Source organism: Henriciella mobilis, assembly GCF_003576315.1.
Classification (GTDB): domain Bacteria; phylum Pseudomonadota; class Alphaproteobacteria; order Caulobacterales; family Hyphomonadaceae; genus Henriciella; species Henriciella mobilis.
Window position 1 is genome coordinate 1 of the sequence record NZ_QWFZ01000020.1, and the last position, 112,873, is coordinate 112,873.

A 112,873-nucleotide genomic window follows, 5' to 3' on the forward strand; every position below is an offset into this window, starting at 1 on the left:
CAGTAATAGAGCGGCAGCAGGGCCAGCGTTTCAAGAATCCAGGCGCGGGTCAGCATGCCTCGGATTGGAGCATGGGTTTTGTGGGAGTGGGAAACTTTTATGAGCTTCCCGGGAAATCCGCCGCCCTCTCATCGCAGCCCAGCAGATGTTTCCGCTTGCGTTGCGTCGCAAAATAGACGATGGAAGGGGCCTCGACCCTTTCGCCGGACTATCAGGCCTTGTTTGCGGTTGCCCCTGAGGTGGCTGCGCTCTCGACTTAGACGACTCCCAAGAAGTTTCGAACCCCCGACGCGCAATGTCGCGCGTTGTAACGCTTTGCAGGAGTTATTCTATGACCCAAGGCACCGTTAAATTCTTCAACGACCAAAAAGGTTTTGGTTTCATTGCACCCGACAATGGCGGCGACGACGTGTTCGTTCACGCCAGCGCGCTTGAGCGCTGCGGCATGCGTTCGCTCTCAGACGGCCAGAAGGTGCAGTTCACGACCGCCATTGACCCGCGCAAGGGCAAATCGGCTGTCGACCAGATCGAACTGGTCTAGTCTGATACCAGGCCGGGTCCGCCCGGCCCCAGACAAAACGAAAAGCGCCAGTGGGTCCGCCCGCTGGCGTTTTTTTGTGGGGATTTGGCGGCAATCTCCGTCTTCTCCCTTCTCCCTGGGGAGAAGGGTCAGGGATGAGGGGGGAACCACATTTCGGCAGGGTATAGCGTTTCAGCGATACCTGCTCGGCGCATCACGGCAGGCGGCGCATGTGATATCAGGCGCCGCGCCCCCTCACCCCTGCCCCTCTCCCGAGGGAGAGGGGAAAGCGCGCTTAAAGTCCAAGCAGTTCCGTCATCCGACCCCACAAAGTATCCGCACTCATCGCCTCTTCCGCGCTGAACCGGACCACACGCCACCCCATCGCCTCGATCTCACGCTGACGCATGGCATCATGCTGCGCGACCGCTTCACGGTCATGAATCCCCCCATCAACTTCGATGACCAGCTTCGCGGAAGATCGCAAAGTCCACGATGTAGGGACCGATGGCGTACTGCCGCTTCACGGGAAAGCCATACGCCCGCAATGCTCGCAAGGTCTGCCACGCCACCTGTTCGGGCGCATTGGCCTGCTGGCGGAGCTTGCGCGCACGATAGGTCTTCGGTTGCCTCGGCATGCAAAACATCATTGGCAGAAGCGCAAGGAATGCAACTCATTCTTCTCCCTTCTCCCTGGGGAGAAGGGCCGGGGATGAGGGGTAACCATGCTCGTTGTTCGCGGGAAGTTCGCGATAGCACGATGGTCTCGCACACCGGAAACGGCAGACGCTTCCAGCGCCCTGTCGGCAAAGCGCCCGCCCTACCCCAACCATAACCCCACTCCGCCGAGAACCGCAATCAGGGTCCAGGGATAAGGCGCGGGGGTGTGCCAGAGCGCCTTGTTTCCAAAGCTGGCGAGCGTGATGCCCAGCACGGCAAAGCCTGCGCTCGTCAGGGTCGCGATGATGGCGAAGATGTCGCCCGCAGGATGCCAGATGGCGAGCAGGAATTGCGCGGCCATGGCCAGCACCGCCACGGTGCCGACATGCCAGGAGAAATGATGAAGCCAGATCACGTCCTTCGGGAGCCCCGAGCCTTCGAGCGGCTTCAGGACTTTCGGCGCGCCCGCCACTTCATGCGCCAGCGCGCCCAGGACAGAGAGTCCCGCAGCGATCAGGAAGAGGATGTCTGAAAGGCTCATCTGGTGCCCCCTCGCCTTCTTGGTTCGACTTCGCTCACCATGAAGGCGTGAAAGGCTGCGAAGCTAGAGCGGAATATTATCGTGCTTCTTCCAGGGATTTTCGAGCTTCTTGGTTTTCAGCGTGCGGAGCGCCTTGCAGATGCGCCGGCGGGTTGAGTGGGGCATGATGATGTCGTCGATATAGCCCTTTTTCGCCGCCACATAGGGGTTGGCGAAATTGTCCTCATACATCTTGGTGTGCGCGGCGATCTTGTCCGGGTCGCCGATATCCTTGCGGAAGATGATTTCCACCGCGCCCTTCGCGCCCATCACGGCGATCTCAGCGGTCGGCCAGGCATAGTTCATGTCGCCGCGCAGGTGCTTGGAGCTCATCACGTCATACGCCCCGCCATAGGCCTTGCGGGTGATCACGGTGACCTTCGGCACGGTCGCCTCGGCATAGGCGAAGAGCAGCTTGGCGCCATGCTTGATGAGGCCGCCATATTCCTGCTTGGTGCCCGGCATGAAGCCCGGCACGTCGACAAAGGTGACGATCGGGATGTTGAAGCAGTCGCAGAAGCGCACGAAGCGCGCCGCCTTGCGCGAGCTGTCAATGTCGAGCACGCCCGCCAGCGTCATCGGCTGGTTGGCGACGAAGCCGACCGTGGTGCCTTCCATGCGCCCGAAGCCGCACAGGATGTTGGCGCCGAAATCCGGGCTGATCTCGAAGAAGTCGCCCTCGTCGGCGGTCTTCTCGATCAGCTCCTTCATGTCATAGGGCGTGTTCGGATTGGACGGGATGAGCGTGTCGAGGCTTGGCTCGACGCGATCGGGATCATCGAAGCTCGGCCGCGCGGGCGGCTGCTCGCGGTTCGACAGGGGCAGGAAGTCGACCAGGCGGCGGATCTGGATCAGCGCCTCGATATCGTTCTCGAAGGCGCCGTCGACGACGCCCGACTTCTTGGCGTGCACGGAGGCGCCGCCGAGGGTCTCGTGGGTGACTTCCTCATTGGTGACCGTCTTCACCACGTCCGGGCCGGTCACGTACATGTAGGAGGTGTCCTTCACCATGAAGATGAAGTCGGTCATGGCCGGGGAGTAGACGTCGCCGCCCGCGCACGGCCCCATGATGACGGAAATCTGCGGGATGACGCCGGAGGAGAGGACGTTCTCCATGAAGATGTCGGCATAGCCCGCAAGGCTGTCGACGCCTTCCTGGATGCGCGCGCCGCCGGCGTCGAAGATGCCGACCACCGGCGCGCCATTCTTCGCCGCGGCCTTCTGCACCTTCACGATCTTTTCCGACTGCGCCATGGAGAGCGAACCGCCGAAGACGGTGAAGTCCTTGGAGAAGACGTAGACCAGGCGCCCATTAACCGTGCCGTAGCCCGTCACCACACCGTCGCCGGGGATGCGCTGCTCTTCCATGCCGAAATCGTGCGAGCGGTGCTCGACGAACATGTCGGTTTCCTCGAAGCTGCCCTCGTCGAGCAGCATGGTGATGCGTTCGCGCGCGGTCAGCTTGCCCTTGGCATGCTGCTTCTCGATCCGGTCCTTGCCGCCGCCGAGGCGCGCTTCCTCGCGCTTGGCCTCAAGCGCTTCGATGACTTCCTTCATGGCATGGCTCCCATCAGACACGTCTGTACTGGCGAACTTGAAGCGCAGCGGGGCTTCAGACGCAAGAAAAAGGACGGGTTGCCGTTAAGACAACCCGCCCTTCCCTTTCCGTTTTTCCAAAGGCTGTGAAGGCCTAGCTTCCGGCGCGGCGCCCGCCCCTCAGCTCGCCGTCATAGTCGCGGACACCGCCGGGGCCGGTGCGCCGGCCGCGATCATCATCGCGGTCGTGGCGGTTCCACCGGTCATGACCACCGCGGTCCCAGTCGCGGCCACGGTTCCAGTCATGATCGTAGCGCCCGCCATGGCGGTAGCCGCCATGGCCGGGCTGCGGCAGGCCGCTGATGTCCACGACATTACCGCGGCGGACCGTGCAGCTCACATCGCGCTCGAACTCGCGCCGGCGGCCTTCGAACTCGACATCGTCGAAGCGGATGCGGAAGCCGCGCGGGCCGAGCTGACGGATGCGGAAGTCATCGTCGATGTCGACGTCGCGAAACCCGGCCCGGTAGCCCTGGCGCTGGATGGCGCCAGCGCAACGCTGCAAGGCATCCCGTTTCAGCTGGCGCACTTCCCAGGGCCGCTGGCCCCACTGGTTGGAGCGGTAATAGCGTCCGTTCCGGCCACGCCAGTTGTCATGGCCGACCGATACATAGAAGGACGCGTCACCAACGCTGAGCGACAGGTCGCTCACCGCAGGCCTGTGTCCACGATCCGGGCCATCTGCGAAGGCCGGAGCAGCAAGGAGTGGAGTTGCCGCCAAAGCCAGCGCCGCCACTCGGGGGGTCATGATGCGTTTCATCATGGCTGCAGGAAAACACGGGGCGACGGAACCCGGCATGACCGGCACGTTCGGCTGGCGTTCACCAAATTTTTCTTTTTTATTCAACGCAGAATGACAAGGATGCCGTTCGAGCACGGATCAATCCGGTGTATGGGACAGCGCCGTCAGCCGATCGAATCATCAAGCCGCGCATAGAACGTCCGCCACGTATAACCGGTCGCGACATGCCGATCGATGCACATCACTTCCCAGGTCTTGTGGGCGACAAAGGAGCAATTGAAGCGAAAGGCGCCGATCGAGACCTCGCGGTACTCGTCTTCCGACAGACAGCAAGCCCCGTCCGTCTGCTCATAGGCCTCATCGAAATAGGCTTCCCACGAGCCGTATTCGACATCGTTCGGCGAGATTGCCAGATCGTCATTCAGGGACAGCCAGACGCGTGACAGGTCTGGCTCATCGTCGAATTCGTCGGCGGATATCTCGAAGCCAAAACTCCGGCTCGAAGGCTGCCAGACCATGGTCATCTCCGATGGCAAACCTTTTGTCTTGGCAAATGGCGCGTCGCCGTCGCGCAGCAGGTTCTCGGCGACCCCCAGAACTGACCAGGTCGAGGAAAAATGGGTCCCGCCTTCCTCTTCATACCAGTCAACGCTGATCAAGGTATCGCGGCGCGTAATCTGAAGCTCATCCATGAAAGCGAGATAGTTGCCGGGCCGGAAATAGGCCTGGAAATCTTCCAGAGACATCACCCCGTATTTGGGCCATTCGCGTTCAGCAGAGACAGTCAGCGGTGTCAGCAGGGCCATCAATACCACAAGGGACAGTCCACGCCCGATCATTTCCTGCCGCCTCCGCCAGCCAGTTCATCCTTTTCGCAGAGCGTCGAACCAGGCCCCCAGCGCCAGCGCATCGCGCCTGCGCGCGAGCGTAACAGCGGCGGCCTCTTCGTCTTCGCCCCACTGTTCAATCTGCCAGTCTTCATCAATACGCGAAAGGTCAAAAGCAGAGGTTGCATCAATCTCGCCCTGCTCGACCGCCAGCGCGAGGATGGCCGAACCGTAAAGCGCGGTCGACCAGACGAATGCCGTCAGCCTGAAATCGTCGAGCGACAGCGCATGGTCGCGGGCCGCCTGCATGGACGCGTCGGGCTGCGGCATCGCGATGACGCCTTCGACAGGCAGCAGCATCACCCCAAGCGCCCGGCCCGCCCAGTCGCGCAGCGGGCGCCAGTGCTGTTCCTGGCGTTCGCGCAGCTCGCTCGGCCCATCGGCAAGGTGGCAGACAAGGTCGGTGCCGGTGTATTTCGCGACTTCATCGGCGAGTTCGGCCCGCGTGTCCGGCGTGCGGTCGATGGCGACATTGGCAAGCCGGGTCAGCGGCATGGCTGCCGGGTTGATGACCTCGTCCTGCGCGTCCCACTCACTGGCGACGAGCGCTGCAAGCGCTTCGCTCGGCAGGACAAGCGCGGCCTTGGCCGGCGTCTTGACCGGCCGGCCATCAAGCTCAATCCGCCAGCCGCCATCCTGCGCAGACGTGGAGACGGCCTTGTAGAAGCGTTTCGGGAGATCGGGTCTGTTGGGCGGTGTGGCTGGCATGGCCGCTAGTTGCCACGTCATCCGCCCCAAGGAAACGGAAAAGCTGCGTCAGCCTCCGAGGCTGTTCTGCTCGCTGACCGCCTGCACGGTTTCGCCCAGACGGATCATGTCGGTCACCACGCCAGTCTCGCGGTCGACCAGGGCGACCGTCTGGCCAATGCGGATGGTCTTCAGGTGATCGGCCTTCTGGGGCATGGCGAGGGCGGCACGCCATTCCAGGGCCAGGGGATACATGTCATTCGGAAAGGGCTCACCCTTTACGATCCGGCTTTCCAGGGGCGAGGATTCAAAACACAGATCCCTTTGGGAATAACCGACCTCGCACAGCCCGTCTGCGGTGTGGAACCCATGGGTAAAGACGGCCCGGTCCTGCGCGGTGAACTGCTTGGCGAGGGTGGCGCCCGGTGTCGGATTGGAGTGCGCAGCCAGCGCCATCGCGCCCGCGCCAAGGGTTGCCGCGGTCAGCCCCGCGAAGACGTGGTGTATACTCGGTTTCATACATTGCCCCGTTGAGAAAATAGACTGCCGGAACAACGCAGGCGAGTATCTTTCGATCCCTGGAAACTGAAATTTATTTCATAAAAACAACGCAAAAGGCCAGCCCGGTCGGGCTGGCCCATCACACTGCCAGCTGGCAGTGAATCGTGTGTCGCCGTGCTTAGTCGACTTCGTCTTCAACTTCATCAACGGCTTCATCGACTTCTTCGCCGGCCTCTTCGACCGGACCGTCATTGGCGTCACCGCAGGCCGCCAGCGTACCGGTGCCGGCAGCGCCGATGGCGAAAAGAAGGGCGAGCATGGATTTCTTCATGAGGTTTCCCCTTGTTTGAACAAGACTCGCCGAACAAACGTCACGCCGCCGGTTCGGTTCCATGACGGCCGAGGATTTCCTCCGCGAAACGATCCAGGCCCGTATTCAGGCTCTCATAGTCGTGGTGGACTTCATGCGCGCCGGCCGCTTCCAGTTCGTGGGTTTCGCCGAAGCCCCAGCTGACGCCCATGGTGTGAATGCCGGCATTGCGGCCCATGGTGATGTCGTGGATCGCATCGCCGATGATCAGCGACTGGTGCGGCTCGCAGCCGAGCACGCCCATACACTGTTCGACCATGAAGGGATGCGGCTTGCCGGGGCCGTCATCGGCGCACCAGATGGTATCGAAATACTGTTCCAGCGGATGCATCTCGAAGATGGCGCGGATGCCGCGATGCGACTTGCCGGTCGCCATGGCGATGAGCCAGTTGTCATTGGCAAGGCGTTCGAGCGTCTCCATGGCGCCGTCATAGAGCGGCTCGCGGAAGGTCTCTTCCGCGCGGCGCGCGACAAAGGCCTGCCTGTAGGCTTCGGTGAGCCCCGGCACATCATGATAGTCCGGCGCGAGCGTTCGGACGGCCTCCTCAAGGCCAAGCCCGACAACCTTGCGCGTCGCCTCATAATCCGGCTCGGGCAGGTCACACATGCCGAAGGCCCGGCACATGGCGGTCTGGATCACCTCGCGGCTATCGACGATCGTGCCGTCCATGTCCCAGATGGCGAGTTTGAGAGTCATACCGGTCCCATCCGTCGATTCCCGGCCTAGAGGAACAGCTCCAGCGGGTCCTTGCCTGCCTCTTCCTCGAGGAAGCCGAGCACCTTGAACGTCTCTTTCATGTGGCCCGACAGCGGCGCCTGCAGCAGTAGCGGCTTCTTGTTCGGGCGCGGGACGAGCAGGGCGCGGGCATGCAGGTGCAGGCCAGACGCGACGCCCTGGGGCACTTCGCGGCGGGTGACATACTTGTCGTCGCCGAGGATGGAAGTGCCGAGCTCATGCATGTGGAAGCGCAGCTGGTGCATCCGGCCGGTCTGCGGGCGCAGCGCCACCCAGGCGGCCTTCTGGCCGGCCTGCGAGACGGTGACATAGTCGGTGATGGCGTGGCGGGCGCCCTCGTCATTCTGGGCGGCGTGGACCATGCGTTCGCGCCCTTCCGGCCCCTCGCCCTTGGCCATCCAGCAGCGCACCTGTCCGGCAGGCGGCTTCGGCGCGCCGACCGTGACGGCCCAGTAGACCTTCTCCATGTCGCGGGAGCGGAACAGCTCGCCAAGGCGCGCGGCAGCGGCCGGATGGCGGGCGATGAGCAAGAGGCCCGAGGTCTCCTTGTCCAGCCGGTGGACGAGTTTCGGGCGGTATTCACCGTCCGAGAGGATGTCGAGCATGCCATCGATGTGGCGCCCGCCCTGCTTGGTGCCGCCCTGAACGGCGATACCGGCCGGCTTGTTCAGGGCGAACATGTCGTCATCCTGGTAGATGACCATCTCGCGCATGAACTGCTCGTCCCGGGAGGAGGCCTTTCCGGGCTTGTAGGCTTTCTTCTCTTCGGCGGTCTGCTGATGGATCGGCGGCAGGCGCACCACCATGCCGGCCTCAAGCCGCGTATTCGCCTTGGCGCGCGAGCCGTCGACGCGGATCTGGCCGGAGCGCAGCAGCTTTTCGAGCTGGCCCTGCGTCACCGGCAGGCGGCGTTTCACCCAGCGGTCGAGGCGCACGCCCTCTTCCTTGGGGCTGACGGTTTCGTTGATGACTTGCTGGTTCATGCGAGCACCTTGCGCATGATGATCATGCCTGCAAGGACCAGCGCGAGGCCTAGCAGGACCGACAGACCCGCATAGGCGATGGCGCGTGTCCACTCATCCTTCTGGACGAATTGCGCGATCTCCAGCGAGAAGGCCGAAAAGGTGGTGAAGCCGCCGAGCAGGCCGGTCGCCAGGAAGAGGCGCGTACCCTGCCCGCCGCCAAGCGCCTCACCGCGAAAGGCCAGGAAGCCGATCAGCAGGCCCATCAGCAGGCTGCCGAGGAGGTTGACGAAGAAGGTCGCCCATGGCCAGCCCGACAGGCCAAGGCGCACAGCCGCGAGCCCCGCGCCATGCCGCAGGCTCGCGCCGATCGCACCGCCAAGGGCCACATAGAGAAAACCGTTCATGGCCCTGCCTTTACTGCGATTGGCAGGGAAATGACAGACCGCGCTTCAGGCTGGCTGCCGCGGCGTCGCGTCTTGCCAGATCGGGCGGCGCGGGTAGGCTTTGCGGGTCAGTGCCCATGAAGAGGCATGGCGGGAGGAAAGCATGGCCTATGACCTGATCATTGTGGGTGGCGGCATTGGCGGCTCAGCGCTGGCAGCCACTATGGCGAAGGCGGGACAATCGGTCCTGCTGCTTGAGAAATCCACCGCATATGAAGACCGCGTGCGCGGGGAATGGATTGCGCCCTGGGGCGTGGCGGAGACGAAACGGCTCGGCCTTTATGACCTGCTGAAAGGCGCCGGCGGCCATCACATCACCAGCCATGTCACCTATGATGAGAGCTATGATCCGCAAACGGCCGAACAGACCGCCCTGCCGCTCGGCATCTTTGCCGAGGGCGTGCCGGGGCCGCTGACCATCGGCCATCCGCATCACTGCCAGACCCTGTTCGACGAGGCTGTTCGTGCCGGCGCTAAGGCGCTGCGCGGCGTGACCGTCACCGATGTGAAACTCGGCGCGTCGCCGTCAGTGACCTATGAGGCGGATGGCGAGACACAGACGACCACAGCGCCGCTGGTCGTCGGCGCCGAGGGCCGCCAGTCTCTCATTCGCAAGGAGGCCGGCATCGCGCTGCACCAGGACAAGCCGCATCACTGGTTTGCCGGGCTGCTGGTCGAAGGCGTCGATGGCTGGGAAGTTACCCGCCAGGCCATCGGGACCGAGGGCAATTTCGGCTTCCTCGCCTTCCCGCAGGGCGGCGACAGGGTGCGCGTCTATGGCGGCTATGCCCTCGACGAGAAAGGCCGGTTCGCGGGCGAGGACGGCGCGCGCAAATTCCTCGACGCCTTCCGCATGCGCTCGGCCCCCGCCAATGAGGCGCTGGCCGCCGGCAAACCGGCAGGCCCCCTCTTTTCCTATTTCAACAATGACAGCTGGACCGATGAGCCCTTCGCCGAAGGCTGCGTGCTGATCGGCGATGCGGCAGGCTGGAACGATCCGATCAACGGGCTTGGCCTGTCCATCACCTATCGCGATGTGCGCATCGTCTCCGACATCCTGAAGGCGACAGCTGGGGGCGCCGCGCCGGACTTTTCTTCCTATGCCGAGGAACGCACTGAGCGAATGCGCCGGCTTCGCTTTGCCGGCCAGCTTCAGGCCGCGCTCGACATGGAATTCAGCGAGGACGCCCGGGCGCGCCGGCGCTCCTATCATGAACGCCGGGCCGCCGACCCGGCGCTTGGCCTGCACGGCTTTGCCATCATGGGCGGACCGGAAAGCGTGCCCGCCGAAATCTTCACAGAAGCCCACAGGGAAAAGGTGCTGAACGGATGAGCCCGATGGATATCGAACGCTTCAATGCGGACTGGCTGCAGGCCTGGACGGACAAGGATGTCGACCGCCTCGTCGCCTTCTACAGCCCGAACACGGTCTACAAGGACCCGCAGACCGCGCATGGCCTGACAGGCCGCGAGGCGCTGCGCGGCTATCTGGAGACGCTGTTCGGATCGACACCGCCCATGGTCTATAAGCCGGATACGACCTGGCACATCGATGGCGGCTTCTGCGGGCGCTGGACCTGCGATATCGGCGAGGGCGGCAAGGAGGGCCGGATCCGCGGCTTCGACCTTGTCCTGCTGGAGCACGGCCTCATCGCCCACAATGAAGTCTACGTCCACTCGCTGACGGACGCTTCATGATGCCCGACATACGTGACTGGAAGGCGATCGACGCAGACTGGCTGACCGGGGCGCTGGCCGCTGGCGGCATCGATGCGAAAGTGCGCGCTTTCGAGGCCGGCAAGGTCGGCACAGGACAGATTGGCGACTGCGTGCGCTTCAAGCTCGACTATGAGCACGCTGCCCCCGGCGCGCCGAGGACCCTTGTCGGCAAGTTTCCCGCCGAAGGACAGGAGAGCCGCGCGGCCGGTATCCAGCTCGGCAACTACCACCGCGAGGTGAAATTCTACCAGCTGCTCGAGCCGGATGCCCGCATCACCACACCGCCCTGCTACTTCACCGATGTGAATGAGGAGACCCACGACTTCGTGCTGCTGATGGGGGACCTCGCCCCAGCCGAACAGGGCGACCAGCTGGCTGGTGTCACGCTGGACCAGGCAAGGCTGGTCGTGAAGGAAGCGGCAAAGCTCCACTCGGCCTTCTGGAATGATGACAGGCTGGACGACTATGCCTGGGTGATGAACACGAAGAACGCGCCCAATCCGCTCGATCCCGACATGATCGCCGCGCTCTGGCAGGGCTTCAAGGCGCGCTATGGCGACCGTGTCAGCCCGGAAGCGGCAAGGATCGGCGATGCGATGAGCCGCAACCTCGATGCGCAGACCACCTTCCGCGATGGCTCACGCAGCCTGATCCATTCCGATTTCCGACCGGACAACATGCTGTTCAACCCGGCAAGCGAAGACCGGCCCGTGACGGTGGTGGACTGGCAGAGCTTCGGCTACGGGCCGGCGGGTGCCGATGTCGGCTACTTCATTTCCGGCGCAATCGACCCCGAAACGCGGCGAAGGAATGAGGCCGCCCTGATCGACCTCTACCTGGCGGAAATGGACCGGCTCGGCGCATCGGATTATGCCCGCGAAGAATTCACCCGCCACTATATTGCCGGGGCCTTCCAGCACTTCTTCACCGCCTTCTTCGCGGCCATGCTGGTCACCCAGACAGCGCGCGGCGACGACATGTTCTTCCGCATGCTCAACGGGGCGGTCGATCTGATCTCCGATCACAACGCGCTCGACTGGTACGATTAGGTTTTCGGGAAACCAGGCTTTCCATCTGGCGTTGGTGACATAGCTGCAAGGCTAGCCCCAACCCATGCCAGAAAGGTAAAGCCCATGACGGACCACCTCTTCCGCTCCGCCCTCCTCTCAACCTCCATTGTCGCCATGACGGCCTGCGCCACTGCGCAGCAACAGGACCCGGCCAATGAGACCATGCCGGTCACCGGAACCGAAGGCACGGCGCTGACGGCCGAGGCGCTTGAAACCTTCGACGGCGCCTGGGCCATGGCCTTCCTGCCGGATGGGCGCGCGCTGGTGACGGAGCAGGATGGCGATCTCTGGCTGCTCGGCACCGACGGCGCGAAACTTGGCGAGATTTCCAATGTCCCCGCGGTCGAGATGCGCGGACAGGGCGGCCTTGGCGACATTATCGTCCACCCGGACTTTGCCACCAACAGCACCGTCTTCATTTCCTATGTCGAGCGCGACGCGCAGGACGACACGCTGAGCGGCGCCGTCGTCGACAAGGCCACCCTCTCGCTCACAGCCGATGGCGGAAGCCTGTCGGACATCACCCGTATCTGGGAACAGTCCAACAAGGTGACCGGCAATGGCCATTACAGCCACCGCCTCGCCATCGCGCCGGATGGCAATCTCATCATCACCTCGGGCGAGCGCCAGCACTTCAGCCCGGCGCAGAACATGGACATGAACCTCGGCAAGATCATCCGCGTCACAACCGATGGCGCACCGCTGGAGGACAACCCGTTCTATGGCAATGGCGGCGTCGCCGACACGATCTGGTCGCTTGGCCACCGCAACATGCTGGGCGTCGCCTTCGATGCCGATGGCCAGCTCTGGGCGCATGAGATGGGCCCGAAGAATGGCGATGAACTCAATCGCATCGTCCGGGGCGAGAATTACGGCTACCCCATCGTCTCGGAAGGCGAGCACTATAATGGCAAGCAGTTCTTCGGCAGCCATGAAGACTATCCGATCTATGAGAACCCGGCCCTGTCCTGGACGCCGGTGATCAGCCCGGCGGGCCTGATCATCTATGATGGCGAGATGTTTGCCGACTGGCAGGGCGACGCCTTCATCGGCGGGCTGTCCTCAAGGGCGCTGGTGCGTGTCGAGTTCCAGCAGACCCCGCTCGACAATATGGGCTCCGGCGGTACCTCTTCCACCATGGAGACCACCGCGACCGAGGCCGAACGCTATGAATGGGGCAAGCGGATCCGTGAGGTCGAGCAGGGCCCGGACGGCGCGATCTATGTACTTGAGGATGATCCGGGCGGCCGGCTCATCAAGCTGACGCCCGCTGCGGCAAGCGACAGCTAGGAAGCGAGCCCGAATGCTGCCGCCTGCTGGAGAAAATCCTCAGGCGGCGGCGCTTCCAGAACCATCGGCTCGCCATCCGGATGGGTGATTTCCAGCCGGTTGGCGTGCAGCATCAGGCGCGGGGCGGAGAGCTTGCCGCTGCCGTAGATGCGATCGCCGAGGATCGGGCAGCCAAGCGCTGCAAGATGCGCGCGGATCTGGTGCATGCGGCCCGTGACGGGACTTGCCTCGATGAGCGCATGCACGCCCGCCCGCGCGCGAATGCGCCAGCCGGTCTCAGCCTCGAGCGCGCCTTTCTGGCCAGCCTCAGCCGGGACCATCTTCTCGCGCCCGCCCCGGTCGGACGGGACCTTGCGCAGCGGGGTATCGATGGTTCCCTCATCAGCGTCCGGCAGCTGGCCGGAGACCAGCGCCAGATAGGTCTTCTTCGCGCGGCGTTTCGCAAACTGCTCCGACAGGTGTGCGGCGGCCGGCTGGGTCCGCGCGACGACCAGCACGCCCGAGGTGCCGCTATCGATGCGGTGAACCAGGCGCGGGCGCTTGCCATTGGACTTGGCGAACGCCCAGAGCAGGAAGTCGACCGACTGGCCGCGCCCGCCCGCCGTCTGCACCGCAAGGCCCGGCGGCTTGTTGAAGACAAGCACCTTGTCATCCTCGTGCATCAGCAGCGAGCGGATGAAGGCAGCGTCTTCGGGCTTGATGTTGGGGACAGGCCGGTTGCGGGTCATCGCCCGCGCTCTTAGCGGCTCGGCCAGCGCTCGGCAATGCGCCCGTCGCGGCATAGAAAAAGGGCGGCCCGAAAGCCGCCCTTCCCCGATTTGCTTTTCAAGGCGGGTAGCGGACTAGAAGTCCACCGTCGCGCCGAGGAAGATGTAACGGCCCATCGCATCATAGACTTGCGGATAGGTGTTGCCGTTGCCCGGCGCCGTACCGACGACGGAGGACAGCGGCGGATCTTCGTCGGTGACGTTGTTCACACCAGCGCGCAGCGAGACGTTTTCAAGCGCCTGATAACGACCTGCGAGATCGAAATAGTTCTGCGCATCCAGCGTGCCGTTGATGCCGCCACCATTGGTGCCGTCCAGCGTCACCTCGTCATAGTAGCGCCACGTGCCGGTCAGCGACCAGACTTGCTGACCCCAGGTCACGCTCGCCTTGTGACGCCATTCCGGGTTGGCACCCGAACCGAAGTTGGACTGGCAGCGGCCGCCATAGAAGCCGGCACAGTCGAACACACCGCCGACGCTCGCATCCGGAAGCGGCTGCACTTCCAGGCTTTCGAGCCATGTCCCGACAAAGTCGAAGTCGAAGACGCCGATACCGCCGGCATCGTAGACATAGTTGGCGAGGACATCGACACCGCTGGTCGAGATCTGACCGGTGTTGATGTTCGTGGCCGTGATGAAGCCGGTGGGGTTCGCCCAGAGCGTGCCGCCATTGCCGCGATTGACCAGCGAGCAGAAGAAGGCATCACCCGACAGGGCACACGTATCGAGCGCGAGCTCCTGCGGCACCGTGTTGATGTAGTCCTCGACCGTGATGTCGAAATAGTCGACCGAAACGGTCAGCCCGTCGATCATCGTCGGCGTGGCGACGAAGCCGAACGTGTAGGTGTCCGAGGATTCCGGCTCGAGATCCGGATTACCGCCCGTCAGCGTGTTGAACTGGCCAGCCGGGTTGTCGGCAATGCTGCCATACTGGTCAGCCGTCACACCCGTATTGGCACATTGCGCCTGGGTGTATTCCGGGCTGGTGCCAGCACAGGGATCGTAGATGCCGGCATCATTGGCCGTCAGGTCGAACAGGCCGATGCCCTGCGGGTCGAACAGCTCGAAGACGTTCGCGGCGCGAACGGCCCGCTGATAGGAGGCGCGGAACCGGATGTCCGAAGTCGGCGCATAGTCGAGGCCAACCTTGTAGGAATCGCTGTCCACCTCGTCATAGAACGACTTGCGGTAGGCCAGGTCGAAACCGAGCGTCTCGATGCCCGGACGGTCCTGGATGAGCGGCACGTTGAGCTCGCCGAACACGTCGACGACGTTCTGGGCGCCGCTGATCGGATTGGTCGGGCCGCCCTGGCCGGCACCGTCGCCGGACTGGAAGGCCACGTCCGGATTGGAGTCCAGCGTATCGCGGCGATACTCGGCACCAAGCGCGAAGCCAGGCGCGTCCATGGCCATCGGGCTCTGGATACCCCAGTCACCCATGGAGCCGAACAGACGGGCATTGATGATCGTCTGCGTCGTCTCGCCATCGCGGTTCAGCGGGCTGACGATGTAGTTCACAGCCGCCGGATCCGGAGCGTTGCCGGAGAAGATGTCGTACGGCACGCATGCAGCGTCATCGTTCGTCGGATCGTCGTCGGCATTGACCGAGCAGACGATGTCGCCGGCATCATTCTCGACCGCGAACAGGGCCTTCTGGATGCGCGAGATGGAGAGGTCGTTATTGTAGACCTCGGACCGGTGGACGTTGGCGAAGCTCGCGGAGACGTCGTAGCCGATGCTCGTGCCTTCCAGGTCACCCCGGATGCCCATGACGCCGCGCCACGTGGTGTGACGGATGTCATTGTTACGCGGACCGCCTTCGACATTGCGGCGCAGGTTGAGGATCGGCGCGATGCCGTCCGGCCCGAGCGCCATCTGGTCCGGCAGGTTGTCCTGGTCCGGATAGAAGGTGTCGTCATCCTCGGCGAGGACATTGCCGCTCATGTCGATCAGCTCGCCATCGGCATTGCGGCGGCGATTGATGGTGTCATCCGCGATCTCGCCGCACAGATACTGGACCTGCTGGGCCGACAGAAACGGATTGTTGCAGTTCACACCGCCGCTGGAGCCGTTCACACCAAGGCCGAACACACCGGACGGGGCGATCTGCGAATTGGTGCGGTTATCCATGAACATCAGCTCGGTATAGGCCTCGATGTTCTCGGTGATGTCATACCGGCCGAACGCGCCGAAATTGTAACGCTCGTTCGGACGCTGATAGTGGTTGAACGGGTTGAAGTTGAACGTGTCGCTCGTGAAGTTCCGCGGGATGAACTGGCCCGAACCGTCCGGATCGACACGGCCCCAGATCGCCGGGGCGGTATATTCCTCGCCCAGCGTGTTGGCCGCCACCGCGCCCGGAATGGCGTAGGAGCCATCGGTGTCCAGCAGGTTCGTGAACTGGTTGGTCGACGAACCGGAACAGGTGAACTCGGAGCCTTCATTGCGGGTGCCGAGCGCGCATTGTGCGTAGTCGCGGTCACCCTGCAGGACTTCATTGGTGTTCTGATAGCCCGCAAAGGCCATGAGGTGGCCACGGCCATTGTCGAACTCGCCGCCCATCATGGCGGTGATGTCAACGGCTTCACCGTCAATCGTGCTGCCCGACGGAACCCGGTATTGCGACGGGTTGATGGCCGCGAATTCCTTCAGCAGGCCCTGCAGCTCGCCATCATTATTGTGCTGGTAGAACGAGTAATTGGAATCAATCCGCACGCCCTCGAATTCGTCGTTGAGGACGAAGTTCACAACGCCCGATACGGCGTCAGACCCGTATGTGGCCGACGCGCCGCCGGTGAGAATGTCGACGCGCTTGACCAGCTGCGAGGGAATGAAATTGATATCGGCGGCCGGCGTGTTCAGCGAGCCATATGGCAGGCGGCGGCCATTCATCAGGACCAGCGTCCGCTCAGAGCCAAGCCCGCGCAGGTTCACCGATGCGGTGCCGGTCGCGCCATTGGCCAGGTTCGACCCCTGAGCGCCAAATGCCTGCGGCAACGTGTTGATGATGTCCTCGGCGCGAAGGGCGCCGCGAATGTCGAAATCCTCGGCGCCGATTTCCGTCACCGGGCTGGTTTCAACGAGGTTCCCCGTCTGGGGAATGAGCGAGCCGGTAACGACAATCGTTTCCTGGCGGGAGACGGCTTCTTCGGCTTGGCCCGCACCGTCATCAACCCGCTCGACATCGTCCTGCGCCACGGCCGTGGCGGGAAGAAGAAAGCCTGCTGCGCCGGCAATAATTGCCGTCGAAAGCAGTCTATTTCTGAATTTTCCTGTCTGCAATTTTTTGCTCCAAATGTAAGATTGTCCGATCCCCCCTTTCGGCGCCCGCAATCTTAGCGAGTGTTCACGAAGCTATGGAAAGGGCCATCTGGCGGTCAATGAAGATTGTTGCCAGGCGAACAATCGGAATAGTGGTGTTGCACGATAGTCGCACAATTGGACGTGACTTCCGTAATATCTATTGGAGATTTGGGGGCTTTAGCATCCTCATTGAGGGCCAGTTGGAGCAGAATTTCTGGAGGGATTCCATCACTCTATGCGGCAGCACCGCTTTTGCGCCACAAATGTAGAATTCGCAAAAACTCTACCTTAACGTGGGTTAATCTTTACGAAGAGGGCGCAGGAGAAAGTATCCCCGATTTCCAGGAAATCGGGGAATTATCTTCCTCATGCTTTTTTGAATTAAACAGACAGCGCGCTCGCGATGACCACGCCGACGCTGAGAATGGACACGGCAAACAGCCAGAAGATGCTGAGGACAAGCATCCGCAGGAAACTCGTGATGAATCCTGTCTGATAGGCCCCACGCAGGCTGAGCGTCACATAGACCGGCACGGCGATCGTGAACAGGATACCGGCCAGCCCGGGATTGGCGAGCCAGCCGATCAGGATGGCGAAGGTCGCGGCAAGATACATCCAGGAGTGCAGGTTCAGGGCGTGAATGGCGTGGTCGTAGACGAACACCTTCCGCCGCCAGAAATACATCAGGGACATGGCCAGCATGGTGAACGGGACCAGCAGCAGGCTGAGCCGCGGCAGCCAGGTCTCGATCGCCGAGACGAACAGGCGCGGATTGTCGATGATCCGCTGGACGCGTTCCTCGATTTCGGGATTTTCACCGACCGTGTCAGGCATTTCGGGCGGCGTTGCCGCCTCATCCGGCGACGGGGTATCGGGGCCGGGCGCGGTATCCTCAACGGCGGGGTCAGCATCAACGATCTCGTCTTCCGCGCCGACCCTCTCAAGGAATTCGCGCATGCGCGCTTCGTCGAATTCCCCATCGGGCCCGACGAAGGCTTCCCGCAACTCCTGCATCTCTTCGGCGCTGAGCTGCTGGCCGTCGACATTCACATCGGAGAAGTTCAGCCAGTTGGCACTTCCGACAAAGGCAAAGACAACGAAGTAGAAGATCAGGCTGGACAGGAGGAACAGCCTGAAGGGCGGCATGTACCGGGCGCGCTTGCCCTCGGTGTAGCGGCGCGTCAGCACGCCGGGCCGGAAGAGCAGCAAGGGCAAGGTCCGCGCGATCCGCCCGTCGAGGGCGAAACTGTCGGAAATGCTCTCGGTCACGAGCGAGAAGAAGGGGCGGTGATAACTGGCCGCGAGCTGGCCGCAGCGCGAGCAATACCGCTCCTCGACCATCTCGCCGCAATTGCGACAGGGCTGACCGGACAGGTCTGCCTTGCCACCCGTCCTGACCGCCCCCAGCGATGCGGCGCCTGCCGCCTCCAGTTCTGTACTCATCGCCCTCTCCCCTCGATGAGCCAGCGAGCGCCTTAGCCGGCGTCGCTGTCTTCTGCTGTCGTGCTCACTTCCTCGTTCGCGCCGCGGCAAAGATATTGCGACAGGTGGTCATCCTGCGCATTCTCCGCCCAGCCCGTCAGGCTCGGGTCGACCAGGTTCTTGGTAACCTGCACCCACATCGGCGTGATCGGATAGTCTTCGAGCATCAGCTTTTCGGCTTCCGCGAAGATTTCCGCGCGTTCCTTGAGGTCGCGGGTCCGGCTGGCTTCCTCGAGCAGCGCGTCGTATTCCGGATTGTCGTAGCGGCCGTAGTTCTGCTGGCCGGTCGTGGAATCGAGCAGGTATAGGAAGTTGATCGGATCGTCGAAATCGGCGACCCAGGCGCCGTCCGCCACTTCGAAGTCGCTCTGGCGCAGGCGGGCATAGAGCACCTTGGTATCCTGGCGCAGGATCTGGGCGTTCACCCACGGAGCAATCTCGTTCCAGTTCGCCTGCGCGACCGGTGCCACTTTCGGATTGTCGTCCGTCGAGCGGTGGATGAATTCGAAGGTGAGCGGATTGTCAGGCCCGTAGCCAGCATCCTCGAGCAGGCTGCGCGCTTCGGCGAGACGGTCCTCGCGGCTCATATCCTTGAAGCTCACTTCCGGGCGCTCGACGTCATAATTGCTCATCTTCGGCGGCACGAAGCTGTAGGCCGGCACATAGCCGGGCGTGAGCACCTTGTTGACGATGAACTCGCGGTCGAGCGCCAGGGCCAGCGCCTTGCGCACGCGCACATCGTCGAAGGGCGGCTGGCTGGAGTTGAACGACCAGTAGGTCGTGATCAGGCCCGGCGTCGTGCGCACCCAGCCGGGGAATTTCTTTTCCAGCTCTTCGGTCCGCCCGCCATCGAAGGCGTTGTTGATATCGAGGTCGCCAGCTTCGATCTTGCGCTCGACAGCAGCGGCGTCTTCAAGCTCGAAATAGGCCACACGGTCAAAGCAGAGATCCTCAGCGCCTTCCCAGAGCGGGTTCTTCTCGGAGACGAGTTGGTCGCCCGTACGCCAGTAAGCGAGCTTGTAGGGCCCGTTGACGACGATGTTTTCCGGCTGGATCCAGGCTTCGCCATACTGCTCCACCGCGTGCTTGGGCACCGGATAGGTCGTGTAGTGCGTCAGCAGGCCCAGCAGGTAAGGCGCCGGCTCTTCCAGCGTGATCTCGAAGGTGTAGTCGTCGATGGCGCGCACGCCGAGCTCTTCAGGCGGCAATTCGCCGGCATTCACCTCGGCGGCGTTCTTCACGATGTAGAGCAGCGAGGAGTATTGCGACGCGATCACAGGGTCCTGGATGCGGCGGAAGGCGTAGACGAAGTCCTCGGCGGTGAGCGGTTCGCCATCCGACCAGACCGTCTCCTTCAGCTTGAACGTCCAGGTAAGGCCGTCCTCGCTGGTCTCCCAGCTTTCAGCGACGCCGGGGATAACGGTGCGGTCCGGCGTGATGGTCATAAGGCCGGTGATCATGTCGGAGATGACGATATTCTCCCACTTCGCCGAAGAGCGGTGCGGGTCGAGCGTGTCGACCTTGGCCGAGATGCCGCGGCGCAGGACCGTAGCTTCATCCTCGCCGCCACCGCCGCCGCCACAGGCTGCGAGCGACACCACCATGGCCGCAGCAGCAGCCCCCATAAACGCCATCTTCCTGAATTTCATCATGTGTTCCCGTGATTTCCTGACCGTCATAGTGTTTCATGCAAGTGCGCGCTTGGGAAGATAGCGCGGCACACTTGAGCAGTAGATGAATGCGAATGCGACATAAAATACCCCTCACCCTCCTTCTGGCGAGCACGGTCTTGCCCGCCGCCGCGCAGGATCGCCCCGCCTCGACAGACAGCGTCTATGCCTGCGCCGCCGTCGAGGCCGATGATGCGCGCCTTGACTGCTATGACGAGGCCGTTGGTGCGCTGAAGCAGGCAGAGGATGCCGGCGAGGTGGTCGCCGTCACGCGTGAGGATGTGGAGAAGGTGAGGAAGGAATCCTTCGGCTTCTCCATCCCCAGCCTGCCGGGACTGGCGGCCTCTGCCTTTGGCGATGCAGGCGAGACTGAAAGCCTCACCGTGCCTGTGGCCAAGGTCGACCAGGTGCGCGGCCAGTTCGTCGTGACGCTGGAGAACGGCCAGGTCTGGCGCCAGACCGACAGCAAGGACGTGTTCTATTCCGCCAAGCGCGGCGTCAATGAAGCCACCATCAAGTCCGCCGCCCTTGGCAGCTATATGATGAAGTTCGACCGCGGCGTGCTGTTCCGCGTCGAACGGGTAAAGTAGCAACAAAAAAGCCGCCGGCGGGCGCCAGCGGCTTTAATGGTTCCAGGCGGGAAAACCTAGTATTTCACAGAGCAGCCATAGGGCGTCGAGGTGGCCACTTCGACTGGCTCGCCGGCTGCAACGGAATCGAGCGCCGCGCGGACATAATTGTCTGCCGTTGCGATGTCTTCCACGCGGGCCGAGCGGATCGAGTCGATCGCGCCGGCATACGCGACCTGCTGGTCGGCCTTGATGACGAACATGTGCGGCGTGGTCTTGGCGTCATAGAGCCGGCCGATATCGCCCGACGGGTCCAGGATGACGTGATCGGGCGCGGCCCCGCGGCCCTCATTTATGGCATCGGCCTCAGCGCCCGACACATGGCCCTGCTTGCCAGGGGCAGACGAGATGATCTGCAGCCAGACAATGTCGTCCGGCGCGGCATCCTCGGTCTGCAGGGTCTGCATGTTCTCCGGCGGTTCGGCATAGTGCTTCTTCACGAAGGGGCAGCCATCATTGGTCCATTCCAGGATGACGGTCTTGCCCTCGAAATCCGACAGGGACACCGTCTCGCCCTTGCTGGTCGTGCCGGTAAAGCCCGGCGCCGTCGTGCCCGGCTCGATGGCCGGTGAGGCGTCAGCGGAAAAGGCGATCAGCGCCGCAGCGCTCAGCGCGACCGCAGCGGCCATTCCGGAAGCCAGGCCAAGATTTCTACGCGTGAAGGTTGGCATGGTCATAAGCTCCTGAAAGGTTGGCTCTATGGCGTTTCGTTGACATCCGCGGATGCGGTTTCAAAGGCACCGAGCTTCCGCTTCATCATGGCAGGGCTGAGCAGGGTCGGCAGAACTTCCGGCTCGCGCTCGCCCGGCGCGTAGAGAAGATACATCGGAACGCCCGGACTTCCATGTTTTTTCAGTTCTGCCGAAATCGCCTCGTCCGGGCGAGTGAAATCGGCGACAAGGAAGCTCACATTTGCTTGAGCCATCGCGTCCAGCACATCCGGCTTGGTCAGCGTGGTGCGCTTGTTGACCTGACAGGTCGCACACCAGCTTGCCGTGAAATCGACGAAGACGCCCTTGCCCTCGGCCAGCAGCTCATCGACCCGCTCGGGCGACCATGGCTCGGTCGTCACGCTGGCATAGGTTGTCACACTGCCCTCTTTCGGCCCTTCCTGCAGCCCGGTCACCACCGGCCAGCCAATGGCGAAAACGGTGAGCGCCGCACCCGCGGCCAGCACCGGCACGCGCAGCTTCCCGCCCGAGACACTCATCAGCCACACACCGAAGGCGAGGATGACCGCGCCGAAGGCCGTTGCGCCTGCTGCGGGATGGTTGCCGAGCACAGTGATCAGCCAGGCCGCCGTCAGGAACATCGGGAAGGCAAAAGCCTGCTTGAGCCGCTCCATCCACGCGCCGGGCTTCGGCAGCGAGCGGTGGAGGCCCGGCACGAAGCTCAGCACCAGGAATGGCAGGGCAAGACCGAAGCCAAGCGTCAGGAAGACGGCCATCACCGTGACCGCGGACTTGTCCAGGACAGCACCGAGCGCGCCGACAACGAATGGGCCGACACAGGGCGCACCGACAACAGCGGCGAGCACGCCCGTGAAGAACGCCCCCGCATTCCCCTGCTTCGCCGCCAGGCCAGAGCCGACATTCTGCATCGAGGTTCCCAGGTTGAACACACCGAGCAGCCACAGGCCGATCAGCACCATGATCAGCGCCAGCGCGGCGACAACGGCAGGATATTGCAGCTGGAAACCGAGGCTGACGAACTGTCCGGCGGCGCGCAGGGACAGGAAGACAATGCCCGTTGCTGCAAAGGACAGGACCACACCGATCGTGTACCAGATGCCGTGCTCGCGCAGGTGCGCCTTCTCACCCTTCGAGGCAGCCTGCACCATGCCGATCGCCTTGATCGACAGGACCGGCAGCACGCAGGGCATGAGGTTGAGGATCAGCCCGCCAAGGAGCGCGGCCGAGAGCAGCAGGAAAAGGCCCGCGCCACCGCCAGCGCCTTCGCCTGATCGTGAGGCCGGTCCGGCAATGCCGGTCGTGCCTTCCAGCGCCTCGCCCGGTTCGGCCGAAACCCGCGCGGCGACGCGTTCGCCGTCGCCGACAGAGATCGCGACCACGCCCGTCAGCGCGTCTGGCATCTCTTCGGCCAGCGGCGTCAGCGTCAGGCGCAGGCCCTCTTCGCCGAACTCGGATGGCTGGGGCGAGGCATGGCGGATATCATGGGTGTCGGGAAAGAACCGTGTTTCCCCGACCTGGCCGGCCAGCTGTCCACCGCTGAGCGACAGGATCCACTTGTCGCCATCGGGCGTCAGCCGTGCTGTGCCCTCGAATTGCGGGGGGACCTTGGCGAGGCCGGATGCGACCAGCTCGGCGCCGCGCATGTCCGGCACCTGTCGATCACCGACGTCCATGAACAGCTCAAGCTCGACCGATTCCGGGATGCAGATATCCTCGCAGATCAGGTAGTCGAGCGTGCCACCGAAGCGGATCGCATCGTCCTGGTCCTCAGGGATGGTCACGGGAAAGGCGAGGACGATGCGGTCGTCATAGCCATAGTCCATGATCTCGTCTACGACGACTTCTATCTCGTGCGGGACGGGCCACTCGATCTCACCGATCCGGTCGGTGGCGATGGTGGTCTCGTCGTCCCAGTACATCTGCGGCGGGATGCCGGCGTCCCCGGCATTCTTCCAGTAGATGTGCCAGTTCTCGTCCATCTCGAAGCTGAAGCCCAGCCAGACGGTTTCGCCGGGCGTTGCGACCTCGCGCTCGCTGACCAGTTCGACCCGCGCATGCCCGCCATCAACCGGCTGGGCCTGGCCCGCAAGGCCCCCGGCCAGTGCGGCAAGCGCGAGCACAAAAGTTCTCAGAAGTGCTGTCATCAATGTGTTCTTCGATTTCGCCCGGAAACAATGTCCTAGCCATATGGCGGTTTTCGTAGCGTTGTGAACCACCTCGCCAAAACGTGAGCGCCAGATATGGCAGCCCCCCCTTGCCGGCAAAGAAAAACGGCCAGGCTTGGAGCCCGGCCGTCTGTGATTTTCCGAATGGGCCGTATGCCTAGATCTGCAGGTTCGGGCCTTCCGAGCCACCCTGCGGCTGCGGCGGGGTCTGCGGCGACTGCTGGCGCATGGCGCGGTTGACGACGCGCGACCAGTTGAGAAGCGAGATGACGTGGGCATAGCAGGCGCCGAGAATGCCTTCGCGGTGCAGCTGTCCGAGCTGGTCGTCCGGCAGGGCGTTCAGCTTTTCCTCGTCGATGGCCCAGTACTCGGCTACGCGCTGCTGTTCGCCGGACGGATTGCCCTGCGCATCGCGCGGCTGGAAGTTCGCCGACTTCTGCGTGAACAGGCCGAGCTGGTCGAGGCGCTTTACGAATTCCGTCGTGGCGCGGCGCTGGCGCTCGAATTCCTGGCAGAACTGCATGGCGTTGTTGGTGTACTCGGTCGGCTGGCCGTTCTCGAAGAAGGGCACGTCCGGTTGGTTGGACACCATCGGCGCGTCACGGTCGACGCAGAGCAGCAGGCGCTCCTGCGACTGGTCGTTCGCGAAAACGAACGGATAGCGGCGCGCGAATGCCGGGATGTAGAAGTCGCTGTCGACATTGCCGTCGGCGGTGACGAAAAGGTTTTCGTCCTGGCGGATACCCATGGCGCCGATCGGCGTCTTTTCGTTGCCGACAAAGATGATCGGGTAAGAGGTCGAGGCGAGACCGAACTCGTTGACCGTCAGAGGCACCGCATGTGCCTTGCCAAGAAATGCGAATGGCTTTTCGATCTGCTTCAGGCCGAGTCCACCGTGCTGTTCGGAGGAAAGCGGCTGAGGATTGGAATAGAAAAGAACTTGTCCGGTGAGCGCCGACCCTTGCGCAGGCTGCGTATTTTCCACGGGGAACTCCTGTAGTTGACCGGCGGGGTTTACCGGATAAGCCATGGAGCGACAACCGGCCAACAGCCCATAAACTGCGACTGTGAAGAAGGTGTCATGAAAGAAGACACGCCCGCATGAGAGAATTCATGAAGTCGATCGCGCAATCACTTGTAACAACTGGTCTTTTTTCGGTCGCCCTCCTGACGGCGTGCGCACCGGCCGTAAACGAGGATGGCATCGCCCGCCGCACGGTCCAGGAGATCAACCGCGCCTTCCGCGACACGGCCAATACCGAATTCGCCCTCTCGCCGGAAACCGCGACCCGCCTCGGCATGGAAGAGGCGCGGCTGGGGTTCAGTTTCCAGGACCGGCTCGACGACCGCTCGCAGGCGCGCTTCGAGCGCACACGGCTTTTGCGGCTCGAACTCCTCTCGCGGCTCGGCGCCCTGCCCGCCATTCCCGGCGACAGCACGCTTGCCCGCCACCTGGAAATCGTCAGGGACGAATATGAGGAACTCACCGCGCTCGAATCCTATGGCTATGGGCGCTACGAGCCGGGTATGGCGCGCCCCTATGCTGTCGATCAGCTGACGGGCGCCTGGGTGGATGTGCCCGACCTGCTTTTGTCCAGTCAGCCGCTCGCCACGCATGCCGACGCCGAAGCCTATCTCGACCGGCTGGCTGCCCTGCCCGGCGCGCTGGATGATGAGCGCCGGCGGCTGCTGTCGGACGCGGCCAATGGCGTCGTCCCGCCCGGCTTCGTGCTCGACCTGCTGGAATCGCGCCTGCGCCAGTTTGCCTCCCAGCCCGTGGACGCCCACCCGCTGCTGCAGACCTTCGGCAATGTCGTGGCCACCCTGCCCCAGCGTGACGAGCGGTCCGCCAATGACTACCGGGCCGCAGCGGCCCGAATCCTGATCCAGGACGTGATCCCGGCCTATGAGGCGTTCGCTGGCGATGTCGCCGCCCTCAAGGCCGAAGCGTCCCAGTCGCCGGGTGTCTGGCGGCTGCCGGGCGGTGAAGCCTATTACCGCGACGTCCTCGCCTATTATACCGAACCGGATCCGGATCCCGACTTCCTGTACCGGGAGGGGCTGTCGGCCGTCGAGGCGGTCACCGCTGAACTGGATATCGCCCTCGCCGCCATCGGCCTCGAAGACGGAAGCGTAGCCGAGCGGCTGCAGCTGCTGGCCGCGTCGCCGGGCCAGGTCCACCCCGCCACACCGGAAGGCCGCGCCGCCGTGCTCGCAAGGCTCGAGGCCAGCCTTTCCGATGCCCGGGTCCTGCTGCCAGACATGGTGAAACTTCCGCCGGATGCGCCATTGGTCATCACGCGCATGCCCGCCTTCCGCGAGGCGGCCTTCTCCGGCGCGAGCTATGTGCCGGCCACCGCCAATGGCTCGAGCCCAGGTCTTGTGCAGGTCAATCTGGAGGACATGGATGCCTGGCCGGACTTCTCCCTGCCGACGCTGATCGTGCATGAAGGCGTGCCGGGCCACCATGTCGAAAGCGCACTCGTCGCGACAGCCGGGCGCATTCCACTCCTACGGCAGATGATCTGGGACAGCGCATTCGGCGAAGGCTGGGCCGTCTATGCCGAGGACCTGGCCGACACGCATGGCATGTACGCGACTGACCCGCTCGGCCGGATCGGCTATCTCCAGTCGATCCTGTTCCGGGCCGCACGTCTTGTCGTCGATACCGGTATCCATTCGCGCAAGTGGAGCAAGGACCAGGCGGTCGACTACCTTGTCAGCACCACCGGCCTGCCGCGGGCGGCGATGGAGCAGGAAGTCGCCCGCTATGCCGTCTGGCCGGGCCAGGCTGCGTCCTACTTCTATGGCCGCCAGCGGCTGCTCGACATGCGTGAGCGGGCCGAAGCGGTGCTGGGCGGACGGTTCGACCCGGCCGCTTTCAATGCGGTGGTCCTCGATGGTGGCCCACGCCCGCTCGACATGGTCGAAGCGGACGTGGAAGCCTGGTATGGCGAGCTGCTTAAGCGCTAGGCCGCCATCTGGATGGGTGCGGGCTGAGCGCCGGGAAAAACTGGCAAAACCGGACTCAGACCCGCTTCGAGATCGGCCAAAACAGCACGGCGCGTCTCGAAATCCTTTTCATCGTGCACGAAGATCGCGCTCGCTCCGTAGCGGGTAGCATCGAGCTGCGCCCAGACCGGCTGGACATCGTGCAGGCGCCCCGTCATCTCGACCATGCGGATGATCCGCCAGCCATAGGTGTCCGGGGCGGCGAACAGGGCAACACCCGACCGGCGTGCCCAGTCGCTGTCTACGTCCATCTGCGTGAAGACGCGCGTGCGGCCAGAGCGACCGCGAAAACTGACCTTCGTCATGATGTTCTCCTTCCGTTCCTTGACGCCTTCATATTCCCCCTTTGTTCTCATGGCGAGTCATTTTTGGTAAACGAAATCTTAATTTTGAAACAAGGCTCTGACTCTATTTGGAATCTTTTTTGACGCGCCCGGAACAGAGCCGCGCAAGGCCCTGCCGATGACGCGGTTTGTCACAATTCCGACACCGGCCTTGCCAAACCCTGTGCGCAGGTATACATGGCTTTTGCTCACCCGGCCTATAAGGGTGAGGTGTCGCGTCGGATTCTCCTTTTCCAGCCGGGAAAGACTTGAATTCGGAGTTTTGCACACCCAAGTAATGCTCATATTGAGCAAAAGTGTGGAGGTACACTATGGCCAGACTGATTGATTCCGGACCGGGTTGCCCGACGCCGACCCCGTTGCGCGCCAAGAGCGCCGCCGAGGCCCGCGGGCTGGCCTATGATGATGCCGTGAAGGCTGAAACCGATGACCTCTACCCGCTGGTCTCCGATTTCGTGACCCCGATGGAGTGGCCGTCAATCGCGCCGCTCGTGGCCGAGATCAACCGCCTGAAGAAGGCGAAGAATGCGGTCATCCTGGCCCACAATTACATGACGCCGGACATCTTCCGGCTGGTTGGCGACTTTCGCGGCGACAGCCTGCAGCTTGCCCGCGAGGCCGCTGAGGTCGATGCCGACATTATCGTCCAGGCCGGCGTGCACTTCATGGCCGAGACGTCCAAGATCCTTGCGCCGGAAAAGACCGTACTGATCCCGAGCCTCGAAGCCGGCTGCTCGCTGGCCGCCTCGATCACGGGCGCCGATGTACGCCTGATCAAGCAGCGCTATCCGGACTATCCGGTCGTCACCTATGTGAACACGACCGCCGACGTGAAGGCCGAGTGCCACATCACCTGCACCAGCTCGAATGCCGCACAGGTCGTCGAGGCGATCGCGAAGGAATGGAACACCGACACGGTTATCCTCGTGCCGGACCAGTACCTTGCCAAGAACGTTGCCGCCCAGACCGACATCCGTATCATCACCTGGCCGGGCGCCTGCGAGGTGCACGAGCTGTTCAATGCCGACGACGTGCACCAGCTGCGCGAAGCGCATCCGGGCGTCGTCATCCTCGCCCACCCGGAATGCCCGCCAGACGTGCTCGAAGCGGCTGACTTTGCCGGCTCGACCTCGGCGCTCGCCAATTACGTGAAGGAAGAAAGCCCGAACAAGGTCGTCCTGCTGACCGAATGCTCGATGAGCGACAATGTCGCTGCCGAGAACCCCGGCGTGAACTTTGTGCGCCCGTGCAATCTCTGCCCGCACATGAAGCGCATCACGCTCGAGAACATTCTCGACTGCCTCACGGAGATGAAGCATGAGGTGGTGATCGAGGAAGATGTTCGCGTGCGGGCCAAGGCTGCAATCGATGCGATGCTGGCCCTGCCCAAGACGGACAAGCCCCTCGCTTTCCAGACCGGGCTGAAGCCGATGGAAATCGAAGTCTTTTCGGCGGCAGAATAACGCCTTGATCTTGCCGTGATGAAGCGGTCTTCTGGACTTTCAGGACAGAAGACCGTTTGTCCGCCAGCCCGTTTGCCGGAGGCCACAGGATGCGCCCAGCCCTTCTCGCCAGCCTAGCCCTGCTCCTGACCGCACTTGCGCCGGGGGCCCAGGCGACCGAAGGCAAGGATTCGGCTGACATTCTCGGCAACTGGACCTTCCAGACCAAGCCCTACCGGGACGGACAATGCGTCATGACCGGCACCATGCGGCTGACCCCATCGCCGGAATCCGGCCTCTATGAGTGCGAACTGACGGCCGTCGAGGTCTGCTCGATGTGGGGCCGCTCGGTCGTGCTGCAGCAATGCCAGGCCCGGCGCATCGACAACCAGCTGACCATCCGCTCCGAAATCGACCAGTTCCTGGAATCGAAGCTGGAGGGCCTCGTCTATGTGCCGGACAATTTCGCCCTCACAATCCAGAGCGCCAAGCGGATGTACGGGTCGCTAATTTCGGCGGCAACCGCCCCGGCCATCTTCGTGCGGGCCGAGGAAGGCATTTCGTGATTGCCCGCCCAGCCCTTGCCGCTTCGCTCCTTATGCTGACCGGGCTGGCATCGCCAGCCACGGCGCAATCCTCCGTTCCCCTTCCGCCCAATCTCGCCGGCCTGTGGTCGTTCGAGGCCGACCTGGAGGCGATCTGCAAGTTCAACGGGCATGCCCGGCTCATGCCAACCAGCGATCCGGCACGGTTCGACTGCGAGCTGACGGCCGAACAGGACTGCCCGGCCGCCGATGTCCATTATATCGTCCAGCAGAGCTGCTCGGTCGATATCGTGGACGGTGTCGCGACGGTCCGCTCGACCATCGAGACCTTTCTCGTCGGGGAACCGACCACCGGATACCTGCCGGACAATTTCCAGCTCGTGATCCATGACGAATCCCATCTTGAAGGTGTCCTGCTTGGCAGCGGCGCCTATCCGGCGGAGTGGCGCCGGGCGGAGGGGGCAATCTCCTGATGCTGGCGCGGGGCTGACACCATGGCTGACATGACCCGGATCAAATCTGCGCCGCCCGCAGATGATGAAGACATACTGATTGTCGGCGCGGGCCTGGCTGGCCTGTTCCTCGCGCTGAAACTGGCGCCGCGCCCGGTCACGGTGATCGCACCGGCTCCGCTGGGCGAGGCAGCATCCTCAGCCTGGGCGCAGGGCGGGCTCGCCGCCGCGCTTGATCCGCTGGACAGCCCGGAAACCCATGCCGCGGACACAGTCTCCGCAGGGGCCGGCCTGGTCGACCCGGTCATTGCCCGCCTCATCGCCGAGGAAGGCCCGGCCCGCGTGCTGGACCTGATTTCGCTCGGCGTGCCCTTCGACCGCACGCCCGAAGGCGCGCTTGCCCTGTCACTGGAGGCCGCGCACTCGCATCCCCGCGTCGCCCGTGTCGCCGGGGACCTGGCCGGCAAGGCGATCATGGGCGCGCTGACCGCCGCCGTGCAGGACGCCGGGCACATCAAGCTGAAATGGCCTTACCGCGCGGTCAGCCTGCTGCAGGACGCCAATGGCCGGGTTGCCGGCATCGTGACGCGCGACCCGAAGGGCAGGCTCGCGCCTCTGACTGCCCGCCAGACCATACTGTGCACGGGCGGGTCCGGCGGCCTGTTCCGGGTCACGACCAATCCGCCTCAGTCGCGCGGCGAAGCGCTGGCCATGGCCTACCAGGCCGGCGCGCTGATCGCCGATCCCGAATTTGTCCAGTTCCACCCGACCGCCATGGATGTGGGCCTCGACCCGGCTCCGCTTGCCACCGAAGCGCTGCGCGGCGAGGGCGCAATCCTGCGCAACGGCTCGGGCGAGCCTTTCATGGCGCGCTATCATGAGAAGGCCGAACTGGCCCCGCGGGACGAAGTGGCGCGCGCCATCCATTCGGAAATCAGCGCTGGCAACGGCGCCTTCCTCGACGCTACGGTCGCCGTCGGCAAGGACTTCCCGGCCCATTTCCCGACGGTCTTTGCGGCCTGCATGGCAGCTGGCATCGACCCGCGCCTGAAAGCCATACCGGTCGCCCCGGCCGCGCACTATCACATGGGTGGCGTGGTCGCCGATTTCTGGGGACGCTCGACCCTGGACGGGCTGTCCGTCTGCGGCGAGTGCGCGTCGACAGGCGCACACGGCGCCAACAGGCTGGCCTCCAATTCGTTGCTCGAAGCCGTCGTCTTTGCCGCGCGCATCGGGGAGAGGCTGCAAGGCTCCGGGCTCACCCAGCCCGGCCCCTCCGAGGGTAGCGTTGCCGCTGACCTGCCCGCCGACGAGCTGATGTCGCTGCGCGTGTCCATGGCGGAAAATTGCGGCGTCGTGCGCAATGCCGAGGGCCTGAAACGGCTGGCCGGAGAGATCGAGGACCTTGAAGCGGCCAACGGGCCGGCGCGCGCCCTGCTCACGGCCCGGCTGATGACCGAGGCAGCCCTGGCCCGCGAGGAAAGCCGCGGCGGACACTTCCGGTCCGATTTCCCCGAAAGCGCCGCAACGCCCCGGCGCACCTTTGTCAGCAAGCCCGTCAGCCGGGCCTACAGCGAGGCCGCCGAATGATTGCCCCACCGCCCCTGCCCGACCTTGTCCTCGAACCGATTGTGCGCCTCGCGCTGACCGAAGACCTCGGCCGCGCGGGCGACCTGACCACCGACGCCACCATCCTGCCGGGCACGAAGATCGAAGCCCGGATCCGCGCCCGCAAGCCCGGCCGGCTGGCCGGCATGGACGCGGCGGCCCTGGCCCTGAAGCTGGTCGACCCGTCCGTGAAGCTGAACCAGTCCCTGACCGATGGCAGCACGCTCGCGCCCGGCGACGTGATCGCGACCCTGTCCGGCGAGGCGCGCTCCATCCTGATTGCCGAACGCACCATGCTGAACTTTCTCGGCCGGCTCTCGGGCATCGCGACGCTGACGGCGACCTTTGTCGAGGCGGTGAAAGGCAGCGAGGCTGAGATCGTCTGCACCCGCAAGACCACGCCCGGCCACCGGGCCGTCGAAAAGCGCGCGGTGCGCTGCGGCGGCGGCACGTCCCATCGCTATGGCCTGGATGATGCGGTGCTGATCAAGGACAATCATATCGCCGCCTGCGGCTCGGTCGCTGAAGCCCTCAAGCGGGCGCATGCCTATGCCGGCCATCTGCGCATGATCGAGATCGAGGTCGACACGCTGGAACAGCTTGAAGAGGCCCTGCCGCACAAGCCGCATGCGGTCCTGCTGGACAATATGGACACAACGACGCTGCGCAAGGCGGTCGCCATGATTGACGGGGCCTGCAAGGCCGAAGCGTCGGGCGGTGTGACCCTCGACACCGTGGCCGCCATCGCCGAAACCGGGGTCGACTATATCTCCGTCGGCGCGCTCACTCACTCAGCGTCAAACCTTGACGTCGGTCTCGACCTGCCCTGAACCTGTTTGCCGAAAGTCATGCTGCATGGCAAAAGGCGGCAAATGGGAGGAGCAGGAATCGACATGGGAAAGTGTAGCGGACGGAAGAGCATCTTCATTACGGGTGCCGCGTCGGGCATCGGCAAGGCGACCGCGAAGCTCTTCGCCGACCGCAGCTGGTTCGTCGGTCTTTACGACGTGAACGAGGCCGGCCTCGCCGAGGTCGAGCAGGAGATCGGCGCCGAAAACTGCATCAAGGCCAAGCTGGACGTGCGCTCGCGCGAGGACTGGAAAGCGGCAGTCGATGCCTTCGGCCAGGAAACCGATGGGCGCATGACGGTGCTGTTCAACAATGCCGGTGTCGGGCGCCATGGCTGGTTCGAGGATATTTCCGGCGAGGACAATGACTGGGTCGTCGACGTCAATGTGAAGGGCGTCATCAATGGCGTCGAAGCCGCCCTGCCCCTGCTGAAGCAGACGCCGGGCGCGCGCATCGTCAATACGGCCTCGACCGCCGGGGTTGTCGGATCCCCGAAGCTGGCGGTCTATTCCGCGACGAAGTTCGCGGTGCGCGGCCTGACCGAGGCCCTCGATGTCGAATTCTCAAATCTCGGCATTCGCGTCACCTCGCTGATGCCCTGGTTCATCGACACGCCCATCCTCGACATGGGCAAGGCCGACGGTGCGAACGAGAAGATGTCCGACATGATCCGGGAGTCGGGCCAGGACGTCTATCCGGTTGAAATCGCCGCCGAGAAAGCCTGGGACGCGGCCCACGGCAACGAAACCCATTACATGGCCGGCAAGATGGCCGAGCGGACACGCTTCATCCAGCGTTTCATGCCGGGCATGCTGAAGAAGCAGCTGGTGAAAAATCTCGGGCCGCGGGAGTAAGGCCGAAGCTGCCTGCCCCTAATCCTTCACGCGCGCAATGGCGAGGCCGTCATGGCCCTTGATGCCGACCTGCTGCAGCACGATCGCCTCGAGCTGCGGATGGCCCGCCAGTGCCTGGTTGAAGGCGGCCGCGCCGATCGCGTTCGGATCAACCTTGGACGGCTCCAGCACCGCGCCTTCGCGCACGACATTGTCGGCCACGATCAGCCCGCCCGGGCGGACCAGCCGGATCGCCTGCTTGAGATAAGCCGGATAGCCATCCTTGTTGGCGTCCAGGAAGACCATGTCGAAGTCGCCTGTCAGCGTGCTCATCACATCGAGGCCCTTGCCCTCAATCACGCGGCAGGATGAGTCCAGCCCGGCATCGGCCAGGGTTTCGCGGGCGACGGCAACGTGGTCGGGATCGAGCTCAACACTGATCAGCTCACCACCTTCAGGCAGCGCGCGACCAAGCCAGACCGTGGAGTAGCCGCCGAGCGTGCCAACTTCGAGGATACGTTTCGCGCCGATCAGCTTGGCCAGCAGGTAGACCAGCTTGCCCTGGCCCGGCGAAAGCTGGATCTCCGGCAGGCCTGCGGCCTTCGTGCGTTCGATCGCACGGCTCAGCACACCGTCTTCGACGGCGAACAAGCTGTTGATATAGGTATCGACGTCTTCGAATAGCCGTCCGTCGTCCGCCATGAAGACCTCTTACGGTGCCGGGCTCAGCACGCTCAGCGAGCGGGCATTGAGATCGTCCGTGGTTTCAGGCGTGTCGATCGTCACGATGGTCGATTTCGAATTGCTGCCGCCACCGGATGCATCGCGCTGGATACGGGCGCGCTGGGCCGCCTTGGCGCTCGCCCATTCGGCGCCGCGCGGGAAGCGGTAGAAGATGTGCGTGCCAATCCGCGAGGTCTGAATCAGGCCGGCATTCCAGACCGGGTTCACATAGGTCGCGTGATAGTGCGTCGCGCCGCCCGTGCGCGGCTCTTCAAGATCGAGCATGACATGCGCGGCAATCGATTGCGCCTTGTCCCAGCGCCAGCCGCGCGGGGCCCGGTCGAGCGCACCGTCGCAGGTGAAGGTAAACTGGCAGCCCGTGGTGCGGGTGGCACCCTGGTAGACGACCTCGCAGGCCGTGTTCGGATAACGGTGGTCGCGCACGCGGTTCATGATGACTTCGGCGACGGCCAGCTGGCCGGACGTCGATTCGCTGCGTGCTTCGTAATAGACCGCCTCGGCAAGGCAACGCGTCTGACGGCTGAGATCCTCGGCGCGGGCCAGGTGGACCGGATCGAAGCTCTTCATGCCGGCCAGCACGGCGGCATCGCGCTCGAGCCCGGCATAGCGGCTGAGTGCCCCGTCGGGGTCGCGCTCGAGCGAGTATTCGACATTGCGCAGCCACTCATGCTGCATGAGGCTTGGTGCCTTGGGATCTGCCCGGACAGCCTCGCCGGCATCCTGTATTTCGGCGAAACGCTGCGTCTGCGCGCGCGCTTCAGCCTCGGCCTGCTTTTGGATGTTGAAGGACGAAATGGTCGGCAGGGCAACGACGAGTCCTGCCGCGCACACGGATGCAAGCCCGGCGCGAGCAACGTATGCACCTTGCTCCTTGCCCGGTTTTGCTAGCCACCAACGCGCAATTCTGCCGCGAAGGGACCTGTCCGCGAAAATTCGCGACCCCTGTGTGGTCTTCTTCAGTGACATCACCTGCCCCTTAATTTCCACCAGTGTTGTTTCACAGCAAGCATGAACCGGGCCATGTGACCCCGTTCACCTGCCGTTCAAGCCCTGGCGTTGATCAGACTGGATAGTGAACAAGACCGCCACATAGCAACGAAAAGCGGTCTTTGAAGACTTACATTTCTGTGAGCACCCAATCTGTTAACCTGAACGCTTTTGCAGCGCAGCATTTTCTCTTTCCAAAAAATACAGCAGATTCAGGCTTAGATTGGGTTAAGATGGCGCCGGATTTGTTTCGGCAACAAAATACACTGTTGCCGGAAAGCAACGCCCAAAACGCACGTTCGAGCGGGGTGACTTGTCCACCCCGCTCTATTTTAGCGTGATCATTTCTCGTCTTCTGCCAGCGCTGCGTGCGCCGCAGCAAGCCGTGCAATCGGCACCCGATAGGGCGAGCATGAGACATAATCGAGTCCCAGCCTGTGACAGAAAGCCACCGAGGCCGGGTCACCGCCATGCTCGCCGCAGATGCCGAGCTTGATGCCCGGCTTCGTCTTGCGGCCGCGCTCGGCGGCGATCTTCACCAGTTCGCCGACGCCGACCTGGTCGAGCGTGACAAACGGGTCCTTCTCGTAGATGCCCTGCTCCTCATAGGCCTTGAGGAAGCGCGCGGCGTCATCGCGTGAGATGCCGAGCGTGGTCTGCGTCAGGTCGTTGGTCCCGAAGGAGAAGAAGGCGGCCGTTTCGGCGATGACACCGGCCTGCAGCGCGGCGCGCGGCAGCTCGATCATCGTGCCGACCATGTATTCCAGCGTCGTGCCGGTCTCCTGGAAGACGGCCTTGGCGGTCGCATCGACCTTCTCTTTCAGGATGTCGAGCTCCTTTCGGGTCGCCACCAGCGGGATCATCACTTCCGGGATCGGGCTGTAGCCGGTCTCCTTGGCGACCTGTACGGCTGCCTCGAAGATGGCACGCGCCTGCATCTCGTAGATTTCCGGATAGGTGATGCCGAGCCGGCAGCCGCGGTGACCAAGCATCGGGTTGCTTTCGTGCAGCTCGTCAGCCTGGCGCTTCAGCGCCTCGACACTGACGCCGGCCGATTGGGCAACCTCAGCCATTTCCTCTTCGGAATGCGGCAGGAACTCGTGCAGCGGCGGGTCGAGCAGGCGGATCGTGCAGGGCCGGTCTTCCATGATGCGGAAGATCTCGGCGAAGTCGCCGCGCTGCATCGGCAGCAGCTTGGCGAGCGCCGCCTCACGGCCCTTCTTGTCCCCGGCGAGGATCATCGAGCGTACGACCGGGATGCGGTCGGACTCGAAGAACATGTGCTCGGTGCGGCAGAGGCCGATGCCTTCGGCGCCGAAATTCTTGGCGGTATCGACGTCATGCGGCGTCTCGGCATTGGTGCGGACCTTGAGCTTGCGGACCTTGTCGGCCCAGGCCATCAGCTTGCCGAAGTCGCCCGAGAGATCCGGCTTGACCATCTCCACGGCGCCGGCGAGCACTTCGCCCTCGGCGCCGTCGATCGTGACGACATCGCCCTTCTTGAACTCGCGTCCACCCGCGCGGAACGTCCCGGCTGCCGGATCGATCATCAGGCCGCCAGCGCCGCAGACACAGGGCCGGCCCATGCCGCGCGCAACAACAGCGGCGTGCGAGGTCATGCCGCCGCGAGCGGTCACAATGGCGCGGGCCGCGTGCATGCCGTGAATGTCCTCAGGCGAGGTCTCGACGCGCATCAGGATGACGTCCTCGCCCTTTTCAGCAAGCGATGCGGCTTCGTCGGAATCGAAGACCACCTTGCCGACGGCGGCGCCGGGGCTGGCCGGCAGGCCCTTGACGATGAGGTCACGCGTTGCATCCGGCGCAATGGTCGGGTGGAGCAGCTGGTCGAGCTGGCCCGGCATCAGGCGCAGGACGGCTTCTTCCTCGCTGATGAGGCCCTCTTCGGCCATGTCGACAGCGATCTTCAGCGCAGCCGCGGCGGTGCGTTTGCCGTTGCGGGTCTGCAGCATGTAGAGCTTGTTGTCCTCGACCGTGAACTCGATGTCCTGCATGTCGCGATAGTGGCTCTCGAGCTTGTTCGCGACGGCCACCAGCTCCTCATAGACTTTCGGCATCGCGTCTTCGAGCGGGGCTTCATCGGAGCCGATCGCCTCGGCGCGTGAATGCGAGATCGGCGCTGGCGTACGGATACCGGCCACGACATCCTCGCCCTGCGCATTGATCAGGAACTCGCCATAGAAGACCTTCTCGCCGGTCGACGGATCGCGCGTGAAGGCAACGCCCGTGGCCGAGGTGTCGCCCATGTTGCCGAACACCATGGACTGGACGTTCACCGCCGTGCCCCATTCGGCCGGGATGTCGTTCAGCTTGCGGTACAGGATGGCGCGGTCGTTCATCCATGAGCCGAACACCGCACCGATGGCGCCCCAGAGCTGCTCGCGCGGATCGTCCGGGAACGGCCGGCCGAGCTGTTTCTGAACCGCGGCCTTGTACTGGACGATGATTTCCTTCCAGTCCTCAGCCGTCATCTCGGTATCGAGCTGGTAGTCCTGGCGCTCCTTGTAGTCGTCCAGGATGTGCTCGAACGTGTCATGCTTCAGGCCGAGCACGACATTGCAGTACATCTGGATGAAGCGGCGATAGGAATCATAGGCAAAGCGCTCACCGGCCTTGGCAGCGAGGCCCTTCACGGTGACCTCCGACAGGCCGAGATTGAGGACGGTGTCCATCATGCCCGGCATGGAGGCCCGCGCGCCCGAGCGCACCGACACCAGCAGCGGGTTGTCGGCATCGCCAAAGACCTTGCCGGTTTCCTTCTCGACGGCGGCCAGCGCATCGTTCACCTGCTCGGTGAGATCGCTCGGATAGGTCTCGCCATTCTCGTAATACGCCGTGCAGACGGCGGTGGTGATGGTGAAGCCCGGAGGAACCGGCAGGCCCAGCCGGGCCATCTCGGCGAGGTTCGCGCCCTTGCCGCCGAGCAGGTTCTTCATGGTGGTGTTGCCATCAGCCGTACCGCCACCGAAGGAATAGACCCACTGTTCCTTGGTGAGTGTCTCCGCCGTGTCAGCCATTTATGCGTTCTCCAAACTCTTATGTGTCCGTTCCAGGCGTTCCGCCAGTTCGGCACCCTTCTGCGTGAGGCGATAGCGCCCCGGCTCGAAGGACACCAGCAAATTCAGTTTTGGCAGCCGCACGCCCAGCGCCTCCAGGTCGTCCAGGCTTGCAGGATTTACGCCAAATTGCCCGGCGATTTCCCGGTCGAGGTGACGGTCCCGGACGGCCTTCAGCGTGAAGGGGCTTGTCCCGAAGCGGCGGTACAGATCGGTCACGAAAGCGCAGTCACGGTCAGAGGCCGCCGAGGGCGTCTCGCCATGTGCTTCAAAGATTTCCAGTGCCCGCTTCGAAGGCATGTTCAACAAGCTCCAGATCCAAAGCCCTAAAAGGCCGGCCAGGAGCAGAATGATCAGCATTCGAAGCGCTCCCGGTAAATTATGCCGCCAGCTTCGAGAAGTCGGCGACGCGGTGCAAAGCGTCACGAATACTCGTGAGAATCAAGAGGCGGTTTTGCCTCAACTCGGCGCTTTCCGCGTTGACCGTTACAGCATCAAAGAAAGCATCAACAGGGGCCCGGAGTGATGATAACGCTCCCATGGCTTTTTCGAAGTCTTCGCCGGCCAATGCTGCCTCCGCGCTGGTCACTGATTCGGTAATGGCTGCGGCGAGGGATCGTTCCTCGTCCTGCTCGAAAAGGGCCGGATCGGGGGTGCCTTCAAAGGCCCTGCCGTCCTTCTTCTCCTCGGCCTTGAGGATGTTGGCGGCGCGCTTGTAACCGGCCAGCAGGTTCGCCCCGTCATCGGTCTCAAGGAACGCCCCGAGCGCCTCAACGCGCTTGACGATCAGGACGAGATCATCCTGATTTTCGAGTGCGAAGACGGCGTCGATCAGGTCGTAGCGCGCCCCCGCATCGCGGAGGTATTGCTTCAGACGGTCGGCGAAGAAGGCAAGGAGGTCCTCAGCCTTTTTGTCGGCCAAACCAAATAGTTGGTGAAGCGCACCTCTTTGCGTAGCCGCGAATTCGCGCCTTAAGTCAGCGACCGACGTCTCGGGTGACGCGCTCGCTATAGCGTGTTCGATTTGCTCAGCCGAGATATCCACTGCATTCGGTTGGCGAAGAAGCATATCTGCAATGCCATCGGCTAGATACTGCGTCTGATCTATTCGAACCCCGTTCTCCAGAATTATCCGCACGACGCCCAGCGCGGCGCGGCGGAGCGCGAATGGGTCTTTCGAGCCGGTCGGTTTCTCGTCGATGGCCCAGAAGCCGACCAGCGTGTCGAGCTTGTCGGCCAGCGCCACGGCGATGCTCACCGGCTCTGACGGGACCTGGTCGGACGGGCCGACGGGCTTGTAATGTTCGGCAATGGCGGTGGCGACAGCCTCATCCTCGCCCTGCTCGCGGGCATAATAGCCGCCCATCACGCCCTGCAGCTCGGGGAATTCGCCGACCATTCCGGAGACGAGATCGGCCTTGGCGAGGCGGGCGGCGCGTTCGGCCAGATCCGGATCGGCGCCGACCTTGGGCGCCAGATCGCGCGCCAGCGCAGCGATCCGCTCAACCTTGTCGGCCACCGTGCCGAGTTCCTTCTTGAAGTCGATGGTCTTCAGCTTCTCGGCCATGGTCGCCAGCGGCGTCTTGCGGTCATTGTCCCAGAAGAAGCGCGCATCATCGAGCCGGGCCGACAGGACGCGGCTATTGCCCTCGGCAATCGCCTTGCCGCCATCGGTCGCGTCTATGTTCGCCACCACGACGAAGTGCGGCGCGAGATCGCCGGTCTTCGGGTCGCGCACGGCGAAGTATTTCTGGTGGGTGCGCATGGAGAGCTGGATGACCTCGCCCGGCAGGGAGAGGAAATCAGGGTCCATGTCGCCGAGGATGACGACCGGCCATTCGGCGAGGCCGGTCACCTCTTCCAGCAGGCCCTTGTCCTCGACCAGCTCGAGCCCGCGTTCATGACAGATCACATGCGCCTTCTCATCGATGAGAAGGCGCCGGTCCTCGCGCGAGAGAATGACCGAGCCCTTGCTTTCGAGCAGCGTCTTGTACTCGTCGAAGGAGGATACTTTGAACGGACCGCGCCCATGCACGCGGTGGCCTTCGGTCTCATTGCCGGATGTCAGGCCGTCGATCTCGAAATCGACCACCTTGCCATCGAAGATGCAGAGCACGCGCTGCAGCGGGCGTACCCAGCGCAGCTCGCCGCGGCCCCAGCGCATCGACTTCGGCCAGTGGAAGCTGCGCACGATGTCCGGCACCATTTCGGCGATGATGTCCGGCAGCGGACGCCCCGGCACCTCGCGGACAGCGACGTAGAAATCGCCCTTCTTCGGGTCGCTGCGCACCTCGGCCTCATCGATGGAATTGAGCCCCGCCCCGCGCAGGAAACCCTCGACCGCCTTCTCCGGCGCGCCGACCTTCGGGCCCTTGCGCTCTTCCTTCACATCAGCCGATTTGGCCGGCAGCCCCTCGACACAGACGGTCAGGCGGCGCGGGCCGGAGAGAGCCGTGATCCGCTCGAAGGCCACGCCAGCCTCGGACAGGCCGCTTTCGACGGCAGCCTTCAGGTCAGCCTCGGCCTTCGCCTGCATGCGGGCGGGTATCTCTTCGGAAAAGAGTTCGAGTAGCAGTTCAGCCATGAAGTCGTTTCAAGTCCCGTGCTTGGTGTCTGGATGGCGGCGCGACGCGTTCAGACGCCGCAATCACCCTTCACCGCAATTTGTTCTGTCTGGACAGGCTCGACGATCGCCATCGTGCCTTCATAGTCGGTATATTCCTGGCCGGACCCGGTTTCGCGAAGCTGCAGCTCGACGGCGATATCGCCATCCTCGGAGCGGTAGCGCCAGGTTTCCAGGCCGCTTTCGCCGGCAGTGCGGCTTTCCTCATTGAAGCGCATGTCCTCGCCATTGATGCGGATCGTGGCCGGCTGCGGATCGCCCATCACATCGGTGATGAAGACGAACTTCCAGGTCTCCTGATCATCATAGACGAATTCGTGATCGGCTTTCATGAGATTGCAGTAGGTGTTCGAGTGCGGCACATGCATCTCTTCGATGACCAGCGCCGCGGTCTCTGGCGCTTCGTCCGCCGCCTGACCGCCAGAACAGGCCACCAGACTGATGGCGCACAGTGCGCCCGCGACTTGCTTGAACATGGTTCAGTCCTCCGCCTGGCACTCGCCATAGAATTTCACGGCCTCGCCCTCAACCGGGTAAATCACGCGCACGGAGCCGGTATATTCGGTGGCCGTCGGCCGCTCCTGCTCGGTCAGCAGGATGACTTCCAGCTCAATACTGTCGTCGTCGGTGACATAGCGGCGGGTTTCCAGCCCCGCGCCGAAGCCGGCCTCTATCTCGGTCAGCTCGCGTACCGTGCCGTCCAGCTTGGCATAGCCATGATAGACACTGTCGCCGATGCTGGTGACGAAGACGTAGGGGATCTCCTCGCCGCTCGTCTCGGCGTTTTCGGCGGTGAAGGTGCAGAACGGGTCCTCGACCGGGTTCACCATGTCGGTCGCGATGACCGGGGCGGCAGGCGCGGTCTCGGGCGGCGTCGCCGGCCCCTCACCGCAGGCGGCGAGCATCAGCGCAACCGGGAGGAACGCCGCCAGCCTCATGCCGCGCGCTCCTCTTCCTGTTTCGCCCAGAGTTCCGCCGCGCCCCGGGCAAGGTCTCGCACCCGGCCGATAAAGGCCTGGCGCTCGGTCGGGGAGATCGCCCCGCGCGCATCGATCAGGTTGAAGACGTGGGAGGCCTTCAGCGCGAAGTCGTAAGCAGGAAGCGGCTTGCCCGCCTCGCGCAGCGCCGTGGACTGCTTCTCGCAGCCGGTAAACCAGCTCTGCAGCATTTCGACATCGGCCAGCTCGAAATTGAAGGCCGACTGCTCACGCTCATTCTGCAGGAAGACGTCGCCATAGGAGAGCGGGGTCTCCGAGGCCGGGTCGTTGAAAGGCAGGTTGTAGACATTGTCGACGCCGAAGACATACATGGCGAGGCGTTCGAGGCCGTAGGTCAGCTCCCCGGAAACCGGGAAGACGTCGAGCCCGCCAACCTGCTGGAAATAGGTGTACTGACTGACTTCCATGCCGTCGCACCAGACTTCCCAGCCAAGCCCCCAGGCGCCGACGGTCGGGTTCTCCCAGTCATCCTCGACAAAGCGGATATCGTGGACGGACGGGTCGATGCCGATCTCGTAGAGCGAGTTGAGATAGAGGTCCTGGAGATTGGCCGGGTTCGGCTTCAGGATGACCTGGTACTGGTAGTAATGGCCGAGCCGGTTGGGGTTTTCGCCATAGCGCGCATCGGCGGGGCGGCGCGAGGGTTGGACATAGGCGGCGCGCCAGTCCTTCGGCCCGAGGGCCCGCAGCACGGTTGCCGGATGCAGCGTCCCGGCGCCGACTTCCATGTCATAGGGCTGCAGGATGGCACAGCCCTGCGCGGCCCAATAGGCCTGGAGCCGCAGGATAAGGTCCTGGAAGGAAGCGGGTTTTTCGCGGGCAGTCGGTGCAGTCATGGGGCGCCTGAGTCGGTGGCCAGATAGAAAGGTTTCCGGCCTACTCCCAGACGGCAGGTTTCGCAACTGCAGGGTGCCGAGAGCCCGCCGCGCGATCAGTCGCAGGCGTGATCGTGATCGGCGCTGTCGAAGCGGCTCTTGTTGAACACCACGGCGTAGAATTTCGGATGCGCCAGCACACCGGCAGCCAGTCCGGCAATCCCGCCGGAGATCATCAGCATGGTGAAATAGACCTGCATGAATTCACTTTAACACGGAAAGCGGCAATTGTTGGACAACGCACCGACCTCAAAGAGATGGGCCATATCCCAATCAACGGGATTCTCACCAATCCAGCGCGCCACCGGAGCGAGAAATCTCTTCCATAAGCGCTGTGCGCGGGCCGCCTTTTGACTCATAGATGTCGATCCCGGCGAGCAGCCGCATCGGGCCGGACCGCAGACCCTTGCGCGCCTTAACGATGACCCGCTTGGCATCGGCCCCCGGCCAGGAGCGCACCGGCATCACGGTGATCTCACCGGTGCGCCGCTCGATCGCCGCGAGGATGCGGGCCAGTTCTGAGGCGCGGTGGATCATCACGAAGCGGCCCTTTGGCTTCAGCGTGAACAGCATCGCGCCAATCCAGTCCTTGAGCGGGACCGACTCCAGATAGGCGCGCGCGCGGCCTTCGCCGGGCGCTGTGATCTTGCCCGCCTCGAAGAAGGGCGGGTTGGAAAAAGCGAGATCGAAGCGGTTCTCCCAGTCGCGCGGGATTTGGGCGATGTCCTGCTGGAGCAGCTGCACCCGCTCTCCAAAGCCGTTTTCGGCCAGCCCTCTGCGTGCCAGATCGAGCATCAGGGGATCGGCCTCAAGCCCTGTAAAATTGGCTTTTTTCAACCGCCATGCTGCGGGAAACAGCGCGCCCCCTGCCCCGCAGCCGAACTCGCAGGCCTCGCCGGTCTGCTCAGCATCCAGCGCAGCGGCGAGCAGGACGCTGTCAGTCCCTGCGCGAAACCCCTTCTTCGGCTGGAACACGGTGACATGGCCGCCAAGGAAGGCATCGGCCGTCACATCCGGTTCAGCCATCCTGGTCAAGCTCGCTCAGTTCGCTGCGGGCCCGCTCGGCATCATCGGGGTGAACGACCACACGGATCGGCACCATCGGCCCTCGCCCGTCGATATAGGCGGTATGCTCATCGAGCACGTAGCAGGCGATCCCCGCCTCCGCCATCAAGTGGCGGATATAGCTGAGCTTGACGGGATCATTTGTGCGAAACACTTCTTCCATAACTCTTATTCCGCTATATGCGGCCCTTGATCGCAGCCATGTTATTGCAACTTCATGCTAATCATAGCTACTGCCCTGAGCCTTAGAGTACAGGACCCCTCGTGACCATTACTGCCACAGCGCGCAATTCCGGCAATATCAAGTCTGTCATCGACAGGCTCCAGTCGCTCCTTGAATCCGATCTTGAAGGCGTCGAGACGCTGCTGCGCCAGCGCGCCAAGAGCCCGGTCGACATCATTCCGGACCTGTCGGGTTATATTGTGTCAGCGGGCGGCAAGCGCTTGCGGCCAATGCTGACCCTGGCAGCCGCCCAGGCTGTCGGCGGCGCCAACCCTTCGACCCACGCCCTCGCAGCGGCGGTCGAGTTCATCCATACCGCCACCCTCCTGCATGATGACGTCGTCGATGAGAGCGACCTCAGGCGCGGCAAGCCCGCCGCAAAGTCTGTCTGGGGCAATTCAGCCTCCATCCTGGTCGGCGACTTCCTGTTCGCGCGGGCCTTTACGCTTATGGTCGAAACCGGTTCGCTGGAAATTCTCGACATCCTGTCGAATGCGTCCTCGGTGATTGCCGAGGGCGAGGTTCGCCAGCTCGCCGCCCAGGGCAAGCTGGACCTGCCGACAGAAGATTATCTCGCCATCATTGAAGCCAAGACCGCTGCACTGTTCGAAGCGGCCGCGCGGGCCGGCGCCCTGTCTGGTGGCAGCGAGGACCATGCCCCGGCGCTGGCGACCTATGGCAAGAATCTCGGCCTCGCTTTCCAGATTGTCGACGATGTCCTCGATTATGGCGGTGCCACCTCCATTATCGGCAAGGCGGTCGGCGACGACTTCCGGGAAGGCAAGGTCACACTGCCCGTGATCATTGCGCGGCGCCGCGGCCAGACCGAGGACCATGCCTTCTGGGAGCGGGCCCTGAATGTCGAGACACAGACCGACAATGACCTTGCCCGGGCCATCCATCTCATTCGCACGACCGGCGCAGCTGAAGCGACAATTGCCGAAGCCGAAGCCTATGCGGGCCTCGCGAAATCGGCGCTCAAGACCCTTCCTGAAAGCCAGTGGCGGGACGTGCTGAGCGACCTCGCCGACTTCTGCGTCAAGCGGGCCTACTGAGCCTGCTGCTTCGCCATATGCCAATCACAGTTCCGGTCAGACTCATGCCACATCTCTGGTATCAGCTGGCCGGGACTGGACAGGCCCGCCCTGCCCCGGCACAGTTTTTTGACCGGCCACGAGGACATTCATGAGACAGCTTCTGACGTCTGCGATCGCGCTTACTTCTCTTTGCATTGCGGGCTGTGCGAACCCGGCTGGCGGCAGCAGTCTTTCAGCCTCCGAACAGCAGGCGCTGGATGCGCGCAAGCAGGAAGTCCTCGGTGCCCTGTCAGCCTATAGCGGCGTCTACGACGTGTCGGACGCGGCCATGAAGACGGCGGTGCTCGACGAGGATGGCCGGCCGGTCGGCCTGCTGGCCTACGACTCGCCGGTCGATGCCGTGAAGGCGGGCGACATGGCGGCTTTCATCGCCTCGATCAGGACGAATAACCAACGCGAGGGCGCGCCGACCCCGTTTGCCTCGATCGTGTTGTCGATCGACAAGGCTGCCGGCCACGATCCCGCCGCCGCGCTCGAAACCCTGCAGCCGGCGCTCGAAAGCGAAGAGATGGCGGCCATGGCCGGCTTCCTGGAGGCCTGGTACCTCGCCCAGAGCGGTGACTTCGACGCTGCCGTCGATGCCCACAGGACAGTCGGCTCGCGCCTGCCCGGCCTGACCGGCGACCTGTCCCTCGCTGCCCTGCTCGATGTTGCCGGACGCGAGGAAGAAGCCCTCGCCGTCTATTCCGCGATCACGCCGACGAAGATCCAGGCACCGGAACACGAGTTCGATCCGCAGAACCTGCTCTACAGCCATGTGAAACTGGTCATCGCCCGCCAGGCGCTGCTGCTGCGCCGGCTTGGCCGGCTCGACGAGGCCAAGGCGCTGTATGAACGGCTGGCCGAGGCCGAGCCGGAAGAGACCGCTTCCTATGCCGCGGCGATCAACCAGCTCGAAACCGGCCGCGGCCTTGAGACCGAAGCGCTTGATGTGGACGGTGCGTTTGCGCGCTCAATGAGCGACTATTCCCTGTCGCTCGCCTATCAGCGGCTGATCCGTTCGGCGCTGGCCGGGGAGCGCATTCGCGGCTTTGACGATACGAAATCGGCATTTGACCAGCTCGCCCTCCTCATCGATCCGGGCAATGACGGGCTGCGGCTCGGCGTGGTCGGCGACCTTTACGATGAAACCCTGTTCGAAGCGGCCGCCCATGTCGCGCGCGCAGCCCCTGAAATGACGGCCGGGCTGCAGCTTGCCGTCGCCCAGTCGCAGGTCCGTCTCGGCCATGACGACAAGGCCCGCGCCGCGCTCGACAAGGCGATTGACCTTGCCGAAGAGGATGAGGCGCTGGGGACCTATTCCACAGCGATGATGATCTACGCGCTACTGGACGATGAGCCAAAAGCCACCGAGATCGCCGAACTCATGCCTGACCTCGCCGAAACCGATGCCGAGAAGGCGAATGCGCATGGCTCAAGCTCAGCCATCTATTCGCAGTTCGGCCAGTTCGACCAGGCGCTCTACCATGCCCGCGAAGCCCGCCAGCTGGACGATACGCATGACCGCCGCATGGCGCTTGCGAATGCCTTGGCAGAAGCCGATGAGATTGACGAGGCGCTGCGCCTGATCCGCACCGAGGCGCTGGCCCGGCCGAACGATCCCTACATGCTCAACACGCTCGGCTATTTCCTCGTCGAGCATACCGACAAGTTCGAAGAGGCCTATCGCGTTCTGGCGCGCGCCAACTCGCTCGCCCCTTCGGATCCCTATATCGCCGACAGTTTCGGCTGGGCCCGCTACAAGCTCGGCGACCTTGAAGGGGCCAAGCGCTACATCGAACAGAGCCGCCGGGAACTCGCACCGAATACACATTGGGAAATCGAGGACCACCTCGGCGATATCTACTGGCACCTTGGCGACAAGGAAGCGGCCAAGGAAGCCTGGCGCCGGGCGCTGGGCGACTATCCGAGCGAGGACAAGCGCGCCAAGATCAAGGACAAGCTGGAAAATGGCATCGACGGTCCGCCACCTGAGAAGAAGCCGCTTCCGGACGTTTCTCTCGGCGACCAGGGTGAAGTCAGCCGCCAGGATATCTGAGGCGGAACTGGCCTGAAGATTGCGTTTTCTCAATCTTCAGGCACCACAATGCCTAAAGGGTCAGGGCGTTAGCCGGTGCCGAACCTGAACGGCAGATTTGCACTCGGCGGGAGTTTCGATCATCTAATGACTATGTTGCGTCTCGGGTCCGTCGCCTCCATTTCCCTGCTTTGTCTTGCCGGCTGTGCCACAGTCGCAGACAGCCGCGAGGAAACGCTGGCTGCGCGGCTGGCCGCCGCGCGTGCCGAAGCGGCCACAGCTGCAGCAGCTGACAATTACAGCCAGTTCCTGATTGCCCGCTACGCTTCCCTGATCAACGATCCGGTCGAGGCGGCCGAGAAGTACGCGCTTGTCGCGCGCGACCAGCCAGGCGACCTGTCGATCATCGACCGCGCGGTCTTTTCTGCCCTGCTCGCCGACGAGTTTGGCCTTGCCCGCTCCATCTCGGCGAAGGCCGGCGCGGGAACGCTGTCCAGCTCGGACCTGGCGCGCATGACGCTGGCTGCCGATGCGCTGGCCCGCAAGGACTATGGCTCCGTCCCGGTACAGCTCGTGGGCGACGAGCCGGCCGTCTTTAATGCACTGATCTTCACTGCCCTGCGCGCCTGGGCGCTGTTCGGCGAAGGCAAGCCGGGCGAAGCACAGATGGCGCTGCTCGATGCGTCCAGCGGCGACCCGTATCTCGACAGCCTGGTCCTCAACCTGCTCGCGCTGATGGAAGTGGCGAGCGGCGACGATGAATCCGCGCTCGACACGTTCTCGCGGATCGATGCCAATGGCACGCTGATCGCCGTGGCTGCCGACAGCTATGCCCGGCTGCTGTCGGCCAATGGTAAGAGCGAGAAGGCGCTGGGCGTGCTTGAGAATTTCCTGACGCATGCCGGCCCCAATCCGGTGGTCTCGAAACTCGCTGAGCGCATCCGGGCCGGTGAGACACTCAGCGTACAGCGCCTGGATGCGCGCCAGGGGGCCGCGCTGTCGGTCTATGTGCCTGCTGCAGCCCTGGCAGCGCAGTCGCAGACTGACCTGCCAGGTGTCTACTACGCCGTCGCCTTGCGCCTCGACCCCGACCTGCACGCGGCCCGCTCGCTCTGGGCCGACGCGCTGGATACGGCCGGGCGCAGCGGCGAGTCGATCCAGATGCTGGAGTCGATCCCGGTCAGCTCACCCTATTACACCAGCGCGCGCGGCCAGCTTGCCTGGGCCCTGCGGCGCGACGAGCAGAACGAGAAAGCCCTCGACCTGGTCTACCGCACCCTCGCCAACAACCCGGATCGCGACCTCAAGATCCAGATGGGCGACCTGCTGCGCTCGCTCGACCGCGACGGCGAGGCCGCACAGGTCTTTACCGAGATCATCGAGCAGGACACCCGGGAGAACCGCTCGGACTGGCGGCTTTACTATGCACGTGGCGCGCTGCGCGAAACGCTCGGTCTCTGGCCGCTGGCGGAAGCGGACCTGGAAAAGGCACTCGCGCTCAATCCGAATTCGGCTGAGGTGCTGAACTATCTCGGCTATAGCTGGGTCGACCGGGGCACCAATCTTGAAGCCGGTCTGGACATGATCCGCCGGGCCCTGACACTTCGCCCCGACAGCGGCGCGATCACGGACAGTCTCGGCTGGGCACATTACAAGCTGGGCGATATTGAAACCGCCATTGGATACCTCGAACGCGCAGTCGAACTCTCCCCCGGAGTAGCCGAAATCAACGACCATCTCGGCGACGCCTACTGGGCTGCAGGCCGCACGACCGAAGCGCGCTATCAGTGGCAGCGGGCAATCACCCTTGTCGAAAACCAGGACGAGATCGAGGACCTGCGGCGCAAGCTGCTCACCGGGCCGAAGCCTTATCCAGCGCAGGCTCAGCGTCCCTGATGCTGGCCCCGGCGAAGGTCAATCTGTTCCTGCATGTTGGCCCGGCAAAGGAGAATGGGCGCCACGACCTCGATTCGCTGGTCATGTTTGCCGGCCCTGAAGCCTCTGACCGTCTGGAAGCCCGCAAGGCCACCCAGCCAAGCCTCGACCTGCACGGCCAGTTCGCGACCTATGATCTGGCGACACCGGACAATCTCGTCGTACAGGCGCTTGCCGCCTGCCAGGCGCGCGGACTGCGCGTGCCGCCCATGGCGATGAGTCTGCACAAGGAGCTGCCAGTGGCTGCCGGTCTGGGCGGCGGCTCGGCCGATGCCGGAGCAATGCTGCGCATCCTGGTGAAACTCGGCACACTGACCCCACCGGTCGCGATGACCATCGCCGCGAGCCTCGGCGGCGATGTCCCGGCCGCTTTCCTCAGTCGCCCCTGCCTGATGCGTGGCGAGGGCGAGCAGGTCACGCCGGTGACGAACCTGCCGGACCTGCCAATCTTGCTGGTCAATCCGGGACTCGCCTGTCCGACCGGACCGGTCTTCCGCGCCTTCGATGCGGCGGGGCAGGCTGCTCCGCTCGAACTGGCCGAGTTGCCGGATTTCGAGGGCGTTGAGACGCTTGCCGCCTGGCTTGAAGCCGAGACCCGCAACGACCTTCAGGCACCCGCGATCTCGATCGTGCCGGAAATCGCCAATGTCCTCGGTGAGCTGGCCGGGCTGAAGGGCAGCTTGCTGGCCCGGCTGTCGGGCTCCGGTGCTACCTGTTTCGCGCTTTTTTCATCGCGGACGGATCTGCGGCACGCCAACGAAACGCTACGTATGCGCCATCCGCGCTGGTGGATCGCACCGACGCTGCTTGGCGGGAGCCAGGCCCACTGATGCCGTTCATCCTGTCCCTCTCCGGCGCGTTGATCGCCTCTCCTCTGGCTTTTGCGGCCTGCGCGCTGACCAAGCGGTCCGGCGTTGTGGACGCACCGGACGGCCAGCGCAAACAGCAGGCCGCACCGGTGCCACGCCTCGGCGGCATGGGAATCGTATTCGCTATCGCGATTGTCTTTGCCCTCGCAGCCGTCGGCTATGAATGGGTGCCCGGCATGGCTGAGAGCGACTGGCTGCCAGGCGACTTCGACTTCATCCTCGTCGCACTCGCCATCGCATCAATGCTCTGTCTGATCGGCGCCTGGGATGATGTTTTCGGCATGACCGCCAAGGTCAAGCTGGCCTTGGTCGGCTTGATCTGTATCGCAGCACCATTTCTGGGAAACGCCGTCCCGGCGCTCGACACGCCGTTCGGTTCTATCAGCCTGCCGGTCGTGACGCTGGCTGGCTCGGCGCTGTGGCTGATCGTCTTTACCAATGCGGCGAACTTCATGGATGGCAGCGACGGCCTGTCCATCGGCTCGCTGGGCATCATGTTTGCCGGGCTGGGCAGTGCGCAGGCGGTTGTCTTCGCTGAAGCCTTCCCGCCGGGCCTGGCCGTCATCATCGCGGCGATAGCCGGTTTCCTCGTGCACAATATGAAAGGCACGCTCTATGCGGGCGATTGCGGAGCGTTCGGCCTTGGCGGGCTGTTTGCGACGCTGGCACTGATCTCGGGCCTCTCCGTATGGACAGTCGCCACGCTCGCCCTGCCCTTCCTCGTGGATGTCCTGCTGACCCTGATCATGCGCGCCAAGCATGGCGATGCGTGGTTCGAGGCCCACACCGACCATGCCTACCAGGCCTTGCGGAAAGCCGGCTGGGGCCACTGGGACGTCGCCGTCGCGTGGTGGGGGCTGTCAGCGGCCTGCGCGGTCGGCGCCGTGATCGCCGCATCCGGCGGCGGCGCGCTACCCTTCGCGGTCTTCTGGAGCTTCGCCGTCGTCCTGGCCCTGCTCTGGCTGATCGTCCAGCGCCAGACCCGCGACAAGTAACCGGGCCGTCTCGACCGGCACCATGGCAGCCGACGCCCATGGCCGGTAGGACCAGGCCAGGCCACCGCCGAAGAGAACAAAGCCGCCCGCGAAAAGGAAGGCCATCAGCGCCCTGCTCTCGCGGACCCCGCCATTGGCGAGGATGATCCACACGATCAGACCGAAAACCAGTGCAAGGAGGCCAATCGCAAACATCGCGATGCGCACCGCGCCGCCGGCCCCGAACGCCACCTTCAGGTCGGGCTTTCGCGTTTCAAGGTCGGCCAGGATCGCCGCGGCGAGCGCAAGGAACTGGCTGTTGCTTTCATCGCCCGGCGGGAGGTTGCAGGAAATGCGCTCCTTGCGGTCTTCAAGCGTGAGGTCGAGCCACGAACTGTGCGTATGGCGGGCTGACAGCTGCGCGAACCGAACACCGGCGACATTGTCGAGGCTGCAGAACAGCTCGCCATTCCGGGTCAGGAAGCCGGCGTCCAGGGTCCAGTTGTCCCGGCCCCGCATAAGGGCCGGCTTGAACTCGAAACTCTGGACATCGTCAGCCAAAATGGCCCCCTGGCACCCTACATGTTCGGATAGGCCGGTCCGCCGCCGCCTTCCGGCGTGGTCCAGTTGATGTTCTGGTTCGGGTCCTTGATATCGCAGGTCTTGCAGTGGATGCAGTTCTGCGAATTGATCTGGAAACGCGGCTCCTTGCCTTCTTCCTCGACCCACTCATACACACCTGCCGGGCAATAACGCGCAGACGGACCGGCATAGACGTCGTGCTCGGACTTCTTCTGCAGCTCCATATCCTTGACGATCAGGTGGACCGGCTGGTCCTCGGCATGGTTGGTGTTGGTGAAGGAGACATTGGTCAGCTTGTCGAAGCTGATCTTGCCATCAGGCTTGGGATAATCGATCGGCTTGTGCTTGGAAGCGGGCTCAAGCGCCTGCGCATCGGACTTGCCGTGCTTCAGCGTGCCGAAGAAGGAGAAGCCACCGAGGATTTTCGTGGTCCACATCTCGACACCACCCATCAGCGTGCCGATGGTCGTGCCCAGTTTCGACAGGAGCGGCTTCACGTTACGCACGGCGAAGAGCTCCTTGCGGACCGAAGAGCCTTCATAGGCTTCGGCATAGGCGTGCAGCTCGTCGCCCTGGCGGCCTTCCTTGATCGCGGCGACGGCGGCTTCGGCTCCCATCATGCCGGTCAGGATGGCATTGTGGCTGCCCTTGATGCGCGGCACATTCACGAAGCCGGCCGAACAGCCGATCAGTGCGCCGCCCGGGAAGGTCAGCTTCGGCAGCGACTGGTGGCCGCCCTCGACGATGGCCCGCGCGCCATAGGCCACGCGCTTGCCGCCCTCGATGTATTTGAGGATGTCGGGATGGTGCTTCCAGCGCTGAAGCTCCTGATAGGGCGACAGGTAGGGGTTCTTGTAGTTGAGGTGCACGACGAAGCCGAGCGAGACGAAGGGCTCTCCGCCATCGCGGAAATGATAGAGGAAGCTGCCGCCGCCTGTCTTGTCGTCGAGCGGCCAGCCGAGCGTATGCTGGACGTAACCTTCCTTGAAATTCTGCTCCGGCACAGACCAGAGCTCCTTCAGGCCGATGCCGTACTTCTGCGGCTCCTTGCCTTCATCGAGGGCGTATTTCGCGATCAGCTGCTTGGAGAGCGAGCCGCGCGCGCCTTCTGCAAACAGGACATATTTGCCAAGCAGCTCCATGCCCGGCTCATAGTCCGGCTTGTGGCTGCCATCGGCGGCGATGCCCATGACGCCGGCCACGACGCCCTTCACTTCGCCATTGTCGCCATAGACGACTTCGGATGCGGCAAAGCCGGGGAAGACCTGGACGCCGAGATTCTCCGCTTCCTGTCCGAGCCAGCGCGTCACATTGGCGAGCGAGCCGGTAAAATTGCCGTGGTTCTTCATATAGCCCGGCATGGGCAGCCAGGAGATGTCCATCGAGCCTTTCGGGCCAAGCCAGATGAATTTGTCGCCCGTCACTTCCGTCTTCAGCGGACGGTCGTCGCGCGAGCGCCAGTCGGGGATGAGGGCGTCCAGGCCGACCGGATCGACCACCACGCCCGACAGGATGTGGGCGCCGATCTCGCCGCCTTTTTCGAGCACGACGACTTCCAGCTCGTCGCCGGCTTCATTTGCCAGTTGCTTCGCCCGGATCGCTGCTGCAAGGCCTGCAGGCCCGCCGCCAACGATCACAAGATCGAATTCCATGGATTCGCGTTCCACTGCTTCGCTCATCAATTCACTCCCGACTGTGGCGGCGCCTGCCCGCCTGCCCTATACATGTGCTGGTGACGGTCTACCGTCGAATCCGCCGATTGCCAAAGGGTCTGTATGTCCCAGCCTGATCCTTCCCTAGCGTTAAAGGCCCTCACCGACTGGTGGGGCGAAATGGGCGTGGAGGCTGACGAGGTGCAGATGCGGGCGCTGCGCAAGGCCGCTGAAGCCCGCGCCGCCGCTGCACCTGCGGCCAAGGCAGAGCCTCAGCGCCTGCCGCGCCACCTGATGAAGAAAACCCATGCGGACTGGGTAAACGAGGCGCGCGAACTGGCCGCTGGTGCCGATACGCTGGACGCGCTGAAGACCGCGATTGAAGGCTTCGACGGCTGTATCCTGAAGGAATCAGCGCGCAACACCGCCTGTTTCGACGGCGTTCAGGGCGCCCCTGTCATGGTGATCGGCGAAGGCCCCGGCGCCGAGGAGGACGCGAAAGGCCTGCCCTTTGTCGGGCGGGCCGGACAGCTGCTCGACAGGATGCTGGCCGCAATCGGCCTGTCGCGCACCGAAAATACCTTCATCACCAATGTGAATTACTGGCGCCCGCCGGGGAACCGCAATCCGAGCGATGACGAGCTGGAACTCTGCCGGCCCTTTGTCGACCGGATGATCGAGCTGGGCCAGCCGAAACTGATCATCGCGGCAGGCGGGGTTTCAGCGAAGTCGCTGCTGCAGTCGCGCGTCGGCATCATGAAGCTGCGCGGGTCGGAACATGCGCTGAAGACGCCGGGCGGCTATGAGGCCCCGATGTTCCCGATCTTCCACCCGGCCTTCCTGCTGCGTCGCCCGGAAGAAAAGAGTCGCGCCTGGAGAGACCTGCTGAACATCCAGGCAAGGTTGGAAGCGTTGAGCTGATCGTTTCAACCGTCCTCCCGGCCGACCGCAGGAAGAGCCGGGACGGAGTCCTTCAGGGCCACCACTGACCTTAACGGCATTGCGTCCCGGGCATTCGCTAAACCGAATCCCGGGATGACGACCGGAAAGCCGTGCATCTGTTCAAACCGGTGACTTAAGATACTTTAGCGCGTGGGCCACATAGTCCGCCTTGCCGAGCGGGACACCGAGGTGGCGCATAATTGCGTAAGCCGTCATGCGATGGAAATGAAACTGCGGCTGCGCCCAATCGCGGACATATTCGAAGCCCGTCATTTCGAAGACCATTTCATTTGGCAGATCGAGCCTGACCTGCCGCCCCTCCGCGCCATCAAAAGCATCGGCCGGAACCGCAGCCAGTTCGCCGACTGTGCGATCAATCAGAGCATTTAGAGCGTCAAGCCCGGATACCTGCGGAATTTCGGGGACAGGTTCGTCCGTCAGTCGGGCCACTACTTCGCGCGCCTGATGGCAGGTGAATCGAATCTGCGTTTCAAGCGGGAACATATCTGGCGCCAACTTGGCTTTGAGCAGCGCATCTACCGAAATGTCCGAGTCTCCGGCCCAGCCGACTGCCTTCGCGACCTCCCCGGACAGGTTTCCCAGCGCATTCATATAAGCGGGAATGATCATTGAATGCAGGTTCATGGACTCGCTCCGGATAGATGATCCCTGAACATGGGGCCGTCCAGCGCGCGTGCACGAGCTATCCACAAACAAAAAGCCTGGAGTGTGAGGGGTACACTCCAGGCCGATGGGCCACAGGCGTAAGAGGAGGGGTTGCTCTACACCCGGGCTTTATCTGGCGGATGTCCACCGGATGTGAAGTCCGGCGCCTGATCCTGCCACTTCTACTGTTCGAGCCTTTCTTCGGCCTTCTCTTCGACGAGCTCCAGCTCGGCGTCTTTCCGTTTCTCAAACGCCGATCCGAACTTTTCGTTCCCATCTTCACCTAGAACGTTTTCCGCGACCGGAAAGATGTCCTGTTCCTCTTCCTCGATATGGTGCTCGTAGCGGTGGCGCATTTCCTTGAATTTCGGCAGCCAGGCCGGCGATGAGAAGTCGATTTCATTCAGCTCTTCCAGCATGTCGTCGATCTCTTTGTGCTCAGCCACCGAATGGCGCGCCTCGGGCTGGCCATCCTCGTCCGCAATGAGCTTCGAATAGAAGGTCTCTTCCTCGGCGGCGGCGTGGGCGCTGACATCGTGGTAGAAGGAATCCCAGGCCTTGCGCCGGGTCTCGCTATCGCCCTGCGTATCGGCAATGGTGGCGAGCAGCTCGCGGTGGCGGTCATGGTCTTTCTTCAGCGTCTCGTAGATCGTCGACATGAATGTCTTCCTTTCGTCTTTAATATCTGACCCACCAAACGCGCGGCCGCACCAGCCCGTTCCCGGCAAACCGCCGCACTCGACGCCGCGATAATTCGGGCTAAGAGAAACGCGATGCCCGCACCGATCTCGATCATCATTCCGACCCTGAATGCCGGCGGCGACCTGCCGGCCTGTATCGACAGCCTGATACCCGGCATCGAGGCGGGCCTGATCCGCGAACTGGTGATCAGCGATGGCGGGTCGAACGATGCGACGCGCCTGATCGCCGAAGGCGCGGGCGCAGACTTGGTCACGGGCGAACCTGGGCGGGCGGCGCAGCTGATCCGCGGGGCGGAGGCGGCACGCGGCGACTGGCTGCTTTTCCTGCATGCCGACACGGCCCTGTCGCGCGACTGGACCGAGCGGGTGGCCGATCACCTCGAAAGCCGCCCGGACAAGGCCGCCGTCTTTTCGCTCGTCTACCGCTCCGACGCGCGCATGGCGAAACGCATCGCCTCACGCGCCAATCGCCGGACGCGCTGGCTCGGCCTGCCTTATGGCGACCAGGGCCTGCTCATCCCTCGAAAGCTCTATGACGAGATTGGCGGCTATGACGACATTCCGCTGATGGAAGATGTCCGTATCGTACAGGCCATCGGCCGCAAACGGCTCGCCATCCTTTCGGCAGAAGCGCGCACGTCCGCCGCCAAGTATGAGCGCGACGGCTGGCGCAGGCGCAGCTGGAAGAATGCCTGGCTGATCACCCGCTATCTGATGGGCGCTTCGCCGGAGAAGCTTGCCCGCGAATACCGCTAGAAATCCTCGGAGTGAAGTTGCCACCACTCGTCGCTGGCAAGCCCGGCCTCATGCGCGGCGAGCAGCGTCTGCTTCAGCTGGTCCAGCGAGGCCGGCTGGCATTCGCGGATCTTGCCATCGTCGATCATCCCGCCGCTGGCCTCAAAAGCCTCCAGCGCTGCTTCGTCCAGTTCCTCGCAGTCCAGCGCGGCAATCTGCATGGTTGCGCCGCGCGCATCCGGTTCGGCCAGCCGGCGGGCGAGGCCGTACATGTAGGCAATACCATCCTCTTCCCTGATGCCTGCTTCGGCGATGAAAACCTGCCGGTCAGCGGCCTGGACAAACGGCGCAAAGCGGATCGCGACCTCGTCTTCCGCTTCGTCCGGCGACTCTGCGAAATAGCCATAGCCGCGCCGCTCAAGCGTGAGGCATGGATCGTCATCATCGAGGCAGACGGTAATCGGGCCGTCGACAGGCAGAACTGCCGCCTTGTCATCAATCAGCGGCTCAAGCGAAATATAGCAACCTGCCAGGGCCATCATGATGGCCAGGGCGCCCAGCTTTTTAAGACCTTTCATATGATCCATTCCCCTCGTCATACGTTCGGTTGTTCTGGAGCTTAGCAGACTTGATGGCATTTGCATGACCAAACCGACCCTGATGATCTTTACCAAGCCTCCGCGCGCGGGCGTCTCGAAGACCCGCCTTGCAGACGATCTGGGCCGAGCCGAGGCGCGTCGTATCGCACATTTTACAACCGCCCGGACCGTCCGCGCGGCGAGCGGCCTTGGCTGGCAGGTGCAGCTGCACATAGAGCCGCCGTCAGCCGTCGGCGATACGCTGGGCGGATTGTGGCCGCTGGCGTTCGAACACGTTCCGCAGGTGCGCGGCGATCTGGGCGACCGGCTTGCGGCGGCCATGACGCGCGCACCGTATGGACCGGTCATCTTCGTTGGCACGGACACGCCGGGCCTTTCGCGCCGGCATCTGAGGCAGGCCGAACGCCACCTTCGCCGCAAGGGCGCCGTGTTCGGTCCCGCCGCCGATGGTGGCTTCTGGCTGTTCGGCCTCAGCCAAAGCCTGCGCTACCCGGACGTCTTTGCAGATGTTCGCTGGTCCGGCCCGCACGCCATGGAGGATGTCTGGTCGAACCTGCCGGATCACGCGCATGTCTCGCTCTTGCCGCAGCTGATCGATATCGACACCGGCAAGGACTGGAAAATGTTTAACGATCAGTCATGAAGGTGGCAGAGTGCAGTCATCTTGATTGAGGTTATAGACGCTGGGCGCTGCATTGAACCAAGTCAGCAAACGTAACAACAAGGGCCTTTAATGTACCGCCTTGCCTATGTGAGCACCTCTCACACCCACTTGTCCGCCGAAGACATGCAGGACGTGCTCGAATCCGCCATCCGAAACAACAAGAAAGCCGGCGTGTCAGGCACGCTGCTGTTCAATGGCATGAATTTCCTGCAGATTCTCGAAGGCCCGGAAGAAGAGGTCGAGCGGATCTACACCCGCATCTGCGAGGACAGTCGCCACAATCATGTCGTGACGATTTTCCGCGAGTCTGGCGCCCGCCGCTGCTTTGAAAAATCGCCGATGACGCTGAACACGGTATCCAGCAAGGTGGGCGCGTTGCCGGACGGCCTGACCCTGTCTTCCGACATCGACCTGTTCATCCCGGCCTCCCTGCCCTCCCACCTGCGCGGGATGATCTACAGCTTCAGCACAATGCGCGGCTGATACGCCGGAAGAGCGCCTGCCGGCCTGTTTCCATCCACAGGCTTTGCGCCAATTGTTCTTGTTTTGTTCTGTTCCTTGTGCTGAATTTGCCAGGCATGAGACAGACTCAGAAACTCAAACCGACAGGACGTGTATCGCGCGACGATTGTGCCGGCGTTGCCGAGCGTTTCGAGCATCGCGGGCGCGGCGCGATCTCGAACCAGACCGGCCGCTTCGAACGCGAGACGCGCGAAGCCTTCGATGATGGCTGGGGCACGGTGGAAGAAGCCGCCGGGCGCCTCGAGACGACGCTGACACCGGAAGCGGCGAAGACGATCATCACCTTCAACCGCTCGCCGGACATTTCCTTCGATCGGACGATCAACCCCTATCGCGGCTGCGAGCATGGCTGCGTCTACTGTTTCGCGCGCCCGACACACGCCTTTCACGGCCTGTCTGCAGGACTCGATTTCGAGAGCAAGCTGTTCTTCAAGCCGGACGGGCCAGATCTTCTGAAGCGCGAGCTGTCGCGCCCGTCCTATGTCGTAAAGCCGATCGCGCTTGGCATGAACACCGATGCGTATCAGCCCGTCGAGCGCCGTCTTCGGCTTACGCGGACCTTCCTGGAGATCCTGTCGGCGCATAATCACCCGGTCACGCTGCTGACCAAGTCGGCGCTCATCCAGCGGGATATCGATATCCTCGCCCCGATGGCTGCCAGGGGCCTCGCCCGGGTCGGGGTGTCGATCACGACGCTCGACCCGCGCCTTTCACGCTTGATGGAACCGCGGGCTGCCGCCCCCTACCGGCGGCTGGAAACGATCCGGGCGCTTGCCGATGCCGGTATCCCTGTCATCGCCATGACGGCGCCGATCATCCCGGCGCTGAACGAGCCGGAGCTGGAAGCCCTGCTGGAAGCGGCCGCCGACAATGGTGCCTCAAGCGCGGGCTATGTCATGCTACGCCTGCCCTATGAGCTGAAGGATATCGTACATGAGTGGCTGGCCGAGCATTATCCCGGACGCGCGGCCCGCATCATCAACCTGCTGCGCGAGATGCGCGGCGGACAGGATTATGATTCCAACTGGTTCGAGCGCGGACGCGGCCGGGGCCCGCATGCCCGACTGATCGCCCAGCGCTTCCAGAAAGCCGCCCGGCGCCTTCGCCTCGATGCCCCTCGCCCGCGCCTGCGTACAGACCTCTTCCGCCCGCCCGAAACCCCGGATGGCCAGATGCGGCTGGATATCTGAGTGACGGTGTCCACAGCCAGTCCAGGTCTTTCACAGAATGCATCCACAGACTTGTCCACAGGTCCCGAATGTCGTTACGATTGCGAAATAATACGCCCGGAGCGTCCGTCTGCAGCTGAAGGATTCACTGCGTAACGAAGCGGAAACCAAATCAGGGCGGGAATGGCGATTCTTGTTGATTCGTGTAGAGGGGCTGACACGCCATGGAGCTGATCCGCAATACGATCATTGAAGGTGAATGTGTCGACGTGCTGTCGCGCCTGCCGGACAAATCGGTCGATCTCGTTTTCGCCGACCCGCCCTATAACCTGCAGCTTGGCGGCGGCCTGACACGGCCCGACCAGTCGGCCGTCGATGGTGTCGACGATGCCTGGGACCGGTTCGACAGCTTCGATGCGTATGACCTGTTCACCCACCAGTGGCTGACCGAATGCCGCCGTGTCCTCAAGGACGATGGCGCGATCTGGGTCATCGGCTCCTACCACAACATCTTCCGCGTCGGCGCGATCCTGCAGGATTCTGGCTTCTGGATCCAGAACGACGTCATCTGGCTCAAGTCGAATCCGATGCCGAACTTCAAGGGCACACGGTTCCAGAACGCGCACGAGACGCTGATCTGGGCGGCGAAGACCGAGAAATCCCGCGTCACCTTCAATTACGACGCCCTGAAAGCCTTCAATGAAGACAAGCAGATGCGCTCCGACTGGACGATCCCGCTCTGCACGGGCGGCGAGCGGCTGAAGGACGGCCAGGGCAAGAAGGCTCACCCGACACAGAAGCCCGAAGCGCTGCTCAAACGTGTCCTGCTGGCGACAACCAATCCCGGCGATGTCGTGCTCGACCCCTTCTCCGGCACAGGCACAACGGCGGCTGCCGCCAAGATGCTCGGCCGGGACTATGTCGGCATCGAGCAGGACCCGGCCTATATCCGCCTCTCGCGCGAGCGCCTCACCGCAATCACGCCGCTTGGCGACGATGCCCTGGAAACCCAGAAAAGCGCGAAAGCCCTGCCCCGAGTGCCGTTCGGCGCGCTGGTCGAGAATGGCTGGCTCAAACCGGGCGACCGTCTGTGGTCTCCCAAGAAGCGGCACTATGCCCGCATTCGCATCGACGGCAGCCTGTCGACGGGCGATGCCTCCGGCTCGATCCACCGGCTCGGCGCGCATGTCATGAAAGCCCCGGCCTGCAATGGCTGGACCTTCTGGCACTATGAGTCGCCGAAGGGCGACCTTGCTCCGATCGACCTGCTGCGCCGCCGCTACCGGCAGGAAATGGGCCTCAACTGACCGCCTTTGAGGCACGCAGGCACAAAGGCAGGTTCCCGCTGACGACGGGCTGACGCTCGCGGCCGAACCGCCTATGGTGACCGGGGACAAATCCCGGGTTGCCGGGTATTCGCGCGTGGAGCTGTCATGGGGCATGAAGGCCAGGAAATCTTTCTGAAGGACATGCTCGTCTTCCTGTTTGCGGCGGGCGTCATCGTCCCGGCATTCCGGATCCTCAAGCTGCCCGCCGTTGCCGGCTTTCTCATCGCGGGCGTGGCACTTGGCCCGCATGGTCTTGGCGCCTTCGAACATCTCTGGGAGCCACTTCAGTTCCTGACCGTCTCCGAGCCTGAAGCCGCTGCGCCCTTCGCCGAACTCGGCGTCCTGTTCCTGCTCTTCCTGCTGGGTCTTGAGCTTTCATTTGAAAAGCTCTGGGACATGAAGAGGATCGTGTTCGGCGCGGGCGGACTGCAGGCGATCCTCAGCGCCACGCTGATCGGCACCACCCTCTGGCTGTTCGGCGTCAACGGGCAGGCCGCGGCCGTGATCGGCCTTGCGCTTGCTCTGTCATCGACCGCCATCGTCATGCAGGTGCTGACCAGCGAACACCGCGCCGCAACCCCCGCCGGACGAACGGCGCTTGGCGTACTGCTTTTCCAGGACATTCTCGTCGCGCCGATCCTGATCTTTGTGAGCTTCCTGTCGCCCGAAACCGGCGTGAACATTGTGCAGACCGTGCTGCGCGCCCTGTTTGAGGGGCTGATCGCCATCGTGATCATCGTGATTACCGGCCGCTTCGTCCTGCAGCACGTGTTCCGGCTGGCAGCCCGTACGGGCGGGCGCGATTTCCTGATGGCGCTGACCCTGTTCGTCGTGATCGGCGCTGCTGTCATGACGGGTATGGCAGGCCTGTCGGTTGCCCTCGGCGCCTTCCTTGCCGGCCTGTTGCTTGGCGAGACCGAATTCCGTCATCAGACCGAGGTCGATCTCGACCCGTTCAAGGGCCTGCTGCTCGGCATCTTCTTCATGACGGTCGGCATGAGCATCGACCTGGCGGTGATCGCCGAGATTGCGCCCATCGTGCTTGGCGGCCTTGCCGGTCTGATCATCCTCAAGGCCGTCGTCGCCTGGGGGGCTGCGCGCCTCTTCGCCGGACCGGCCAATGTCGCGACCGAAAGTGCCTTCCTTCTGGCGCCGGCCGGCGAGTTTGCCTTTGTGGTCATGGCTGCCGCTGCGGGGGCCGGCATTCTCGGACCGGAACTGACCACACCCGTCACAGCCGTTGCGGGCCTCTCCATGCTGCTCATCCCGCTTGGTTCCCGGCTCGGCCAGTCGCTCGCCAAACGGATAAAGGTGCCGGACGCGCCGCAGATGCCGAATGACGACTTTTCCGAACGCGAAGGCCATGTGATCATCGCAGGGTTCGGCCGGGTCGGACGCACGATTGCCCGTATCCTCGATGAAGAGCAGGCCGACATCGTGATCATGGAGCGCAGCTTCCACTCGGTCCAGATGGGCCGGAATGAAGGCTGGCAGGTTCAACTCGGTGATGCGGCGCGCAAGGAAATGCTGGAAGTGGCCGGCGCACAGGGCGCGTCGCTCTTCGTCGTGACGGTAGATGACCCCGTAAGCGCGGAGAACATGGTCCGCGCGATCCGGACCTTGCGGCCGACCGTACCGGTCTTTGCCCGTGCCCGCGACGCCGAGCATGGCAAGACCCTGCGCAAGGCCGGGGCGACCTTTGTCATCCCGGATGCTATCGAGGCCGGCCTGCAGCTTGCCGGCCGCGTCTTGCAGGAATTTGGCTATGCCAAAGAGACCGTGCGCGACCTGATCGGATCCGAACGCGATGAGGAGTACCGCAAGGCCGATCAGGCCTGAAGCCAGTTCGGAGGAAACAGAGTCGTTTGCGAACGGATACTTGCGCAAACACAATGGCATGAAGCAGCGGTCTGGCGCGCAACGGAAGACCGATGCTTTACCGCGCGAGCTTCAGCGCTTTCCTGAAGACGCTGGGAAAGGCTTCGCCCGCCTCATCCGCCGGCATCCAGTCAAAACCGGACGGGGCATCTGCCAGCGTCAGCCGCTTCACGGTCAGGCGCAGTTCGAAATGCGTGAAGACATGACGAACCTCCCCGATCGCGTCGCCACCACCGGCCCAGCCCGGCCGCTCTGCCATACCGCTTTCCAGCCATTCCGTTGTCGGCAGCGCCAGCATCCCGCCAAGCAGGCCGCGATCGGGCCGGCGCTCGACCAGGACGTCGCCACCCCGGAACACGGCATAAACCTCGCCGCGGCGCTGCGGCCGGGCCTTTTTCTCAGGCTTGACCGGATAGCGTTCGACCTCGCCTTCGCCGTGGGCGGCGCACCAGTCCCGGACAGGGCAAAGCAGGCAGTTTGGGCGCTTCGGCGTGCAGATGGTCGCGCCAAGGTCCATCAGCGCTTCGGCAAATTCGCCCGGCCTGTCAGCCGGAACAAGCGCCCGGACGAGCGCGGCGATACGCGCCTTTTCCTCTTTCCAGGGTCCCTTCGCGGCCAGCAGGCGCGCAAACACACGGTCGACATTGCCATCGACCGCCGGCGCCCGTTCGCCAAAAGCCAGCGCTGCAACGGCCCCGGCCGTATAGGCGCCGATGCCGGGAAGGCTGCGCAGCGCGTCCTCAGTCTTCGGCCAGGCGCCTGCCTCGGCAACCGCGCGAGCACATTTCAGCAGATTGCGGGCGCGCGCGTAATATCCAAGCCCTGCCCAGGCGGCCATGACGTCGCCATCGTCGGCGCCGGCAAGATCCTCCACGGTTGGCCAGGTTTCGGTGAAGGCGTGAAAGTAGCGCGCGGCATGCGGAACGGTCGTCTGCTGCAGCATGATCTCGGCCAGCCACACCCGATAGGGATCCGGGGTGACGCCTCGCGCACGCTCACCCGGCCCGATCCGCCATGGCAGATCGCGGGCATGGCGGGCATACCAGTCGAGCAGCGCCGCCGGCAGACCGTCAAATCTTGTTGAAACCGCATGCGCGGTCTTTTCACCTGATCGCATGCGCGGCACAATCGCCCTCATGGTTGCAAGGTCAAGCCTCGATCCGCTGGAAGAAGCGCGCGCGCGTATCGCCTTGCGATACCAGCGGGGCAAGCGCGCCGATGCCCTGCCGGACTCCTTCGGCAAGCTCGCCTTGCAGATTGCGCGCAAGAAAGTGCCGGACAAGGGCCCGGCCATTGGCCGCCTGAAACTGCTCTGGCCGGAGATTGTGGGCGAACAGCTCGCCAAGGTATGCGAGCCCGAAAAGATCGGCGCGAGCGGCAAGGGCAAGGGCCGCGTCCTCAGTGTGAAATGCATCCCGGCCGCCTCGACCATGGTACAGCACCAGAGCGAAACGATCCGCCAGCGCGTTGCCGCCTCGCTGGGCGGCGATATCCGGGAGGTCCGGATCACGCAGGGGCCGCTAACGCGCGGCGGAATGCCGGCTGCCCGCAAACGCAAGCGCCCGCTCAGCGCAGCCGAGCGAAAATTTCTCGACGAATCCGTCGCCTCGATCGAAGACCCGGCACTGCGCAAGGCCATTTTGGCGCTGGGAGAGGCTGTGCTAACGACCGATGAGTCCTGATGCTACAGGCGTGCCGGGCGCGCCGTTAACCTATTGGAAACCACTCCAACCCAATTCTTAAGCAAAGGTTATGATCATGAAGTTCATGTCCCGCCGCGCCGTACTGATCGCTGGAACGCTGATGGCCGCAGCCGCCTGTGGCGCCGCAGACGACTCATCGTCCAGCGGCAACGCATCGGTCGACAATGCCGCGGTCGAGGAAATGGTCCTCGGCGCAGACGATGCGCCGGTAACGATCATCGAATATGCATCCTGGACCTGCCCGGCCTGTCTTCAATACCAGAACGACGTCGTCGGCCAGCTGAAGGAAGAATATGTCGAAACCGGCAAGGTGAAGTTCATCTTCCGCGAATACCCGACCGCGCCTGCAAACATCGCCGTCGCTGGCTTTGCCGTCGCCCGCTGTGCCGGCGAAGACCAGTATTTCGACGTGCTGGGAGAACTGTTCGAGCGCCAGCGCGGCATCCTCAGCCTCGCGCGCGAAGGCGGACAGGTGAAGGCTGCCCTCAAGCAGGTCGCGGCCAATCATGGCATCACGGACGACGCCAGCTTCGAGGCCTGCCTGCAGAACTCCGATATCCGCCGCGCCATCGCAAGCTCGGTGTCGAAAGGCGAAAATGACGGCGTGACCGGAACGCCCACCGTCCTGCTCAATGGCCAGGTTCTGCCCGGCTATGAATGGCGCCGCTGGGACGGCATGAAAGCGGTTCTCGACGAAGCCCTCGGCGAGGACGCACCGGCCGCCACGAATACGGCTGAAGAGCCAGAGGCTGCACCGGAAGCAGACTCCACGAGCGAATCCGGCGATATGGAAATCGTCGAACCGACCTCCGGCGAGGCTGATCCGGAGTAACTTCAACAGGGGGAGCCTGTCTTTGCACATTACAGAACTGCGCATTGCAGGCTTCAAATCCTTCGTCGACCCGCAGGAGGTCCCGGTTCTCCCGGGGCTGACCGGCATCGTCGGCCCGAATGGCTGTGGCAAGTCGAACCTCCTCGAAGCGCTCCGCTGGGCAATGGGCGCAAGCTCTGCCAAGGCGATGCGCGGCGGGGAAATGGATGACCTGATCTTTTCCGGCTCGCAGCAGCGCCCGGCGCGCGAGCTGGCAGAAGTCACCCTTGTTCTCGACAATTCGAAACGCACCGCCCCGCCGGAATTCAATGCTTCCGACGTGCTGGAAATCCAGCGCCGGCTGAAGCGTGGCGCTGGCTCGACCTACAAGCTGAATGGCCGGACCGTTCGCGGCAAGGATATCCAGCTGATCTTCGCCGACGCCTCGACCGGCGCCAATTCGCCGTCTCTCGTCCGTCAGGGCCAGATCTCGGAACTCATCGGCTCCAAGCCGCAGAACCGGCGCCGCATCCTCGAAGAAGCTGCCGGTATCTCCGGCCTCAATACGCGCCGTCACGAGGCCGAGCTTAAGCTGCGCGCCGCCGAGACCAATCTCGAGCGCCTGTCGGAGGTGTCGGCCGAAGTCGAGCGCCAGCTGGAAAGCCTGAAGCGCCAGGCGCGCAAGGCCCGCAAGTACAAAGAGCTGTCGGAGCGGATTTCCGCGCTCGAAGCCTTCCTCGCGCACCTTAAATGGGAGGCGGCCCGAGAGGCCAAGGCGCAGGCCGAGGCTGAACTGGCCCGCTGCCGTGAGGCTGTCGAGCAGTCTTCGCGCGCGGCCGCCGTCGCCGAGACCCGCCGCATCGAAGCCGGCGAAGGCCTGCAGCCGCTTCGCGATGCGGAAGCCGTTGTCTCCGGCAAGCTCGGACAGGCGCGGATCGACCTTGCCCGGCTCGAAACCGAACGCAAGAATGCCGCTGACCTGCTTGCCCGCCATGAGAGCGAAGCGCGTCGGCTGATGGACGATATCCAGCGCGAACAGGCCCAGAAGGACGAAGCCGCCCAGGCCCTCGAAGAGGCCAAGGACAATCTCGCCGCCCTGCCGACGGAAGACCCGAAGGCGAATGAAGAGCTCGAAGCCAAGGCCAAGGTCGACCTTGAAGCCGCCCGCGAACAGCTGAACGACGCCCAGGCCGCTGCCGATGATGTGGCGGCCAAGCTAGCCTCGATGAAGGCAGAGCGTCAGGCGGCCGAAGCCAGCGCGGAAGCCCAGCGCCGGCGCAAGGCGAGCCTTGAAGCCGATGCCAACCGGCTGAACCAGCAGCTGACCGACATGCCGGACACCGCTGCACTCCAGGCGAAGCTGGCTGAAGCCGAGAAGGCCGAAGAAACCGCCGAGATGGCGCTGCATGACGCCGAACGCGCCGTCGATGCGGCAGAAGCCACCCTGGCTGAAGCCCGCGAGGCCGAAGCTGAAGCCCAGGGTCCGAAGGATGAAGCCGACCAGGTGGTGCGCACGCTCGAGTCGGAGATCGCAGCGCTTGAGCGCCTCCTGAAGCAGGCCTCGGGCCCGAAGGCCCCACCTGTCATCGACCGGGTGCGCACACGCGATGGATATGAGAAGGCGGTCGCCGCCGCCCTCGGCGATGACCTGCAGGCCTCGACCCAGCGCGATTCATCGCTCTACTGGGCGGGCAGCGAGATCAAGACCGACGCCCTGCCCGCCGGGGCTGAGCCACTCCATAATTTCGTCGAGGCCCCCGGTGAACTCGCCGCGCGCCTTTCGCAATGCGGTGTGGTCAGCGTCGAGGACGGTGCCCGCCTCGCCACGGGGCTGAAGCCCGGCCAGCGGCTGGTCACCACTGAAGGCCATCTGTGGCGCTGGGACGGGTTCACCCGCACACCCGATGCCCCTGTTTCGGCTGCCGAGCGTCTGGCCCAGCAGGCACGGCTGGAAGCCGCCCAGGCCGAAATCGGTCCGGCGCGCGACACACTCGACGAAGCCGCTGACGCCCTGTGTGCGGCAAAAGCCCAGCGGGCAGAAGCGGAAGACGACCTGAAAGAGGCGCGCAAGCTGGTCTCGCCCAAGGCAAGCGAGCTGAACCGCGCCCGATCCGCCACCGCTGAAACGCGGCAGGCCTTCGAGCGCGCGGACGTCAAGCGCGAATCGGCCAGTGAGGCGCTCGCGCGTGTCGAGTCGGACCTGCGCGGCGTCGAGGAATCGCTGGCGCTGGTTTCCATCGGCGGTGACGATACAGAGCTGGAGCGGCTGGAGACGATTGCGATCGGTGCCCGCGAGGCGCTGACCAGGGCACGCGAACACGAAACCGAATGCCGCGGCCGGCTGGCTGATATTACCCGCAACCGTGAGCAGGCCATTGCCCGTCGCGAGGGCTTCCAGAAGGATGTCGAGCGCTGGACAGGCCGCCTCGCCAATAGCGAGCAGCGGCTGCAGGACCTCCTGAAGCGCCGCTCGGAAGCGGCCGCCGACGCCGAACGCGCCCGCTCCAAACCGGAAGAGATGCAGGGCCAGATCGACGCGCTGGCCGAGCGCGTCGCCCAGTTCGAGGAAGAGCGCAAGCAGGCCGCAGACCGACTTGCGGAGAAGGAAAGCACGACGCGCGAGAGCGAGCAGCACGCCCGCGAAACGGCGAACGCCGCCATGGAAGCACGCGAATCACTTGCGGGTGCGAAAGTCCGCCTGGAGAATGCCGAAAGCCGCCTGGAAGACGCGGTCGAGACCGCGCGCACCCAGTTCCAGCGCATGCCGGAAGGCCTGATGACGCTGGCCCGCGCCGGGATCGACGAGGAAGAGCTGGAAACGCTGGAAGTTTCCGAAGCTGACCGGCAGCTCGATTTCCTGCGCCGTGACCGCGACCAGCTTGGCGGCGTCAACATGGAGGCCGAAGCCGAGGCCGAGGAGCTGGCCGAACGGCTCGGCACGCAGGCGAGCGAGAAGGAAGACCTGATCGCCGCCATTGCCAAGCTGCGCGATGGGGTCGCTGCCCTCAACGATGAAGGCCGGGCCCGCCTGCTCGAAGCCTTTGAACGCGTGAACGAGCACTTCAAGGCGCTCTTCACCACGCTGTTCCGTGGCGGCGAGGCAGAACTGCGCCTGGTCGATAGCGACGATCCGCTTGATTCGGGCCTTGAGATCATGGCGCAGCCGCCCGGCAAGCGCCTTGGCACGCTGAGCCTGATGTCCGGCGGCGAGCAGGCATTGACGGCGACGGCGCTGATCTTCGCTGTCTTTCTGTCGCGCCCCTCGCCGATCTGTGTGCTCGACGAGGTCGATGCCCCGCTGGATGATGCAAATGTCGACCGCTATTGCCGCCTGCTCGATGAAATGCGCCGGCGCACCGATACGCGTTTCATCGTCATTACCCACAATCCGGTGACGATGAGCCGGATGGACCGGCTGTTCGGCGTCACCATGCGGGAAAAAGGCGTTTCGAAACTGGTTTCGGTCGATCTGGATGCTGCCGAAGAACTGGTCGCAGCGGAATAGGCCCTGCGGCAAAAGTACATTTGCTAAATTTTCGTTCTTTTTCAAAGCATTACGCCGCAATACATTGGCTTGACTTGCAAACACCTCTCAAATAGCTTCCGGCGCAAATGGCAGGGGGTCCTCCCCATGTCTGTATCGAGCGGCATTCAGGTGATTTCCATGGCCGGTCCAGAGCGGAATGATCTTAGCGAGCGCATCGCAAAAGCTCAGGCCGACCGGGCGGCAAGGGAGGCCAAGAAGGCGCGGCGCGATGCAGAGATGGAAGGCAACGTCTCGGCTGGCGGCCTTGCGCTTCGCTATGGTGCGGAATTCGGGGCGTCGGTCTTTGTCGGGATCCTGATCGGACTGGTGATCGACCACTTCTTCGGCACCAAGCCGTGGGGATTGCTTGTTATGCTGGGATTCGGCCTTGCAGCCGGTATCCTCAATGTTATACGCGCCTATCGCCAGTTGACGGCGAACGCGCAAAGTCAGGGATCGGACCAGTCAGACGGTCCGGAAAACGGGAACCAGGGCTGATGAATCTTTCGTTCCGGCAAATCGCCGACCCGATGCACCAGTTCGAGGTGAAGAAGCTGATCGAGATCGGTCCGATCGGCGGACTCGACCTCTCATTCACCAATGCCTCTTTCTACATGCTGCTTGGCTGCGTGCTGATCGTCGCCTTCTTCGGCATGGCTGCCTCGCGCGGCAAGCTCGTGCCATCGCGCATGCAGTCCATTGCCGAGATCGGCTATGGCTTTGTCGCCGACATGGTCCGCGGCGCGGCCGGTGAGGAAGGCCTGAAATTCTTCCCGTTCGTCTTCACCCTCTTCTTCTTCGTGTTCTTCGCGAACATGATCGGCATGGTGCCGTATGCCTTCACCACGACGAGCCACCTTATCGTGACGGCGGCCCTCGCCCTGCTCGTTATCTCGATCGTGATCTTTTATGGCTTCTACAAGAACGGCCTGAAGTTCCTGAAATTATTCGCGCCCGCTGGCGCGCCGTGGCCGATCTACCTGCTGCTGGTGCCGATTGAGGTCATCTCGTTCATCGCCCGCCCGGTCACCCTCGCGCTGCGTCTGTTCGCCAACATGCTGGCCGGGCACATCATGCTGAAACTGTTTGCCGGTTTCGCGGTGACACTGGCAACGCTGGGCGGCGCCTATATCGTCATTGCACCGCTGGCTTTCGCCATGGGCGTGGCACTCAACGCACTCGAATTCCTGGTCGCCGGCCTGCAGGCCTACGTGTTTGCGATCCTGACCTGCGTCTACCTGAACGACGCGCTTCACCCGGCTCACTAAGGACGTCTCTTCGCCGGTGCGGCCAATCGCGCCGTGCCACAACACTTGACGCGCCCGCACGAACAGGCTTCACGGGCACCAAACCTAAATCAGTCTTTCCCAAAGGAGATCACGAAATGGAAGGCGATATCACTCTCGGCCTCAAATATGTCGGCGCAGGCCTGGCCACGCTCGGCATGATCGGTGCGGCAATCGGTGTGGGCAACATCTTCGGCTCGTTCCTCGACGCCGCCATGCGCAACCCGTCGGCTGCCCCGCAGCAGACCGGTAACCTCTTCATCGGTATGGCCCTCTCGGAAGCGCTCGGCATTCTGGCCTTCCTGGTCTCCATCCTGATTCTGTTCGTCGTCTGACGACACCCCAATCAGATCCGGCTGGCCCGCCTTGCGGGCCGGCCGATTTCCCTTTTCGACCTGTTCATCAAGGTTAGGCCATGATGCTCTTGTCCTTTGCTGCTGAAGCCGCCCATGGCGCAACCGGCGGAAGCGCTGCCTTCCCGCCTTTTGATCCGTGGCACTTCCCGTCCCAGCTCTTCTGGCTGGTGATCATGTTCGGCGGTCTTTACATCGTCCTGTCCCGCTTCGTGCTGCCGAAACTCGGCGGTGTGATCGAGAAACGCGGCGACACCATCGCCGACTCGCTGGACGAAGCGGCCCGCCTCGACGAACAGGCCAAGGAAGCCAAGCGCCAGCAGGAGCTTCACCTCGCCGAAGCCCGTTCCAAGGCCCGCGAGACGGCCGACAAGGCGCGTGACAAGGTCGAAGCCGAGATTGCCGCAGAGACGCAGAAAGTCGATGCCGATCTCGCCACGCGTCTCGAGGAAGCCGAGGCCCGTATCCGCAAGGTCCGGTCCGAAGCGCTTTCGAATGTCGATTCCATCGCGACCGAAACCACCCAGGCCATGCTGGCCCGCTTCGGCGTCTCGGTCAGTGAGACCGATGCCAAGGCCGCCGTCCAGCGCGCGACCAAGGACTAGGAGCAAATGATGATGAAACGTCTGGTTCCCGTTCTCCTCGCCGCGACAAGCGCACCGCTCGCCTTCGCCGCTGAAACGAGCGGCAGTGCCCACGAGTCCGGCGCGACCTTCATGAACATCGTTGCCCCGTTCCTCGATCCGGTGACCCATGTTGCCACGGCGGCGCTTATCGTCTTCCTGATCATCGCTGCCGCTCTCGGCGCCTTCAAGGCTGTCGGCAAGGCGCTCGACGACCGCGCTGGCGACATCCAGAAGCAGCTCGACGAATCCCGCGCCCTGCGTGAGGAAGCGGCCGCCATGCTGGCTGAGGCCGAGCGCAAGCAGAAAGAGGCCGACCAGACGGCCGAGGCCATGATCCAGCAGGCCAAGGCTGACGCCAAGCTGATGGTCGAGCAGGCCCGCAAGGACCTCGCCGAGAAGGTGGCCCGCCGCGAAGCCCAGGCCGAAGCCCGTATCGCGCGCGCCGAAGCCGAAGCCGCACAGGATGTCCGCCGGGCCGCCGCTGACGCAGCCACACGCGCCTCCAAGGAGATCATTTCGAGCTCCAGCAAGCGTGGTGACCTGTTCACCGAAGCGCTGGAAGAAATCGACAAGGCGCTCAACTAGGCGCCCTGCTCCGGACCCGAATTCAAAAAAGCCCCGCCGAAACGATCCGGCGGGGCTTTTTCTTGTCCTGTTGTCGGGGTGTCTGCCTATCGAAGCGCAGGCGCGGTGACCCGCCTAACCGGTCTTGCTCTTTTCGCGGCCGAAGACGGCGCGCATGAGCCAGTTCGGCGCGAAGCGTTCGAGGCGGGGGTTGCGCGCCAGCATATTCTCCATCCAGCGCTTGCCCCAGATCGCGTTACGTCCCAGCAGGACGACGCCGAGGATCGCAAGCGGCAGACCAATCGGCAGGATCGGCGTCAGGAAGGCGATCGGAATGGCAATAATGATGAAGAACAGGCCGAGCAGCGCCAGGAACTGGCGCACCACAGTGCGGAGTCCTGTTGTCACGGTCTGCAGCGGCACGCGGCGTTTCCTCTTGCTATCTGCCTCGGAGTCTGTGTCCGGCTCTGGCTCTGAATTCAACATTCGGGACTATATGGATATCGTTTCTAGTTCTGCCTAGAAGATGGTTTGAATGTGATGAATTTCAGGCGCAAATCCCGAATAACACACTTCACCATTCTGTAAGCACAGCGTGCCGGAGCCAGCCAGCAAATGCAATTGGCCGGAGACTCAAAAGCCCGTGAATTACCCGTTTTTAAGCCGACTGGGCTATTCTGCCGCAAGCGACTCCGGCTCTGGCGGGACCCAGCGCAACACCGGCTTGCGAGCAGCCTGCGTCTCGTCGAGACGGCGCATCGGAGCAAGATAAGGCGCCCCCTTCAGGCTCTCATCACCGCTGGCGGCCCGCTCGGCAATCGCGGCAAGCGCGTCGCAGAACCGGTCGAGTTCGGCCTTGCTCTCGGTCTCCGTCGGCTCGATCAGCATGGCGCCATGCACAACCAGCGGGAAGTACATGGTCATCGGGTGATAGCCCTCGTCGATCAGCGCCTTGGCGATGTCCAGCGTTTCGATACCCTCGGCGGTGAAGGCATCGGAGAATAGCGCTTCGTGCATGCAGTAGCCGTCAAAGGCTGGCGTCATGACCTTCTTCAGCCGTGCCTGGATATAATTGGCGTTGAGAACGGCATCTTCGGCCGCCTGTTTGAGGCCATCGGCGCCGTGGCTCAGCATATAGGTCAGCGCCCGCGTAAACATGCTCATCTGGCCGTGGAAGGCGCAAAGGCGGCCAAAAGCGTCCTCGCCCTCCCCTTTCGTTTCCTCCACCAGGTGGAAGCCATCTTCATCCTTCACGACAAACGGCACCGGCGCATAGTCGGCCAGCGCTTCGGATAGCACGGTCGGGCCGGCACCCGGTCCACCACCGCCATGCGGCGTCGAGAAGGTCTTGTGCAGGTTGATGTGCATCGCATCGACGCCGAGATCGCCGGGACGCACGCGCCCGACAATCGCGTTGAAGTTCGCGCCGTCGCAATAGAAATAGCCGCCGGCCGCGTGGATGAGGTCGGCGATCTCGCGGATATCGGTCTCGAACAGGCCGCACGTATTCGGATTGGTCAGCATGATGCCGGCAATGTCCGAGCTGTCTTCCAGCTTGGCCTTGAAGTCTTCCATGTCGACGCGGCCGCGCTTGTCGGCCTTGATCTCATCGACCTTGAAGCCGCACTGCACCGCCGTTGCCGGGTTCGTGCCATGGGCCGAAGCGGGCACAAGCACGCGCGTGCGCGTCTCGATTTCGCCGCGCGCCATCAGGGCCCGGCGGATCGCCATCATGCCGCAGAACTCGCCATGCGCGCCGGCCTTCGGGCTCATCGCCACGGCAGGCATGCCGGTCAGCGTCTTCAACCATGTCGCCAGCTGGTCGATCATTTCCAGTGCCCCTTGCACCGTCGATTGCGGCTGCAGCGGGTGGATGTCGGCGAAGCCCGGCATGCGCGCGACTTTCTCATTCAGCCGCGGATTGTGCTTCATCGTGCAGGAACCGAGCGGAAAGAGGCCGAGATCGATGGCGTAATTCTTCTGGCTGAGCCGCACATAATGGCGCACGGCTTCTGGTTCCGACAGTCCCGGCAGGTCGGTCGGACGCTTGCGGGCAACCCCTCCAAGGCGGGGCTTCACGCCCTTCGGTTTGGGCAGGTCGACGCCGGTCTTGTTGACGCAGCCCGTCTCGAAGATGAGGTCTTCGCGCTGCTGCAGACCGCGCGAGCCGGAAACGGTATGGATATCGGACATTGAGCTTGCCTCGGTTGGCGTTGTGGAACGGCCTTGGGAATTCATGGTCATGCGTGGGTCTCCACAAAATGCGGGGAATTGGCGCCAAACTTTTCGCGGATGCGCTTGTTCGCAACGCTGACATTGACTGCGCCCATGGCGATGATCTCGCGGCGCAGGTTCGAATAGAGCGTTTTGAAACTGTCCGGTTCGCGCCAGACTTCGGGATTGTCGATGATCGCCTGGAATTGCTGCTTGCGCTTGTTAAGGCGTGCCGGGCTTATGCCGATGGCGCGGAAGCGTTCCTGCAGGAAAGCTTCATACTCCATGATGGCACGCTTGTGGTCCCAGGCGTCCTGGTGTTGGGGGGTGTCTGTCACTATAGCACCTCCCTCAGCGCTTCAGCGTAGACGGCAATGTCTTCTTCCGTCGTGCACTCGGTCGCGCAGGCGATGATGACATCATCCAGCTTCTTGCCCGGGAAGAGCCGGGAGGCGCGCACGCCGCCGATGACACCAAGCTCGTCCAGTTCGGCGAGCACGGCTTCGGCATTGCCCGGCACGCGGAAGGCGAACTCGTTGAAGAAGCGCGGTGTCAGGATCTCAACGCCCTTCACTTCTTCCAGAGCATCCGCCAGCAGGCAGGCGGCTTCGTGGTTGAGCGTGGCGAGTTGGGTGAGGCCCTTGTCGCCCAGCAGCGTCATGTGCGCGGTGAAGGCGAGCGTGCAGAGGCCCGCATTGGTGCAGATATTCGACGTCGCCTTGTCCCGGCGAATATGCTGCTCGCGCGTCGACAGGGTCAGCACGAAACCGCGCTGGCCATCGGCGTCCTGCGTCTCGCCGCAGAGCCGTCCCGGCATCTGGCGGACATGTTTCTGGTTGGTCGCGAACAGGCCGACATAAGGCCCGCCGAAGTTCAGCGCATTGCCGATCGACTGGCCTTCGCCAACCGCGATATCGGCGCCCATCTCGCCCGGCGGCGTGACCATGCCGAGCGCGACCGTTTCAGTGAAGACCGAGACGAGCAGCGCCCCGTCAGCATGCGCGGCTTCGGAGACCGGCGTCAGGTCCGTGACCGTGCCGAAGACATTCGGGCTTTGCCCGATGACGCAGGCTGTCTTGTCGTTGACCGCGTCGCTGAGCGCCAGCTCGCCATCGACAGCCGGCGGCAGCTGAACGACCTCGATGCCCTGCGCTTCGCAGACGGTTCGGGTCGCCGAGGCATAGTGCGGGTGCAGGCCGCCAGACAGGACCACGCGGCGCCGGCGGGTCACCCGGCAGGCCATCAGCGCCGCCTCGGCGCAGGCCGTCGAGCCGTCATACATGGAGGCATTGGCGACATCCATCGCCGTCAGGGCCGCGACCTGGGACTGGAATTCAAACAGGGTCTGAAGAGTGCCCTGCGCGATTTCCGGCTGGTAAGGCGTGTAGGTCGTCAGGAATTCCGAGCGCTGGATAATGTGGTCGACCGTGGCTGGCACATGGTGCTTGTAAGCCCCGCAGCCCACGAAGAAGCGGCCTTCGGACGCGGTCCGGTTCTTCCCCGCGAGCGCCGCCATATGACGTTCGACCGCCAGCTCGCCCTGATGGTCAGGCAGGCCGTCGATCTTGCCGCCAAGGCGGGCGGCTTCGGGAACGTCGGCATAGAAGTCGTCAATAGACGCCGCGCCGGTGACGGCGAGCATCGCCTTGCGGTCTTCGGGTGTGAGGGGCAGGTAGCGCATCAGGCAAGTCCCTTGCAGTATTCATAATAGGCATCTTTATCCATGAGGCCCTCGGTTTCGGCGCCATCGGAAAACTTGATGACGCAGAACCAGCCTTCGGTCTCGGGATGCTCGTTGACCTTTTCCGGTGCGTCGGCGAGCGCGCCATTGGCGTCGATCACCTCGCCGGACATGGGCGCGTAGACGTCGGAGGCGGCCTTCACACTCTCGACGACGGCCATCTCGTCACCCTTCTTGACGGTCTTGCCAACCTCGGGCGTCTCGACGAAGACCACATCGCCAAGCTGGTCGGCGGCGTAGCGGGTGATGCCCACCGTGGCGAGGTCGCCGTGCACGGTGACCCATTCATGGTCTTCGGTGTAGAAGGTGACTTGCTGGGTAAATTTCTGCGTCATCTGGCTGGTCCTCAACGTTTGTAATTGTGCTCGATGAAAGGCAGTGCGGCGACTTCCGCCATGCGCGCCTTGCCCCTCACCATGAGTTCGATCTGCGTGCCCGGTTCGGCGAGGTCGGCGCGGATGTAGCCCATGGCGACGGGCGCATCGACCGTCGGGCCAAACCCACCGGATGTCACGATGCCGACGGTTTCTCCGTTCACCTGAATCTCGGTCCCTTCACGCGCCGGGGCGCGCTCAAGCGGCCGGATCCCGACGCGCTTTTCGGCCGGGCCATTGGCAAGCTGGTCGAGTATTTTTGCTGCGCCGGGGAAATCAGCGCGCTCGCGGCGTGACTTCTGGATCACCCATTGCAGGTCTGCCTCGACCGGCGTGCGCGTCGCGTCCATGTCATGCCCATACAGGCAGAGGCCTGCCTCAAGGCGCAGCGAGTCGCGCGCGCCGAGGCCGATCGGCTTTACCCGGTCATCTTTCAGCAGCTTTGCAGCAAGCGTCTGGCCCGCATCAGCCGGTATGAGGATTTCAAACCCGTCTTCACCGGTGTAGCCACAGCGCGACACCATGCACTCTGCCCCCTCCCAGGCGGCCAGCATGGCCTTCATGAAACCAAGAGCCTCACAGCCCGGAAATTCATCCTTAAAGACCTCGACGGCTTCAGGCCCTTGAAGGGCCATCAGGACCCGGTGATCGGCGGGCTGGAGCACTGCCCGGCCCTTGAACTGTTTCTCGAACAGCGCCCAATCCTGAGCTTTCACGGCGCCGTTGACGACGATGTAGAGCCGCCCATTCTGTTTCTCATCCGGCAGACGGGTGATAATCAGGTCGTCGAGGATCCCGCCATCATCATTTAGCAGCGTGGTCAGCCGCGCCTGCCCCGGCTTGAGACCGGCAATGTTGCTCGGAACGACTTCCTCAATCAGCGCGGCAATTGCCTTGTGGGCGTCTTCGCTGCCTGACGGGCCTTCTTTCAGGGTCAGGAAGCACGGCCCCATATGAGAGACATCGAACAGGCCGGCATGCTCGCGGGTCCAGAGGTGCTCTGGCTTCACGCCTTCAAACTGGACCGGCATATCATAGCCGGCAAACGGGACCATCCGCGCGCCGAGCGAAACGTGCAGCCCATGAAGGGGCGTCTGCCTGAGATCGTGTGTAGCCTGGTCTGCCATGGCGCCCTTTGCGGTCAAACGGCCACACGCCCTCGCCTTTCGAGGATCATGGCCGCCCCCGCTGTCTCGGCGCCTGAGAGATTCCGCCTGACGCCCATGTACCGGGCCGGCTTGCTCCTTCGGCGAGGCCATCAGCACGAAAATGACCGTGCCTGCCTCTTTCCAGCGTGTGGTCTCTCTCCCGGTCCTTTTGCCTGAGCGTTTCCGGGGCGGTTGCGCCTTCGGCGGCAGGCTGACGTTTGCCTGCTCTCTCCCGGGGAGGAGATATTACTAACGACACACCTATTTCAGAGTCGCCCGCCCGGCAAGGCGATGACGCAATTGCGATGGAAATTCCCTGCGAGCGTGCCTGAGTCTTACTCAGTCATTGCAGGGTTTGAGAGCTGGCTGGCAGCAACCGGGCAGGCGCGCCTCAGCTCGCCGGCATTCTCCGCCAGAAAGTAGCGCGAGGCATCCCCCGCGCATTTCTCCAGTTTTTTCCGGGCGCTCCGGGCCGGATCAAGGGCAACGGCACAGACGCTGATGCCCATGCCACGCATCCGATCGCGCCGCTGACGGGCCTGCGGTACGTTTTTCGACCGCAAGACCCGCAATCACTACCGCACGGCGAAGTCGAACGGTTCGTTGCGGTTGGCGCCCTTGTTGGGGCCCATGAAGCCGAACAGGTGGCCGGCCACTTTCCGCATCTGGATCTCCTCGGAGCCCTCGGTAATCCGGTAGCGGCGGTGGTGACGGTAGATATGCTCGAACGGCTTGTGGCGCGAATAGCCCATACCGCCATGCACCTGCATCGCCCGGTCGGCCGCATCGCAGCAGAGCCGGTTGGCGTAGTAGTTACACATCGACACCTTGTCGGAGAGATAGATCGCGACGTCCGGTTTCGACATCTGGTCGATCTGCCAGGCCGTCTTGAAAATGAAGAGCCGCAGCATCTCTGCCTGAGTGGCAAGCTCCACCAGCGGGAACTGGATCGCCTGGTTGTACGACAGCGCCTTGCCGAAGGGGCGGCGTTCATTGGCGTAGTTGATGGCTTCGGTGATGCAGTACATCGCCGCGCCGACCGAACTTGCCGCCTGACGGATGCGGTTTTCGTGCACGAAATGCTGGGCAAGCGCGAGACCGCCTTCCGGCGGACCGAATACCGCATCTTCCGGCACCCAGAGGTCCTTGATGTAGAACCGGCAGTGGTCGGTCGGCATGTTGAACGTCCACATGTACTCATCGATCTCGATGGCCGGGTCATCGGCCGGGACGATCAGGCAGGTAATGCCTTTCGCGTCGCCATCGTTTCCGCTGGTCCGGCAGAACAGCATGATGTGGCTGGCGACGTGCATCCCGGTGATCCACATCTTGGAGCCGTTGATCAGCCAGCCATCCTTGCCGTCCTTCTTGTGGCGCACAGCGCGGGTTTCCATGTGAGTCGCATCCGAGCCATGGTCGGGCTCAGTCAGGCCGAAGCAGGCCTTGAACTCGCCTTTCAGTGCGGCTTCCGCGAGGTGTTTCTGGTCCGGCCGCGCAAAGTCGCGCAGCATCAGGATCTGCGGGAAGTTGCCGACAATGGAATGCTCGTTCTGAAGGTCGTTGTGCAGGCCAAGTCCCTTGCGCGCGAAGTGTTCGCGAATGATGGCCATGCCGAGATTGGTCCCGTCCTGGCCGCCAAACTCCTTGGGCAGCGCATAGCGCAGGTGCCCGGCTTCATCGGCAAGCTTCTTCGCCTTGGTGAGAAGCTCTTCCCATTCCGGCCGCGGAAGGCCGCCATTGTCAAAATCGGTCCGCGCCCATTCGCGGCGGTGGTCGAAGAAGCGGATATTGTCATCCTGCTCTTCCAGCGGCTTGATCTTGTCTTCGATGAATTTGTCCAGCACGACGAGATAATCGGCGATTTCCTTGGGTATATTGAAGTCCATCTGCGGTCTCCCTGCCCTTCTTTTCTATATCTACCGCCCAGAATACCGGGCCCCGGTGAGCCTGCAATCAGCGCCGTCGCGTCAACTCGGGAACATTTTTTCCGGGCGCCTTGCGTAACGATCATTGCACGAGCGTGCCGCCGCCCGAAAATAACCGCCCTGAACGATTGACAATTTATTCAGCCGCCATAAACTGAGACTGCGGATTACAAGCAAACAACCGCCGACAGAAATAACCCCGAGCACTGCACCAGGAGTTTCCTCCCAATGAATCGTTTCATCCCTCTCGCCGCTGCGGCTGCAGCGATCGTGTTGCCGGCTGCCGCTGGCACAAGCTTCACGGCGAAGGTCGCCACGCCGTTCGAGACTCAGGAAAACGTTGTCGCTGCAAAAGCCCTTTGGAGCTGCAGCGGCGATACATGCGTCGCCGAACTCAACCGCCGCACGGTCACCGTGCGCACCTGCAAGAAAGTCGCCTCGGAAGTTGGCGTACTGGCCGGTTTCAGCAACGACAAGGAAAGCCTCTCAGAGGAAGACCTCGCCAAGTGCAACGAAGCCGCCAAGGACTAAGTAAGCTTTCATCTCACTCTCTGAATACTTTGGCCGCCCTTCACTGTTAAGGGCGGCCTTTTTTTTCATTCCGGCGGACGCCTGCCTAGCCACGTTCCTTCGGCTGCCAGAGTTCGATCTTGCGCCCGTCGGGATCCATGAGCCAGGCAAAGCGGCCATAATCGAAGTCCTCCGGCGGCTGAACGAGCTCGACACCGGCCGTCTCGATCCGTTTCAGGACAGCGTCCATGTCGTCAACCATCAGGTTGAACATGACAGTTTCAGAAGACGGCTTGAAATAATCGCTGCCGGACTTGAAGGGAGCGAAAATCGACCGCGCCCCCTCGGGAAAGGCCTTCGCCGAAGCTGCGTGCAGGAAATCAAACCCGCCATAGTCATTCGGCGCCATGCCCAGCACATCTTCATACCACTTTGCCGTCGCCGCCGGATCGTCGCAGAGAAAGAATATACCGCCCAGGCCGATGACATTGCTCATAAGTTTTCCCTTCCATCAGCGGGTTGGCAAATCAGTCGGGGACGAAGACCGCTACCACCTTCCGCCCGGAAGCGATCATACCGAACGCCGGGCCGGGCACCATCCACGCGGTCAAAAAAAGACCGTCCGGCCTGTCGCGGATGTCCATCGAAACCTTTCCGCTGCGGCATACCGGCGCCACCGTTGAAAAGTCTGGCCTATTAGGTCCGCCGACATTAGGGTCCGCGGCAACAAGAACCTAGCCTACCGGAGGACATTATCCCTATGAGAGAAGCAGTTATCGTATCGACCGCCCGCACCGCGCTGACCAAGGCTGGCCGCGGCGCCCTCAATGACACGCACGGCATCAAGATGGCAGGCCATGCCATCAAGGGCGCGATCGAGCGCGCTGGCATCGACCCGAAGGAAGTCGAGGATGTCTTCCTGGGTTCGGCCCAGCCCGAAGGCGCCACCGGCCATAACGTTGCACGCAATGCGGCGCTCTGGGCCGGCTGCCCGTCAAGCACGTCCGGCGCGACCATCAACCGGTTCTGCTCTTCCGGCCTGCAGGCTATCGCCAATGCGGCTCACACGGTGATGAACGAAGGCGCACCGGTTGCGATCGGCGGCGGCGTGGAGAGTCTCTCGCTCGTTTCCCGGTCCGGTCACATGAACACCTATCGCTACACCGAAGAAGAGCTGATGCAGAAATGGCCGGCGATCTGGATGACGATGATCGAAACCGCAGAGATCGTCGCCGACCGCTACAATGTCTCCCGCGAGGCGCAGGACATGTATTCGGCCGAAAGCCAGCGCCGCACGGCCAATTTCCAGGAAAAGGGCTGGATGGCTGAAGAGATCGTCCCGATGAAGACCAAGATGAAGCTGGTCAACAAGGAAACGGGCGAAGAAACCTATCAGGAGGTCGTCGCAGACCGCGATGACTGTAATCGCCCGGGCACGACCTATGAAACGCTGGCAGGCCTGAAGCCCGTCTTCTCCGGCGGCATGGTCGTCAAGGAAGGCAAGTACGTCACCGCCGGTAACGCCTCGCAACTGTCCGACGGCGCCGCTGCCGTGGTCGTGATGGAAGCGGCCGAAGCCAAGAAGCGCAATATCGAGCCACTCGGCCGATTTGTCGGTTTCAATGTCGCCGGTTGCGATCCGGACGAGATGGGCATCGGCCCGGTCTTCGCCGTCCCGCGCCTGCTCGAGCGTCATGGCCTGAAGGTCGACGACATCGACCTGTGGGAGCTGAACGAGGCCTTCGCTTCGCAGTGCCTCTACAGCCGCGACCGGCTCGGCATCGATCCGGAGAAGTACAACGTCAATGGCGGCTCGATCTCGATCGGTCACCCCTTCGGCATGACCGGCGCACGCTGCACCGGCTCCCTGCTGCTGGAAGGCAAGCGCCGCGGGGCCAAGTGGGGCGTCGTGACCATGTGCATCGGCGGCGGCATGGGCGCAGCGGGTCTGTTTGAAATTTACAGCTAAACCTGTAATTGTTCTGTCAGACGAAAAGCCTGACTGAACAAGGAGACTTCATGAAGTTGACTGCGATTGCACTCGCCGGGCTGTGCCTGGCCGCCACCGCGTGCACATCCGGCCCCCAAAGAGCCAATACGGGCGGCGCAGCCAACTTCAAAGTCACCCCGCAATTGCGCGCCGAGCTGGAACAGCAGGGCCTGGACCCGGATGAGCGTGTCTGCCGGACGGAAGACCAGATCGGTTCGATCATTCCGAAACGCATCTGCGCAACCCGGGCGGCCTGGTACGCCAAGACCAAGGCAAGCCAGGAAGGGACGGCCGAAATCCAGCGCGATGCGCTGCAGACAAGGGCACCCGGCTCAGGCGGCTAACAACGCCTTTGGCCAGCCCTTTCAAGACAGACAAGGCCCCGGCGCAATCCGGGGCCTTTTTTTGCGCATTTTCCCCTCAAATCTTCGCGAGACGGGCTTCAGGGGTTTCCAATTCGCCCGAGGTCCCTACATCTGTCGCCACCCAATATGAGAGGACCTGCCCCATGCTGCGCCCCGTGATCGCCTCCTGCGCACTTGCATTGCTCGCCGCATGCGGAGGCAGTGGCGGCGCTGACGATACCGATGCGACAGGCTTCATCACGCCCGGCACGCCGATCCCTGAGTCCGCCAAGACCGAACAGGGCGATGTGCCGCGCGACGATTATGGCCGGCCCTTCGAATACGCCTTTCTCGGCAAGGCGCTGCCGGACATTGCCGGAAAGCGGATCAACGGGACCAACTTCGAAACGGAAGATCTCGCCGGCCAGTGGACCGTCATCGATGTCTGGGGTCTATGGTGCAGCGACTGCATGGCCGATGCGAAATATGTCGCCGCGCTCGCCAGCGCCATTGCGCAGGACCCGGACCTGCACTTCCTGTCGATCCACACACCGCCAAGCGCTGCCCGCGCCGATGAAGCCTATGGCCGCTACGGTTCGGTGGAAGCCTATTTCGAGGAGAAAGGCTATTCCTACCCGACCGTCATCGACACCAATGCCTCGATCCGCGACGCGCTGGAAATCGCGTGGACGCCGAGCTACCTGCTCGTCGCGCCCGACCTCACCGTACAGGGCTTTCGCTCCGAACTGTCAGCTGCCGATGGCGAGCCGGTGAAAGATTTCATCCGCGACATTGCGAGCGTGAAAGCCGCTTATGCGTCTGATTGAGGCGGGCGCTCAAGCGGCTGCCGGAGCAGCGCAAAGGGCGCCTGGTCCTTTGCCTCGCGCCAGCTTGTCTGGCCGATCGTCATGCCTTCATGGCCCGCATCGGGTTGCGCTTTGTAGAGCCTGAACAGCCGGTCCCAGACAGACAGGCAAAACCCGAAATTGCGATTGGATTCGGTGTAGTCGGTCGAGTGATGAACCCGGTGCATGTCCGGCGTCACGACCAGTTGCCGGAGCACCGCATCCACCGGCTTTGGCAAGGCCCAGTTGGCATGATTGAATTGTGCAAAGGCGTTAAGGGCGACTTCGAAAAAGAAGGCTGCCCAGGCCGGAATGCCGAAGGCGACCACGATGGCGGCTTTCCATCCCAGTGACACCAGGATTTCGGCCGGATGGAAACGCAGCGCCGTGACCACATCGAGGTGCGGGTCGGCATGATGGACCCGGTGCATGCGCCAGAGCAGCGGAACGCGGTGCATGGCCACATGCTGCGCCCAGACGCTGAGGTCCATGATCAGGAAGGATAGCACCCCAACGCCCCAGACCGGTCCTTCGACGAGGTTGAAAACCCCGATGCCCTGCCCGTCCGCCCAGATCGCGAGTCCAGCAAGGCCCGCCGGTGCAATCAGCCGTGAAATGGCCGCGCCGGCAATGAATAGCACACCCGCTCCTGGCCATCTCTGAAGACGGCTCAGGCTGGCGCGGCGGCGCGGCTGGAGACTCTCCAGACAGGCGAGCGCCAGGAAGACGCCGAGAAAGACTCCCATCCGGATCCAGGCTTCGTATTCCATGACCTCTTTCGTAATCGAATTCCCGTGACAGTCGATTACATAATTGGAACGATACGTACCCGAAACGATTGGCCTGTAGAAATTCCGGGGTAGCTTGTCCCGTATTGCCACAGCTTTGCCGGGTTTTTGGGATGTAACTACATTTTCACACTGCAGACCGCCCGAACGCTTTGATCATTCGCGTGTTAGGGGTTAGACGAACAGAACGGACCTGCAACCAGAAACAGATGTTGGACCCGCCTCATGCTTCATCCTTCGACGAAAAAGCTGATTGACCGCCTCGCCACCATGACGGCCCAGAAGAAGATTGACTGGATCGAAAAGGACAATGGCGACGTCCTGTACGCGACGGAGGGCTATGTCGTCCGGCTGACCCCGGAACCGCCCCGCGTGCTTCTCAGCACCGAGAGCGGCAAGTCGCTTGAAGATGCGACTTCGACGGTCCTGAACGCGACCATGCATGGCGATGGCGGCACCTATGGCGATCTGGTTGCGCGGCTTGCGCGCGATGCCTGCCGCGACGCGCGCGGAACTGAAGATGCGATCAACACCCTGCTGGCGGGCCTCTCCGACGCCCCGGCAGACGCGGTACCCGCTGACAGCGATGAAGCAGCAGGGGCCACCGCAGAAGCCAGCGAAGAGGCCGTTCCCGTTGGCCCCGATGCGGTCGAGGATCCGGTCGATGACACAACCGCGCTCAGCCCGGTGGGCCCGGACGCGGTCGATGCGCCGGATACCGGTGAGACCGAGCCCGAGAGCGTGGAGGCCACAGACGCTGAACCGGCTCCCGCTGAGGCAGCAGAGACAGACGAAACACCGGCGCCGGACCTCGCCCTTGACGCCAGCGTCCCCGATGCGGTGATCGACGAGACCAACGATTTCTCCGAGACATCCGAAGACCAAGCAGCGCCGGAAGAGGCGCTTGCCTCCGAAGCGGCAGAAAGCGACGAGGATGAGAGCGCCGCAGACGACTCCGAAGACAGCGAAGCCTATGTCGGCGGCGCCGTTGCCCGTCTGGCCGATGAGGTGAATGCCCGGTCCGTCGAGCCCGCGGACGAAAGCGAAGAAGACACAGTCACCGAGCAGAACGCGCCACTGTCGCCGTCCTTCTCCATCACACCGGACGATGCACCCGCTTTCGAAGAGGCACCGGACGAAATGGCCCCTGAAGCTGCGGCCCCCGTGCCCGACGAAGTGCCGGCCGTGGACGCCGATGAGACTGCCCAGGCTGATGCGGTCACCGACAGCGAAACGCCGGAACCCGCCGCCTCCGCTTCCCCGAATTACATCTGGGACGATGCGCCCGCCGCCGACGCGCCGGTCGCCGAAGCCCAGCCTGAAATGCCTGCTGACGATGGCGCGGAACAGCCTGCTGTCGAGCCAGCAGCAACATTCGCCACCGAACCGGTAGAACCTGCCGGAGCCGTTGCCGAAGCAGACGCGGCCACGGACGCTGTTCCAGCACCCCAGCCGGAGAGCAATGTTCGTTACGTCCCGTTCGGGGCCGCGGGTCTTGAGGCCGTCGGCGCAGACGCCTCCAGCGAAACAGCCGACGAAGGCCCGCAGGAGGACACAGTCGATGCAAGCCTGGCCGGCGCTTCGGACATGGCGATGCCGGAGGAAGCAGACCCAGCGGAAACAGTCTCGGAAGACCGTGCGCCTATGGCGGACACGTCCGAGCCCGCGGAGACGTCACCGCAGACATTTGAACCGGCCGCTCCAGAGCCATCGACCAATGTCTCCATGGAACCGCCAGAGACAAAGTCGGACGCATCCGCAGAGCCAATGAGCGTGTCGAGCGAGCAGCCTGCCTCTGAACCGGCACCGGCCCAGCCATCTGAGCCGGCCGGGTCATTCTCGCTCAGCAGCCTTGGTGCTGGTATCGGTTTCGGGGCACGCGCCAACGGCTTCCAGCCGACACCGCCCAGCCCGGCCGGTACGCCGAGGCCGGACATTGAGTCCGTCGGCAAGGCGCCCGTCTTCATCGATGCAACGAACGACTATCCCGGCGACGCCGAGGCAGCCCAGGCTTCGGATATTCCAGATGTCAGCGACCTCAACACGGGCGAAGACGCGGTAGAAGCGTCCGTATCCGAGGCCGATCTTGATGCTGTGGCTCCGGCGCAGCCCGAAGCCTCGACCGGACCGGCTGAGCCTGATCGCGCACTGTCGCTGGTCGACAACGAGACCGAGACCGAGACCAGCGAGGAGCCGGATAATACCGCCGAAGAGGCAAGGCCCGTGCGGCCCAAGACTCGGTTCAATCCGTGGACCTGAGCCAGCTCCACCTCAACCTCGTCTGAATACAGCATTTCCATGGAGAGCCGCCCTTTGCCGGGGCGGCTTTTTTCTGGCGCCCTATCCGGCCGTCGACGCGCCCAGTACACGCACCCTGACAGTGGCTTCACGCCCGGCCTCATCAACCGCGCTCACCTTGTAGAAGCCGGATTGTTCAGGCTTCCAGACCGGCAGGCCCGCATCATCGGTGTCGCATGGCACGCCATTGATGTACCAGCGCAGCTTGCCCTCGCCCCGGCCGGCCAGCACGAACGGCCGCGCGGGCTTGCCGTTCACATCGCCTGACCACAGCTCCGCATCGCGTGGCGGGAACAGGATTTCCGGTGCCTCGCCACCACGGTCGAACCGGGCCAGCGCGCCCTTGGCCTCGGCGGCCTGCTGGCTCATCAGCCGCGACTTGGCCCCGCCATTGCCGCCGAGGTGATAGGCTGCCCGGTCTGCCGCTTCGAACAGGATTGGCAGCGCCGTGTCACGGCCCGTCGCGCCTGGGCGCGGGGCCCCGTCGGCCCGGCCAACCCAGACGACGATGGCATGATCGCCGGATACGCCCGCTGCCCAGGCGTCGCGGAAACCGTAGGATGTGCCGGTCTTGAAGGCGATCTGGGGGGCATTCGCCGTCAGCCGCCCCGGCATACGGCCCTCCGGCGTCGGTGCGTTTTTCAGGATGCGCAGGATCTTTTCGGCGCTGTCCGGGCTCATCAACCTGTAACCGCGCGCCTTGGCCATCTTCTCTTCGTCCTCGACCCGCCAGACCAGCGGCTTGGCATGGCCATTATCGCCAAGCGCGGCGTAGAGCACGGCCAGTTCGCGCGCCGTCAGCCCTGCCCCGCCGAGCGCCAGAGCCAGGCCGGGCTCCTTGTCAGCGCCCTTTGAAATGCGCGGCGGCGCGCCTGCCAGTGCCAGCGTGGCTGCGAACCGTTCAGGCCCGACGCGGTCGAGCGCCAGGACAGCGGGCACATTGAGCGAGTGCTGCAGCGCTTCGGAAATACGGACATCGCCGCGGAACATGCGGTCGAAATTGTCAGGCTGATAGGACTTGAAGCGCTTCGGCAGGTCAGAAATGCGCGTATCGGGTGCTGCGGAGCCATCGTCGAACGCCATGGCATAGATGAAGGGTTTCAGCGTCGATCCCGGGGAGCGGGCCTGCGCCGTCAGGTCGAGCCAGCCGCCTGGCAAGTCGCGCGAGGCCGATCCGACCGCCGCCCGGACCGCCCGTGTCGGGATGTCGACCACCAGCATGGCGACCTGCGTTTCATTGCCGAATTCGCGGGCATGCTCATCGGCAAGCGCTTCAAGCTCCTGCTGCAACTTCGCATCCAGGGTCGAGCGCACATCACCATCTGCGTCCTTCGCAGCGCGGCCGGTGGCATGCCAGGCACGCGCCGGAAAGGCGTACTCGCCTGTCGGGAGATGCGACGTGCGCGCCTCTTCAGCGCGCGCGGCGTCGAGATAGCCGAGACGCTCAAGCTTGGAGACAATCGCCTTGCGGCCTGCAACGGCGCCTTCGGGGCGAAGGTCCGGGCGGCGCACTTCGGGACTTTGCGGCAGGGCGATGAGCAACGCGATCTGGTCATCCGACAGCCGGTCCGGCTCACGCCCGAAATAGTGCCAGCTCGCTGCTCTCAGCCCTTCGATATTGCCGCCATAGGGCGTCAGGGTGAGATAGAGTTCGAGGATTTCCCGTTTCGACAGGCGCGCCTCGATCTGGTGGGCGCGAAACATCTCGATCAGCTTGGACGGGATCGTACGCGGGCGCGGTTCAAGCAGGCGGGCCGTCTGCATGGTGATGGTCGAACCGCCAGATACCACCCGGCCTGCCAGCGCAGAACTCCAGACCGCACGGACCATGCCTGTCCAGTCGACACCGCCATGGCTCCAGAAGCGCTGGTCCTCGACTTCCAGAAGCGCCTCGACGAAAACCGGGTCGATCTCATCGAGATCGGCGCGGAAGCGCCAATGGTGCTCAGGCGTCGGGATGGCGCGTAGCGGGCGGCCATCCCTGTCGGTGACCATGACCGAGACCACATCGCCGCGCTCAAGCGGCGGGGGGAAGATACGGTCGCACGCGAAGGCGGCGGCCAGCAATGCCGCGAAGGCAATGGCCAGCCGCTTCAGCCAGATCATCTCTGGCCGCCTGTTCCCGCGCTTTGCGTATCGATGGTCACGCGTCCTGGGGCCGAGCGGGCGAAGACGTCGGGACGATACATGTCCTCAGCCGTCACGCCCGGCATCGCGAAGGCACCTGGCGTCACCGCGCGGACCACATAAGCCAGGCGAACCGGCTCGCTGCGAACGTCGATAGCCGCAACGAAGCGGTCATCGCGCGCTTCGGCGGTGTTGGCATCGTCGATCTCGCCTAGCCAGGAGAAGGCGCCGTCGGCGCCGCCATTCGGCCGGTCGCCGTCTGCAGACCGCAGCACCGTCTCGATCTCGAAACCGGCAGGCAGAAGGTCTGCAATGATGACCGGATTGGTCCGGCGCTGCTCCGGCGTGATCACGACGGACACAACCATCTGGTCACCCTGACGGACCTTGCCGAGATCGACCCGGCCACCCGTCATGGTGCGGACGGCCTTGGCCACCTGCAGCTTTGAGGACGTCGCCGGCGGCGGGCTGGACGGCTCACCGCGGACCATCACGGTGCGGAAGACGGGCGTCGAGCGATCGCCAAGCGTGAAGCTGACATCGCTAGTCGCCTGGCTAGCCGTGAGCGAGTAGCGGCGGTCATTGTCATTGCCACGGCCGAGCCCTTCCACCTCCAGGCGCAGGCCCTCGGCCTCCTCATCGCCGCGCATGCCGTTGACGGCCAGGAGGGCAAAGGCTTTTTCCTGTGTCGTCAGCTCGCTCGGGTCCGGTGCGTCCGCACCAAGCCGCTCCGCAAGGCGGGCAACATGGTCATTGAAGCCCGTCTCGGCGGCCAGCGCGAGAATGCCGGCAAGGTCACGCAGCGGCGTCTGGTAATAGTCACCGTCATTATTGTAGCCGAGGGCCTCTTCGGCCGCATCGAAGGCACTCTTGGCCCGCGAGCGATCCCCCATGTAGGAGAGCGCTGCCGCGAGATGGGCCCGCGCGAGCGGGCTTTCTATGTCGCGCAGCTCGCGGTCATGCAGGTAGCGCAGGCGGCTCATATCCGCCTTGCCAGCCTTGGCGAGCACGTAGAGCGCATAGGCCGAGGACCGGCGCATCAGCTTCTTCTCCGTGTCATCGTGCCAGCGGCTCTCCCACACATCCGTGTCGTAGCCATAGACCCGCCAGGCATCGCCCTGGGCGATCTGGCGCATCGACTGGTAAGCGCGGTCGAGCGCTTCATCCGGAACCTCGTAGCCTTCCGCATTGGCGCGGTAGAGGAAGTCCGCCGTATAGGCCCCGAGCCATGGCGAGGCATTGCGGTCCCCCTCGCGCCAGAGACCGAAGGCGCCGTCGGAGGACTGGCGGTTCAGGATGCGGGTGACCGCTTCCTGAACCTGCGCGCGGGCTGGCTCCCGGGCCGTTTCGTCAGCCCCCATGGCGACCAGCTGTTCCTCATAGAGGAGCGGCATGGCGCGGCTGATCGTCTGCTCGGTGCAGCCATAGGGATAGCGAGCCAGCGAGGTGTAGAGCGCGTTCGCATCAAGCGGCAGCGAGGAGAAGGTGATCGTCACCTCGGCCGTGTCGGGCTTGTAATCCGCCAGCAGCGTTTCGGGGATGGACCAGCTGTCGCCAGCTTCCATCATCGCCGTGGAAATGCTCGTTGCCGGCAGCCAGGGCGAGCGCGTCTGGATCTGGTAGTTCCGGTCGACCGAATAGTTGCCGGGACCATCCACACTGAGTTTGACGTCGGCGATGCCGGTCGCGTCGGACCGGATCATGACGCCCTCATCGACCCGCTTGCCATTGGGGATGGTCAGCGAGAGCTGCGTGGCCGGTACTTCCAGCGGGCTGGTCACATCCAGCGACGCAGAGAAGGCACCGTCCTCAAGCTCGATATTGTCGATCGAGACCGTGGCCAGGGCTTCGTCGCCCGGCGCGAGGAAGCGCGGCAGGATCAGCTCGCTCGGCGCCGGATCGCGCACGGTCATGGCCTGGCTCGCCGCGCCGAGGCCGGATTCCGACCAGGCAACCGCCATCAGGCGAAGCTCACCATTGAACTCCGGCACATCGAAGGTGACCTTCGCCTTGCCCGTCCGGCCGACATCCACGAGGCCGGAGAACAGTGCAACCGACTTGGTCGGCACGACGCTGAGGCCTTCGCCACCAAGCTGGTCACCGCCCGTGCGGACTTCCGCAGGCAGGCCCATGTTCGGATCAAGCAGGCGGCCATAATCGTCATAGATTTCAACGCCGAGCGCTTTCTTGCCGAAGTAGTACTGAACCGGATCCGGGCTCTGATATTTGGTCAGGCGCAGGATGCCCTCATCGACAGCCGCCAGCGTCAGCCAGACATGTTCGCGCGGGCCGCCGGAGATATCGACCTCGACGGTCTGCTGGCGGCGCGGCCGCACCACCTCCGGCGCATCGATCTCGAGTTCGAAGGTCCGGCTTTCCATGTCGAGCGGCACATAACCGACACCGACAGCGCGGCGCGGCTTGGATTGCACGACAGGGTCACGCGGGGTGTAGACGTTGACGAGGATGTAGGCGCCCTCGCCCCATTCCTCGGTCACCGGCAGGGTAAACTGCGTACCGCCTGCCTGGACATCGCGTGTCTCCACGGAGATGACCTTGTCGGTCGCCACGACGATCTGCGCCTCACCATCATAGGGCGGGTTCACCGTGATCGCGACCGGGCGTCCGGCAACGATCTTCTGGTCCTGGACGACGACCTGCACACGATCGGGCGCTTCGACGCCATCGTCGGAGACGTAGCCGCCCCAGCCGACATAGAAGCCGGTACTGGCCTCGGCGGTCGATCCTTCGGCCGTCACGATCAGCTCATGCTGGCCCCAGTCGAGACCATCCACGCTGACGGTCTGGGTCGTGCCGTCTGTATCGACAACGCCTTCATTGACTGTCGCCACGGTGCGCGAGCGGCGCCAGCGCCAGCGGCCATCCTCACGGTACCAGTCATAGTGGTAGTCGATCTCGATGACTTTCCAGTTCAGTTGCGTATCGACAATCGCACCCTGCGGATCGACGGCGGCCAGTTCGAAGCTCGCCGGCTCGCCGCGCGCGGCCCGCCGGTCGAACCCCTCCTTGATACCGATATAGACATCGCGCGGACGATACGGCACGCGCACGCTTTCGGTGACGGCCCGGCCGCCCGGTTCAAGCACGCTGACCGTTGTGTTCAGGCGCAGCGGCCGGTCGGCGTCTCGGGCCCGGTTTCCCGGCGACAGCCGGATCACCGACTTGCCGGCACCGTCCGTCGTCTGGTCCGACAGCTCGATGATCTGCTCGCTGAAGCTCTGGTCATGGCGCCCGAAGGTGAAGCCCTTGAAGGCATCGAACGGGCTCGGATCGACCTCGACCCGCGCCTGAGACTGGACTGTCAGGCCGGCGCCAGGGGCGCCGTAGAGGAAGCGCGAATCCACTTCGATCTCGCGCGTGCCACCAGCGTCGATCGGGGTATCTTCATCAGTCTCAAGCTCGACAGCAATGCGCTGCGGTACGAAATCCTCGACCGAGAAGCGCAGCGACCCGGCCTCTCCGGCACCGTCAATGTCGAGCACGACACGCCACATGCCACGTGAGGCGCTGTCTGAAAGGGCGTAGTTCCATTGCAGGCCGCCGCCCTCTGCACTCGGGAAGCGGTAGCGGTCAGCTTCGAGCCCGTTCGGCCGGTAGACGATCAGATTGCCGGCGCGGTTCTCGATGGCTTCACCCGTGCGGTCGCGCATCAAGGCTGTCAGGTGCACGGTCTCGCCCGGCCGGTAAATGCCACGTTCGGCATAGATATAACCGTCAACCAGGCCCGGCGTCCGGCGTCCGCCCGTACTCTGCTCGGACAGGTCAATCGGGGCGCGGGTCAGGTCCAGCACCGCCAGGTCGCCCTTCGCTCCGAAAGCCATGACCATGCGCGGGGCGAGGTTGCCTTTCCCGTCCAGCAGCGGCGCATCGAAGCGCACGCGGCCAACCTCGCTCGTGTCGGCCTCACCGAGGACTTCATTGTTGAAGGCCACCAGCTGCACGCGGGTGTTCGGCAGGACTTCGCCGTCCTGAAGCGAGCGCAGCGTGACATCGAGACCGTTCTCGCCGCGATAGGCTGTCAGGGCGAGGTCGGTCAGCATGATCCAGCGACGCGCAGAGGCTGGTGGTCCTTCATACCGGTCCAGCTCCCTGGCGTCCTGGATCTCGACGAAATAGGACCCAGGCTTCAGCTCGCCAATGACATCGGGAAGCGGGAAGACCGTGGTCACCGGCGCATTGGTGATGTTGTCGATGGACATCTCGCCGGACCAGACCTCGGAGGAGACATCGCGCGGATCGTCCTCGCCATAGAGGTAGGAATAGCGGCCCTGCGGGGCGTCTTCGCCCTGGGTGATCTTCTTGAAGGCCAGCGCACGGTCATTGACGCGGTAGACGGTGACATCGACCGCCTCGACATTGACCGTCTCGATGGCCAGGCCGTCGGCGTTCTCACGCGGCAGGATCACACCCGAGCCGGCGAAGCCAACATAAGGCGGGCGGTCCTCAAAGCTGATCTGGACATCTTCCTCGCGCGCGATCTCCTCGCCCTCGGCAGAAGGCAGGCCCTCGAGAATGGTCGCGGTGTAGGAACGCGCAAAGTCGAGGCCTTCGAGGCAGAGCTCCCGGCCATCAACGTCATAAGCCGGCCGGACGGCCGGGCGCATTTCGATGTAGGTGGAATAGTCGGTATCGGGATCGAGCGGCTTGGAGAAGACAAGGCAGGCGCGCGGCTGATCCCCGGTCGTGTCGGGTGCGTAGCGGAAATAGACGAAGTCGTTTTCTTCCTGGGCGGCGAGGCGCTGACGTTCGCGTTCGCGCCGTTCGGCAGCGACCTGGTCGGCCCGCGAGCGTTCGACAACCTGTCCACCCGCCTCTTCAGGGACGACGTGGGGCGGCTCGTCACCACCACCGCACGCTGCAAGGGCAGTGAGCAGACCTGCGAGAAAAATGCCCCTTGCCCGGTTTGTGCGGCCAGTCATGTTACGAGTCCTCCCTGTCTGAGCAGATACCTTTACAGGAAGTTGCTGTGCCTCCAACAGGGCCAGAATTGGACTTTTTAAGGAATTTTCATTCTGACCGACTTCTTCGACACCGTGGTTCTGGGCGCTGGCGCTGCCGGTCTCTTCTGTGGCGCTCGCGCGGGCGCGCGCGGGAGGCGAATCCTCGTGATCGACCATGCCAAACGCCCTGCCGAAAAGGTCCGGATTTCAGGCGGCGGGCGCTGCAACTTCACCAATATCGACACCGCAGCCAGCAATTTCCTGTCGGCCAATCCGCACTTCGCCAAGTCCGCCCTGGCCCGCTACACGCCATGGGACTTCTGCGGCCTGGTCGCCAGCCACGGTTTGACCTGGACGGAGAAGACGCTCGGCCAGCTTTTCTGCGACCAGAAAAGTGGTGCGATTATCCAGATGTTGCTCGACGAACTGGCTGCAGTCGGCGGCGAATTGCGGCTGGAGACCGAAATCAGCGGCATTCGCCATGCTGATTCGCAGTTCCATGTGACGACCAGCGGCGGCGAGGTGTCAGCGAAGAACCTCGTCGTGGCGACCGGTGGGCTGTCCATCCCGAAGATGGGCGCGAGCGGACTTGCCTATGAGATTGCCCGCCAGTTCGGCCATGAAGTGATCGCTCCCAGACCGGCCCTCGTGCCTTTCACGTTCAGCGGCGCCCTGAAGGAAACCTTTTCCAGCCTGTCGGGCGTCTCGGCCCCGGTCGATGCCCAGGCCCGGCAGGGGCCGGCCTTCCATGAAGCGATGCTGTTTACGCATCGCGGCCTCTCCGGCCCGGCCATGCTGCAGGTCTCCTCCTACTGGCGCGAGAGCGAACCGGTCAGCATCGACCTCGCCCCCGGACAGCCCCTTGCCGAAACGTTACGCGCCGCAAAGGAGGCCTCCCCCCGCACCAGTCTCAAGTCCTGGCTGACCGGATGGCTGCCTGCCCGCTTTGCCGATTACATCGTCACCTGGCCGGACATCCCCGGCGACAAGCAGCTCGCCAACCTCTCCAACCGGGAGATCGAGGCGATCAGTCTTGCGCTGACCAAATGGCAAATCGTGCCGACCGGGACCGAAGGCTGGCGCACGGCAGAAATCACAGCCGGAGGGATCGACACAGACGGGCTGTCATCGCGCAGCATGGAAAGCAAACTTGTGCCCGGCCTCTACTTTATCGGCGAGTGCGTGGATGTGACCGGCTGGCTCGGCGGCTACAATTTCCAGTGGGCCTGGGCGAGCGCGGCCGCTGCCGCTGAAGCGCTCGGCGGCACGCCCGCAGACAGCTAAACACCTCCGGCATTTACCGGATGGCAGGCCCGCCGCATTTATGCGAGAACCATTCTCAAACAGAGCCGCAGTCGAAGGAAACCGAGCCAGATGATCGCACGCATGCTTGGCTTCCTGTTCCTGGCCCTTGGCGGGATCGGCATTTTCCTGCCGGTCTGGCCGACGACGATCTTCTGGATCGTGGCCGCGCTCTGCTTTGCCCGGTCCAGCCCGGCCATGCGCGACTGGATCTATGCGCGTCCGAAATTCGGGCCATCGGTCCAGAAATTCATCGAACAGGGCACGCTATCGCGCGCCTCGAAGGGCGGAGCACTCTTCGGCATGACGCTTTCTGCGGGGATCAGCACAATCGTGCTGTGGGAGCGCTGGGCGTGGCTCGCGCTGGCCATTGGCCTCATCCTGTGCGGTGCGGTCTATGTGGTCTCCCGCCCGACCGGCCAGGCCTGAGCGCGGCCTTTGCGTCTGTTGCAGCGGGCATGGGCAAGCTGAAGATTGTCCGCGCGGTCCGGCCCGCCCGCCGCGCGCGGGACGATATGGTCGAACGTCGGCCGCTCGCGCTTCCAGATGGTGGCATGAGCCACCTCGAAGCGGGACCGCGGCATCGGCTTGCTGCACAGCGCGCAGCACCCGGACTGCACCTGCCAAAGGCGCTCGAAGAGGGGACTGTCCGGCGGGCGGATCGGCTGGCTCATCCACGCTGCTTGCCCGCCTGGCCTCAAACTGTCCAGATGGTCGCCCTGCCGCATGCTGTCGCTTTGACGGGCATGCGCCGACGCTAAGTCTTCTCGAAAGCGTAGTTCATCCAGCTGACACCGGCCTTGCGGTTGGCTTCGCCAGCGGCATCGCGGCGTTCGCTGAGCAGGCAGGCCAGCCCTGCGGCTTGAGCCAAGGCAAGCGTCTCTTCCTCCGGCACCTCGAACATGCAGCGCCCCGGCGGCACCGGGCCATGCCGGACCAGAAGGATCAGCCGGCCGCCGGGTTTCAGCAGCGCGGCCAGCTTTGGCATGGCGATGGCCCGTTCATCGGCATCCAGATGCATCCAGACCGCTGAAAGCTGGATCAGGTCAAACGCGCGCGCCCTGTCGGCAAGGCTGGTGAGTTCTGGCAGGCTGTCATCGACCCATTCGATTTCCGGTGAGGGGTGCAGGGCCAAAGCCCGCTCGCGCATGGCATCCGAGGGTTCTACGGCAACGACCGCGTAGCCGGCATCGGCAAACCAGGCCGCATCGCGCCCGGTCCCCGCGCCTACGTCCAACACACGGCCCGGCGGCGGCGGAATGAAAGCCTGCAAGGCGGCATGGGTCCGCTCAAAAGTGTAGGACTCGTAGCGGACAAAGAGCTCGTCGGCTTCGTCAGCATAGCCTTGCGTGCCGCGAACCTTGTCCGCCATGACCGCCTACACGCCGTCCGGCAGCGTCCATCCGCGCCGGTAGCAGGCGGCTTTCACCGTGTTTTGCAGCAGGCAGGCCCTCGTCATCGGCCCGACCCCACCAGGCACCGGCGTGATGTGTCCCGCGACCGGCTCGCAATCGGCGAAGTCCGCATCGCCGACCAGCCGCGTCTTGCCTTCGCCGCGTTCCGGCGCATCGATCCGGTTGATACCGACATCGATGACGACCGCCCCCGGCTTCAGCCAGTCACCCTTCACCATTTGCGGACGCCCCACGGCTGGCACGAGAATGTCCGCCGTCCGGCAGAGACCCGGCAGGTCCTTTGTCTTCGAGTGCGCAATGGTGACAGTGCAGTTCTCCGCAAGGAACAGGAGCGCCGTCGGCTTGCCGACCAGGATGGAGCGGCCGATCACCACGACGTTCTTGCCGGAGAGATTGTCGCCCAGCGCACGTTTGGCGAGAATGACGCTGCCCGTCGGCGTGCAGGGGCGCAGCCCTGTCTTGCCGAGGACCAGTCGCCCGGCGCTAGCCTCGGTCAGCCCGTCCACATCCTTGTCCGGATCGATGCATTCGATCGCCTGATTGGCATCGAGACCACCGGGCAACGGCAGCTGCAGGAGGATGCCGTCAACCTCGTCATCCTGGTTCAGATCGGAAATCAGCGCCTCGACTTCTGCCTGCGTGGCGGTGGCTGGCAGCGTCTTCTTGATGGAGCGCATGCCGACTTCCTCGGTATCGGTGACCTTGTGTCGGACATAGACCTGGCTGGCCGGGTCGTCGCCAACGAGCACCACGGCCAGCGTCGGCTGGCCCGGCAATGTCCTCACCGCCGCCGCAACGCTCGCTTTTACGTCTGCTGCGACATCTTTCCCGCTAATCCGTTCGGCCATGCCCCATCCACTCCTCGATCTGGCGCGCCGCGGCGCTACCGTCTTCCGTGTCGATGTCCACGCCCTTAATGCGGCTCGTCTCGCCGGTCACCACCCTGACGGCAGATTTCGGGAGCTTCAGCGTCTTGGCGAGCAGCTTTTCCACAGCGCGGTTGGCCTTGCCGCCTTCGGGCACGGCGCGGACCTTGAGTTTGAGGAATTCGCGTCCGGCATCATCGACCGCGCGGCCCTGTATATCGTCATTCGAGGCGTTCGGCGTGACGCGGACGGTCAGGCGCATCATCCCTGCCGTATCAGATAACGGCCGGGTAGACGTAGTAGATGATGACCCGCTCGAGGAAGATGATGATCAGGATGAGGATCAGCGGCGAGAGGTCGAGCCCGCTCATGCGCGGCAGCAGGTTGCGGATCGGCCGGCAGAAAGGCTCGGTGACCTGATGCAGGACGTTCCAGAGCCCGGAAACGAACTGGTTTCGCATGTTCACGACATTGAACGCGATCAGCCAGGACAGGATGGCCTGCGCGATCAGCACCCAGATGCCCAGCTGAAGGACCAACAACACAATGTCTAGAAGCGCGCGCAATGTTCTTCTCCAGTATTCCCGGGGCCTGACTAATCTACTTTTGTATTGTTTCGCAATATGGGGACGGTAATCTGCTTCGCTACGCCATCGCGGCAGTCCGCCGCAAGTCCCGCTTGACGAAACTGCCCGCACTTCTCAGATAGGCGCTCCGGTCACGGGGCCATAGCTCAGTTGGGAGAGCGCGTCGTTCGCAATGACGAGGTCGGCGGTTCGATTCCGCCTGGCTCCACCATTCATTTGCGGTTCGCCTTCGGCGAAAAAATTGGTCCGGTGGACCAAATTTTTGCAAATGAATGCCTCGGCAGGGGCTTGATTGCTTTGATCCCCGCTTCGCGATGGATCGCGCTCAGGGCTGCTGGATCAAGTCAATGATCGAAACTGATCAGTCCTGTTCCTCGACACCCAGCCCGTCGAGCAGGCCGGACGTGAGCACCGGCCGGTAGAAATTGTAGGCACCATCGCCGAGCTTGCGGTAATCATAATAGGCGCGAAGGCCGGTCAGGCCGTCTTCGGTCCAGTCGGTGCTTGCCGGCCCGGACTGGAATTTCATGTCGATCAGTTCTTCCTGAAGGTGTTTCACCTGCTGCGGCGTCAGCGGGCGTTCGGCGATGAGGTAACTTGCCCCGTTATCCCAAGGGATCGCAATCGCCCGGCGGTCGGCCATGTAGACCGGGACTGACGACCCGTCTGAACACGTCACGGTGTAAACCCGGCTAGGCTGGGGCTGGGCCTCATCAAGGCCCGGCAAGCGCAAATCCGCCAGCATCGGGTCGGTATCGATGACATCCGGCCCCTCCGACCCGACCAGCCCATCGGGCACACACTCACCGCCAGGACTTGTGATCCCGGCTGGATCCAGCGTCACGACCTCGCCAAGCAAGTCGCTATTGTCGCTATCCGGATCAAGCGGGGCGGCTGTCAGGCTCGCACGGCGTACCGCGACAACCTCGTAAGTCCCGCTGATCGCCGCCCATTCAGCCGATGCGGCAGCAACTGGCGCTTCGGTGCCGTCAGACACGGGAGACGCAGGCTGTCCGGTGCATCCGATAAGTCCTCCCGCGGCGATCATGGCCAAGACCCGTTCAGCGCGCATGACACTCTCTCCCCTGCTCGCTCCAGCCCCCCACAGCGAGGTAGCAGCTTGCCGAAAAGCGGAGCAAATGCCAAGCGGCGCACCGGCCGCCCGACCTGAAGCGTCAAAGACCGCTCAGCCGCGCCATGGTGTTGCGGTGAATTTCGCTGGTACCGGAATAGATGGTCGCAGCCCGGTTGGCGAAGTAGCGGGCCAGCACCATCGCCTCATTCGGCGCGCCCGATACGGCCGCTTCGTTGATTGCCTGCTGCAGCTCTGTCGCGACCACTTTTAGCATGGACGATGTCATCCGGTCCGTCCCGCCGACCGCCTGGCTCATCTTCCGGGAGGCCAGCGCTTCGAACGTATCAAGACGCATTTCGAGGCCTGCCAGCCTGGCCTCGAGCGCCGGTTCGCGGCCTGTCTCATCCGAAGCCCGCCGTGCGGCCCGCAAGGCCCGGCGCAACAGGCCGGGCGTCGTATTGTTCGACCGGGCGATGGTCATCAGCGTGCGCGCCGCAGCCCAGCCGCCACCGATCTCGCCGAGACGGTCGGTCACGGGCGTGCGGACATTCGTGAAAAAGACCTGGCTTGTCTCGCAATTGCCGTCGATGAACTTGATGGGCTGGACCTCAATGCCCGGCCGGTCCATCTCGACTAGAAGCATGACGACGCCATCGCGCTCATCGCTTTTAGCGCCGCACCGCGCCAGCAGAAACATGTGTGTCGCGTCGCCGGCAAAACTGGTCCAGATCTTCGAACCGTTCAGGATGAAATCATCGCCATCGCGCTCGGCGTGCAGCTGCAGCGCCGTGAGGTCCGACCCGGCCTGCGGCTCGGAGAAACCCTGGCACCATTCGTGTTCGCCTTTCAGGATTCCAGGCAGGTAGGCCTGCTTTTGCGCAGGCGTTCCGATCGCCATGATCAACGGTCCGATCGTTCGGATGCCCGACGAGTGGACAAGCGGGGCATCCTGTTCGGCGCAGGCGGTCTCGAAATAGAGCTGCTCGGCCTTTGTCCAGCCCGTACCGCCATGTTCGACCGGCCATGCAGGCGCTACCCAGCCCTGCTGGTACAGCTTGCGATGCCAGGCTTTGCAGGCGGCCCGGGTCGATTTCAGCCCAACGGTGTCGCGTCCGGCCGCGCGAAGCTCATTCGTCAGCGCCCCGGCGAGGAACGTATCGACACGGTCGCGGAACGCCTGGCTCACGCCATTTGCCCCGACAGCGTCAAACATGTCTCTTGCTGAGGGAAAACTGCCGTCCATTCCGGCCTCTCATTGCTTCGAAGGGCCAGTGTGCCATGCGCCGTGGGCTGACAAATAAGGGGAGTTACGGATACTCACGCGACGTCAGCGCCGCGAAAAGCCACGATACTGCGACGTTTTCCTTGCCGACCCCGGCAGAGCGCACCACTCTTTGCAGCGGAGGAGATGCCGGGATGAGCGCAACACCTGCCGATATCGAGGTGCCGCTGCGGCCCCTCTCGGCGCTTCAGAAACTGACCATTGCGTTCGGCAGCGTTGCCATGGGTGCCGGCATGACGATCAACTTCGTCGTGGTTGCGCCGTTGGCGCGCAGGGCCGGCCTGACGGAAATCGAGGTCGCCGGAATCCTAACCCTCTCGGCAGCGATCTACGCCCTGATGATTCCGCAATGGGGCCGTTGGGCCGACCGATTCGGGCGAAAGCGGGTCATGGTGTTCTCACTGTTCGCGATGGGCAGCACCAACATGCTTTTCCTGTTCGCGCTGCAGGCCGCCCTGGCCGGGCTGATCACAGGCCTGTCGACCTTCTTCCTGCTCGTCTTCACCCGTCTGTTCTTCGGACTGCTTTCACCCGGATTGCAGCCGGCCTCCATGGCGGCCATGACGGACGCGACCACGCCGGACACGCGAGCGGGAGGCCTCGGCATGCTGGGCGCGGCGATGGCGCTTGGTTCTATCCTTGGCCCGGCAGGGGCGAGCGTGCTGGCCGAGTTCGGAGAATTGGCGCCAATCTGGGGATCAATCGTCTTCTGCGGCTTCGCAGGTCTGGTCATTGGCTTTACCCTGCCGAAGTCCCGCGGCAACCGCTCAAGCTCGCGACCGCAGCCGCTTCGCATGCGCGACCCGCGCGTGTTTCCGCATCTGGCCTTCCTGTTCTGCTACTTCGTCGCTGTCGGCGCCATCCAGCAGACCCTGTCCTGGCTGATCGAAGACCGTTACGGGCTTGCAGGGGAAGAAGGCATCCAGGCCACCGGCATCGCCTTTTCGTGCCTGGCCGTGGCGATGATCGTGATCCAGTTCGGCTACGTCCAGCCTTACCGGCCCGACCCGAAACGCATCCTGCCCATCGGCCTTGGCCTGATCGTCATCGGCTACCTGGCCGCCGCGGAAATTACGCCTTATCCGGCGGTCTGTGCCGCCTTCGCCCTTGTCGGCGCAGGTTCGGCGCTGGCCGTGCCGGCAGCCAATGCGCTCGGCAGCCTTGCCGTAGAGCGCCACGAGCAGGGCAGCGCCGCTGCATTGCTGTCGGCCGCCCCGCCATCCGGCTTCATCTTCGGCCCGCTGATCGGGGCGATCCTCTACTCCTTCGAGCACCGCCTGCCGCTTTTCGTCAGCGCCGCCATGATGGGCACCCTGCTCGCCTACAGGCTATACAGGAACAGCAAGGCGCCCGCCTAAGCGGCTTCAGGCCGTCATCGTGAAGGCGTTGAGCTTGTTGCCGTCAGGGTCACGGAAATAGGCTGCGTAAAAGCCTTCATCGCCGCGCGGGCCGGGCGGGCCTTCGTCCGTGCCGCCATTGGCCAGCGCGATCTTGTAGAGCCTGTCGACCTGCGCCTTGTCTTTCGCCTGCAGCGCAACCATGGTCCCGTTGCCGGCGGTGGCCGTCTTGCCGTCATAGGGTTTTGTCGCGGCCACACCGGCTGGCCCGTCGGGCTTGCCCCAGGCGATGAAGGTGTCGAACTCCATCATGCGCGGCGTCTCGAGTTCTTCAGCAAGCGCATCATAGAATTTTGCCGCCCGCTCGAGGTCGTTCGTCCCTAAAGTCACATATCCAATCATGTCCCGGTCTCCTTTCAGACGGCCGGAACATTACATGAACATAAGAGGCTGGCAAGCCGGAAACCGGCCGGTTGGACCCTATCTGACGAAATTCGCGGAACACGGCTCCGAGGCCTGTCGGGGTGTTCCGAAAAAGACCTGATCAAAGTCGAGCTCGTCACCCTCGATCAGCACGGTCCCCTGCTCATAGATATCCTCAGGGACCTGATTTCCGCCCTCGATAGCAATCCGAAAGGCGTTCGACTCCGCGTCATATTCATAGACGCCCCAATAGTCCTTGTAGACCTCGAAGGGCGTCCAGGTGACCGAGAACTCGCCGCTCCCGGTGAAGACAAGCTCCTGTATGGCCTCGCTGCCATCGGGACAGTCTTCAGCCTTCTGGCGCCACGTGCCGACGAGCGGATTGTCCGCCTTACGGTAGACGTCGACGAGCCCGCCGAGCCTGTGGCCATCCGGATAGGTCGCGTCCAGCCTGATCCGCGTGCCTGGTTCTGCGTCCGGGCTGATCGTTGCTATTGCCAGCCCATCTTCCTGCCGGCTGAACGTGACAGCGCCCTCCGGGTATACGCCGAGATCGTCCACGCAGCCCGGCGGCAGGTCGTTGTAGCCGCCAGGCATGTCCGTCCAGTAAGGAAAAAGCGCGAGACTGTCGCCGGGTTCTGCCGAACGCGGCTCCATCCAGAAGAAATAGGCCCGGTTGCCAATGTCAGGGCAGGCCTCAACCGACAGCGTGGCCTTGAGCGGGTCCGCCGTTTTCTGACCGTCCGCATCATCGCCTGTGGCACTCTGGCACCCGGCTGCGCCAAACAGCAATGCGGCGGCAAGTCCATGTAACTTCATCAATCTGTCCCCTGTTTCCATATGGCCGGTCTACATCGCCGAAATGCCGCCATCGACCTTGAGTTCGATGCCAGTCACAAGCTTGCTCTCGTCGGAGGCGAGATAGAGCACGGCATAGGCGATATCATCCGGCTCGCCGACCTTGCCGAGCGGGATCTGCCGTCCGAGCTTGGCGAGCGCTTCCTCCTCGCCGAACATTTCCTTGGTGCGGTCGAGGATCGGCGTGTTGATGAAGACCGGGTGAACCGAATTGCAGCGGATCTGCCCGCCCGTCTTGGCGCAATGCAGCGCGATCGATTTCGACATGTGCCGCACAGCAGCCTTTGCGGTGTTGTAGGCGACATAATTACCGCTCGCGACGATACCGGCGATCGAGGAAATATTGATGATCGAGCCGAGGCCGTGCGCCCGCATCAGCGGGATCGCGTACTTGCAGCCATGGAAGATGGAATCGACGTCGACATTCTGCACATGCCGGAACGTCTCATACTCTTCGTCCTCAACAGAGCCGAGCGATCCTATCCCGGCATTGTTGACCAGCACGTTGAGCCCGCCCATCGCATCATGGGCCGCCTTCAGGACGGTCTGCCACTGCTCCGCATCGGTCACATCATGCTGCCAGGCAAAGGCGGTTCCCTCGCCATGCGCGGCATTGATATCGGCGGCGACCTTGCTGGCCCCCTCGCCATTGATGTCCGTCACCGTGACTTTCGCGCCCTCTCGCGCCAGCATCTTTGCCGTCGCCTCGCCGAGGCCCTGGGCCCCACCGGTCACCAGCGCCATCTTTCCTGAAACGCGACCCATGTTCGCTCCCTTTCATTATTTTGTCTGTGCTGTTTCAGTTCCAGCTGGCGCAGGAAAGGTCAAGCATACCGCGGCGCCATGACAGCATGAAGGAATTCTAAACCAGTCTGATGCAATTTCCGGCGAATAAGAATCTCGAGGAGAGGAACCAATGGCGACGAACAAGAAGGAAATCAGTCTGACGCTGGACCAGATGCTCGACGCGGTGTCGCACATCGACAATGGCTTCGCACTTCACGCTCCCGATTTCAGCCTGCTCTATGTCAATGACACCGCCCGCAGGCACTTTCCTGTTTTCTACCGGATGCTGGAGGAAGGCCAGTCCCTCGAGGATGCGATGTACAACAGCGCGCGCACCACCCTGGAAGAAACGCCAGGTTTCGATATCGAAAAATTCGATATTGGCGCATTTTCAAGCCGACTTGTGGAGCAGGTCCGCAACTTTGGCACGATTGATGTGGATACAGTTGAGGGCCACTCGATCAAGGCCACATTCTCGAAGATGCCCGACGGCAGCGTGCTTTGTATCAGTTCCGACATTACCGACGTTCGCGACCACGAGCGCGAGCTTCGCCATGCCAAGCGCACCGCCCTTGCAGCCAGCCAGGCGAAGTCCGAATTCCTTGCCTCGATGAGCCACGAGATCCGCACGCCTCTCAACGGAATTCTCGGTATGGCCCAGGCGCTCTCACATCGCGAACTCAGATCCGATGAACGCGAAATGGTGAATGCCATTCTCGACTGTTCGAAATCCCTGATGACCTTGCTGAACGACATCCTCGACCTGTCGAAGATCGAGGCTGGCAAGCTCGAAATCTCACCGATTGCTGGCGACTTCCGTCACAAGCTGCAGCGAACCGAAAATTTCTACCGGCCCAAGGCTGAGGAAAAAGGCCTCTCATTGAGGGTCATCGTCGACAAGTCGGTACCCTCGAAACTCTCCTTCGACCCTGTTCGTCTTCGTCAATGTGTCGACAATCTTGTATCGAATGCGCTGAAATTCACCCATGAGGGCGGGGTCATCGTGGCTGCGACCTGTGAGGAATCCGGTTCTCCGGACATGACGCGGCTGAAGATTCATGTCTCCGACACCGGCATCGGCATGACTGAGGAGCAGATCGAAAACCTGTTCCAGAACTTCCATCAGGCCGACCGTTCGACAACCCGGAACTATGGCGGCACAGGGCTTGGCCTGGCCATCTCCCGCAAACTCGCACGGGCCATGGGCGGCGATATCTGCGTCGTGTCAAAACCGGGCAAGGGCTCAGTCTTCACACTCACCGTGGATGCAGGCCTTGTTCAGACCCGCCCGGTATCCCTGGTGGCTGCAGGCGGGGATGATGGCGCGCCGTCATCATCTGCACAGTCGAATGGCTACATGAACGGCAAGACAGCCCTCATCGTCGACGACAATCACATCAACCGCCGCGTCGCACGCCTGTTCGTGGAGCCCATGGGCCTGAATGTGCTGGAAGCCGACGGCGGCATGGAAGCCTTGCACCAGCTGGCCAGCAAGCATGTCGATATTGTTTTGCTCGACATTCACATGCCGCATATGGACGGACCGACCACGCTGAACCACATCCGCTCAAGCGGCAAACCGTGGGCCGGAGTGCCAGTCGTCGCCCTGACGGCAGACGCGATGGCCGGCGACCGGGAACGCTACATCTCGCTCGGCATGTGCGACTATGTCTCCAAGCCGATTGACGAGCGTCAGCTCATGACAGTCCTGCGCAACTGCCTGTCTGTGGATCACTGTGCCGCCCCAAGCATTGATGACGGCAAGGCCGATCCTGAGTTCTACGCGTCGAAGCAGCAGAGAATGGCCTAGGCGAGCTTGGATGCGAGCGCGTCCATCTTCTTTGCCAGGTCGATATCTTTTTGCGTGACGCCGCCGGCATCATGCGTTGTCAGCGTGACCTCGACGGTGTTGTAGACATTGAACCATTCAGGGTGATGGTCGGCCTTCTCAGCCTGCGTGGCGATGGCGCTCATGAAGCCGAAGGCCGTCGAGAAATCGGCAAATTTGAACGTCTTGGTGATCGCTTCCTTGGAGCCTGACTTTTGCCAGCCTTCAAGCTGTCCGATTGCGGTTGCGGGATCCATCTTGTCTGCCATGCGGCTCACTCCTCGCTTTGCGTTTCATGGACGTAGTAGAGCCAGCGCCCATCACTGGCGATTGCCATGCGTACGCCTGGATAGCCACTTCCGTTCCGAATTTTCTCCACACCGGCATCGCCAACGAGATCCTCAAGCCGGGCGCGCTGGCGGAAATTCAGGCGTTCGGGTTGCAGCTCACTGGAGTCCAGCGCAGCCAGGTCCGGCCAGACATACCAGGTCTCCTCCCCGACCGAGCGTGTGCCATACGGCTTTTCCAGCAAGTCCTCCAGCCGCAGGATCGGGTCGAAACCGGTCCGGCGCAACAGGTCCCAATGCTCGCGATGCGAGGCGCCGGCGAAATTCGAAATGAAGCCGGGCTGACTGTCGGCAAACCGCGCCAGCCTGTAGATCGAATTGGACTCGATAATGGTTTGCAGCGTCCCCACCGTAGCCGCGGCCTCTTCCGACAGGCTGGGCGCACCGGCATCGCGTTCAGCATCCGGGTTCATGTAGTCCGGCGCTTCCTCGACCTGCAGGCGAACGGTGTCACGCGGTGCTTCACGCTCGCAGGCAACGAGCAGGGCCAGCTCAAGCACCAGGACGGTGCTGGCGAGGATCACTCGTGAAGCGGCCATCCCGTCGCCTCCGCCAGGTCGCTGAGCAGCTGGTCTTCGTTCAGTACCTTGATGGTCGTCATGCCCATGGCGCGCGCCGGCTTCAGGTTTATGCCGAGATCATCGAGATAGACGCAATGGTTCGGATCGACATCGAGCGCCTCGCACATCAGCGCGTATATCCGCGGATCGGGCTTTCGGATGCCCAGCTTGGAGCTTTCGATCACCTCGTCGAACAGCTCGAAGACTTTCGCGATTTCGGCAGCCCGGCCCTCATCGCTGGTCATGCCCGCGCCCTTGCCAACCGGTGCATTATTCGTGATGCAACCGACCTTCACCTTCGACTTGGCATGTCTCAATGCCTCAACCACACGGGGGCGAAGGTTACCCGACAGCAGCGCCAGTATGTCCTTGCCCGGCACTTCGTGGCCGAGCGCACGGCTCTCTTCTCGGAACAGGCCATCGAACTCTTCGGCCGACACTTTCGACTGCTCCAGCTTCGCCCAGGCATTCGTGTCACCGTTGCGCGCATTGACCGAACGAATGAAATCCTCCGGCAAGCCGTTCTCGGCCTCATAGCGGTTGAACGCCTCAAAGGGTGAGGAGGTCAGCACACCGCCGAAATCCCAGATCACGGCTTGGATAGTGTCACTCATCCGGCATCTCCTTCCGGAAATAATTTAAGCGAGCTGTCAGGATTGCAACCCGGTTCAGGCGCCGATCAGCGTATGTTTGCGCGCAGGCGTCGCGGTTTCCTCACGCGAGGCATGCTCGAAACCCATCGCCGACAACAGCGCTTCGTCGCGCGTTTCGCCCGGATTGTCCGTCGTCAGCAGGCGGTCACCCACGAAAATGGAGTTCGCCCCGGCCAACATGCAGAGCGCCTGGCCTTCCTCGGTCATGCCCTCACGGCCTGCCGACAGGCGCACCCAGCTTTTCGGGAAGACGATGCGGCAGACGGCAATCGCCCGCGCCATCTCGATCACGCTGATCGCAGGGCTGTCGCCAAGCGGCGTTCCCTCGATCGGGACCAGCATGTTGATCGGCACGCTTTCCGGATGGGGATTGAGTTTCGAAAGCTCATGGATGAGCCCGATCCGGTCCTCGCGGCCCTCGCCCATGCCGAGGATACCGCCGACACAGAGATTGATGCCCGCCTCGCGGCAATGCGCGATGGTTTCGAGCCGGTCCTCATAGGTCCTGGTCGAGACGACGGTGCTGTAATACTCGCGCGAGGTATCGAGGTTGTGATTGTAATAGTCGAGGCCTGCCTCGCGCAGCGCATGGGCCTGGTGCGGCTCAAGCATGCCGGCCGTGACGCAGGTCTCCAGCCCCTCGGCTTTGACCGCGCTGACCATGGCCGCGATCTTCGGCAGGTCGCGGTCCTTCAGCTCCCGCCAGGCTGCGCCCATGCAGAAACGGTCCGCACCGCCATCCCTGGCTTGCCTTGCGGCGGCGACGACGTCCTCCAGCGCCATCAGCTTCTCGGCCTTCAGCCCGGTATCAAAATGCGCCGACTGGGAACAGTATCCGCAATTCTCCGCACAGCCGCCTGTCTTGATGGAGAGCAGCTGGCTCTTCTGCACCTTGCCATCCGCCCAGTTGGCCGACTTCACTTCCAGCGCCTTTGAGAACAACGTGTCGAGGGGCGCTTCATAGAGCGCGGCGATAGCTTCGCGGGTCCAGTCGTGGCGCGGTTGCATGTCGGTCATGGGCATTCCTTCCCTTTGGCCTGAATAGATCGGCGCCGCTCCATTCAGGATACGGCAAACTTCTAGGTGCCTTGAAGCGACAAAGGCCGGCGCATTCAAGCCCCGGCCTCCCCTATCCTGTTCCTGCCGTTACGTCAGCAGTCTTTAAGATCAGTCCTGCTCAAGCGTTGGCCTCAAGCGGGGCGTTCTCCAGCGGCGTGCGCTTGGTGGTCACGGCCGTGACCGGCAGCCAGACGACAACCTCCGTGCCGCCGCCCTCGACCGACTTCATGCCGACATTGCCGCCATGCAGGTCGACAAAGTTCTTCACCAGGGCGAGGCCAAGTCCGGCGCCGCGCTGGTCCGACGAGGTGAAGCTGTCAAAGCTGGAGGCCTGGCGCTCGGCCTCGATTCCCCGGCCAGTATCCTTGACCGACAGGATCGCCATGTTTTCCACGCGGCTCGCCGAGACGGTGATCTCACCGCCCGGCTCGGTAAAGCGCATGGCATTGGAGAGCAGGTTGAACAGCACCTGGCGGATGCGGCGCTTGTCGGCATGGATGGTACCGAGACCCTTCTCGATCTCGGCATGCACGGTGACCTGCGTATCGCTCGCTTTTCCGACCGTCAGGTCGACGCTTTCCTGCACGACCTCGGCGAGCTTGAAGTCTTCAAGGTCGAGATCCATCCGGCCCGCCTCGATCAGGGCAAGGTCGAGAATGTTCTCGATCAGCTTGTTGAGGTGATCCGAAGCCGACAGGATCGAATTCACATTGTCGAGCTGACGCTCATTAAGTTCGCCATTGGCACCCGACTGGAGGAATTCGGCATAGCCGAGAATGGTCGTCAGCGGTGAACGCAGCTGGTAGCTGACATTGCGAACGAATTCGGTCTTCAGCCGATCGGCCGCCTCAAAGGCTTCTGCCCGCCCGCGCAGCGCGCCCTCGACGGCCCGCTGGGCGGTGACGTCGGCAAAGGCGATCAGCGTGTTCCCGTCCGGCAAGGGCTGGGTGACATAGGTCAGCGTCGAGCCGTCCGAGCGTTTCATCTCGCCGGTCGTCATCTGGCGCGCATTCGCCGACGGATCGGTGATGTGCCCCTTGATCTGCGACCAGGTCTCGCGGTCGTGGAAGAGTGGGACGCACTGTTCGATGATCACATCATAGTCCGGCGTGTCCTTGATCAGCTGCGGATCGAGCGACCAGAGCGAGGTAAAGGCCTTGTTCGACAGCTTCAGCCGGCCATCGGAGCCGAACACGGCGACGGCCTCATGCAGGCTGTCGAGGGTCGAGGTCTGCGTCTTGATCAAGGCGTTGAAGCGCGTCTGCAGGTCCTGCTCGCCGGTAATGTCCTTGAACAGAAGCAGCAGGCCTCCCATCGGGTGGCGCTGGCGGGTGACCTTCAGCGTGCGCCCATCAGGCAGTGACCACTTGTCTTCCTCAGTGCCGGAAATGTCGAGATAGTGCGACAGCTCATTGGCGCGCCACTCGGCATAGTCGGCCCGGGCGGGAAGGCGGCGGCGTTCGCGCAGCTTGTCGAGCAGTTCGCCATGGCTCGGACTGTCCAGCAGGAAGCCTTCTTCAAGGTCCCACATCGCCGCAAAGGCGCGGTTGTAGAAGGTAAGCTTGCGATCCGGTCCGAAGATGGCGACGCCATCGGCGACGTGGTTCAGCGTCTCGTCATGCGCCTTCACATGGCGATTGAGATCCTCGCGCGCAGCTTCTTCCTCGGTGACGTCGAAGGCCATCGCACCGGCCCCGCCCGACAGTGGAAAAGTCAGAACCCGCATGGCCCGGCGCTCCTCGCCGATCACGATATGGCGTGTGGCGTCGATATCCTTGCCCTCAGCGATGGTGCGGCGCATCTGCTCGACGGCCTTGTCATCCAGCATGATCTGGCGGTCGAGCGTGCGGTCGAGCGAGCTGCCCTCGACCGCCTCGATATAAGACGGGTTCGCCCATTGCAGCCGGCCCACACCGGAGACGCGCCAGGCTGGAAACGGTGCCTTGCCGAGCATGTCGAGAAAGGCGGTCGGGTCACGCGCAATGACCTGGCGGGCCTCTTCGAGCTTGCCGCGCGCGGAGCTTTCTTCCAGTCCCTTGATGGTCGAGTCGGTGATCCAGACCACTGCCCGCGCACCGGCTGTGCGGCCATCGGCCTCGAGGAAACGCCCGGACGGGCCGATCAGCGTCAACGAGAAGGGCTGGCCATTCTCACGCAGCTCCCGAAGCCGGATCCGCAGCGTCGTGTCCTGTCCGGCACCATCACGCGCTTCAAGGTCGGCGAGCCCTTCAATGATGCGGATCGCCGGATCGGGGGAGACAGCATCATCTGTAAACCGCAGAAGCCCTGCCAACGCGATGGGCGAGCCGTGGATTTCCGGCGGCGCGATGGTATCGCCCTCATCTTCCAGCGTATCGCCCTGCCAGACCAGGATCACACCGGGGTGTGCGCCGAGAACCGATTTCAGCTCGGCGAGCGACGTCTCTGCATCGCCGGCCCGTTCGCGGAACTTTCTCGCCGCGCCGCGCGCGCCTTCGGAGGTTCGCAAGGCCCAGAGGATAAAGGCCAGACCGAGTGCGAGCGCACCGGCGGCAATGATGATAGGGACCTGTTCAGCATTCATGATATCCCTCCGGCGCGAATCAGTTGCACGCTGGGCTACGCTACTAGTTAACGGAATGGGGCGTTCTCGTTAAGGCCGTCTTAACGACGCGGTAACCCTTACCCAACCCCGTGCGCAACGCTCTCAGGGAATTGTGGACAGGATATGCAGCGCACCGGGCCTCAGACGCTTGAGGTTTTCATCCTCGTTTTCGGTCGCCGACACCAGGATTGTATAGGCAAACGCTCGCAGATTATGCCGGCGCGCCAGCGCGCTTTCCGAAGAGAAGGCATCATCCCAGCTTGCGAGCGGCGCCGGCTCGGCCATCCACTCGAACCATGCGTCCAGCTGCTCCTGGCTGAGCAGGCCGCGTTGCGTCAGGAACAGGATCGGCCGCGCCAGACGCCGGGGCTCATCGAAAATGAAGGCAGGCGCCTCGTTTGATGCGATCTGGCTGCCAACGGCCCGCATGATGCGTTCGGCCTCCTCCCCGCCAATCGCTGGATTGAGGCTGAGCTGCATCAGTAGGTCGGCCCCATGCGCCACGCCATGGCGCCAGCCCTCGCCCTCAATGAACCCCCGATAGTCGCGCACGCTCTCGACATAGGACGCCCCCGTCTCAACAAGGGCCGCACGCTGTTCGTCGCTCATCCAAGGCTCAACGCGGTCCGTACGAGCCACTTCAGACAGGACCAGCGCGGCGAACGGGGCAAGGAAGCCATTGCCCCCTGCCTCCGTATCAATGCGATGCGCGTTCACGCTGGCGGACAGGCGGGCCAGAAGCTGCTCGCGCTCCTCCTGCGGCACAAGACCGGCCCGAAGCAGGCGCGCGAGGGATTCATAGGCAAAACCGTCTCGGATGGCCGGATCGGCCCGCCCGAGGCAGTCGGCAACGTAAAGCGCCAGCCCCTCGACCGGCTTACCGGCCTCGACGATGACAGCAATATCCGTTTCCGCAGCCAACGTCGTGCAGGCCGCATCCATCGCCGATGGAGCAGGTCCGGCGGCCTCTCCAGACGCTCCCGGACCGGTCGCCGTACAGGATGACACACCGATCATGGCGAGGACCGCCAGGGACGAAAACCTTATCGCTGCGCGCAACGCCATGATCTGATCCTCCAACGCCCGAAGGCACAATACGTGCTTGCTCCACAATTTGTTAGGCATCAAGCTTGACGATAGACGATTCCCGGCGCGGTCAGGGTCCCGCGTCCTTACCGGAGACCGACGCCATGCCGTCATCGCCCCGCCAGCGCCTTTACATGTCGCGCCTCCTGCTCGGCGCCTCGCTAGCCGTGCCGCTGCTTATGGGAACGGCAGCCTGTGCAAGTGGCGGAGGCGGAGGGGGCGGCGGCACAACCACGCCGCCTGTTTCACCGCCGCCCCCGCCTCCCCCTCCGCCACCACCTCCTCCGCCTCCACCGGTGGGTGATCCGGGCGACTTCGAAACAAGCGAGTACAATTTCACCGAGGGCCTGCCCTTTCTTGGCGCTTCTTCGGCCTACGCCGCCGGTGCGACTGGCCAGGGCATCACCATTGCGGTCATCGATACCTCCTTCGATCCGGACCATCCGGACCTGGTCGGGCGCATTCTCTCGACCAGCTTCGACATCAATGCCGATACGCGAGCGGCCGACGACATCGACAATGAAGGCCATGGCACACTGGTCGCTGGCGTCATCGCTGCGAACAAAAATGACCTTGCCGGACACGGCATTGCCTTTGAATCCGACATCCTTGCCATCCGGGCCGACCGGCCAGGCAGTTGCCAGGAAACGGGTGAGGATGCTGGCTGCCGCTTTCCCGACCAGGACCTTGCCGATGCGATAGACGCTGCGATCGACAGGGGCGTGCGCATCATCAACCTGTCCTTGGGCGGCACGCCCGACACCAATCCCATTCTCGAAGACGCCGTGCGCCGCGCGGCGGCCGCTGGTATCCTCGTCGTGATTTCGGCTGGCAACGATGCCGAGCCGGCCGGGTCCGATCCCGACACAGGCGACCCTATCGCCGCGACGGGCACCTCGCTCAACGAACCCGCCAATGTCGCCGGCACGTCCGGTACTTTTGGCCGGGTCGTGGCTGTCGGCTCGGTGGATCTCAACGGCATCATCTCGGATTTTTCCAACCGCGCCGGCGACGGCAGCGAGCCGGGCTCAGACCCGAACAACAAGAACTTCTACATTCTCGCGCCTGGCGAAGGCGTCGTGACGACCGGACCGGATGACGACATATTCTTTCCGGACCTTCCGACGTGTGGGCCGGGCGAGGTCAATGGCTGTAATGATACCGACGACGAGGGCGACTATTACATCGTCAGCGGCACATCATTCGCCGCGCCCTATGTCTCCGGCGCGCTGGCGCTGATGCTCGACCTATTTCCCAACATGACACCGGAGGATGCCCTCTCCGCCCTACTCGAAAGCGCAGACGATTATGTCAGCACCAGCCCGGACCTCATCCGCGAGGAGACGGCCGGGGTTGGCGTCGATGCAGTATCCGGGGTCGGCACCATGAACCTTGCGGCCGCCTTCGCGCCGCAGGGCACGACCAGCTTCACCATCAACGGCAAGGCCATCCCAACGGGATATTCCTATGCGCCCGCCGCGGGCGCCTTCGGCGACTGGGCAAGCCAGCCCGGCGCCTTGGGCGAGCTGGTCTTTACCGACAAGTTCAACCGCGCCTACCGTTTCGATGCCGCCAGTAACATGCCCGCAGGCAAGGCACGCGTGGCCGATTTTGATTATCGCGCCGATGCCGCTGCCGGCCAGTCGCATGCCGTGCGCCAGGGTCCGGTGACCTTTGCCTGGCACCAGCCTGCCTTCCGCGACGATCCGGCCATTCCCTATGACGAAGCGCCAATGGCCCAGTTCACGGCGCAATACGATTTCTCCGGCGGCTCGATCGAATTCGGGCGTGGTTTCGGGGCGAAATCGCTCGCTCCCGAGGTCAGCCTCATCAACGAGGCCGGCGCCCGCACCGGCTTCTCGGATGGTGGCTGGGCCCGCTTCAGCCACGATATCGGCGAGATGTCCTTCGAGATATTCTCCTCCGACGATGAGGATCTTTCAGTCTCCGGCGTCGGCCTGTCGCGCATCGAGGAGCGCTGGGGCGTTCGCGGCCAGATCTCGACCATACGCGATGAGCGCACGGCGCTGGGCGGCGTTATCCAGGGCCGGTTTGGCGGGGAGGACCGCTCGCAGCTCTCAGCCTATGCGCTCGAAGGGGCGTATCGCCCGATGAGGAGCCTGCGCCTGTCGGCCGGCGTCGAGGCTGCGACCGTCGACCTGCCGGGCGTCGAAACCAGCAATGTCTGGACGAGCCGCTGGTCGGTCGGCGCCGACACGGTGACCGCGTTCGGACAGCTTGGCCTGACCGTCGCGCAGCCGCGCCGCGCCGAGGGCGGCACATTCGACTTTGTCGGCGTCACCGGCCTCGACGAAGACTTCAACTTCGTCTCCGAGACGATCCGCGCGCCCCTTTCGCCGAGCGGACGGGAAATAAATTATGAGGCCAGCTGGGGCTTCGGCCTGCCGGGTGGTGTCGATGCAGGCCTGACGGCCACGCTGTCGACCCAGCCGAACCATGTGGCCAACGCCGACCCAGCCAGCGTCTACTGGTTCTCGCTGTCGAAGTCATGGTAGGCCGGAGACATGAAGACGCCTGCTCTCCTGTCCTCGGCACTTTTTCTCGGCGCCTGCTGCATGACCGGCATGCCAATGGCTGAAGACGGCGACCCGGACGCGGCTGGTAACCTCTGCGGCTTTGCGATCAAGGACGTTTCGGCCTGGCGCAACCAGATGCCTGGCCCTGATGGGCCGAGTGGAAACCTTGTCATCGTGATCGAGATCGAAGCCGACGAAATTTCGCGCCGCTTCCAGTCTGGCGGCATCAGCGAAAACGGGACGCTGCTGCTCGATATCGTCGAATGGGACCACCCCTCCGGCATCGGCAAGATCGTCTACCGCAAGAAGGGCGTACCAGCCGAACGCGTCGAAATCCGCTGCGGCGGCGAGATCGTCACGACCATCGACAAGATTGACACGGTCTACTGACGCGGCGCTGACTGCTGCTCCTGCCCGTCCGAGGGCTTTCGGGCATAATGGTCGTAAGGGTTGCGGTAATAGTCCGTCTTCAGCCCGCCGACATCTTTTGCTGAGGCGTTGCTCAGGTCACAGGTCTTGCGGATCGAGGAGAAGTCGAAGGACTTGCAGTAGAACTCCGTCTCCTCAAGGCAGGCCGTCATGCACCCCTTCAGAGAGAGGAAAGTCAGGGGGCGAGTATTGTGACCGCTGATGGCAGCATTGTAGGTGACCTCGAATTGCGAACGCAGCGCGTGCG

At 63.4% G+C, this 112,873-nt stretch carries 108 protein-coding genes, 1 tRNA gene, 1 pseudogene and 1 riboswitch (1 of these 111 cut by a window edge); of the genes and pseudogenes, 45 read left to right on the plus strand and 65 right to left on the minus strand.

From position 1 onward, the window contains the following. Positions 1-331: 331 nt before the first annotated feature. Positions 332-541: a cold-shock protein gene (locus tag D1227_RS10935; protein WP_119404698.1), complete on the plus strand. Its 210-nt coding sequence runs from the start codon at positions 332-334 to the stop codon at positions 539-541. A 274-nt stretch (positions 542-815) separates the two neighbouring features. Here the strand turns inward: D1227_RS10935 and D1227_RS20470 are convergent. The 11 genes and pseudogenes from D1227_RS20470 to D1227_RS10990 all read right to left on the minus strand — a co-directional run bounded on the left by D1227_RS20470 (position 816) and on the right by D1227_RS10990 (position 8,648). Next, positions 816-1,170: pseudogene (locus D1227_RS20470) on the minus strand (endonuclease domain-containing protein). Positions 1,171-1,340: 170 nt separating this feature from the next. Next, entirely contained in the window at positions 1,341-1,721 is a 381-nt protein-coding gene (locus D1227_RS10950) for a hypothetical protein (RefSeq protein WP_119375066.1), read from the minus strand. A gap of 63 nt (positions 1,722-1,784) precedes the next feature. Further along, complete coding sequence (locus D1227_RS10955; RefSeq protein WP_119404701.1) at positions 1,785-3,317, minus strand: acyl-CoA carboxylase subunit beta; 1,533 nt, start codon at positions 3,315-3,317, stop codon at positions 1,785-1,787. 133 nt (positions 3,318-3,450) lie between these two features. After that, positions 3,451-4,104 carry a hypothetical protein gene (locus D1227_RS10960; protein WP_147373296.1) on the minus strand — a complete coding sequence of 218 codons (654 nt, stop codon included), beginning with the start codon at positions 4,102-4,104 and terminating at the stop codon, positions 3,451-3,453. A gap of 158 nt (positions 4,105-4,262) precedes the next feature. Then, positions 4,263-4,937 carry a hypothetical protein gene (locus D1227_RS10965; RefSeq protein ID WP_147373297.1) on the minus strand — a complete coding sequence of 225 codons (675 nt, stop codon included), beginning with the start codon at positions 4,935-4,937 and terminating at the stop codon, positions 4,263-4,265. 24 nt (positions 4,938-4,961) lie between these two features. Continuing rightward, positions 4,962-5,714 (minus strand): ATP12 family chaperone protein, encoded by a 753-nt coding sequence (locus D1227_RS10970; RefSeq protein WP_233350179.1) that lies wholly within the window; start codon positions 5,712-5,714, stop codon positions 4,962-4,964. Between the two features lie 27 nt (positions 5,715-5,741). After that, on the minus strand, positions 5,742-6,191 hold the full coding sequence (locus tag D1227_RS10975; RefSeq protein ID WP_119404705.1) for a hypothetical protein: 450 nt from the start codon (positions 6,189-6,191) through the stop codon (positions 5,742-5,744). 160 nt (positions 6,192-6,351) lie between these two features. Beyond that, on the minus strand, positions 6,352-6,504 hold the full coding sequence (locus D1227_RS20045; protein WP_199288186.1) for a hypothetical protein: 153 nt from the start codon (positions 6,502-6,504) through the stop codon (positions 6,352-6,354). 40 nt (positions 6,505-6,544) lie between these two features. Beyond that, on the minus strand, positions 6,545-7,240 hold the full coding sequence (locus D1227_RS10980) for an HAD-IA family hydrolase (RefSeq protein ID WP_119404706.1): 696 nt from the start codon (positions 7,238-7,240) through the stop codon (positions 6,545-6,547). Between the two features lie 26 nt (positions 7,241-7,266). Continuing rightward, positions 7,267-8,262 carry an RluA family pseudouridine synthase gene (locus D1227_RS10985; protein ID WP_119404707.1) on the minus strand — a complete coding sequence of 332 codons (996 nt, stop codon included), beginning with the start codon at positions 8,260-8,262 and terminating at the stop codon, positions 7,267-7,269. Then, the gene (locus D1227_RS10990) at positions 8,259-8,648 is read right to left on the minus strand and encodes a fluoride efflux transporter FluC (protein WP_119375269.1); all 390 of its coding nucleotides are present in this window, start codon (positions 8,646-8,648) and stop codon (positions 8,259-8,261) included. Before D1227_RS10990 ends, D1227_RS10985 begins: the two co-directional genes overlap by 4 nt. 142 nt (positions 8,649-8,790) lie before the next feature. Between D1227_RS10990 and D1227_RS10995 the strand changes: the two genes are divergently transcribed. The 4 genes from D1227_RS10995 (at position 8,791) to D1227_RS11010 (ending at position 12,766) form a co-directional block, all read left to right on the plus strand. Continuing rightward, complete coding sequence (locus tag D1227_RS10995) at positions 8,791-10,020, plus strand: FAD-dependent oxidoreductase (RefSeq protein ID WP_119404708.1); 1,230 nt, start codon at positions 8,791-8,793, stop codon at positions 10,018-10,020. Further along, entirely contained in the window at positions 10,017-10,385 is a 369-nt protein-coding gene (locus D1227_RS11000) for a nuclear transport factor 2 family protein (protein ID WP_233350178.1), read from the plus strand. The genes D1227_RS10995 and D1227_RS11000 overlap by 4 nt, the downstream gene beginning before the upstream one ends. Continuing rightward, positions 10,382-11,455 (plus strand): phosphotransferase family protein, encoded by a 1,074-nt coding sequence (locus tag D1227_RS11005; protein WP_119404709.1) that lies wholly within the window; start codon positions 10,382-10,384, stop codon positions 11,453-11,455. The genes D1227_RS11000 and D1227_RS11005 overlap by 4 nt, the downstream gene beginning before the upstream one ends. Before the next feature lie 84 nt (positions 11,456-11,539). Further along, a complete protein-coding gene (locus D1227_RS11010; RefSeq protein WP_119404710.1) occupies positions 11,540-12,766 on the plus strand; it encodes a PQQ-dependent sugar dehydrogenase in 1,227 nt (408 codons plus the stop codon). Here D1227_RS11010 and D1227_RS11015 read toward each other — a convergent pair. From D1227_RS11015 to D1227_RS11035, 4 genes are all read right to left on the minus strand, one after another. Next, positions 12,763-13,494, minus strand: a complete 732-nt coding sequence (locus D1227_RS11015; protein ID WP_119404711.1) for an RluA family pseudouridine synthase — start codon at positions 13,492-13,494, stop codon at positions 12,763-12,765. The two genes, D1227_RS11010 and D1227_RS11015, sit on opposite strands and share 4 nt — an antisense overlap. A gap of 114 nt (positions 13,495-13,608) precedes the next feature. Further along, positions 13,609-16,815 (minus strand): TonB-dependent receptor domain-containing protein, encoded by a 3,207-nt coding sequence (locus tag D1227_RS11020; RefSeq protein ID WP_158586627.1) that lies wholly within the window; start codon positions 16,813-16,815, stop codon positions 13,609-13,611. 402 nt (positions 16,816-17,217) lie between these two features. Next, entirely contained in the window at positions 17,218-18,279 is a 1,062-nt protein-coding gene (locus D1227_RS11030; protein ID WP_119404714.1) for a DUF3667 domain-containing protein, read from the minus strand. 32 nt (positions 18,280-18,311) lie between these two features. Further along, positions 18,312-19,967 carry a peptide ABC transporter substrate-binding protein gene (locus D1227_RS11035; RefSeq protein WP_233350177.1) on the minus strand — a complete coding sequence of 552 codons (1,656 nt, stop codon included), beginning with the start codon at positions 19,965-19,967 and terminating at the stop codon, positions 18,312-18,314. A 95-nt stretch (positions 19,968-20,062) separates the two neighbouring features. Here D1227_RS11035 and D1227_RS11040 point away from each other — a divergent pair, with 95 nt between their 5' ends. Beyond that, the gene (locus D1227_RS11040) at positions 20,063-20,578 is read left to right on the plus strand and encodes a hypothetical protein (RefSeq protein WP_147373298.1); all 516 of its coding nucleotides are present in this window, start codon (positions 20,063-20,065) and stop codon (positions 20,576-20,578) included. 56 nt (positions 20,579-20,634) lie between these two features. Here the strand turns inward: D1227_RS11040 and D1227_RS11045 are convergent, their stop codons facing one another. The 3 genes from D1227_RS11045 to D1227_RS11055 form a co-directional block, all read right to left on the minus strand. Next, positions 20,635-21,288, minus strand: coding sequence for a redoxin family protein (locus D1227_RS11045; RefSeq protein WP_119375267.1), 654 nt, complete (start codon positions 21,286-21,288; stop codon positions 20,635-20,637). Between the two features lie 26 nt (positions 21,289-21,314). Then, the gene (locus D1227_RS11050; protein WP_158586628.1) at positions 21,315-23,453 is read right to left on the minus strand and encodes a protein-disulfide reductase DsbD family protein; all 2,139 of its coding nucleotides are present in this window, start codon (positions 23,451-23,453) and stop codon (positions 21,315-21,317) included. A gap of 178 nt (positions 23,454-23,631) precedes the next feature. Then, positions 23,632-24,459 carry a SapC family protein gene (locus tag D1227_RS11055; RefSeq protein ID WP_233350176.1) on the minus strand — a complete coding sequence of 276 codons (828 nt, stop codon included), beginning with the start codon at positions 24,457-24,459 and terminating at the stop codon, positions 23,632-23,634. Positions 24,460-24,575: 116 nt separating this feature from the next. On the opposite strand from D1227_RS11055, the gene D1227_RS11060 reads away from it, so the two are divergent. After that, complete coding sequence (locus D1227_RS11060) at positions 24,576-26,447, plus strand: DUF885 domain-containing protein (RefSeq protein ID WP_119404718.1); 1,872 nt, start codon at positions 24,576-24,578, stop codon at positions 26,445-26,447. Here the strand turns inward: D1227_RS11060 and D1227_RS11065 are convergent. Continuing rightward, positions 26,444-26,791: a hypothetical protein gene (locus D1227_RS11065; protein WP_147372661.1), complete on the minus strand. Its 348-nt coding sequence runs from the start codon at positions 26,789-26,791 to the stop codon at positions 26,444-26,446. The genes D1227_RS11060 and D1227_RS11065 overlap by 4 nt on opposite strands. 350 nt (positions 26,792-27,141) lie before the next feature. Here D1227_RS11065 and nadA point away from each other — a divergent pair, with 350 nt between their 5' ends. The 6 genes from nadA (at position 27,142) to D1227_RS11095 (ending at position 32,580) form a co-directional block, all read left to right on the plus strand. Beyond that, positions 27,142-28,293 carry a quinolinate synthase NadA gene (gene nadA / locus D1227_RS11070; RefSeq protein WP_119404720.1) on the plus strand — a complete coding sequence of 384 codons (1,152 nt, stop codon included), beginning with the start codon at positions 27,142-27,144 and terminating at the stop codon, positions 28,291-28,293. Positions 28,294-28,382: 89 nt separating this feature from the next. Then, positions 28,383-28,838 carry a hypothetical protein gene (locus tag D1227_RS11075; RefSeq protein WP_119404721.1) on the plus strand — a complete coding sequence of 152 codons (456 nt, stop codon included), beginning with the start codon at positions 28,383-28,385 and terminating at the stop codon, positions 28,836-28,838. Beyond that, complete coding sequence (locus tag D1227_RS11080; protein ID WP_119404722.1) at positions 28,835-29,290, plus strand: hypothetical protein; 456 nt, start codon at positions 28,835-28,837, stop codon at positions 29,288-29,290. The genes D1227_RS11075 and D1227_RS11080 overlap by 4 nt, the downstream gene beginning before the upstream one ends. 21 nt (positions 29,291-29,311) lie before the next feature. Then, the gene (locus tag D1227_RS11085) at positions 29,312-30,859 is read left to right on the plus strand and encodes an L-aspartate oxidase (RefSeq protein WP_119404723.1); all 1,548 of its coding nucleotides are present in this window, start codon (positions 29,312-29,314) and stop codon (positions 30,857-30,859) included. Further along, positions 30,856-31,707, plus strand: a complete 852-nt coding sequence (gene nadC, locus D1227_RS11090) for a carboxylating nicotinate-nucleotide diphosphorylase (protein WP_119404724.1) — start codon at positions 30,856-30,858, stop codon at positions 31,705-31,707. The genes D1227_RS11085 and nadC overlap by 4 nt, the downstream gene beginning before the upstream one ends. Positions 31,708-31,749: 42 nt before the next feature. Continuing rightward, positions 31,750-32,580, plus strand: coding sequence for an SDR family oxidoreductase (locus D1227_RS11095; protein ID WP_233352889.1), 831 nt, complete (start codon positions 31,750-31,752; stop codon positions 32,578-32,580). An 18-nt stretch (positions 32,581-32,598) separates the two neighbouring features. Here D1227_RS11095 and D1227_RS11100 read toward each other — a convergent pair whose 3' ends face one another. From D1227_RS11100 to D1227_RS11145, 11 genes are all read right to left on the minus strand, one after another. Then, positions 32,599-33,261 (minus strand): O-methyltransferase, encoded by a 663-nt coding sequence (locus D1227_RS11100; protein ID WP_119404726.1) that lies wholly within the window; start codon positions 33,259-33,261, stop codon positions 32,599-32,601. Between the two features lie 9 nt (positions 33,262-33,270). After that, a complete protein-coding gene (locus tag D1227_RS11105; protein WP_119375036.1) occupies positions 33,271-34,269 on the minus strand; it encodes a cell wall hydrolase in 999 nt (332 codons plus the stop codon). Positions 34,270-34,631: 362 nt separating this feature from the next. Continuing rightward, entirely contained in the window at positions 34,632-37,325 is a 2,694-nt protein-coding gene (gene ppdK, locus D1227_RS11110) for a pyruvate, phosphate dikinase (RefSeq protein ID WP_119404727.1), read from the minus strand. Then, positions 37,326-37,724 (minus strand): helix-turn-helix domain-containing protein, encoded by a 399-nt coding sequence (locus D1227_RS11115; protein WP_119375034.1) that lies wholly within the window; start codon positions 37,722-37,724, stop codon positions 37,326-37,328. 19 nt (positions 37,725-37,743) lie between these two features. Then, a complete protein-coding gene (gene glyS, locus D1227_RS11120) occupies positions 37,744-39,948 on the minus strand; it encodes a glycine--tRNA ligase subunit beta (protein ID WP_119404728.1) in 2,205 nt (734 codons plus the stop codon). 50 nt (positions 39,949-39,998) lie between these two features. Beyond that, complete coding sequence (locus D1227_RS11125; protein ID WP_119404729.1) at positions 39,999-40,463, minus strand: hypothetical protein; 465 nt, start codon at positions 40,461-40,463, stop codon at positions 39,999-40,001. Positions 40,464-40,466: 3 nt separating this feature from the next. Next, on the minus strand, positions 40,467-40,925 hold the full coding sequence (locus tag D1227_RS11130) for a hypothetical protein (RefSeq protein ID WP_119375031.1): 459 nt from the start codon (positions 40,923-40,925) through the stop codon (positions 40,467-40,469). After that, positions 40,922-41,821, minus strand: coding sequence for a glycine--tRNA ligase subunit alpha (locus tag D1227_RS11135; RefSeq protein ID WP_119375030.1), 900 nt, complete (start codon positions 41,819-41,821; stop codon positions 40,922-40,924). The genes D1227_RS11130 and D1227_RS11135 overlap by 4 nt, the downstream gene beginning before the upstream one ends. A 95-nt stretch (positions 41,822-41,916) precedes the next feature. Continuing rightward, a complete protein-coding gene (locus tag D1227_RS19930) occupies positions 41,917-42,060 on the minus strand; it encodes a hypothetical protein (protein ID WP_158586629.1) in 144 nt (47 codons plus the stop codon). A gap of 85 nt (positions 42,061-42,145) precedes the next feature. Beyond that, positions 42,146-42,886 carry a tRNA1(Val) (adenine(37)-N6)-methyltransferase gene (locus D1227_RS11140; RefSeq protein WP_119404730.1) on the minus strand — a complete coding sequence of 247 codons (741 nt, stop codon included), beginning with the start codon at positions 42,884-42,886 and terminating at the stop codon, positions 42,146-42,148. After that, positions 42,879-43,088: a putative signal transducing protein gene (locus D1227_RS11145; protein WP_119375028.1), complete on the minus strand. Its 210-nt coding sequence runs from the start codon at positions 43,086-43,088 to the stop codon at positions 42,879-42,881. Before D1227_RS11145 ends, D1227_RS11140 begins: the two co-directional genes overlap by 8 nt. Positions 43,089-43,189: 101 nt before the next feature. On the opposite strand from D1227_RS11145, the gene D1227_RS11150 reads away from it, so the two are divergent. The 5 genes from D1227_RS11150 to D1227_RS11170 all read left to right on the plus strand — a co-directional run bounded on the left by D1227_RS11150 (position 43,190) and on the right by D1227_RS11170 (position 50,061). Beyond that, the gene (locus tag D1227_RS11150) at positions 43,190-44,203 is read left to right on the plus strand and encodes a polyprenyl synthetase family protein (protein WP_119375027.1); all 1,014 of its coding nucleotides are present in this window, start codon (positions 43,190-43,192) and stop codon (positions 44,201-44,203) included. Positions 44,204-44,333: 130 nt separating this feature from the next. Next, positions 44,334-46,283 (plus strand): tetratricopeptide repeat protein, encoded by a 1,950-nt coding sequence (locus D1227_RS11155; protein ID WP_119404731.1) that lies wholly within the window; start codon positions 44,334-44,336, stop codon positions 46,281-46,283. A gap of 126 nt (positions 46,284-46,409) precedes the next feature. Beyond that, the gene (locus D1227_RS11160) at positions 46,410-48,158 is read left to right on the plus strand and encodes a tetratricopeptide repeat protein (protein ID WP_119404732.1); all 1,749 of its coding nucleotides are present in this window, start codon (positions 46,410-46,412) and stop codon (positions 48,156-48,158) included. Continuing rightward, a complete protein-coding gene (locus tag D1227_RS11165) occupies positions 48,158-49,027 on the plus strand; it encodes a 4-(cytidine 5'-diphospho)-2-C-methyl-D-erythritol kinase (protein ID WP_119404733.1) in 870 nt (289 codons plus the stop codon). Before D1227_RS11160 ends, D1227_RS11165 begins: the two co-directional genes overlap by 1 nt. Beyond that, positions 49,027-50,061 carry a glycosyltransferase family 4 protein gene (locus tag D1227_RS11170; RefSeq protein ID WP_119404734.1) on the plus strand — a complete coding sequence of 345 codons (1,035 nt, stop codon included), beginning with the start codon at positions 49,027-49,029 and terminating at the stop codon, positions 50,059-50,061. Before D1227_RS11165 ends, D1227_RS11170 begins: the two co-directional genes overlap by 1 nt. Here D1227_RS11170 and D1227_RS11175 read toward each other — a convergent pair. Beyond that, entirely contained in the window at positions 49,978-50,601 is a 624-nt protein-coding gene (locus tag D1227_RS11175; protein WP_119404735.1) for a hypothetical protein, read from the minus strand. The genes D1227_RS11170 and D1227_RS11175 overlap by 84 nt on opposite strands. A gap of 17 nt (positions 50,602-50,618) precedes the next feature. Beyond that, positions 50,619-52,301, minus strand: a complete 1,683-nt coding sequence (locus tag D1227_RS11180; protein WP_119404736.1) for an electron transfer flavoprotein-ubiquinone oxidoreductase — start codon at positions 52,299-52,301, stop codon at positions 50,619-50,621. A 96-nt stretch (positions 52,302-52,397) separates the two neighbouring features. Between D1227_RS11180 and D1227_RS11185 the strand changes: the two genes are divergently transcribed. Next, a complete protein-coding gene (locus D1227_RS11185) occupies positions 52,398-53,195 on the plus strand; it encodes a uracil-DNA glycosylase (protein WP_119375020.1) in 798 nt (265 codons plus the stop codon). A gap of 141 nt (positions 53,196-53,336) precedes the next feature. Here D1227_RS11185 and D1227_RS11190 read toward each other — a convergent pair whose 3' ends face one another. Next, positions 53,337-53,861, minus strand: coding sequence for a DUF1993 domain-containing protein (locus D1227_RS11190; RefSeq protein WP_119404737.1), 525 nt, complete (start codon positions 53,859-53,861; stop codon positions 53,337-53,339). Positions 53,862-54,064: 203 nt separating this feature from the next. Continuing rightward, on the minus strand, positions 54,065-54,541 hold the full coding sequence (locus D1227_RS11195) for a hemerythrin domain-containing protein (RefSeq protein WP_119375018.1): 477 nt from the start codon (positions 54,539-54,541) through the stop codon (positions 54,065-54,067). Between the two features lie 114 nt (positions 54,542-54,655). Between D1227_RS11195 and D1227_RS11200 the strand changes: the two genes are divergently transcribed. Beyond that, positions 54,656-55,339, plus strand: a complete 684-nt coding sequence (locus tag D1227_RS11200; RefSeq protein ID WP_119404738.1) for a TIGR04283 family arsenosugar biosynthesis glycosyltransferase — start codon at positions 54,656-54,658, stop codon at positions 55,337-55,339. On the opposite strand, the gene D1227_RS11205 is transcribed toward D1227_RS11200, so the two are convergent. Beyond that, a complete protein-coding gene (locus D1227_RS11205; RefSeq protein WP_147373299.1) occupies positions 55,336-55,896 on the minus strand; it encodes a hypothetical protein in 561 nt (186 codons plus the stop codon). The two genes, D1227_RS11200 and D1227_RS11205, sit on opposite strands and share 4 nt — an antisense overlap. Positions 55,897-55,960: 64 nt before the next feature. On the opposite strand from D1227_RS11205, the gene D1227_RS11210 reads away from it, so the two are divergent. From D1227_RS11210 to D1227_RS11230, 5 genes are all read left to right on the plus strand, one after another. Continuing rightward, entirely contained in the window at positions 55,961-56,560 is a 600-nt protein-coding gene (locus tag D1227_RS11210) for a TIGR04282 family arsenosugar biosynthesis glycosyltransferase (RefSeq protein ID WP_119404740.1), read from the plus strand. Positions 56,561-56,650: 90 nt separating this feature from the next. Further along, the gene (locus D1227_RS11215) at positions 56,651-57,064 is read left to right on the plus strand and encodes a BLUF domain-containing protein (RefSeq protein WP_119404741.1); all 414 of its coding nucleotides are present in this window, start codon (positions 56,651-56,653) and stop codon (positions 57,062-57,064) included. A 95-nt stretch (positions 57,065-57,159) separates the two neighbouring features. Further along, positions 57,160-58,293, plus strand: coding sequence for a PA0069 family radical SAM protein (locus tag D1227_RS11220; RefSeq protein WP_119404742.1), 1,134 nt, complete (start codon positions 57,160-57,162; stop codon positions 58,291-58,293). A gap of 203 nt (positions 58,294-58,496) precedes the next feature. After that, positions 58,497-59,579 (plus strand): site-specific DNA-methyltransferase, encoded by a 1,083-nt coding sequence (locus tag D1227_RS11225; RefSeq protein ID WP_119404743.1) that lies wholly within the window; start codon positions 58,497-58,499, stop codon positions 59,577-59,579. A gap of 126 nt (positions 59,580-59,705) precedes the next feature. Further along, the gene (locus D1227_RS11230) at positions 59,706-61,439 is read left to right on the plus strand and encodes a cation:proton antiporter domain-containing protein (RefSeq protein ID WP_119404744.1); all 1,734 of its coding nucleotides are present in this window, start codon (positions 59,706-59,708) and stop codon (positions 61,437-61,439) included. A gap of 97 nt (positions 61,440-61,536) precedes the next feature. Here the strand turns inward: D1227_RS11230 and D1227_RS11235 are convergent, their stop codons facing one another. Next, positions 61,537-62,595, minus strand: a complete 1,059-nt coding sequence (locus tag D1227_RS11235) for an A/G-specific adenine glycosylase (protein WP_119404745.1) — start codon at positions 62,593-62,595, stop codon at positions 61,537-61,539. A gap of 19 nt (positions 62,596-62,614) precedes the next feature. Here D1227_RS11235 and D1227_RS11240 point away from each other — a divergent pair, with 19 nt between their 5' ends. The 8 genes from D1227_RS11240 to D1227_RS11275 all read left to right on the plus strand — a co-directional run bounded on the left by D1227_RS11240 (position 62,615) and on the right by D1227_RS11275 (position 70,368). Beyond that, positions 62,615-63,160 carry a DUF721 domain-containing protein gene (locus tag D1227_RS11240; protein WP_158586630.1) on the plus strand — a complete coding sequence of 182 codons (546 nt, stop codon included), beginning with the start codon at positions 62,615-62,617 and terminating at the stop codon, positions 63,158-63,160. 76 nt (positions 63,161-63,236) lie between these two features. After that, positions 63,237-64,013 (plus strand): DsbA family protein, encoded by a 777-nt coding sequence (locus tag D1227_RS11245; protein ID WP_158586631.1) that lies wholly within the window; start codon positions 63,237-63,239, stop codon positions 64,011-64,013. A 22-nt stretch (positions 64,014-64,035) separates the two neighbouring features. Then, complete coding sequence (smc, locus tag D1227_RS11250) at positions 64,036-67,497, plus strand: chromosome segregation protein SMC (RefSeq protein WP_119404747.1); 3,462 nt, start codon at positions 64,036-64,038, stop codon at positions 67,495-67,497. Between the two features lie 126 nt (positions 67,498-67,623). After that, positions 67,624-68,016: an AtpZ/AtpI family protein gene (locus tag D1227_RS11255; protein WP_119404748.1), complete on the plus strand. Its 393-nt coding sequence runs from the start codon at positions 67,624-67,626 to the stop codon at positions 68,014-68,016. Next, positions 68,016-68,786, plus strand: coding sequence for a F0F1 ATP synthase subunit A (locus tag D1227_RS11260; protein WP_119375005.1), 771 nt, complete (start codon positions 68,016-68,018; stop codon positions 68,784-68,786). The genes D1227_RS11255 and D1227_RS11260 overlap by 1 nt, the downstream gene beginning before the upstream one ends. Before the next feature lie 116 nt (positions 68,787-68,902). Then, complete coding sequence (locus D1227_RS11265) at positions 68,903-69,139, plus strand: F0F1 ATP synthase subunit C (protein ID WP_084417925.1); 237 nt, start codon at positions 68,903-68,905, stop codon at positions 69,137-69,139. Positions 69,140-69,219: 80 nt separating this feature from the next. Beyond that, positions 69,220-69,762, plus strand: a complete 543-nt coding sequence (locus D1227_RS11270; RefSeq protein WP_119375004.1) for a F0F1 ATP synthase subunit B family protein — start codon at positions 69,220-69,222, stop codon at positions 69,760-69,762. A gap of 9 nt (positions 69,763-69,771) precedes the next feature. After that, positions 69,772-70,368, plus strand: coding sequence for a F0F1 ATP synthase subunit B family protein (locus D1227_RS11275; protein ID WP_158586632.1), 597 nt, complete (start codon positions 69,772-69,774; stop codon positions 70,366-70,368). Between the two features lie 114 nt (positions 70,369-70,482). Here the strand turns inward: D1227_RS11275 and D1227_RS11280 are convergent, their stop codons facing one another. The 8 genes from D1227_RS11280 to D1227_RS11315 form a co-directional block, all read right to left on the minus strand. Next, positions 70,483-70,770, minus strand: coding sequence for a hypothetical protein (locus D1227_RS11280; RefSeq protein WP_199288185.1), 288 nt, complete (start codon positions 70,768-70,770; stop codon positions 70,483-70,485). Between the two features lie 249 nt (positions 70,771-71,019). Further along, complete coding sequence (gene gcvPB / locus D1227_RS11285; protein ID WP_119404749.1) at positions 71,020-72,591, minus strand: aminomethyl-transferring glycine dehydrogenase subunit GcvPB; 1,572 nt, start codon at positions 72,589-72,591, stop codon at positions 71,020-71,022. Then, positions 72,588-72,899, minus strand: a complete 312-nt coding sequence (locus D1227_RS11290; RefSeq protein WP_119375001.1) for a hypothetical protein — start codon at positions 72,897-72,899, stop codon at positions 72,588-72,590. The genes gcvPB and D1227_RS11290 overlap by 4 nt, the downstream gene beginning before the upstream one ends. Next, positions 72,899-74,242 (minus strand): aminomethyl-transferring glycine dehydrogenase subunit GcvPA, encoded by a 1,344-nt coding sequence (gene gcvPA, locus D1227_RS11295; RefSeq protein ID WP_119375000.1) that lies wholly within the window; start codon positions 74,240-74,242, stop codon positions 72,899-72,901. The genes D1227_RS11290 and gcvPA overlap by 1 nt, the downstream gene beginning before the upstream one ends. After that, positions 74,242-74,637 carry a glycine cleavage system protein GcvH gene (gcvH, locus tag D1227_RS11300; protein ID WP_119374999.1) on the minus strand — a complete coding sequence of 132 codons (396 nt, stop codon included), beginning with the start codon at positions 74,635-74,637 and terminating at the stop codon, positions 74,242-74,244. The genes gcvPA and gcvH overlap by 1 nt, the downstream gene beginning before the upstream one ends. Positions 74,638-74,648: 11 nt before the next feature. After that, positions 74,649-75,803: a glycine cleavage system aminomethyltransferase GcvT gene (gene gcvT, locus D1227_RS11305; RefSeq protein WP_119404750.1), complete on the minus strand. Its 1,155-nt coding sequence runs from the start codon at positions 75,801-75,803 to the stop codon at positions 74,649-74,651. A 173-nt stretch (positions 75,804-75,976) separates the two neighbouring features. Continuing rightward, a riboswitch (glycine riboswitch) is annotated at positions 75,977-76,069 on the minus strand. A 90-nt stretch (positions 76,070-76,159) separates the two neighbouring features. Beyond that, on the minus strand, positions 76,160-76,333 hold the full coding sequence (locus D1227_RS19935; protein ID WP_158586633.1) for a hypothetical protein: 174 nt from the start codon (positions 76,331-76,333) through the stop codon (positions 76,160-76,162). Between the two features lie 66 nt (positions 76,334-76,399). Continuing rightward, positions 76,400-77,710, minus strand: a complete 1,311-nt coding sequence (locus tag D1227_RS11315) for an acyl-CoA dehydrogenase family protein (RefSeq protein WP_119374997.1) — start codon at positions 77,708-77,710, stop codon at positions 76,400-76,402. Between the two features lie 267 nt (positions 77,711-77,977). On the opposite strand from D1227_RS11315, the gene D1227_RS11320 reads away from it, so the two are divergent. Beyond that, complete coding sequence (locus tag D1227_RS11320) at positions 77,978-78,280, plus strand: CC_3452 family protein (protein ID WP_119374996.1); 303 nt, start codon at positions 77,978-77,980, stop codon at positions 78,278-78,280. A gap of 85 nt (positions 78,281-78,365) precedes the next feature. Here the strand turns inward: D1227_RS11320 and D1227_RS11325 are convergent, their stop codons facing one another. Beyond that, positions 78,366-78,755, minus strand: a complete 390-nt coding sequence (locus D1227_RS11325; RefSeq protein WP_119404752.1) for a VOC family protein — start codon at positions 78,753-78,755, stop codon at positions 78,366-78,368. 264 nt (positions 78,756-79,019) lie between these two features. Here D1227_RS11325 and D1227_RS11330 point away from each other — a divergent pair, with 264 nt between their 5' ends. From D1227_RS11330 to D1227_RS11340, 3 genes are all read left to right on the plus strand, one after another. Continuing rightward, positions 79,020-80,228: an acetyl-CoA C-acyltransferase gene (locus D1227_RS11330; protein WP_119374994.1), complete on the plus strand. Its 1,209-nt coding sequence runs from the start codon at positions 79,020-79,022 to the stop codon at positions 80,226-80,228. A 50-nt stretch (positions 80,229-80,278) separates the two neighbouring features. Continuing rightward, the gene (locus D1227_RS20190; protein WP_233350175.1) at positions 80,279-80,593 is read left to right on the plus strand and encodes a hypothetical protein; all 315 of its coding nucleotides are present in this window, start codon (positions 80,279-80,281) and stop codon (positions 80,591-80,593) included. 164 nt (positions 80,594-80,757) lie between these two features. Further along, positions 80,758-81,420: a TlpA family protein disulfide reductase gene (locus D1227_RS11340; RefSeq protein WP_119404753.1), complete on the plus strand. Its 663-nt coding sequence runs from the start codon at positions 80,758-80,760 to the stop codon at positions 81,418-81,420. Here the strand turns inward: D1227_RS11340 and D1227_RS11345 are convergent. Continuing rightward, positions 81,405-82,208, minus strand: a complete 804-nt coding sequence (locus D1227_RS11345) for a sterol desaturase family protein (protein ID WP_119404754.1) — start codon at positions 82,206-82,208, stop codon at positions 81,405-81,407. The two genes, D1227_RS11340 and D1227_RS11345, sit on opposite strands and share 16 nt — an antisense overlap. 243 nt (positions 82,209-82,451) lie before the next feature. Here D1227_RS11345 and D1227_RS11350 point away from each other — a divergent pair, with 243 nt between their 5' ends. Continuing rightward, entirely contained in the window at positions 82,452-84,485 is a 2,034-nt protein-coding gene (locus D1227_RS11350; RefSeq protein ID WP_119404755.1) for a hypothetical protein, read from the plus strand. An 81-nt stretch (positions 84,486-84,566) separates the two neighbouring features. Here the strand turns inward: D1227_RS11350 and pbpC are convergent, their stop codons facing one another. Beyond that, on the minus strand, positions 84,567-86,630 hold the full coding sequence (gene pbpC / locus D1227_RS11355) for a penicillin-binding protein 1C (RefSeq protein ID WP_119404756.1): 2,064 nt from the start codon (positions 86,628-86,630) through the stop codon (positions 84,567-84,569). Beyond that, positions 86,627-91,591, minus strand: a complete 4,965-nt coding sequence (locus tag D1227_RS11360; protein ID WP_119404757.1) for an alpha-2-macroglobulin family protein — start codon at positions 91,589-91,591, stop codon at positions 86,627-86,629. The genes pbpC and D1227_RS11360 overlap by 4 nt, the downstream gene beginning before the upstream one ends. 90 nt (positions 91,592-91,681) lie before the next feature. Here D1227_RS11360 and D1227_RS11365 point away from each other — a divergent pair, with 90 nt between their 5' ends. Together D1227_RS11365 and D1227_RS11370 are read left to right on the plus strand one after the other, a co-directional pair. Next, positions 91,682-92,896 carry a BaiN/RdsA family NAD(P)/FAD-dependent oxidoreductase gene (locus D1227_RS11365; protein WP_119404758.1) on the plus strand — a complete coding sequence of 405 codons (1,215 nt, stop codon included), beginning with the start codon at positions 91,682-91,684 and terminating at the stop codon, positions 92,894-92,896. A gap of 90 nt (positions 92,897-92,986) precedes the next feature. Continuing rightward, on the plus strand, positions 92,987-93,343 hold the full coding sequence (locus D1227_RS11370) for a YbaN family protein (protein WP_233350173.1): 357 nt from the start codon (positions 92,987-92,989) through the stop codon (positions 93,341-93,343). Here the strand turns inward: D1227_RS11370 and D1227_RS11375 are convergent. The 5 genes from D1227_RS11375 to D1227_RS11395 form a co-directional block, all read right to left on the minus strand. Then, the gene (locus tag D1227_RS11375; RefSeq protein WP_119404759.1) at positions 93,310-93,588 is read right to left on the minus strand and encodes an HNH endonuclease; all 279 of its coding nucleotides are present in this window, start codon (positions 93,586-93,588) and stop codon (positions 93,310-93,312) included. The genes D1227_RS11370 and D1227_RS11375 overlap by 34 nt on opposite strands. A gap of 83 nt (positions 93,589-93,671) precedes the next feature. Beyond that, complete coding sequence (locus D1227_RS11380) at positions 93,672-94,286, minus strand: class I SAM-dependent methyltransferase (protein ID WP_119404760.1); 615 nt, start codon at positions 94,284-94,286, stop codon at positions 93,672-93,674. Between the two features lie 6 nt (positions 94,287-94,292). After that, entirely contained in the window at positions 94,293-95,177 is an 885-nt protein-coding gene (gene folD / locus D1227_RS11385; protein ID WP_119404761.1) for a bifunctional methylenetetrahydrofolate dehydrogenase/methenyltetrahydrofolate cyclohydrolase FolD, read from the minus strand. Continuing rightward, complete coding sequence (locus tag D1227_RS11390; RefSeq protein ID WP_233352890.1) at positions 95,161-95,460, minus strand: DUF167 family protein; 300 nt, start codon at positions 95,458-95,460, stop codon at positions 95,161-95,163. The genes folD and D1227_RS11390 overlap by 17 nt, the downstream gene beginning before the upstream one ends. Positions 95,461-95,470: 10 nt before the next feature. Further along, complete coding sequence (locus D1227_RS11395) at positions 95,471-95,761, minus strand: YggT family protein (protein ID WP_119374984.1); 291 nt, start codon at positions 95,759-95,761, stop codon at positions 95,471-95,473. Positions 95,762-95,917: 156 nt separating this feature from the next. Here D1227_RS11395 and D1227_RS11400 point away from each other — a divergent pair. Then, positions 95,918-95,993, plus strand: a tRNA-Ala gene (locus tag D1227_RS11400). A 150-nt stretch (positions 95,994-96,143) separates the two neighbouring features. Here D1227_RS11400 and D1227_RS11405 read toward each other — a convergent pair. Together D1227_RS11405 and D1227_RS11410 are read right to left on the minus strand one after the other, a co-directional pair. Next, entirely contained in the window at positions 96,144-96,854 is a 711-nt protein-coding gene (locus tag D1227_RS11405) for a hypothetical protein (RefSeq protein WP_119404762.1), read from the minus strand. A 103-nt stretch (positions 96,855-96,957) separates the two neighbouring features. Then, on the minus strand, positions 96,958-98,070 hold the full coding sequence (locus tag D1227_RS11410) for an acyl-CoA dehydrogenase family protein (protein WP_119404763.1): 1,113 nt from the start codon (positions 98,068-98,070) through the stop codon (positions 96,958-96,960). A gap of 203 nt (positions 98,071-98,273) precedes the next feature. Between D1227_RS11410 and D1227_RS11415 the strand changes: the two genes are divergently transcribed. Then, complete coding sequence (locus tag D1227_RS11415; RefSeq protein WP_119404764.1) at positions 98,274-99,497, plus strand: MFS transporter; 1,224 nt, start codon at positions 98,274-98,276, stop codon at positions 99,495-99,497. 6 nt (positions 99,498-99,503) lie between these two features. On the opposite strand, the gene D1227_RS11420 is transcribed toward D1227_RS11415, so the two are convergent. The 3 genes from D1227_RS11420 to D1227_RS11430 form a co-directional block, all read right to left on the minus strand. After that, a complete protein-coding gene (locus D1227_RS11420; RefSeq protein WP_119374980.1) occupies positions 99,504-99,878 on the minus strand; it encodes a VOC family protein in 375 nt (124 codons plus the stop codon). A 78-nt stretch (positions 99,879-99,956) separates the two neighbouring features. Then, positions 99,957-100,718, minus strand: a complete 762-nt coding sequence (locus D1227_RS11425) for a hypothetical protein (protein ID WP_119404765.1) — start codon at positions 100,716-100,718, stop codon at positions 99,957-99,959. A gap of 30 nt (positions 100,719-100,748) precedes the next feature. Further along, a complete protein-coding gene (locus tag D1227_RS11430; protein WP_119374978.1) occupies positions 100,749-101,522 on the minus strand; it encodes an SDR family oxidoreductase in 774 nt (257 codons plus the stop codon). A gap of 151 nt (positions 101,523-101,673) precedes the next feature. Between D1227_RS11430 and D1227_RS11435 the strand changes: the two genes are divergently transcribed. Beyond that, on the plus strand, positions 101,674-103,353 hold the full coding sequence (locus D1227_RS11435) for an ATP-binding protein (protein WP_119404766.1): 1,680 nt from the start codon (positions 101,674-101,676) through the stop codon (positions 103,351-103,353). Here the strand turns inward: D1227_RS11435 and D1227_RS11440 are convergent. The 6 genes from D1227_RS11440 to D1227_RS11465 form a co-directional block, all read right to left on the minus strand. After that, complete coding sequence (locus D1227_RS11440; protein ID WP_119404767.1) at positions 103,350-103,640, minus strand: 4a-hydroxytetrahydrobiopterin dehydratase; 291 nt, start codon at positions 103,638-103,640, stop codon at positions 103,350-103,352. The genes D1227_RS11435 and D1227_RS11440 overlap by 4 nt on opposite strands. Before the next feature lie 5 nt (positions 103,641-103,645). Continuing rightward, positions 103,646-104,257 carry a hypothetical protein gene (locus D1227_RS11445; protein ID WP_119455298.1) on the minus strand — a complete coding sequence of 204 codons (612 nt, stop codon included), beginning with the start codon at positions 104,255-104,257 and terminating at the stop codon, positions 103,646-103,648. Then, positions 104,239-104,892, minus strand: coding sequence for an HAD-IA family hydrolase (locus D1227_RS11450; RefSeq protein ID WP_119374974.1), 654 nt, complete (start codon positions 104,890-104,892; stop codon positions 104,239-104,241). Before D1227_RS11450 ends, D1227_RS11445 begins: the two co-directional genes overlap by 19 nt. Positions 104,893-104,946: 54 nt before the next feature. Beyond that, the gene (bioB, locus tag D1227_RS11455) at positions 104,947-105,954 is read right to left on the minus strand and encodes a biotin synthase BioB (protein ID WP_119374973.1); all 1,008 of its coding nucleotides are present in this window, start codon (positions 105,952-105,954) and stop codon (positions 104,947-104,949) included. 154 nt (positions 105,955-106,108) lie between these two features. After that, positions 106,109-108,553, minus strand: coding sequence for a PAS domain-containing sensor histidine kinase (locus tag D1227_RS11460; RefSeq protein ID WP_119374972.1), 2,445 nt, complete (start codon positions 108,551-108,553; stop codon positions 106,109-106,111). A 123-nt stretch (positions 108,554-108,676) separates the two neighbouring features. Then, positions 108,677-109,639, minus strand: a complete 963-nt coding sequence (locus D1227_RS11465; protein ID WP_158586634.1) for a DUF2785 domain-containing protein — start codon at positions 109,637-109,639, stop codon at positions 108,677-108,679. A 125-nt stretch (positions 109,640-109,764) separates the two neighbouring features. Between D1227_RS11465 and D1227_RS11470 the strand changes: the two genes are divergently transcribed. Together D1227_RS11470 and D1227_RS11475 are read left to right on the plus strand one after the other, a co-directional pair. After that, the gene (locus D1227_RS11470) at positions 109,765-112,176 is read left to right on the plus strand and encodes a S8 family peptidase (protein WP_199288320.1); all 2,412 of its coding nucleotides are present in this window, start codon (positions 109,765-109,767) and stop codon (positions 112,174-112,176) included. A gap of 9 nt (positions 112,177-112,185) precedes the next feature. Next, positions 112,186-112,587: a hypothetical protein gene (locus D1227_RS11475; protein ID WP_119404770.1), complete on the plus strand. Its 402-nt coding sequence runs from the start codon at positions 112,186-112,188 to the stop codon at positions 112,585-112,587. Here the strand turns inward: D1227_RS11475 and D1227_RS11480 are convergent. Further along, positions 112,581-112,873: the 3' portion of a winged helix-turn-helix domain-containing protein gene (locus D1227_RS11480; RefSeq protein ID WP_158586635.1), read on the minus strand. Its footprint extends 463 nt past the window's final position; only the last 293 of its 756 coding nucleotides appear in the window; its start codon lies beyond the right edge, outside the window; the stop codon is at positions 112,581-112,583. The two genes, D1227_RS11475 and D1227_RS11480, sit on opposite strands and share 7 nt — an antisense overlap.

Excerpts from the sequence above, each read along its gene's own strand:
- D1227_RS10935 (WP_119404698.1), top strand. The coding sequence starts at position 332 with ATGACCCAAGGCACCGTTAAATTCTTCAACGACCAAAAAGGTTTTGGT.
- D1227_RS10950 (WP_119375066.1), bottom strand. The coding sequence starts at position 1,721 with ATGAGCCTTTCAGACATCCTCTTCCTGATCGCTGCGGGACTCTCTGTC.
- D1227_RS10955 (WP_119404701.1), bottom strand. The coding sequence starts at position 3,317 with ATGAAGGAAGTCATCGAAGCGCTTGAGGCCAAGCGCGAGGAAGCGCGC.
- D1227_RS10960 (WP_147373296.1), bottom strand. The coding sequence starts at position 4,104 with ATGACCCCCCGAGTGGCGGCGCTGGCTTTGGCGGCAACTCCACTCCTT.
- D1227_RS10965 (WP_147373297.1), bottom strand. The coding sequence starts at position 4,937 with ATGATCGGGCGTGGACTGTCCCTTGTGGTATTGATGGCCCTGCTGACA.
- D1227_RS10970 (WP_233350179.1), bottom strand. The coding sequence starts at position 5,714 with ATGACGTGGCAACTAGCGGCCATGCCAGCCACACCGCCCAACAGACCC.
- D1227_RS10975 (WP_119404705.1), bottom strand. The coding sequence starts at position 6,191 with ATGAAACCGAGTATACACCACGTCTTCGCGGGGCTGACCGCGGCAACC.
- D1227_RS20045 (WP_199288186.1), bottom strand. The coding sequence starts at position 6,504 with ATGAAGAAATCCATGCTCGCCCTTCTTTTCGCCATCGGCGCTGCCGGC.
- D1227_RS10980 (WP_119404706.1), bottom strand. The coding sequence starts at position 7,240 with ATGACTCTCAAACTCGCCATCTGGGACATGGACGGCACGATCGTCGAT.
- D1227_RS10985 (WP_119404707.1), bottom strand. The coding sequence starts at position 8,262 with ATGAACCAGCAAGTCATCAACGAAACCGTCAGCCCCAAGGAAGAGGGC.
- D1227_RS10990 (WP_119375269.1), bottom strand. The coding sequence starts at position 8,648 with ATGAACGGTTTTCTCTATGTGGCCCTTGGCGGTGCGATCGGCGCGAGC.
- D1227_RS10995 (WP_119404708.1), top strand. The coding sequence starts at position 8,791 with ATGGCCTATGACCTGATCATTGTGGGTGGCGGCATTGGCGGCTCAGCG.
- D1227_RS11000 (WP_233350178.1), top strand. The coding sequence starts at position 10,017 with ATGAGCCCGATGGATATCGAACGCTTCAATGCGGACTGGCTGCAGGCC.
- D1227_RS11005 (WP_119404709.1), top strand. The coding sequence starts at position 10,382 with ATGATGCCCGACATACGTGACTGGAAGGCGATCGACGCAGACTGGCTG.
- D1227_RS11010 (WP_119404710.1), top strand. The coding sequence starts at position 11,540 with ATGACGGACCACCTCTTCCGCTCCGCCCTCCTCTCAACCTCCATTGTC.
- D1227_RS11015 (WP_119404711.1), bottom strand. The coding sequence starts at position 13,494 with ATGACCCGCAACCGGCCTGTCCCCAACATCAAGCCCGAAGACGCTGCC.
- D1227_RS11030 (WP_119404714.1), bottom strand. The coding sequence starts at position 18,279 with ATGAGTACAGAACTGGAGGCGGCAGGCGCCGCATCGCTGGGGGCGGTC.
- D1227_RS11035 (WP_233350177.1), bottom strand. The coding sequence starts at position 19,967 with ATGAAATTCAGGAAGATGGCGTTTATGGGGGCTGCTGCTGCGGCCATG.
- D1227_RS11040 (WP_147373298.1), top strand. The coding sequence starts at position 20,063 with ATGCGACATAAAATACCCCTCACCCTCCTTCTGGCGAGCACGGTCTTG.
- D1227_RS11045 (WP_119375267.1), bottom strand. The coding sequence starts at position 21,288 with ATGCCAACCTTCACGCGTAGAAATCTTGGCCTGGCTTCCGGAATGGCC.
- D1227_RS11050 (WP_158586628.1), bottom strand. The coding sequence starts at position 23,453 with ATGACAGCACTTCTGAGAACTTTTGTGCTCGCGCTTGCCGCACTGGCC.
- D1227_RS11060 (WP_119404718.1), top strand. The coding sequence starts at position 24,576 with ATGAGAGAATTCATGAAGTCGATCGCGCAATCACTTGTAACAACTGGT.
- D1227_RS11065 (WP_147372661.1), bottom strand. The coding sequence starts at position 26,791 with ATGACGAAGGTCAGTTTTCGCGGTCGCTCTGGCCGCACGCGCGTCTTC.
- nadA (WP_119404720.1), top strand. The coding sequence starts at position 27,142 with ATGGCCAGACTGATTGATTCCGGACCGGGTTGCCCGACGCCGACCCCG.
- D1227_RS11075 (WP_119404721.1), top strand. The coding sequence starts at position 28,383 with ATGCGCCCAGCCCTTCTCGCCAGCCTAGCCCTGCTCCTGACCGCACTT.
- D1227_RS11085 (WP_119404723.1), top strand. The coding sequence starts at position 29,312 with ATGGCTGACATGACCCGGATCAAATCTGCGCCGCCCGCAGATGATGAA.
- nadC (WP_119404724.1), top strand. The coding sequence starts at position 30,856 with ATGATTGCCCCACCGCCCCTGCCCGACCTTGTCCTCGAACCGATTGTG.
- D1227_RS11095 (WP_233352889.1), top strand. The coding sequence starts at position 31,750 with ATGGGAGGAGCAGGAATCGACATGGGAAAGTGTAGCGGACGGAAGAGC.
- D1227_RS11100 (WP_119404726.1), bottom strand. The coding sequence starts at position 33,261 with ATGGCGGACGACGGACGGCTATTCGAAGACGTCGATACCTATATCAAC.
- D1227_RS11105 (WP_119375036.1), bottom strand. The coding sequence starts at position 34,269 with ATGTCACTGAAGAAGACCACACAGGGGTCGCGAATTTTCGCGGACAGG.
- ppdK (WP_119404727.1), bottom strand. The coding sequence starts at position 37,325 with ATGGCTGACACGGCGGAGACACTCACCAAGGAACAGTGGGTCTATTCC.
- D1227_RS11115 (WP_119375034.1), bottom strand. The coding sequence starts at position 37,724 with ATGCTGATCATTCTGCTCCTGGCCGGCCTTTTAGGGCTTTGGATCTGG.
- glyS (WP_119404728.1), bottom strand. The coding sequence starts at position 39,948 with ATGGCTGAACTGCTACTCGAACTCTTTTCCGAAGAGATACCCGCCCGC.
- D1227_RS11125 (WP_119404729.1), bottom strand. The coding sequence starts at position 40,463 with ATGTTCAAGCAAGTCGCGGGCGCACTGTGCGCCATCAGTCTGGTGGCC.
- D1227_RS11130 (WP_119375031.1), bottom strand. The coding sequence starts at position 40,925 with ATGAGGCTGGCGGCGTTCCTCCCGGTTGCGCTGATGCTCGCCGCCTGC.
- D1227_RS11135 (WP_119375030.1), bottom strand. The coding sequence starts at position 41,821 with ATGACTGCACCGACTGCCCGCGAAAAACCCGCTTCCTTCCAGGACCTT.
- D1227_RS19930 (WP_158586629.1), bottom strand. The coding sequence starts at position 42,060 with ATGCAGGTCTATTTCACCATGCTGATGATCTCCGGCGGGATTGCCGGA.
- D1227_RS11140 (WP_119404730.1), bottom strand. The coding sequence starts at position 42,886 with ATGGCTGAACCGGATGTGACGGCCGATGCCTTCCTTGGCGGCCATGTC.
- D1227_RS11145 (WP_119375028.1), bottom strand. The coding sequence starts at position 43,088 with ATGGAAGAAGTGTTTCGCACAAATGATCCCGTCAAGCTCAGCTATATC.
- D1227_RS11155 (WP_119404731.1), top strand. The coding sequence starts at position 44,334 with ATGAGACAGCTTCTGACGTCTGCGATCGCGCTTACTTCTCTTTGCATT.
- D1227_RS11160 (WP_119404732.1), top strand. The coding sequence starts at position 46,410 with ATGACTATGTTGCGTCTCGGGTCCGTCGCCTCCATTTCCCTGCTTTGT.
- D1227_RS11165 (WP_119404733.1), top strand. The coding sequence starts at position 48,158 with ATGCTGGCCCCGGCGAAGGTCAATCTGTTCCTGCATGTTGGCCCGGCA.
- D1227_RS11170 (WP_119404734.1), top strand. The coding sequence starts at position 49,027 with ATGCCGTTCATCCTGTCCCTCTCCGGCGCGTTGATCGCCTCTCCTCTG.
- D1227_RS11180 (WP_119404736.1), bottom strand. The coding sequence starts at position 52,301 with ATGAGCGAAGCAGTGGAACGCGAATCCATGGAATTCGATCTTGTGATC.
- D1227_RS11185 (WP_119375020.1), top strand. The coding sequence starts at position 52,398 with ATGTCCCAGCCTGATCCTTCCCTAGCGTTAAAGGCCCTCACCGACTGG.
- D1227_RS11190 (WP_119404737.1), bottom strand. The coding sequence starts at position 53,861 with ATGAACCTGCATTCAATGATCATTCCCGCTTATATGAATGCGCTGGGA.
- D1227_RS11195 (WP_119375018.1), bottom strand. The coding sequence starts at position 54,541 with ATGTCGACGATCTACGAGACGCTGAAGAAAGACCATGACCGCCACCGC.
- D1227_RS11200 (WP_119404738.1), top strand. The coding sequence starts at position 54,656 with ATGCCCGCACCGATCTCGATCATCATTCCGACCCTGAATGCCGGCGGC.
- D1227_RS11205 (WP_147373299.1), bottom strand. The coding sequence starts at position 55,896 with ATGAAAGGTCTTAAAAAGCTGGGCGCCCTGGCCATCATGATGGCCCTG.
- D1227_RS11210 (WP_119404740.1), top strand. The coding sequence starts at position 55,961 with ATGACCAAACCGACCCTGATGATCTTTACCAAGCCTCCGCGCGCGGGC.
- D1227_RS11215 (WP_119404741.1), top strand. The coding sequence starts at position 56,651 with ATGTACCGCCTTGCCTATGTGAGCACCTCTCACACCCACTTGTCCGCC.
- D1227_RS11220 (WP_119404742.1), top strand. The coding sequence starts at position 57,160 with ATGAGACAGACTCAGAAACTCAAACCGACAGGACGTGTATCGCGCGAC.
- D1227_RS11225 (WP_119404743.1), top strand. The coding sequence starts at position 58,497 with ATGGAGCTGATCCGCAATACGATCATTGAAGGTGAATGTGTCGACGTG.
- D1227_RS11230 (WP_119404744.1), top strand. The coding sequence starts at position 59,706 with ATGGGGCATGAAGGCCAGGAAATCTTTCTGAAGGACATGCTCGTCTTC.
- D1227_RS11235 (WP_119404745.1), bottom strand. The coding sequence starts at position 62,595 with ATGCGATCAGGTGAAAAGACCGCGCATGCGGTTTCAACAAGATTTGAC.
- D1227_RS11240 (WP_158586630.1), top strand. The coding sequence starts at position 62,615 with ATGGTTGCAAGGTCAAGCCTCGATCCGCTGGAAGAAGCGCGCGCGCGT.
- D1227_RS11245 (WP_158586631.1), top strand. The coding sequence starts at position 63,237 with ATGAAGTTCATGTCCCGCCGCGCCGTACTGATCGCTGGAACGCTGATG.
- D1227_RS11255 (WP_119404748.1), top strand. The coding sequence starts at position 67,624 with ATGTCTGTATCGAGCGGCATTCAGGTGATTTCCATGGCCGGTCCAGAG.
- D1227_RS11260 (WP_119375005.1), top strand. The coding sequence starts at position 68,016 with ATGAATCTTTCGTTCCGGCAAATCGCCGACCCGATGCACCAGTTCGAG.
- D1227_RS11265 (WP_084417925.1), top strand. The coding sequence starts at position 68,903 with ATGGAAGGCGATATCACTCTCGGCCTCAAATATGTCGGCGCAGGCCTG.
- D1227_RS11270 (WP_119375004.1), top strand. The coding sequence starts at position 69,220 with ATGATGCTCTTGTCCTTTGCTGCTGAAGCCGCCCATGGCGCAACCGGC.
- D1227_RS11275 (WP_158586632.1), top strand. The coding sequence starts at position 69,772 with ATGATGAAACGTCTGGTTCCCGTTCTCCTCGCCGCGACAAGCGCACCG.
- gcvPB (WP_119404749.1), bottom strand. The coding sequence starts at position 72,591 with ATGACCATGAATTCCCAAGGCCGTTCCACAACGCCAACCGAGGCAAGC.
- gcvPA (WP_119375000.1), bottom strand. The coding sequence starts at position 74,242 with ATGCGCTACCTGCCCCTCACACCCGAAGACCGCAAGGCGATGCTCGCC.
- gcvH (WP_119374999.1), bottom strand. The coding sequence starts at position 74,637 with ATGACGCAGAAATTTACCCAGCAAGTCACCTTCTACACCGAAGACCAT.
- gcvT (WP_119404750.1), bottom strand. The coding sequence starts at position 75,803 with ATGGCAGACCAGGCTACACACGATCTCAGGCAGACGCCCCTTCATGGG.
- D1227_RS19935 (WP_158586633.1), bottom strand. The coding sequence starts at position 76,333 with ATGGGCATCAGCGTCTGTGCCGTTGCCCTTGATCCGGCCCGGAGCGCC.
- D1227_RS11315 (WP_119374997.1), bottom strand. The coding sequence starts at position 77,710 with ATGGACTTCAATATACCCAAGGAAATCGCCGATTATCTCGTCGTGCTG.
- D1227_RS11320 (WP_119374996.1), top strand. The coding sequence starts at position 77,978 with ATGAATCGTTTCATCCCTCTCGCCGCTGCGGCTGCAGCGATCGTGTTG.
- D1227_RS11325 (WP_119404752.1), bottom strand. The coding sequence starts at position 78,755 with ATGAGCAATGTCATCGGCCTGGGCGGTATATTCTTTCTCTGCGACGAT.
- D1227_RS11330 (WP_119374994.1), top strand. The coding sequence starts at position 79,020 with ATGAGAGAAGCAGTTATCGTATCGACCGCCCGCACCGCGCTGACCAAG.
- D1227_RS20190 (WP_233350175.1), top strand. The coding sequence starts at position 80,279 with ATGAAGTTGACTGCGATTGCACTCGCCGGGCTGTGCCTGGCCGCCACC.
- D1227_RS11340 (WP_119404753.1), top strand. The coding sequence starts at position 80,758 with ATGCTGCGCCCCGTGATCGCCTCCTGCGCACTTGCATTGCTCGCCGCA.
- D1227_RS11345 (WP_119404754.1), bottom strand. The coding sequence starts at position 82,208 with ATGGAATACGAAGCCTGGATCCGGATGGGAGTCTTTCTCGGCGTCTTC.
- D1227_RS11350 (WP_119404755.1), top strand. The coding sequence starts at position 82,452 with ATGCTTCATCCTTCGACGAAAAAGCTGATTGACCGCCTCGCCACCATG.
- pbpC (WP_119404756.1), bottom strand. The coding sequence starts at position 86,630 with ATGATCTGGCTGAAGCGGCTGGCCATTGCCTTCGCGGCATTGCTGGCC.
- D1227_RS11360 (WP_119404757.1), bottom strand. The coding sequence starts at position 91,591 with ATGACTGGCCGCACAAACCGGGCAAGGGGCATTTTTCTCGCAGGTCTG.
- D1227_RS11370 (WP_233350173.1), top strand. The coding sequence starts at position 92,987 with ATGATCGCACGCATGCTTGGCTTCCTGTTCCTGGCCCTTGGCGGGATC.
- D1227_RS11375 (WP_119404759.1), bottom strand. The coding sequence starts at position 93,588 with ATGAGCCAGCCGATCCGCCCGCCGGACAGTCCCCTCTTCGAGCGCCTT.
- D1227_RS11380 (WP_119404760.1), bottom strand. The coding sequence starts at position 94,286 with ATGGCGGACAAGGTTCGCGGCACGCAAGGCTATGCTGACGAAGCCGAC.
- folD (WP_119404761.1), bottom strand. The coding sequence starts at position 95,177 with ATGGCCGAACGGATTAGCGGGAAAGATGTCGCAGCAGACGTAAAAGCG.
- D1227_RS11390 (WP_233352890.1), bottom strand. The coding sequence starts at position 95,460 with ATGATGCGCCTGACCGTCCGCGTCACGCCGAACGCCTCGAATGACGAT.
- D1227_RS11405 (WP_119404762.1), bottom strand. The coding sequence starts at position 96,854 with ATGCGCGCTGAACGGGTCTTGGCCATGATCGCCGCGGGAGGACTTATC.
- D1227_RS11410 (WP_119404763.1), bottom strand. The coding sequence starts at position 98,070 with ATGTTTGACGCTGTCGGGGCAAATGGCGTGAGCCAGGCGTTCCGCGAC.
- D1227_RS11415 (WP_119404764.1), top strand. The coding sequence starts at position 98,274 with ATGAGCGCAACACCTGCCGATATCGAGGTGCCGCTGCGGCCCCTCTCG.
- D1227_RS11420 (WP_119374980.1), bottom strand. The coding sequence starts at position 99,878 with ATGATTGGATATGTGACTTTAGGGACGAACGACCTCGAGCGGGCGGCA.
- D1227_RS11425 (WP_119404765.1), bottom strand. The coding sequence starts at position 100,718 with ATGAAGTTACATGGACTTGCCGCCGCATTGCTGTTTGGCGCAGCCGGG.
- D1227_RS11430 (WP_119374978.1), bottom strand. The coding sequence starts at position 101,522 with ATGGGTCGCGTTTCAGGAAAGATGGCGCTGGTGACCGGTGGGGCCCAG.
- D1227_RS11435 (WP_119404766.1), top strand. The coding sequence starts at position 101,674 with ATGGCGACGAACAAGAAGGAAATCAGTCTGACGCTGGACCAGATGCTC.
- D1227_RS11440 (WP_119404767.1), bottom strand. The coding sequence starts at position 103,640 with ATGGCAGACAAGATGGATCCCGCAACCGCAATCGGACAGCTTGAAGGC.
- D1227_RS11445 (WP_119455298.1), bottom strand. The coding sequence starts at position 104,257 with ATGGCCGCTTCACGAGTGATCCTCGCCAGCACCGTCCTGGTGCTTGAG.
- D1227_RS11450 (WP_119374974.1), bottom strand. The coding sequence starts at position 104,892 with ATGAGTGACACTATCCAAGCCGTGATCTGGGATTTCGGCGGTGTGCTG.
- bioB (WP_119374973.1), bottom strand. The coding sequence starts at position 105,954 with ATGCCCATGACCGACATGCAACCGCGCCACGACTGGACCCGCGAAGCT.
- D1227_RS11460 (WP_119374972.1), bottom strand. The coding sequence starts at position 108,553 with ATGAATGCTGAACAGGTCCCTATCATCATTGCCGCCGGTGCGCTCGCA.
- D1227_RS11465 (WP_158586634.1), bottom strand. The coding sequence starts at position 109,639 with ATGGCGTTGCGCGCAGCGATAAGGTTTTCGTCCCTGGCGGTCCTCGCC.
- D1227_RS11470 (WP_199288320.1), top strand. The coding sequence starts at position 109,765 with ATGCCGTCATCGCCCCGCCAGCGCCTTTACATGTCGCGCCTCCTGCTC.
- D1227_RS11475 (WP_119404770.1), top strand. The coding sequence starts at position 112,186 with ATGAAGACGCCTGCTCTCCTGTCCTCGGCACTTTTTCTCGGCGCCTGC.